The organism is Yinghuangia seranimata, from assembly GCF_029953285.1.
GTDB classification, from domain to species: Bacteria; Actinomycetota; Actinomycetes; order Streptomycetales; family Streptomycetaceae; genus Yinghuangia; species Yinghuangia seranimata.
Map to the genome: position 1 here is coordinate 1 of NZ_JASAOI010000007.1, position 111,975 is coordinate 111,975.

Annotated in this window: 112 protein-coding genes, 2 pseudogenes and 1 riboswitch (1 of these 115 only partly in view); of the genes and pseudogenes, 57 read left to right on the forward strand and 57 right to left on the reverse strand. The window is 73.3% G+C overall.

Annotated elements, in window-relative coordinates:
- Positions 1-171, reverse strand: a riboswitch (cyclic di-AMP (ydaO/yuaA leader). This riboswitch is flagged as partial in the annotation.
- 319 nt (positions 172-490) lie between these two features.
- Together QI554_RS04280 and QI554_RS04285 are read left to right on the forward strand one after the other, a co-directional pair.
- On the forward strand, positions 491-1,384 hold the full coding sequence (locus tag QI554_RS04280; RefSeq protein ID WP_281465993.1) for a nucleotide exchange factor GrpE: 894 nt from the start codon (positions 491-493) through the stop codon (positions 1,382-1,384).
- Positions 1,385-1,496: 112 nt separating this feature from the next.
- Positions 1,497-1,832 (forward strand): annotated as a pseudogene (locus QI554_RS04285) (cysteine hydrolase family protein); the annotation flags it as partial.
- A gap of 66 nt (positions 1,833-1,898) precedes the next feature.
- Here the strand turns inward: QI554_RS04285 and QI554_RS04290 are convergent.
- Positions 1,899-2,393, reverse strand: coding sequence for a MarR family winged helix-turn-helix transcriptional regulator (locus QI554_RS04290; protein WP_343230756.1), 495 nt, complete (start codon positions 2,391-2,393; stop codon positions 1,899-1,901).
- Between the two features lie 161 nt (positions 2,394-2,554).
- Here QI554_RS04290 and QI554_RS04295 point away from each other — a divergent pair, with 161 nt between their 5' ends.
- The gene (locus QI554_RS04295) at positions 2,555-3,400 is read left to right on the forward strand and encodes a siderophore-interacting protein (RefSeq protein WP_281465996.1); all 846 of its coding nucleotides are present in this window, start codon (positions 2,555-2,557) and stop codon (positions 3,398-3,400) included.
- On the opposite strand, the gene QI554_RS04300 is transcribed toward QI554_RS04295, so the two are convergent.
- Both QI554_RS04300 and QI554_RS04305 read right to left on the reverse strand, forming a co-directional pair.
- Positions 3,357-5,591: an MMPL family transporter gene (locus QI554_RS04300; RefSeq protein ID WP_281465998.1), complete on the reverse strand. Its 2,235-nt coding sequence runs from the start codon at positions 5,589-5,591 to the stop codon at positions 3,357-3,359. The two genes, QI554_RS04295 and QI554_RS04300, sit on opposite strands and share 44 nt — an antisense overlap.
- Before the next feature lie 175 nt (positions 5,592-5,766).
- Positions 5,767-6,300: a winged helix-turn-helix transcriptional regulator gene (locus tag QI554_RS04305; RefSeq protein WP_281466000.1), complete on the reverse strand. Its 534-nt coding sequence runs from the start codon at positions 6,298-6,300 to the stop codon at positions 5,767-5,769.
- A gap of 130 nt (positions 6,301-6,430) precedes the next feature.
- On the opposite strand from QI554_RS04305, the gene QI554_RS04310 reads away from it, so the two are divergent.
- The gene (locus QI554_RS04310) at positions 6,431-7,192 is read left to right on the forward strand and encodes a MerR family transcriptional regulator (RefSeq protein WP_281466002.1); all 762 of its coding nucleotides are present in this window, start codon (positions 6,431-6,433) and stop codon (positions 7,190-7,192) included.
- Between the two features lie 59 nt (positions 7,193-7,251).
- Here the strand turns inward: QI554_RS04310 and QI554_RS04315 are convergent, their stop codons facing one another.
- From QI554_RS04315 to QI554_RS04330, 4 genes are all read right to left on the reverse strand, one after another.
- Positions 7,252-8,064, reverse strand: a complete 813-nt coding sequence (locus QI554_RS04315) for a SigB/SigF/SigG family RNA polymerase sigma factor (RefSeq protein WP_281466004.1) — start codon at positions 8,062-8,064, stop codon at positions 7,252-7,254.
- Positions 8,065-8,606: 542 nt separating this feature from the next.
- Complete coding sequence (locus QI554_RS04320) at positions 8,607-9,113, reverse strand: DUF6328 family protein (protein ID WP_281466007.1); 507 nt, start codon at positions 9,111-9,113, stop codon at positions 8,607-8,609.
- A gap of 14 nt (positions 9,114-9,127) precedes the next feature.
- Positions 9,128-10,081 carry a TIGR03557 family F420-dependent LLM class oxidoreductase gene (locus tag QI554_RS04325; protein WP_281466009.1) on the reverse strand — a complete coding sequence of 318 codons (954 nt, stop codon included), beginning with the start codon at positions 10,079-10,081 and terminating at the stop codon, positions 9,128-9,130.
- 27 nt (positions 10,082-10,108) lie between these two features.
- Positions 10,109-12,055 (reverse strand): glycoside hydrolase family 15 protein, encoded by a 1,947-nt coding sequence (locus tag QI554_RS04330; RefSeq protein ID WP_281466011.1) that lies wholly within the window; start codon positions 12,053-12,055, stop codon positions 10,109-10,111.
- Positions 12,056-12,183: 128 nt separating this feature from the next.
- Here QI554_RS04330 and QI554_RS04335 point away from each other — a divergent pair, with 128 nt between their 5' ends.
- Positions 12,184-13,200 carry an SDR family oxidoreductase gene (locus QI554_RS04335; RefSeq protein ID WP_281466012.1) on the forward strand — a complete coding sequence of 339 codons (1,017 nt, stop codon included), beginning with the start codon at positions 12,184-12,186 and terminating at the stop codon, positions 13,198-13,200.
- Positions 13,201-13,259: 59 nt separating this feature from the next.
- Here QI554_RS04335 and QI554_RS04340 read toward each other — a convergent pair whose 3' ends face one another.
- Both QI554_RS04340 and QI554_RS04345 read right to left on the reverse strand, forming a co-directional pair.
- Positions 13,260-14,363: an enolase C-terminal domain-like protein gene (locus QI554_RS04340; protein ID WP_281466014.1), complete on the reverse strand. Its 1,104-nt coding sequence runs from the start codon at positions 14,361-14,363 to the stop codon at positions 13,260-13,262.
- 102 nt (positions 14,364-14,465) lie between these two features.
- Positions 14,466-16,289 carry a thiamine pyrophosphate-requiring protein gene (locus QI554_RS04345; protein WP_281466015.1) on the reverse strand — a complete coding sequence of 608 codons (1,824 nt, stop codon included), beginning with the start codon at positions 16,287-16,289 and terminating at the stop codon, positions 14,466-14,468.
- 1,062 nt (positions 16,290-17,351) lie between these two features.
- Between QI554_RS04345 and QI554_RS04350 the strand changes: the two genes are divergently transcribed.
- The 8 genes from QI554_RS04350 (at position 17,352) to QI554_RS04385 (ending at position 23,921) form a co-directional block, all read left to right on the forward strand.
- Positions 17,352-17,837 (forward strand): Na+/H+ antiporter subunit E, encoded by a 486-nt coding sequence (locus tag QI554_RS04350; RefSeq protein WP_281466016.1) that lies wholly within the window; start codon positions 17,352-17,354, stop codon positions 17,835-17,837.
- A complete protein-coding gene (locus QI554_RS43360) occupies positions 17,834-18,133 on the forward strand; it encodes an MrpF/PhaF family protein (protein ID WP_343230757.1) in 300 nt (99 codons plus the stop codon). The genes QI554_RS04350 and QI554_RS43360 overlap by 4 nt, the downstream gene beginning before the upstream one ends.
- The gene (locus QI554_RS04360; RefSeq protein WP_281466017.1) at positions 18,130-18,438 is read left to right on the forward strand and encodes a cation:proton antiporter; all 309 of its coding nucleotides are present in this window, start codon (positions 18,130-18,132) and stop codon (positions 18,436-18,438) included. Before QI554_RS43360 ends, QI554_RS04360 begins: the two co-directional genes overlap by 4 nt.
- Positions 18,435-18,698 (forward strand): Na(+)/H(+) antiporter subunit B, encoded by a 264-nt coding sequence (locus tag QI554_RS04365; protein WP_281466019.1) that lies wholly within the window; start codon positions 18,435-18,437, stop codon positions 18,696-18,698. Before QI554_RS04360 ends, QI554_RS04365 begins: the two co-directional genes overlap by 4 nt.
- Before the next feature lie 40 nt (positions 18,699-18,738).
- Positions 18,739-19,512 (forward strand): MnhB domain-containing protein, encoded by a 774-nt coding sequence (locus tag QI554_RS04370; RefSeq protein WP_281466020.1) that lies wholly within the window; start codon positions 18,739-18,741, stop codon positions 19,510-19,512.
- A gap of 8 nt (positions 19,513-19,520) precedes the next feature.
- Positions 19,521-19,865: a sodium:proton antiporter gene (locus tag QI554_RS04375; protein WP_281466422.1), complete on the forward strand. Its 345-nt coding sequence runs from the start codon at positions 19,521-19,523 to the stop codon at positions 19,863-19,865.
- A gap of 4 nt (positions 19,866-19,869) precedes the next feature.
- Positions 19,870-21,726, forward strand: coding sequence for a complex I subunit 5 family protein (locus QI554_RS04380; RefSeq protein WP_281466022.1), 1,857 nt, complete (start codon positions 19,870-19,872; stop codon positions 21,724-21,726).
- Positions 21,727-21,866: 140 nt separating this feature from the next.
- Complete coding sequence (locus QI554_RS04385) at positions 21,867-23,921, forward strand: catalase (protein ID WP_281466024.1); 2,055 nt, start codon at positions 21,867-21,869, stop codon at positions 23,919-23,921.
- Positions 23,922-23,927: 6 nt separating this feature from the next.
- Here QI554_RS04385 and QI554_RS04390 read toward each other — a convergent pair whose 3' ends face one another.
- Positions 23,928-24,281, reverse strand: a complete 354-nt coding sequence (locus QI554_RS04390) for a VOC family protein (protein ID WP_281466026.1) — start codon at positions 24,279-24,281, stop codon at positions 23,928-23,930.
- A 156-nt stretch (positions 24,282-24,437) separates the two neighbouring features.
- On the opposite strand from QI554_RS04390, the gene QI554_RS04395 reads away from it, so the two are divergent.
- Positions 24,438-25,664, forward strand: a complete 1,227-nt coding sequence (locus QI554_RS04395) for an RNA-guided endonuclease InsQ/TnpB family protein (protein ID WP_281466028.1) — start codon at positions 24,438-24,440, stop codon at positions 25,662-25,664.
- Between the two features lie 132 nt (positions 25,665-25,796).
- On the opposite strand, the gene QI554_RS04400 is transcribed toward QI554_RS04395, so the two are convergent.
- The 8 genes from QI554_RS04400 to QI554_RS04435 form a co-directional block, all read right to left on the reverse strand.
- Positions 25,797-29,135: a SpoIIE family protein phosphatase gene (locus QI554_RS04400; protein WP_281466030.1), complete on the reverse strand. Its 3,339-nt coding sequence runs from the start codon at positions 29,133-29,135 to the stop codon at positions 25,797-25,799.
- 717 nt (positions 29,136-29,852) lie between these two features.
- Positions 29,853-32,819, reverse strand: a complete 2,967-nt coding sequence (locus tag QI554_RS04405) for a HAMP domain-containing protein (protein WP_425527910.1) — start codon at positions 32,817-32,819, stop codon at positions 29,853-29,855.
- 199 nt (positions 32,820-33,018) lie between these two features.
- Positions 33,019-33,186 (reverse strand): hydrophobic protein, encoded by a 168-nt coding sequence (locus QI554_RS04410; RefSeq protein WP_281466034.1) that lies wholly within the window; start codon positions 33,184-33,186, stop codon positions 33,019-33,021.
- Positions 33,187-33,275: 89 nt separating this feature from the next.
- Positions 33,276-33,830, reverse strand: coding sequence for a hemerythrin domain-containing protein (locus QI554_RS04415; RefSeq protein ID WP_281466036.1), 555 nt, complete (start codon positions 33,828-33,830; stop codon positions 33,276-33,278).
- A gap of 180 nt (positions 33,831-34,010) precedes the next feature.
- Entirely contained in the window at positions 34,011-34,301 is a 291-nt protein-coding gene (locus QI554_RS04420) for a DUF2795 domain-containing protein (protein WP_281466038.1), read from the reverse strand.
- A 30-nt stretch (positions 34,302-34,331) separates the two neighbouring features.
- On the reverse strand, positions 34,332-34,658 hold the full coding sequence (locus tag QI554_RS04425) for a DUF6479 family protein (RefSeq protein WP_281466040.1): 327 nt from the start codon (positions 34,656-34,658) through the stop codon (positions 34,332-34,334).
- A 66-nt stretch (positions 34,659-34,724) separates the two neighbouring features.
- The gene (locus tag QI554_RS04430; RefSeq protein WP_281466041.1) at positions 34,725-35,927 is read right to left on the reverse strand and encodes a carboxylate-amine ligase; all 1,203 of its coding nucleotides are present in this window, start codon (positions 35,925-35,927) and stop codon (positions 34,725-34,727) included.
- Positions 35,928-35,963: 36 nt separating this feature from the next.
- Positions 35,964-36,248 (reverse strand): EF-hand domain-containing protein, encoded by a 285-nt coding sequence (locus tag QI554_RS04435; protein WP_281466043.1) that lies wholly within the window; start codon positions 36,246-36,248, stop codon positions 35,964-35,966.
- 135 nt (positions 36,249-36,383) lie between these two features.
- Between QI554_RS04435 and QI554_RS04440 the strand changes: the two genes are divergently transcribed.
- The 7 genes from QI554_RS04440 to QI554_RS04470 all read left to right on the forward strand — a co-directional run bounded on the left by QI554_RS04440 (position 36,384) and on the right by QI554_RS04470 (position 41,947).
- Complete coding sequence (locus tag QI554_RS04440) at positions 36,384-36,725, forward strand: DUF3040 domain-containing protein (RefSeq protein ID WP_281466045.1); 342 nt, start codon at positions 36,384-36,386, stop codon at positions 36,723-36,725.
- Complete coding sequence (locus tag QI554_RS04445) at positions 36,722-36,904, forward strand: hypothetical protein (RefSeq protein ID WP_281466047.1); 183 nt, start codon at positions 36,722-36,724, stop codon at positions 36,902-36,904. The genes QI554_RS04440 and QI554_RS04445 overlap by 4 nt, the downstream gene beginning before the upstream one ends.
- Positions 36,905-36,990: 86 nt before the next feature.
- The gene (locus QI554_RS04450) at positions 36,991-37,314 is read left to right on the forward strand and encodes a plasmid stabilization protein (protein ID WP_281466049.1); all 324 of its coding nucleotides are present in this window, start codon (positions 36,991-36,993) and stop codon (positions 37,312-37,314) included.
- A gap of 261 nt (positions 37,315-37,575) precedes the next feature.
- Complete coding sequence (locus QI554_RS04455) at positions 37,576-38,490, forward strand: SigB/SigF/SigG family RNA polymerase sigma factor (protein WP_281466051.1); 915 nt, start codon at positions 37,576-37,578, stop codon at positions 38,488-38,490.
- Entirely contained in the window at positions 38,487-38,996 is a 510-nt protein-coding gene (locus QI554_RS04460) for an ATP-binding protein (RefSeq protein WP_281466053.1), read from the forward strand. The genes QI554_RS04455 and QI554_RS04460 overlap by 4 nt, the downstream gene beginning before the upstream one ends.
- Before the next feature lie 43 nt (positions 38,997-39,039).
- Positions 39,040-39,393 carry an STAS domain-containing protein gene (locus tag QI554_RS04465; protein ID WP_281466055.1) on the forward strand — a complete coding sequence of 118 codons (354 nt, stop codon included), beginning with the start codon at positions 39,040-39,042 and terminating at the stop codon, positions 39,391-39,393.
- On the forward strand, positions 39,386-41,947 hold the full coding sequence (locus tag QI554_RS04470; RefSeq protein ID WP_281466057.1) for a SpoIIE family protein phosphatase: 2,562 nt from the start codon (positions 39,386-39,388) through the stop codon (positions 41,945-41,947). Before QI554_RS04465 ends, QI554_RS04470 begins: the two co-directional genes overlap by 8 nt.
- Before the next feature lie 69 nt (positions 41,948-42,016).
- Here QI554_RS04470 and QI554_RS04475 read toward each other — a convergent pair whose 3' ends face one another.
- Positions 42,017-42,421 (reverse strand): STAS domain-containing protein, encoded by a 405-nt coding sequence (locus QI554_RS04475; protein ID WP_281466059.1) that lies wholly within the window; start codon positions 42,419-42,421, stop codon positions 42,017-42,019.
- Positions 42,422-42,556: 135 nt separating this feature from the next.
- Between QI554_RS04475 and QI554_RS04480 the strand changes: the two genes are divergently transcribed.
- Entirely contained in the window at positions 42,557-42,895 is a 339-nt protein-coding gene (locus tag QI554_RS04480) for a helix-turn-helix transcriptional regulator (protein WP_281466060.1), read from the forward strand.
- Between the two features lie 62 nt (positions 42,896-42,957).
- Here QI554_RS04480 and QI554_RS04485 read toward each other — a convergent pair whose 3' ends face one another.
- On the reverse strand, positions 42,958-43,389 hold the full coding sequence (locus tag QI554_RS04485; RefSeq protein ID WP_281466062.1) for a hypothetical protein: 432 nt from the start codon (positions 43,387-43,389) through the stop codon (positions 42,958-42,960).
- A gap of 94 nt (positions 43,390-43,483) precedes the next feature.
- Positions 43,484-44,002 carry a hypothetical protein gene (locus QI554_RS04490; protein ID WP_281466064.1) on the reverse strand — a complete coding sequence of 173 codons (519 nt, stop codon included), beginning with the start codon at positions 44,000-44,002 and terminating at the stop codon, positions 43,484-43,486.
- 184 nt (positions 44,003-44,186) lie between these two features.
- On the opposite strand from QI554_RS04490, the gene QI554_RS04495 reads away from it, so the two are divergent.
- Complete coding sequence (locus QI554_RS04495) at positions 44,187-44,636, forward strand: SRPBCC family protein (protein WP_281466066.1); 450 nt, start codon at positions 44,187-44,189, stop codon at positions 44,634-44,636.
- Between the two features lie 79 nt (positions 44,637-44,715).
- On the opposite strand, the gene QI554_RS04500 is transcribed toward QI554_RS04495, so the two are convergent.
- Positions 44,716-45,567 (reverse strand): DUF1206 domain-containing protein, encoded by an 852-nt coding sequence (locus QI554_RS04500; RefSeq protein ID WP_281466068.1) that lies wholly within the window; start codon positions 45,565-45,567, stop codon positions 44,716-44,718.
- A 182-nt stretch (positions 45,568-45,749) separates the two neighbouring features.
- On the opposite strand from QI554_RS04500, the gene QI554_RS04505 reads away from it, so the two are divergent.
- The 3 genes from QI554_RS04505 (at position 45,750) to QI554_RS04515 (ending at position 48,353) form a co-directional block, all read left to right on the forward strand.
- Positions 45,750-46,757: an SDR family NAD(P)-dependent oxidoreductase gene (locus QI554_RS04505; protein WP_281466069.1), complete on the forward strand. Its 1,008-nt coding sequence runs from the start codon at positions 45,750-45,752 to the stop codon at positions 46,755-46,757.
- 33 nt (positions 46,758-46,790) lie between these two features.
- Positions 46,791-47,978 carry a zinc-dependent alcohol dehydrogenase gene (locus tag QI554_RS04510; protein ID WP_281466072.1) on the forward strand — a complete coding sequence of 396 codons (1,188 nt, stop codon included), beginning with the start codon at positions 46,791-46,793 and terminating at the stop codon, positions 47,976-47,978.
- 204 nt (positions 47,979-48,182) lie between these two features.
- Positions 48,183-48,353: a DUF5670 family protein gene (locus QI554_RS04515; protein WP_281466074.1), complete on the forward strand. Its 171-nt coding sequence runs from the start codon at positions 48,183-48,185 to the stop codon at positions 48,351-48,353.
- A 158-nt stretch (positions 48,354-48,511) separates the two neighbouring features.
- Here QI554_RS04515 and QI554_RS04520 read toward each other — a convergent pair whose 3' ends face one another.
- Positions 48,512-48,964, reverse strand: coding sequence for a hemerythrin domain-containing protein (locus tag QI554_RS04520; RefSeq protein WP_281466075.1), 453 nt, complete (start codon positions 48,962-48,964; stop codon positions 48,512-48,514).
- A 124-nt stretch (positions 48,965-49,088) separates the two neighbouring features.
- Positions 49,089-50,129, reverse strand: a complete 1,041-nt coding sequence (locus QI554_RS04525; RefSeq protein ID WP_281466078.1) for a YihY/virulence factor BrkB family protein — start codon at positions 50,127-50,129, stop codon at positions 49,089-49,091.
- A gap of 91 nt (positions 50,130-50,220) precedes the next feature.
- Between QI554_RS04525 and QI554_RS04530 the strand changes: the two genes are divergently transcribed.
- Positions 50,221-50,523, forward strand: coding sequence for an Orn/Lys/Arg family decarboxylase (locus tag QI554_RS04530; protein ID WP_281466080.1), 303 nt, complete (start codon positions 50,221-50,223; stop codon positions 50,521-50,523).
- 18 nt (positions 50,524-50,541) lie between these two features.
- On the forward strand, positions 50,542-50,904 hold the full coding sequence (locus tag QI554_RS04535) for a low affinity iron permease family protein (protein WP_281466082.1): 363 nt from the start codon (positions 50,542-50,544) through the stop codon (positions 50,902-50,904).
- 6 nt (positions 50,905-50,910) lie between these two features.
- On the opposite strand, the gene QI554_RS04540 is transcribed toward QI554_RS04535, so the two are convergent.
- From QI554_RS04540 to QI554_RS04590, 11 genes are all read right to left on the reverse strand, one after another.
- Positions 50,911-51,825 carry a YihY/virulence factor BrkB family protein gene (locus tag QI554_RS04540; protein WP_281466084.1) on the reverse strand — a complete coding sequence of 305 codons (915 nt, stop codon included), beginning with the start codon at positions 51,823-51,825 and terminating at the stop codon, positions 50,911-50,913.
- Between the two features lie 12 nt (positions 51,826-51,837).
- Positions 51,838-52,182 carry a gas vesicle protein K gene (locus QI554_RS04545; protein WP_281466086.1) on the reverse strand — a complete coding sequence of 115 codons (345 nt, stop codon included), beginning with the start codon at positions 52,180-52,182 and terminating at the stop codon, positions 51,838-51,840.
- Positions 52,179-52,394, reverse strand: coding sequence for a gas vesicle protein (locus QI554_RS04550; RefSeq protein ID WP_343230758.1), 216 nt, complete (start codon positions 52,392-52,394; stop codon positions 52,179-52,181). Before QI554_RS04550 ends, QI554_RS04545 begins: the two co-directional genes overlap by 4 nt.
- Positions 52,391-53,233 carry a GvpL/GvpF family gas vesicle protein gene (locus QI554_RS04555; RefSeq protein ID WP_281466088.1) on the reverse strand — a complete coding sequence of 281 codons (843 nt, stop codon included), beginning with the start codon at positions 53,231-53,233 and terminating at the stop codon, positions 52,391-52,393. The genes QI554_RS04550 and QI554_RS04555 overlap by 4 nt, the downstream gene beginning before the upstream one ends.
- On the reverse strand, positions 53,230-53,616 hold the full coding sequence (locus QI554_RS04560; protein WP_281466426.1) for a gas vesicle protein: 387 nt from the start codon (positions 53,614-53,616) through the stop codon (positions 53,230-53,232). Before QI554_RS04560 ends, QI554_RS04555 begins: the two co-directional genes overlap by 4 nt.
- 83 nt (positions 53,617-53,699) lie before the next feature.
- Positions 53,700-54,839 carry an SRPBCC family protein gene (locus QI554_RS04565; protein WP_281466090.1) on the reverse strand — a complete coding sequence of 380 codons (1,140 nt, stop codon included), beginning with the start codon at positions 54,837-54,839 and terminating at the stop codon, positions 53,700-53,702.
- Position 54,840: 1 nt separating this feature from the next.
- Entirely contained in the window at positions 54,841-55,512 is a 672-nt protein-coding gene (locus QI554_RS04570) for a hypothetical protein (protein WP_281466092.1), read from the reverse strand.
- On the reverse strand, positions 55,509-55,772 hold the full coding sequence (locus QI554_RS04575) for a gas vesicle protein GvpG (RefSeq protein WP_281466094.1): 264 nt from the start codon (positions 55,770-55,772) through the stop codon (positions 55,509-55,511). The genes QI554_RS04570 and QI554_RS04575 overlap by 4 nt, the downstream gene beginning before the upstream one ends.
- Positions 55,773-55,798: 26 nt before the next feature.
- Entirely contained in the window at positions 55,799-56,533 is a 735-nt protein-coding gene (locus QI554_RS04580) for a GvpL/GvpF family gas vesicle protein (RefSeq protein WP_281466096.1), read from the reverse strand.
- A gap of 3 nt (positions 56,534-56,536) precedes the next feature.
- Positions 56,537-57,025, reverse strand: coding sequence for a gas vesicle protein GvpJ (gene gvpJ / locus QI554_RS04585; RefSeq protein WP_425527911.1), 489 nt, complete (start codon positions 57,023-57,025; stop codon positions 56,537-56,539).
- 48 nt (positions 57,026-57,073) lie between these two features.
- Entirely contained in the window at positions 57,074-57,415 is a 342-nt protein-coding gene (locus QI554_RS04590) for a gas vesicle protein GvpO (protein WP_281466098.1), read from the reverse strand.
- A 223-nt stretch (positions 57,416-57,638) separates the two neighbouring features.
- On the opposite strand from QI554_RS04590, the pseudogene QI554_RS04595 reads away from it, so the two are divergent.
- From QI554_RS04595 to QI554_RS04610, 4 genes and pseudogenes are all read left to right on the forward strand, one after another.
- Positions 57,639-58,190, forward strand: a pseudogene (locus QI554_RS04595) (hemerythrin domain-containing protein); the annotation flags it as partial.
- A 261-nt stretch (positions 58,191-58,451) separates the two neighbouring features.
- Positions 58,452-58,658, forward strand: a complete 207-nt coding sequence (locus tag QI554_RS04600; RefSeq protein ID WP_281466100.1) for a hypothetical protein — start codon at positions 58,452-58,454, stop codon at positions 58,656-58,658.
- A gap of 66 nt (positions 58,659-58,724) precedes the next feature.
- Positions 58,725-59,387, forward strand: a complete 663-nt coding sequence (locus tag QI554_RS04605) for a HemK2/MTQ2 family protein methyltransferase (RefSeq protein ID WP_281466102.1) — start codon at positions 58,725-58,727, stop codon at positions 59,385-59,387.
- A gap of 19 nt (positions 59,388-59,406) precedes the next feature.
- The gene (locus QI554_RS04610; protein WP_425527912.1) at positions 59,407-59,589 is read left to right on the forward strand and encodes a CDGSH iron-sulfur domain-containing protein; all 183 of its coding nucleotides are present in this window, start codon (positions 59,407-59,409) and stop codon (positions 59,587-59,589) included.
- Here QI554_RS04610 and QI554_RS04615 read toward each other — a convergent pair.
- The 3 genes from QI554_RS04615 to QI554_RS04625 all read right to left on the reverse strand — a co-directional run bounded on the left by QI554_RS04615 (position 59,578) and on the right by QI554_RS04625 (position 61,302).
- The gene (locus QI554_RS04615) at positions 59,578-60,540 is read right to left on the reverse strand and encodes an iron-containing redox enzyme family protein (protein ID WP_281466106.1); all 963 of its coding nucleotides are present in this window, start codon (positions 60,538-60,540) and stop codon (positions 59,578-59,580) included. The two genes, QI554_RS04610 and QI554_RS04615, sit on opposite strands and share 12 nt — an antisense overlap.
- Positions 60,541-60,596: 56 nt before the next feature.
- On the reverse strand, positions 60,597-60,728 hold the full coding sequence (locus QI554_RS04620) for a hypothetical protein (protein ID WP_281466108.1): 132 nt from the start codon (positions 60,726-60,728) through the stop codon (positions 60,597-60,599).
- 124 nt (positions 60,729-60,852) lie between these two features.
- Positions 60,853-61,302 carry a VOC family protein gene (locus QI554_RS04625; RefSeq protein ID WP_281466110.1) on the reverse strand — a complete coding sequence of 150 codons (450 nt, stop codon included), beginning with the start codon at positions 61,300-61,302 and terminating at the stop codon, positions 60,853-60,855.
- A gap of 519 nt (positions 61,303-61,821) precedes the next feature.
- Here QI554_RS04625 and QI554_RS04630 point away from each other — a divergent pair.
- The 8 genes from QI554_RS04630 to QI554_RS04665 all read left to right on the forward strand — a co-directional run bounded on the left by QI554_RS04630 (position 61,822) and on the right by QI554_RS04665 (position 71,493).
- Positions 61,822-63,888, forward strand: coding sequence for a PLL family lectin (locus QI554_RS04630; RefSeq protein WP_281466112.1), 2,067 nt, complete (start codon positions 61,822-61,824; stop codon positions 63,886-63,888).
- Positions 63,889-64,400: 512 nt separating this feature from the next.
- Positions 64,401-65,606 carry an MFS transporter gene (locus QI554_RS04635; protein WP_281466113.1) on the forward strand — a complete coding sequence of 402 codons (1,206 nt, stop codon included), beginning with the start codon at positions 64,401-64,403 and terminating at the stop codon, positions 65,604-65,606.
- On the forward strand, positions 65,603-66,898 hold the full coding sequence (locus tag QI554_RS04640) for a GNAT family N-acetyltransferase (protein WP_281466117.1): 1,296 nt from the start codon (positions 65,603-65,605) through the stop codon (positions 66,896-66,898). The genes QI554_RS04635 and QI554_RS04640 overlap by 4 nt, the downstream gene beginning before the upstream one ends.
- Positions 66,899-67,021: 123 nt before the next feature.
- Complete coding sequence (locus tag QI554_RS04645; RefSeq protein WP_281466118.1) at positions 67,022-67,810, forward strand: SDR family oxidoreductase; 789 nt, start codon at positions 67,022-67,024, stop codon at positions 67,808-67,810.
- A 293-nt stretch (positions 67,811-68,103) separates the two neighbouring features.
- Positions 68,104-68,901 (forward strand): methyltransferase domain-containing protein, encoded by a 798-nt coding sequence (locus QI554_RS04650; RefSeq protein ID WP_281466120.1) that lies wholly within the window; start codon positions 68,104-68,106, stop codon positions 68,899-68,901.
- A gap of 210 nt (positions 68,902-69,111) precedes the next feature.
- Positions 69,112-69,921: an SDR family NAD(P)-dependent oxidoreductase gene (locus tag QI554_RS04655; protein ID WP_281466123.1), complete on the forward strand. Its 810-nt coding sequence runs from the start codon at positions 69,112-69,114 to the stop codon at positions 69,919-69,921.
- Between the two features lie 71 nt (positions 69,922-69,992).
- On the forward strand, positions 69,993-70,910 hold the full coding sequence (locus QI554_RS04660) for a universal stress protein (RefSeq protein WP_281466125.1): 918 nt from the start codon (positions 69,993-69,995) through the stop codon (positions 70,908-70,910).
- Between the two features lie 52 nt (positions 70,911-70,962).
- Positions 70,963-71,493, forward strand: a complete 531-nt coding sequence (locus tag QI554_RS04665; RefSeq protein WP_281466127.1) for a hypothetical protein — start codon at positions 70,963-70,965, stop codon at positions 71,491-71,493.
- Between the two features lie 57 nt (positions 71,494-71,550).
- Here the strand turns inward: QI554_RS04665 and QI554_RS04670 are convergent, their stop codons facing one another.
- Both QI554_RS04670 and QI554_RS04675 read right to left on the reverse strand, forming a co-directional pair.
- The gene (locus QI554_RS04670; RefSeq protein WP_281466129.1) at positions 71,551-71,934 is read right to left on the reverse strand and encodes a nuclear transport factor 2-like protein; all 384 of its coding nucleotides are present in this window, start codon (positions 71,932-71,934) and stop codon (positions 71,551-71,553) included.
- The gene (locus QI554_RS04675) at positions 71,931-72,578 is read right to left on the reverse strand and encodes a MarR family winged helix-turn-helix transcriptional regulator (RefSeq protein ID WP_281466131.1); all 648 of its coding nucleotides are present in this window, start codon (positions 72,576-72,578) and stop codon (positions 71,931-71,933) included. The genes QI554_RS04670 and QI554_RS04675 overlap by 4 nt, the downstream gene beginning before the upstream one ends.
- 138 nt (positions 72,579-72,716) lie before the next feature.
- Between QI554_RS04675 and QI554_RS04680 the strand changes: the two genes are divergently transcribed.
- The 7 genes from QI554_RS04680 to QI554_RS04710 all read left to right on the forward strand — a co-directional run bounded on the left by QI554_RS04680 (position 72,717) and on the right by QI554_RS04710 (position 78,583).
- Positions 72,717-73,919, forward strand: a complete 1,203-nt coding sequence (locus QI554_RS04680; RefSeq protein WP_281466430.1) for a 4-hydroxybenzoate 3-monooxygenase — start codon at positions 72,717-72,719, stop codon at positions 73,917-73,919.
- 96 nt (positions 73,920-74,015) lie between these two features.
- Complete coding sequence (locus tag QI554_RS04685) at positions 74,016-75,704, forward strand: methyltransferase (RefSeq protein WP_281466133.1); 1,689 nt, start codon at positions 74,016-74,018, stop codon at positions 75,702-75,704.
- Between the two features lie 203 nt (positions 75,705-75,907).
- Positions 75,908-76,057 (forward strand): hypothetical protein, encoded by a 150-nt coding sequence (locus tag QI554_RS04690; RefSeq protein WP_281466136.1) that lies wholly within the window; start codon positions 75,908-75,910, stop codon positions 76,055-76,057.
- Positions 76,058-76,163: 106 nt separating this feature from the next.
- Positions 76,164-76,775, forward strand: coding sequence for a DoxX family membrane protein (locus QI554_RS04695; protein WP_281466138.1), 612 nt, complete (start codon positions 76,164-76,166; stop codon positions 76,773-76,775).
- Between the two features lie 88 nt (positions 76,776-76,863).
- The gene (locus QI554_RS04700; protein ID WP_281466140.1) at positions 76,864-77,343 is read left to right on the forward strand and encodes a hypothetical protein; all 480 of its coding nucleotides are present in this window, start codon (positions 76,864-76,866) and stop codon (positions 77,341-77,343) included.
- 161 nt (positions 77,344-77,504) lie between these two features.
- A complete protein-coding gene (locus QI554_RS04705; protein WP_281466141.1) occupies positions 77,505-78,050 on the forward strand; it encodes a CBS domain-containing protein in 546 nt (181 codons plus the stop codon).
- Between the two features lie 95 nt (positions 78,051-78,145).
- Positions 78,146-78,583: a pyridoxamine 5'-phosphate oxidase family protein gene (locus tag QI554_RS04710; RefSeq protein WP_281466143.1), complete on the forward strand. Its 438-nt coding sequence runs from the start codon at positions 78,146-78,148 to the stop codon at positions 78,581-78,583.
- Between the two features lie 66 nt (positions 78,584-78,649).
- On the opposite strand, the gene QI554_RS04715 is transcribed toward QI554_RS04710, so the two are convergent.
- Positions 78,650-80,401, reverse strand: a complete 1,752-nt coding sequence (locus tag QI554_RS04715) for a sensor histidine kinase (RefSeq protein ID WP_281466145.1) — start codon at positions 80,399-80,401, stop codon at positions 78,650-78,652.
- 158 nt (positions 80,402-80,559) lie between these two features.
- Complete coding sequence (locus tag QI554_RS04720; protein WP_281466147.1) at positions 80,560-81,282, reverse strand: CBS domain-containing protein; 723 nt, start codon at positions 81,280-81,282, stop codon at positions 80,560-80,562.
- A 215-nt stretch (positions 81,283-81,497) separates the two neighbouring features.
- On the opposite strand from QI554_RS04720, the gene QI554_RS04725 reads away from it, so the two are divergent.
- The gene (locus QI554_RS04725; protein ID WP_281466150.1) at positions 81,498-82,541 is read left to right on the forward strand and encodes a zinc-dependent alcohol dehydrogenase family protein; all 1,044 of its coding nucleotides are present in this window, start codon (positions 81,498-81,500) and stop codon (positions 82,539-82,541) included.
- 55 nt (positions 82,542-82,596) lie between these two features.
- The gene (locus QI554_RS04730) at positions 82,597-83,505 is read left to right on the forward strand and encodes a universal stress protein (protein WP_281466151.1); all 909 of its coding nucleotides are present in this window, start codon (positions 82,597-82,599) and stop codon (positions 83,503-83,505) included.
- A 125-nt stretch (positions 83,506-83,630) separates the two neighbouring features.
- Here the strand turns inward: QI554_RS04730 and thpR are convergent, their stop codons facing one another.
- Together thpR and QI554_RS04740 are read right to left on the reverse strand one after the other, a co-directional pair.
- Entirely contained in the window at positions 83,631-84,215 is a 585-nt protein-coding gene (thpR, locus tag QI554_RS04735; protein ID WP_281466153.1) for an RNA 2',3'-cyclic phosphodiesterase, read from the reverse strand.
- A gap of 191 nt (positions 84,216-84,406) precedes the next feature.
- The gene (locus QI554_RS04740; RefSeq protein WP_281466155.1) at positions 84,407-86,797 is read right to left on the reverse strand and encodes a phosphoketolase family protein; all 2,391 of its coding nucleotides are present in this window, start codon (positions 86,795-86,797) and stop codon (positions 84,407-84,409) included.
- A 182-nt stretch (positions 86,798-86,979) separates the two neighbouring features.
- Between QI554_RS04740 and QI554_RS04745 the strand changes: the two genes are divergently transcribed.
- Entirely contained in the window at positions 86,980-87,438 is a 459-nt protein-coding gene (locus QI554_RS04745; protein WP_281466157.1) for a CBS domain-containing protein, read from the forward strand.
- 56 nt (positions 87,439-87,494) lie between these two features.
- A complete protein-coding gene (locus QI554_RS04750; protein WP_281466159.1) occupies positions 87,495-88,163 on the forward strand; it encodes a response regulator in 669 nt (222 codons plus the stop codon).
- Positions 88,164-88,172: 9 nt separating this feature from the next.
- Here QI554_RS04750 and QI554_RS04755 read toward each other — a convergent pair whose 3' ends face one another.
- The 3 genes from QI554_RS04755 to QI554_RS04765 all read right to left on the reverse strand — a co-directional run bounded on the left by QI554_RS04755 (position 88,173) and on the right by QI554_RS04765 (position 90,910).
- Complete coding sequence (locus QI554_RS04755; protein ID WP_281466161.1) at positions 88,173-89,171, reverse strand: hypothetical protein; 999 nt, start codon at positions 89,169-89,171, stop codon at positions 88,173-88,175.
- A gap of 72 nt (positions 89,172-89,243) precedes the next feature.
- Positions 89,244-90,398 carry an acetate/propionate family kinase gene (locus QI554_RS04760; protein WP_281466163.1) on the reverse strand — a complete coding sequence of 385 codons (1,155 nt, stop codon included), beginning with the start codon at positions 90,396-90,398 and terminating at the stop codon, positions 89,244-89,246.
- Complete coding sequence (locus QI554_RS04765) at positions 90,395-90,910, reverse strand: flavodoxin domain-containing protein (protein WP_281466165.1); 516 nt, start codon at positions 90,908-90,910, stop codon at positions 90,395-90,397. The genes QI554_RS04760 and QI554_RS04765 overlap by 4 nt, the downstream gene beginning before the upstream one ends.
- 247 nt (positions 90,911-91,157) lie before the next feature.
- Here QI554_RS04765 and QI554_RS04770 point away from each other — a divergent pair, with 247 nt between their 5' ends.
- From QI554_RS04770 to QI554_RS04785, 4 genes are all read left to right on the forward strand, one after another.
- Positions 91,158-92,138, forward strand: coding sequence for an Acg family FMN-binding oxidoreductase (locus QI554_RS04770; protein WP_281466167.1), 981 nt, complete (start codon positions 91,158-91,160; stop codon positions 92,136-92,138).
- 111 nt (positions 92,139-92,249) lie between these two features.
- Positions 92,250-93,179 (forward strand): universal stress protein, encoded by a 930-nt coding sequence (locus tag QI554_RS04775; RefSeq protein ID WP_281466169.1) that lies wholly within the window; start codon positions 92,250-92,252, stop codon positions 93,177-93,179.
- 99 nt (positions 93,180-93,278) lie between these two features.
- Positions 93,279-93,983 (forward strand): CBS domain-containing protein, encoded by a 705-nt coding sequence (locus QI554_RS04780; RefSeq protein ID WP_281466171.1) that lies wholly within the window; start codon positions 93,279-93,281, stop codon positions 93,981-93,983.
- A gap of 317 nt (positions 93,984-94,300) precedes the next feature.
- Positions 94,301-94,990, forward strand: a complete 690-nt coding sequence (locus QI554_RS04785; protein ID WP_281466173.1) for a hypothetical protein — start codon at positions 94,301-94,303, stop codon at positions 94,988-94,990.
- A gap of 116 nt (positions 94,991-95,106) precedes the next feature.
- Here the strand turns inward: QI554_RS04785 and QI554_RS04790 are convergent, their stop codons facing one another.
- From QI554_RS04790 to QI554_RS04830, 9 genes are all read right to left on the reverse strand, one after another.
- Positions 95,107-96,513, reverse strand: a complete 1,407-nt coding sequence (locus QI554_RS04790; RefSeq protein ID WP_281466175.1) for an MBL fold metallo-hydrolase — start codon at positions 96,511-96,513, stop codon at positions 95,107-95,109.
- Positions 96,514-96,562: 49 nt separating this feature from the next.
- Positions 96,563-97,420: a universal stress protein gene (locus QI554_RS04795; protein WP_281466177.1), complete on the reverse strand. Its 858-nt coding sequence runs from the start codon at positions 97,418-97,420 to the stop codon at positions 96,563-96,565.
- Between the two features lie 47 nt (positions 97,421-97,467).
- Positions 97,468-100,182 carry a bifunctional acetate--CoA ligase family protein/GNAT family N-acetyltransferase gene (locus tag QI554_RS04800; protein ID WP_281466179.1) on the reverse strand — a complete coding sequence of 905 codons (2,715 nt, stop codon included), beginning with the start codon at positions 100,180-100,182 and terminating at the stop codon, positions 97,468-97,470.
- A gap of 198 nt (positions 100,183-100,380) precedes the next feature.
- The gene (locus QI554_RS04805) at positions 100,381-100,695 is read right to left on the reverse strand and encodes an SHOCT domain-containing protein (RefSeq protein WP_281466180.1); all 315 of its coding nucleotides are present in this window, start codon (positions 100,693-100,695) and stop codon (positions 100,381-100,383) included.
- 118 nt (positions 100,696-100,813) lie between these two features.
- Positions 100,814-102,196 carry a glutamate decarboxylase gene (gad, locus tag QI554_RS04810; RefSeq protein ID WP_281466182.1) on the reverse strand — a complete coding sequence of 461 codons (1,383 nt, stop codon included), beginning with the start codon at positions 102,194-102,196 and terminating at the stop codon, positions 100,814-100,816.
- A 12-nt stretch (positions 102,197-102,208) separates the two neighbouring features.
- Positions 102,209-103,081 (reverse strand): respiratory nitrate reductase subunit gamma, encoded by an 873-nt coding sequence (narI, locus tag QI554_RS04815; RefSeq protein WP_343230759.1) that lies wholly within the window; start codon positions 103,079-103,081, stop codon positions 102,209-102,211.
- Complete coding sequence (gene narJ, locus QI554_RS04820; RefSeq protein WP_281466184.1) at positions 103,078-103,719, reverse strand: nitrate reductase molybdenum cofactor assembly chaperone; 642 nt, start codon at positions 103,717-103,719, stop codon at positions 103,078-103,080. Before narJ ends, narI begins: the two co-directional genes overlap by 4 nt.
- On the reverse strand, positions 103,716-105,404 hold the full coding sequence (narH, locus tag QI554_RS04825; RefSeq protein WP_281466186.1) for a nitrate reductase subunit beta: 1,689 nt from the start codon (positions 105,402-105,404) through the stop codon (positions 103,716-103,718). Before narH ends, narJ begins: the two co-directional genes overlap by 4 nt.
- The gene (locus tag QI554_RS04830; protein WP_281466188.1) at positions 105,404-109,174 is read right to left on the reverse strand and encodes a nitrate reductase subunit alpha; all 3,771 of its coding nucleotides are present in this window, start codon (positions 109,172-109,174) and stop codon (positions 105,404-105,406) included. The genes narH and QI554_RS04830 overlap by 1 nt, the downstream gene beginning before the upstream one ends.
- Before the next feature lie 345 nt (positions 109,175-109,519).
- On the opposite strand from QI554_RS04830, the gene QI554_RS04835 reads away from it, so the two are divergent.
- Together QI554_RS04835 and QI554_RS04840 are read left to right on the forward strand one after the other, a co-directional pair.
- On the forward strand, positions 109,520-110,707 hold the full coding sequence (locus QI554_RS04835; protein WP_281466431.1) for an MFS transporter: 1,188 nt from the start codon (positions 109,520-109,522) through the stop codon (positions 110,705-110,707).
- A 181-nt stretch (positions 110,708-110,888) separates the two neighbouring features.
- Positions 110,889-111,752: a universal stress protein gene (locus tag QI554_RS04840; protein ID WP_281466190.1), complete on the forward strand. Its 864-nt coding sequence runs from the start codon at positions 110,889-110,891 to the stop codon at positions 111,750-111,752.
- A gap of 16 nt (positions 111,753-111,768) precedes the next feature.
- Here QI554_RS04840 and QI554_RS04845 read toward each other — a convergent pair whose 3' ends face one another.
- Positions 111,769-111,975, reverse strand: partial view of a response regulator gene (locus QI554_RS04845; RefSeq protein ID WP_281466192.1) — the 3' portion only. Its footprint extends 441 nt past the window's final position; 207 of the gene's 648 nt are visible here — the last part of the coding sequence; the start codon falls outside the window, past its right edge; the stop codon is at positions 111,769-111,771.

Below are 111,975 nucleotides of genomic sequence, written 5' to 3' on the forward strand. Positions count from 1 at the left end.
CTACGCCTGCGAGGTGAGCTGTCGGATTCGGGCTGGAGTTGCCCGGCCGTCCCGCGAAACCGGTGTGCTGACACGGTTTCGGGCACGGCTTCACCCCAAGCCGGACCCGGCAAGGCCGGACCGGCGGTACTGCACCTGGTTCCCCCGCTTCTGCCGTGGCTGCTTTCTCAGCTGTCCCGTCCCGGCCGGCGGCAGAACTAGGCGTTCCGGCGGAGAGGGGTTGGCGGGTAGGCCAACGAGCCAGGACGCTAAGTGGCGGTCGCCCGTCAACTCAAGTCCCCGGGCCCGGCCGAGATTTTGCGAACTTTCTCGGCAGTTGATTGATTTTCACGCGCCGTAGCGACCGGCCTACCAGGGCGTCACCTCATCGCGACGCGGCGTCCCCACGGGGCGACGCTCCGCAGGACCGGGCCACGCATCGCAGCCGCGCGGTCATACCCGGTAGCCGGGCAAACGGTGGTTAAAGCTCTCGGCATCTAGGGTTTCAACCATGATCAGCGGGGTGGGAGCACGCGAGCTGTACCAAGACCTGCTCGAGTACGAGGGCACGGAGGCCTACGCCGACGTCGTCACGCCGTGGCTGCACCGGGCCGGGGCCGACTACCGCGCCGGGCTCGTCCCGGCGGCCGCGTGCAGCGGCTGGTGGGCCCGGCCCCACGACGACGACACGCCTCCCCTGGTCCAGGAGCTGTACGCCCTGAGCCGGGTGAGCGAGCTCCTCCTCCTCGGCCGCCAGCCCCACAACGCGGACGTCGCCGAGGCGGACACCGCGAACCTGACACTCGCGGACCCCGAGTACCTCTCCCTGTTCACCGCCCTCGGCATGACCCCGTCCGACAGCCACGGCCCCTTCGACCCGTTCCTCCACGAGATCGTCGACGTCGAGCAGGCCGACGACCCGGACGCCCCGATCGAGGTCACGGAGGCCCTGTGGCCCGGCCTGATGCTCGGCGACCTGCTGTTCTCCCGGGCCGGAGTGCGGGTCCGGGCCGGAGCCGCGTCCGCCGGGCGCGGCGTCGCGGACCGGTCTCCCCTGTACTGGGGCTTCCGGCGCCGCCACCGCCCGACCGTCGACCTGTCGCAGGGCTGGGGCGGCAACTCGCAGTGGCGGACGGCCCTGCGCCTCGACTACCGCACGACGGCCGGCGACCGCCTGAACGTCGCCGGCGACCGCCCGATCGACGGCGACCCGGACCTCCCCCGCAACCACCCGGGCAACCTCAGCCCGGAAGAACGCCTGCTGACCTCGCACGAACGCCGCGACCTCCTCCGCCACCGCACCCTGCTGCGACCCCCGCAAGCCGCCGCCGCGCTGGCGGAGTCCGGCGCCTGGGAGCGGGAGTTCCAGGTCTTCGACTGGCGGCTGCCGCCGGGCGAGGAGTGACCACGTCGAGCCGGTGAGCGGCCAGACGTGCGTGGCTCAACCGTCCGGTGGGTATCGGCGCCGCAACCCTGAGGACGGCAGGGCCCCGTTCCCGTCCGGAACGGGGTCCACCGTGGCGAACACCGCCGTCCCGGTCATCGACATGATCAACACGTACGAGCACCAGGACGCCGAGCGGCTCCTCGCGTCGGTCCGCGACGTCCTGCCGGCGATGAGCGGACTCATCGGCAGAGCGCGGCGCTCGGACGCCGACGTGGTCTACGTCAACGACAACTTCGGGCGCTGGCGCTCCGACCACGCCGAGTTCCTGCGGACGTGCCTGGAGGGGCCGTACGGCGACCTGGTCCGGCCGATCCGACCGGACGAGGACTCCCTGTTCGTGGTGAAGGCCCGCCACTCGGTGTTCTTCCAGACCCCGCTGGGGTACCTCCTGGACCGGCGCGGCGTGGAACGCGTGGTCCACAGATCGCACCACGCGGTTCGTCCGGTGCGGCCCGCGTTCACAGGCGCTCGCTCAGCCGCGTCCGCAGCACTCGTCCTCGCCCGCCGCGGCGGAGCGGACCTTCCCCAGGAGGCGGAGCAGTTCCGCGCGCTCGTCGGGGGTCAGGGTGGAGAACATGCCGCGCACCGCTTCGCGGCGTGGTTCCTCGGCGGCGCGGAGGACCTCGGCGCCGCGGTCGGTGATGGAGACCAGGACGGCGCGGCGGTCGGCGGGGTCCGGGGTGCGGGTGACGAGGCCGTCGCGTTCGAGGGCGTCGACGGCTTCGGTGACGCTGCGGGGGCCGATGCCGAGGCGTTCGGCGATGCCGCCCATGCGGCAGGGGCCGCGGTGCGCGACGACCTTGAGCAGTTTGCCGCGGGACAGGGTGACGCCCGCCGCGCGCATGCTCTCGTTGGCGCGGCGGCGCAGCAGTTTGGCGGTGCCGAAGAACGCGTCGGCGACGTCGCCGGGCTCCGGCGGTCCGGCGTCGGGTGTGCCGGCGTCCGTCGCAGCGGTGCTCTCGTCCACGGCCATCCCTCGATAAATATTGCTGAGGTACCTCAATATCTGGTACCTCTTAGACCGGCCACCTTAGCCGACGCGGCGCGCCGGCTCCATCGGCCTCTCGAAAACGCGCGTCCCGAGGACGCGCATCCCGAAAACGCCCCCTTCGAAAGGCGCCCGCACGCATGGCGACACCTTCCACCGACCGTCCCGACCGCGACGGCCCGCAGGGCACGACCGCCGAGGTCGTCCGGGTCGAGCGCATCACCCCGCACATGATCCGCGTCGTCCTCGGCGGCCCCGGCCTGGCCGGGTTCGACCCGGGCTCCTACACCGACGCGTACGTCAAGCTCCTGTTCCCGGCCGAAGGCGCCGTGTACCCGGAGCCGTTCGACATCTCCCGCATCCGCGCCGAGCTGCCCCGCGAGCAGTGGCCCCGGCCGCGCACCTACACGGTGCGGCGCTGGGACCCGGTCGCGGGCGAGCTCAGCGTCGACCTCGTGCACCACGGCGACGAGGGCCTGGCCGGCCCGTGGGCCGCGCGCGTCCAGCCCGGCGACACCGCGCACCTCCTCGGCCCGGGCGGCGGCTACTCCCCCGACCCGCAGGCCGACTGGCACCTGCTCGCCGGTGACGAGAGCGCGTTGCCCGCGATCGCCGCATCGCTCGAGCAACTCCCCTCCGGCACGCGGGCCTTCGTCTTCGTCGAGGTCTCCGGGGCGGACGACGAGCAGAAGCTCGACACCGCCGCCGACGCCGACGTGACGTGGATCCACCGCGGTGCCGCGCAGCCCGGCGAGCCGCTCGTCCAGGCGCTCACCGCCTGGGAGTTCCCGTCCGGCACCCCGCACGCGTTCGTGCACGGCGAGGCCGGCGCGGTCAAGGAGCTGCGCCGTCTGCTGCTCGTCGAGCGCGGCGTCCCGCGCGACCGCCTGTCGATCTCGGGCTACTGGCGCCTGGGCAAGGACGACGAGGGTTGGCGCGCCATCAAGCGCGACTGGAACCGCCAGGTGGAGGCGGAGCAGGGCTGACCCCCGCGGGCGGCGACGCGTCGCCCGCGAGGCGTGCCTCGAGCTTCTTGCCCTCGATGTCCGGGTCGGGCACGTACTTCTCGTACCACTCCGGGTGGTACCAGAGCCTGCGCCCGACGAGCGCCATGACCGCCGGCACGACCGTCAGGCGCACGATGAACGCGTCGAGGAACACGCCCGCCGCGAAGCTGAAGCCGATGGCCTTGATGGTCGGGTCGTCGGTGAACATGAACGCGACGAAGATCGAGAACATGATCAGCGCCGCGGCGGTCACCACGCGGGCCGACAGCGCCGTCCCGCGCTCGACGGCGCCGCGCGCGTCGTCGGTGGAGCTGAAGTCCTCCTTGATGCGCGAGACCACGAACACCTCGTAGTCGCTGGACAGTCCGAAGATGATCGCGAGCATGATGATCGGCAGGAAGCTGATCGTCTCGCTCGGCGTGATGTCGAAGAGGTTCTTGCCCCAACCCCACTGGAACAGGGCGACGGTCGCGCCGAACGCCGCCGCGACCGACAGCAGGAACCCGAGGATCGACTTGATCGGCACGAGGATCGTGCGGAACGCGAACGTCAGCAGGATGAAGGCGAGTCCGACGACGACGGCGAGGAACACCGGTAGCGCGTCGGCGAGTTTCTGCGACACGTCGATGTTGGACGCCGTGCTGCCGCCGACCAGCACCGGCGCCCCCACGGCGTCCTCAATCGTGGCGCGGTTGTCGCGGATGTGGTGCACCAGGTCGGCGGTGGCCGGGTCGTCGGGGCCGGTGGTCGGGATGACGCGGACGACCGCGATCTGGTCGGTCGCCGCCAGCGGCGCCGCCGACGCCACGCCGTCCTGCTTGGCGAGCGCGCCGGTGAGCTGCTGCACCGACGCCTGCGAGACACCGGCGTTGGCGACGACCAGCAGCGGCCCGTTGTAGCCCGGACCGAAGTGCTCGCTGGTCAGGTCGTACGCCTTGCGCTGCGTGTTGTCGGTGGGCTTGGACGCGCCGCTGGGCAGCCCCAGCTCCATGTCCTTGGCCGGGATCGCGAGCAGCACCAGCACCCCGATGCCGACGCACATCACGGGGATGCGGTGCCGCACGACGAACCGCGACCAGCGGGCGCCGAACGTCCGCTCGGGCTCCATCGCGCTGGTCTTCGCGACCTGTTCGTGGTGGCCCGGCCGCAGCCGCGTGCTGACGAACGAGGTCAGCGTGGTGCCGGCGAAGCCGAGGATGGCGGGCAGCAGCGTCAGCGCCACGAGCAGGGCGACGGCGACGGCCGCGGCGGCGCACAGCCCCATCACGGTCAGGAACGGGATGCCCACGACCGACAGGCCGCACAGCGCGATGATCACGGTGAGCGCCGCGAACACGACCGAGCTGCCCGCCGTCCCGACCGCGAGGGCCGCGGAGTCCTCGACCGGCATGCCGCGCAGCAGCTGGTTGCGGTGCCGGAACAGGATGAACAGCGCGTAGTCGATGCCGCAGGACAGGCCGAGCATGATCGCGACGGTGGTCGACGCGGACGCGATGTTCACGACCGCGGCCAGCGCGGTCACGCCCATCAGCGAGATGAGCACGCCGATGATGGCCGTGGCGATCGGCACGCCGGCCGCGACGACCACGCCGAAGGTGATCATCAGGATGACGAACGCGATGACCAGGCCGACGATCTCGGGGATCTCGGACGGGGTGATCCGCCACCCGGGGAACACGCTGCCCGAGTACTCGACCTGGACCCCGGCGTCGCGCGCGGGCTTGAGGGCGGTCTCCAGCGCGTCGAGGCTGGCGTCCTTCACGTCGGCCGGCTGCGCCGTGTACTGCACGAAGGCGAGCGCGGCGCGGCCGTCCGGCGAGACGCCCTGCGCGGTGTAGGGGTCGGACACGGTGGCGACCTGCGGAACCTTCGGCACCTGCGCGAGCGCGGTCTCGATTCCCGTGCGGTAGTTCTGGTCGTTGATGTTCGCGCCGCTCGGCACCGCGAAGACCACCTGTGTCTGGCCGCCGGCGAGGGCCGGGAGCTTCTGCTCCAGGACGTCGGTGGTCTCCTGCGACTCGGTTCCCGGGATGGTGAAGGAGTCGTTGGTCTGGCCGCCGCTGACGGTCGCGGCCACGATCGCGCCGACGGCGATCAGGAGCCAGAACCCGAGGACCCAGCGGCGCCGCCGGAACGCCCACGTGCCGAGGCGGAACAGATAGGTGGACACCCGGATCCCCTTCACACCTGCACCCGCGAGGCGTGGCGGGGGGCCCGCCCGGCGTGGTCGCGAACACGATCGTCCGATGAGCGGACTTATCGATCCTTCGCGGCCGGGACGGTCGCGCGGCCGAGGCACGCCGCGCCGCGACGGCGCGTTCAGCCGTACGGCCGAGCGGGAGCGGTCAGCCGGCGGCCGGCCGCTCCTCCGCCCCGCGCGTCGCGCGCTTGAGCAGCAGCTGGGCGACGACCTCGGTGCCGGGGCCGATACGCCCGCCGGGGCCGGGAAGCTGGTCGGTGTTGTGCGGGGTCAGCTCCTCGCCGCAGTGCGCGCAGGCGGCGACGGCGTGGGTGTCCTGGCCGCAGGACTCGTGGTGGATGCGCGCGGGCGCGCCGGCCGTACCGGCGTACCAGCGGTCGCCCCAGTTCATGAGCGCGAGGAGGACGGGGAACAGCTCCTCGCCCTTCCGCGTCGCCCGGTACTGCTCGCGCGGCGGGTGGTCCTGGTAGCGCTCGCGCTCGAGGACGCCCTCCTCGACCAGGCGGGCGAGCCGTGCGGCGAGCACCTTGCGCGAGATCCCGAGGTCGCGGGCGAGGTCGTCGAACCTGCCGACGCCCAGCAGGACGTCGCGCATGATCAGCGCGGTCCACGCGTCGCCGAACAGGTCGGTGGCGCGCGCGATCGAGCAGGCCACGTCGGCGAGGGAGGTTCGCGTCACCCGACCACCCTACTGACGGTTCCCTCGAGAGACTATCCGCGTCGGGTTCAGCGCTTGCGCTTGCCGCCGCGTCAACTCCTACGGTCGTGTGTGTGGCCGGAAAGACCGGCCGGGCGATAGGAGGCAGGCGATGGCCTGGTCGATCGCGGATGTCGCCCGGATGTCCGGGGTGACGTCCCGGACGCTGCGGCACTACGACGAGATCGGGCTGCTCGCGCCTGCGTGGATCGGGAGCAACGGCCACCGCTACTACGAGGAGGGCCAGCTGCTGCGGCTGCAGCAGATCCTGCTGATGCGGGAGCTGGACCTGGGGCTGCGCGAGATCGCGGCGGTCCTCGACAGCCAGGCTGACCCGGTCGCCGTGCTGCGCGAGCACCACCGGCGCCTGCTGGCGGAGCGGGACCGGCTCGACACGCTGGCGCGCACGGTCGGCCGCACCATCGCCGAACTGGAGGAACGGAAGGACGAGGGCGACATGGCAGGGATCACCAGGCCGGAGAACCTGTTCGAGGGCTTCGACGCCTCGCGCTACGAGGCCGAGGCGCGCGAGCGGTGGCCGCAGGAGTACGAGCGGTCCCGGCGGTTCACCGAGACGCTCACCGCCGAGGACCAGGAGCGGATGCAGCGCGAGACGACGGCGCAGATGATCCGCATGGCGGAGTTCATGGTGGCCGGCACGCCCGTCTCCGACCCGGCGGTGCAGAGCGAGGTCGACGCCCACTACCAGGGCGTCAGCAGGTTCTGGACGCCGAACGCGGCCGCCTACAAGGGACTGGGTCAGATGTACGTCACCGACCCGCAGTTCCGTTCGGCCTACGACCGGGTCGCCGCCGGGCTCGCCGAGTACCAGCGCGACGCGATGACCGCGTACGCCGATACCCGGCTGAGCTGACCGGCCACCCCGCTGCCGGGGGCTGCAGACCCCGGCAACGCGGATGTGTGCACCGACCGTCAGACCGCCGCGGCGCGCGGCTCGCGGTCCAGGGCGGTGCGCAGCCGCCGGAGGACGGCGGCGAGCAGCCGGGAGACGTGCATCTGGGAGATGCCCAGGCGTTCGCCGATCTGGCGCTGGGTCAGGTCGTCCCAGAAACGCATGCGCAGGATCGTCTTGTCGCGTTCGCTCAGCGTCGCCAGCAGCGGTGTCACGGAGACGCGGAAGTCGACCAGGTCCAGCGCGCGTTCGTCGCCGCCGATCCGGTCGGCGAGCGGGGCGTGCGGGGCGCCGCCCGGGCGCATGGCGGCGGCGTCGAGGGACTCGACGTTGTACGCACGGTCCGCGTCGCGGGCCTTGCGCACGTCGGCGGTCGACATGTCGAGTCGCTCGGCGATCTCCTGCTCGGTGGCCTCGCGGCCGAGGTGCTGCTGGAGGTCGTCGGCGGTGCGGGTGACGGCGAGGAAGCCCTCCTGCTGTCCGCGCGGGACGTGGAGGGGCCAGCCTGTGTCGCGGAAGAACCGTTTGATCTCCCCCGCGATCGTGGGCACGGCGAACGCGACGAACTCGTTGCCGTGGCCGGGGTCGTACGCGTCGACGGCCTTGATGAGGCCGACGACGCCGGTCTGGACGACGTCGGGGTACAGCTGGCGGCCGCGGTAGCGGCGTGCGAGGTGGCGGACGAGGGCGATGTTGGCGTCGACGATCTCGGCCCGGACCCGGCTGTGCTCGGCGGTGCCCTGGTCGAGCCCGTGCAGGCGGACCAGCAGGCGCCCGGTGCGGGCGCGGGCCTCGGCGGTGCCGGAGCGCGGGGTCAAGGGCGTGGCGGACATGGAACGGGGAGTCACTGTGGGCTCCTTCCGATTCCGAAGTCCCACGGGGCGCGCCGGAGGCGGTGTCGCTCGCGCGTGCACCGCGTGCCGGATCACGGCCGCCGTGGGAGACCCCGCGTGCGCCCGGCGTCTTCAGGCGGGGCGGGACCCGGCACCGTGCGGGTGCCTTGGCGGACGGCGTCATGTGCCGCCCTGGCCGCGGGCACCCTGCAAGGGCCCCGCGGCCTCCGCTCTTCGCTACCCGGTGCCGGGGGATGAAACCGCCGATGTGCAACAGCCCGTCGGGCCGGGACGTTTCAGGTTCCGAGGACGGGTAGCAGCTGAGCGTCCCAGTCGTGTGCAGAGACGTCGCAAGCCGTCTCAGCCGTCCGAAGCCATCCGAAGCAGCGCTGGCCGCGATCCACGCCGCGGCCCCGCTGTCCCCGTCCCGAATGACTGGGTTGCGTCCGGGACGGCCCGGCCCGCGCGGGGTTTCCCCCCGAGCGCCACCCTGAAGGCGCTGCTCCGCGCGGGTCCTTTACGTGCGCTCCCCCGCTGCTGCCTCATTCCGCGCGGGCCCTCATCAGGGCCGGGAGGACGAGCCAGCACACCACGAGCCAGAAGGCGACGACCCCGGTGATGATCGCCGCAAGGGTGTTGTCGATCGCGACCCGCAGCAGCAACAGCAGCGAGCAGGCGACGGTGCACGCCAGCAGCACGATGCCGAGGACGACCATCCATGTGGCGGTGTGCACGAGCCGGGGCTTGACGCGCTTTCCGGACACGGCGACGTGGCAGGCCACGATGCTGACCAGGGCGCCGGTGGACGCCGCCCCCAGCACGACGGCGGCGACGTACAGCCCGCGGTCCACGTCGCCCAGCGTGCCGAACCGCTGCGTGAACACCACGCTCAGCAGGAAGCCGAACAGGATCTGCGCGCCCGTCTGGACGACGCGGACCTCTTGGAGGGTCTCGTTCCACCGCCGGTCGGCACGCTGGTCGGGCGTCTCGTTCCGGCCGTCCGGCCGCTCGTCGCGCGGCCCGGAGCGCTCCGGCTGCCCTCCACCCATGGCGCGGTTCCTCCTCACGCGGCCCGGGGCAGGACCTGTTCTCCGTAGAACGCGAAGAACTCGTGGTCCTGCGGGCCGATCTGGCCGACGTAGACCTCGTCGAAGCCCGCGTCGGCGTAGGCGCGCAGCGCGGTGACGTGGGCGTCGACGTCGGGGCCGCACGTGAAGGCGTCGGCGATCATGTCCTCGGTGACCAGCTCGCAGGCCTGTTCGAAGTGCCGCGGGGTGGGCAGGATCTGCGCGAGTTCGCCGGGCAGCGCCTCGCTGGGCCACAGCCGGTGGGCGGTCGTGACGGCCTTGTCGCGGTCGTGGCCCCAGCAGACCTTGAGGCCGCCGATGACGGGCTTGTCCCCTCCCCCGCTGTCGCGGAAGGTCCACACGGCCTCGGCGTCCGGCTGCATGGTCACGAACCCGTCGCCTATGCGCGCGGCGAGGGCCAGCGCGTCGCCGCCGAACGCCGAGACGTACACGGGTATGTGCTCGGTCGGTGCGGTGTAGAGGCGGGCGTTCTCCACGGTGTAGTGCTCGCCGCGGTGGTTGACGACGTCGCCGCCGAACAGCTCGCGCATGACCCCGACGGCCTCCTCGAGCATCGCGGCGCGTACGTCGAACGGCGGCCATGGCGCGCCCGCGACGCGCTCGTTGAGAGCCTCGCCGGTGCCGACACCGAGCCGGAACCGGCCACTGGTGAGAACGCTGGCGGTCGCGGCGGCCTGCGCCGTGACCGCCGGGTGCATGCGGACGGTCGGGCAGGTGACCAGCGTGGTGACGGGCAGCGTCGTGACCTGCGACAGCGCGCCGATGACCGACCACACGAACGGGCTGCTGCCCTGGGCGTCGTTCCAGGGGTGGAAGTGGTCGGAGATCGCGAGGCGGGTGAAGCCGGCCCGCTCGGCGAGCCTGGCCTGCTCGATCAGCTGGGCGGGGGTGAACTCCTCGGAGGAGAGGAAGTATCCGTAGGCGGTCATGGTCGGGACTCCCATGGTCGGGGGCGGTCATCTCCGGTCGGTCCGGACCGGCTGGTCGGTCTGCTCGGTCTGCTCGGTCTGCTCGGTCCGCCCTGTGCGGCCGGCGTGGTCGGCGTCGTCGGTGCCGTCGGTGCCGTCGGTGTCGTCGGCGTCGTCGGTGCCGTCGAGGCGGACCGCCGTCTCCAGGAACAGCGCGTGCACGAAGGCCTGCGGGAGGTTGCCGCGCGGCTGCCGTTCGGTGACGTCGTACTCCTCGGTGAACAGCCCCGCGGCACCGCACGCGGCCCGGTTGCGTTCGAACGCGCGGGCGGCGGCGGTGTGCCGCCCCCGGTGGTGTTCGGCGAGCGCGAGCATGAACCCGCACAGCAGGAAGGCGCCTTCGGCCTCGTCGAGCGGCTTGTCGTGGTGCCGGAACCGGTAGACGTAGCCGTCCTGCGTCAGTTCGGCGCGCACGCGGGCGACGGTCGCGGCCAGGTGCGGGTCGTCGGCGGGGAGGCCGAGGCGTACGGGCGGCAGCAGCAGCGCGGCCTCGGCGCGCGGGTCGTGGGGGGCGCGCCGCCACGAGCCGTCGGCGTGGAGGGCGTCGCGCTCGGCGGTGCGCAGCATGAGCGCGGCCAGGTCCCGCCACTGCCGCCGTTCCGCGGCGGGCGCGTCCGCGGCGAAGGCGTCGGCGAACGACCGCAGTCCCGCGGCGGCGGCGAGCCGGGAGTGCGTCCACGCGGCGGGTTCGAGCTCCCAGATCCCGGCGTCGGGTTCGGTCCAGCGCTCGGTGACGGCCGCCGCGCAGGCGTGGGCCGCCTTCCGGCCGTCGTCGTCGAGGACGTCGTACCGGCGGGCGGCGGCGAACAGTTGCAGGGCCTCGCCGAAGGTGTCGAGCTGGAACTGGTGCCCGGCGCGGTTTCCGACGAGCCGGCCGCCGCCGGGGTAGCCGGGCAGGCCGATGCGGCGTTCGTCCGGTACCGGTCCGCCGCTGACGGTGTACGCGGGGCGCAGCGCGGGCCCGTCGGCGAGGACGCGTTCGGCGACGAACCGTACGGAGCTCTCCAGCAGCGGGTGGGGGCCGTGGGCGGCGACGGCGATCCCGGCGTAGCACTGGTCGCGGATCCACGCGTAGCGGTAGTCGTAGTTGCGGTCGCCGCCTTCGAACTCGGGCAGTCCGGTGGTCGCGGCGGCGACCATGCCGCCGGCCGTCGAGGTGAGGCCGTGCAGGACGGCGTACGCGTGGGCGGCGTCGCGCGGTGCGGCGGTGTCGCGGCAGTCGGGGACGGCGCGGCGCCAGGCGGCGGCGGTGGCGCCCCACAGCTCCGCGGCGTCGGGTGGGCGGTCGAGGGCGTGGCCTTCCGCGGCGATCTCCAGGACGAGGTCGCGGTGTTCGCCTTCGTCGAGGCGCAGCCGCGCGTGCAGCGCCGCGTCGCGGTGGCCGTCGGCGGTGCGCGGCCGGGCCTCAGGGATGCCGGTGAGCCGCCAGGACAGGCCGCCGCACCCCCACGTCCACGTGCCGTCGTCGTGGCGGGTGAGGTCGTGCGGACGTTGCGTGCCGAAGCCGGCCCGCGGGGTGACGTCGACGCGCAGGTCGGCGGGGCGGTGTTCGGCGTGGACGCGGCGCAGCAGCACGAGCCGGCGCGGGTCGGCGGGGAGGGCGAGCGCGTCGCGGCAGTCGACGAGGCCGCCTCCGACGCGCATGCGTTCGTGCCAGATCAGGGTGCCGGGCTCGTACGTGCCTGATGCGACGTACCAGGGGTCGGCGGGGGCGATGCGGTAGCCGCCCGGGCCGCCGAGGAGGCCGTCGCAGACGGCGTCGCCGTCCCAGCCGGGGGCGCACAGCCAGGCGACGCCGCCGTCATGGCCGATGAGCGCGCCGCGTTCGCCGTCGGCGATGAAGGCGTAGTCACGCAGGCTCGCGGGGCGCGCCGGCGCACGGCTGTCGTGCGGTTCGGCGCGCGGCTCCCGCGACGGTTCGGACCGGTGGGACACCTGCGCCTCCTCACGGCCGGCCTGGCGGCGCGTACGCACCCGTCTGCGGCTACCCGGCTCGACGTCCGGGACACGTGGTGCGGGCGGGCCGGGGGTTTACCTCGATGCCGTGCGGCTAGCGGACGGATATGAGGACGCGTGGCCGTCACCCCCGGACGGTCGTCATCACCGGTGCGAGCGGTGGGGTCGGCCGTGCCGTCGTGCGTCGGTTCGCCGTGCGTGGCGACCGCCTCGTGCTGGTCGCGCGCGGAAAGACGGGCCTGGACTCGGCGCTCGCCGACGCCCGGGCGGCCGGCGCGGAGGCGATCGCGGTGCAGGCCGACGTCGCGGACCCGGCCGCGGTCGAGGCCGCGGCGGTCGCGGCGGAGGCGGCGTTCGGCCCGATCGACGTGTGGGTCAACAACGCGTTCGTGGGGGTGTTCGCGCCCTTCACGCAGGTGACCGCGGTCGAGTTCAAGCGCGTGACCGAAGTGACCTACCTGGGCTACGTCTACGGGACGCAGGCGGCGTTGCGGCGCATGCTGCCGCTGGACCGCGGCACGCTGGTGCAGGTGGGTTCGGCGATCGCGTACCGCGGCATCCCGTTGCAGTCGGCGTACAGCGGTGCGAAGCACGCGATCCAGGGCTGGCACGAGGCGCTGCGCTGCGAGCTGCTGCACAGCGGCACGAACGTACGCTCGACGATGGTGCAGCTTCCGGCGGTCAACACGCCGCAGTTCGACTGGGTGCTGTCGCGGCTGCCGCGCCGCGCGCAGCCGGTGCCGCCGATCCACCAGCCGGAGATCGCGGCGCGGGCGATCGTGTACGCCGCCGACCACCCGGAGCGCCGCGAGTACTGGGTCGGTGCGAGCACGGCGGCGACGCTGGTGGCGAACGCCGTGGCCCCGGGCCTGCTGGACCGCTATCTCGCGCGCACGGGCTTCGCGTCGCAGCAGACGGACGAACCCCGGGACGGGGACGATCCGCGCGGCAACCTGTGGTCGCCTGCGGACGAGTACCGGGACCACGGCGCGCACGGCCGGTTCGACGACCAGTCGCAAAAGCGGAGTGCGCAGCTGTGGGCGTCGCAGCACCACGGGGCGCTGGCCGCGACGGCGCTGCTGACGGCGGTCGGCGGCGGTGTGCTGTGGCGGCGGCGCGGGTGACCTGAGTCCGACCTGCCGCGGCGCCGTGGTGTGGCGGCGGCGGTGTGACGGCGGAAGTGTCAGGCGACGCGGTACGGCTCCGCGTCCCCCTCCTTGAGGGTGAGCCCGTGCCCTGGCGCCCCGGACGCCCCGGGGACGACGGCGCCGCCGACGGTTTGGAGAGCGCCGCTGAAGAGCCGTTCCTCGACGCGCAGGTGGTCGTGGAACCACTCCAGGTGCCGGAGGTTCGGCACGGCGGGGCCGATGTGGGCGTGCACGTTCGGGGCGCAGTGCGCGGAGACCTCGAGCCCGGCGGCGCCGGCGACCGCGGCGGCGCGCAGCCAGCCGGTGTATCCGCCGCAGCGGGTGGCGTCCGCTTGAAGGCAGTCGACCACGTCGGCGAGGGCCGCGAACTGGTAGGGGTCGTAGGCGTATTCGCCGGCGGTGACGTCGGGCCGTACGCGGTCGCGGACCTCGCGCAGCCCGGCCAGGTCGTCGGAGGAGACCGGCTCCTCGAACCACACCACGTCGTCGTCGGCCATGGCGTCGGCGACGCGGACGGCCTGCTTGCGGCCGTAGCCTCCGTTGGCGTCGACGTACAGCTCGGTGTGCTCGCCGACGGTGTTCCGGACCAGGTGGACGCGGTCGAGGTCGCGCTGTTCCGCACGGCCCCAAGCCTCCCCGATCTTGATCTTGACGCGGGTGTGGCCGGCGTCGAGCCAGCTGCGGGCCTGCTTCTCGGTGCGCGCGTCGTCGTAGGTCGTGAACCCGCCGCTGCCGTACACGGGAACGTCTCGCGGCGCGCCGCCGAGCAGCGCGACCAGGGACACGCCGAGCAGCCGGGCCTTGGCGTCCCATAGCGCGAGGTCGACGGCGGAGACGGCGCCCGCGGCCAGGCCGGGGCGTCCGGCGTTGCGCAGCGCCCGGCGCAGGGCCTCGTGGGCGCCGGCGGTGTCGAGCGCGTCGCGGCCGCGGACGATCGGGGCGAGTTCGTCCCGGACGACCGCGACGGTCGCGGGTGCGCCGTAGGTCCATCCGGTGCCGTGCACGTCGCCGCACCGGACCTCGACGAGCACCAGCGTGGTGTGGTCCCAGGCCAGGGTGCCGTCGGCCTCGGGGCCGTCGGTGGAAACAGTGAACGCCCGGGTGCGCACGTCCCGTACGGCGGTGTCGGACGCGGTCACTGTCCTCCTGCTCCTCCTGCTCTTGGTTTCCGTCATGGGCGACGCGCCGGCCCGCCGCCAGATGGCCGCCGTGCCGGGCGGGTCGGCGCGTGTTCGGGGCGCTCACCGGTGCGCGTGCGAACCTCCGTGCGCGTGCGGGCGCTTGCCGCCGGGCAGGAAGTCCTGGAGCTTGGCCATGAAGCCCTGCTTCACCATCGAGGCGCGGTCACTGTCGCCGCGCAGCACGGCCTCTGCGGCCGCCTCGATCTGGTCCCAGGTGGCGTGCGGCGGGATCGGCGGGACGGCCGGGTCGGTGCGGATCGCGAGGACGCACGGGCGGTCGGCGTGCAGCGCCTGCCGCCACGCCGGTTCGACCGCGCCGCGTTCCTCGGCCAGGAAGCCGCGCAGCCCGATGGCGGCGGCGAAGTCGGCGTAGGGCACCGGCGGCAGCTCCTGCGAGGGCAGGAACTGCGGGGCGCCCTGCATGGCGCGCATCTCCCACGTGACCTGGTTGAGGTCGCGGTTGTCGAGCACGCACACCACCAGGCGCGGATCGGCCCATTCCCGCCAGTACTTGGCGACGGTGATCATCTCGGCGAGGCCGTTCATCTGCATGGCGCCGTCGCCGACGAGAGCGATGACCGGGCGTTCCGGGTGGGCGAACTTGGCGCCGATCGCGTACGGGACGCCCGGCCCCATGGTGGCCAGCGTGCCCGAGAGGCTGCCGCGCATGCCGCCGCGCATGCGCAGGTGGCGGGCGTACCAGTTGGCGGCCGAGCCGGAGTCGGCGCAGATCATCGCGTCGTCGGGCAGCATCCGGTCGAGGGCGTGGACGGCGTACTCGGGGTTTATGGGATCCGCGTCGACATCGGCGCGGCGCTCCATGATCTGCCACCAGCGTTCGGCGTTGTCGCACACGGTGCGCTGCCAGGAGCGGTCCTCCTTGCGGACCAGCATCGGCAGCAGCCGCCCCAGCGTCGCGGCGGCGTCGCCGACGAGGTTGACCTCGAAGGGGTAGCGCAGGCCGACCATGAACGGGTCGGCGTCGATCTGCACGGCGCGGGCCTGGTCGAACTCGGGCAGGAACTGCGTGTAGGGGAAGCTGGATCCGATGGTCAGCAGGGTGTCGCAGTCGCGCATCATCTCGTACGAGGCGCGGGTGCCCAGCAGGCCGATGGAACCGGTGACGTACGGCAGGGTGTCCGGCAGGACGTCCTTGCCGAGCAGCGCCTTGGCGACACCGGCGCCGAGCCGTTCGGCGGTCTCCTCCACGAGTGGGCGGGCGTTGCGGGCGCCCTGGCCGACCAGGATCGCGACCCGCCGCCCGGCGTTGAGGACCGCGGCGGCGCGGCGCAGGTCGTCGTCCGAGGGCACGGGCGCGTAGTGCGGGACGCCGAGGCTCGACGGCACCATCTTGAAGGCGTGCGCGGGCGGTTCGTAGTCGAGGTTCTGGACGTCGGCGGGGACGATGACGGCGGTCACGGTGCGGCGGGCGTACGCGGTGCGGATGGCCCGGTCGAGCACGTTGGGGAGTTGCTCGGGGACGGTGACCATCTGGCAGTACTCGGAGGCGACGTCCTTGAACAGGCTGAGAAGGTCGACCTCCTGCTGGTACGAGCCGCCCATCGCGCTGCGGTCGGTCTGCCCGACGAGGGCGACGACCGGCACGTGGTCGAGCTTGGCGTCGTAGAGGCCGTTGAGCAGGTGTATCGCGCCGGGGCCCGACGTCGCGGCGCAGACCCCGACGCGTCCGGAGAACTTCGCGTAACCGACCGCTTGGAAGGCCGCCATCTCCTCGTGCCTGGCCTGGATGAACCGGGGTTGGTCTTTGGCGCGGCCCCAGGCGGCGAGGAGGCCGTTGATGCCGTCGCCGGGGTAGGCGAACACGTACTGGACGTCCCATTCGCGCAGGCGCCGCAGCAGATAGTCGGAGACCTTCGCGGACAAGGAGACCGCCCCCTTCGATTTGTGCGAGGTACGTGCGAATCGGCGTCGGGGCCGCGGGCAGCCAGACGGCCGCGATGGGCTCCCTTCGTGGGGCGGCTAGCCGGATTCGGGCGGGGGAAACATGGGGGCCGGCCGCACCGTTCCGGACCGGGCTTGTGGTGGTGGCCTCGTGCTTTGTGCTGCACCGTTCCTGGCCTGGTTTTCGGCGGTGGCCTGACGCCCCTCCCGCCTTTGGATTTTCGCGCGGACGGCCCGCGCGTCAAGGCGCGTTGTCGCTGATGCGGGTCAGGTGACCTGTCTTGGCTTCGACGGGGCGCCTTGACCCGCGGGCCGTCCGCGCTAACTACCTTGGCGACTGGCGGGAGGGGCGCGGGGTGTGGACGCGCTTTGTTTCGCTTCCCTGCCGGGCTGCGGTTTTGCTTGTGGTGCGGTGCGGGTTTTGTTGCGGGGTTTCCTTGCGCTGCCGTGTTGCGGTCCCAGCGTGGGGCGCGCTGGCCACTCTGCGCCTCCACACCTCCTCCCCCTCCCGCGCAGTCGCCGAGGTTTTTCGCGGGGGCGGGGCGGGGTCAAGGCGCCCCCTCGTGGCGGGGCGAGGACTCGTGAACGCGCGTGCCCGCAGCGCGCCTTGACGCCGGTCCGGCCCCGCGTACCATCCCCACGCGGGAGGGGGAGGACGCCTCCGTTGCGGTGCGGATCGCGGTGCGGGGTTTGTTGCGGCTTGGGTTGCGTTGCTGGCATGCGTTTCGGCGTGGGGGGCAAGGCCTCCGGCCCCTGGTCACTGTGTCGTCACGTATGCGAATCACTGAAACTCCCTCATTCGGGGGTGTTCGCGTCACACCTGCGTCACCGGCTCGCGGGCGTCGGAGCGGCGGGTCTCGGCGGGGGGATGTTGCGCATGTGACCGGGCGGTCCGGGTAGTGCGCCACACGGGTGATCCGCTCCCCCGTCGGTGTGGCCGCCGGGCGTGCGCGCTCGATCCGGGTGCGGGTTGCCGATAGAGCTTGCGGTGCGCGGCGCGTGCCGGTCGGCGGTGAGGCGGAGCGGGCGGAGACGGGAGGCACCATGCGGACGGCGGCCGAACTGCTGCTGTGGTGGCTGCTGTTGACCGGGCTGTATGTGGTGTTGATCGGGCCGCTTGAGGCGCTCGACGTCGCGGTCGGGGCTGCGTGTGCGTTGGGTGCGGCCGTTGCCGCCGGGGTGGTGCGGCGGGCCTCCAGCGCGGCTTGGGGGCCTGGCCGGCGTGCGGCGCTCGCGGTGTTGGAGCTGCCGGGTTCCGTCCTCGCGGACACCGTGCGGCTGGCGGCGGCGACGGGGCGTCGGCTGGTCAGGCCTTCCGGGCGTGCGCCTGGGGTGTTCCGCGAGCTCACGCTGTCTCCGGGTGTGGGGCCCGCGTGGGCCGCGGTGCTGTTGTCCGCGTCGCCGGGTGTCTACGTCGTGGCGATCGCTCCGTCCGGGCCGTCTCAGCGGGCGCGCACGATCATCGTGCATGCGCTGGACCGTGCTCCTGGTCGGGTCGAACGTGCCCTGACGGACGGGCGGTCGCGGTGAACGCGTGGCTGATCGCGACCGCGGTCCTGTCCGGGACCGGGTTCCCCGCGTGCCTGTGGCTCGCGTTGCGCGGCGCGCCCGAACTGCGGCTGGCGGGCGTCGCGTTGGCGGGTCCGTTGGTTGCTGTGCTCTTCGTGCTGCTCGCGCAGGGTGTGAACCGCAGCTCGTACGTCGACATGGCGCTGTTGGCCGCGGTGCTCGGGCCGGCCGGGATGCTGGTGTTCGCGCGAGGCCTCGCGGGTGAGCGGACGCCGCGGCACCATGCGCCGCGACGGCGGGCCGGGGAGGACTCGTGACTCCGCGCCACGTCGCCGCCTTGGTGCTGCTCGTGCTCGGTGTGGCGGCGCTGTTGCTGGCCTCGCTCGCCGCGGTCGTGCTGCCGGGGCCGTACGCGCGGCTGCACGCGTTGTCGGCGGCGAGCACGCTCGGTGCGCCGCTGTGCATGCTGGCCGTCGCCGTCGAGACCGGGCCCGGGCGGGCCGCGCTGAAGCTGGTGTTCATCGGCGTCGTGCTGGCGGTCGGCGGCACGGTGGGCACGACGGCGCTCGGCCGCACGACGGTGCTCCTCAACGATCCCCAGCACGGGGAGGCGGATTCGTGAACAACACCGCCGCCACCGTTCTGGTCACCATCGCGCTGCTGGTCACCGCCGTCGCCGCGACCGGGGCCGTGCTGGCGCGTGAGCCGGCGCGGCAGGCAGCCGCGTTGGCGGTGTCGGGGCTGGCGTTGGCGTTCCTGTTCGCGGTCCTGCAGGCGCCGGATGTCGCGCTGTCCGAGCTGGCGGTGGGCACGGCGGTGACGCCGCTGCTGATCCTGCTGACGGTGCGCAAGGTCAGGCGGGGCCGGGAGCGCGACCGGTGACGGGGCGGCGGGCACGTCCGGCGGCGGGGCGGGGTGCGGTGTGACCAAGGCGTGGCGGCTCGGGTTGTTCGGCGTGGCGGCGGCGGTGCTGGCGGGGTGGTGGGCGGCCGCGTGTGTCGGGCTGCCGGGGTTCGGCGGGCAGGTGCATCCGTACGGTGAGCGGGCGGTCGGCGCGTCGTTGGAGCGGCACACGGCGAACGTGATCGCCTCGGTCAACTTCGACCAGCGGGCCTTCGACACGCTGGGCGAGGAGTCGATCCTGTTCGCCTCGGTGCTCGGCGCGACGATGCTGCTGCGTGTCGCGCGGGACGAGCGCAGGCAACGGCCGCTCGCCGCGCGGGTGATGCCCAGTACGCGGTTGTTCGGCGCGGTGCTGTTGCCGGTGACGCTGCTGACCGGCGCGTACGTCGTGGCGCACGGGCAGTTGTCGCCGGGCGGCGGTTTCCAGGGCGGGGTGGTGCTGGCGACGGGCCTGCATCTGGCCTACATCGCGGCCGACTACCGGGTGTTGGAGCGGGTGCGGCCGCTGACGGTGCTGGACGTCGCGGACGCGGCGGCGGCCGCGGCGTTCACCGTGCTCGGCCTGGTCGGGCTCGTCGCGGGGGCGTCGTACCTGTCGAACACGCTGCCGCTGGGCACTTTCGGCGAGCTGGCGTCCGGCGGTCTGGTGCCGATCATCAACGCGGCGGTCGGCATCGAGGTCGCGTCCGGGGTGATCGTGCTGCTGGCGCGGTTCCTGGACCAGGCCGTCGAGGTGGGCGGCGGCCCGGGCGACGGCGGTTCGCGTACCGCCGGGAAGGAGGACGGCGGATGAGCGGCGTGATGGGCTGGCTGCCGTACGCGGTCGCGGGCTGGATCCTGCTGGTCGGCCTGTACGGCCTGGCGACCAGCAGGAACCTGGTCCACACCGTGGGCTGCCTCGCGGTCGCGCAGAGCTCGACGTACGTGCTGCTGCTGGCCGTCGGCTACCGCAGCGGGGGCACCGCCCCCGTCTACTCCGACGCCGAACCCGGCACGCCGGTCGTGGACCCGGTCGTGCAGGCGCTCGTGCTCACCGACATCGTCGTCGGCGCCACGGTGACGGCGCTCCTGCTCGCGCTCGTGATCCAGATCCGCAAGCGGCACGGCACGGTCGACCCCGAGCGGCTGACCGAACTGAAGGGCTGACCGGGTGCCGTCCACCGTCGATCTGCCGCCGCTCGCGGTCGCCGTCCCGCTGTTCGGCGCGGTCGTGCTCGCGGTCGCGGGGCGCTGGCTGCCGCGGCTGGGCTGCGACGTGCTGGCCGGGTTGTGGGCGGCCGCGGACGTCGCGCTGCTGGCGTGGCTGTGGGGAGCCACGGGTGACGGGCGCACGGTGTCGTGGGTGGGCGGCTGGGTGCCGCGGGCCGGGCACAGCGTGGGCGTGGTGCTGGTCGCCGACCGGATCGGCTCGGGGATCGCGCTGTTGGCGGCGTTGATGGTGTTGGCGGCGGTCGGGTACGCGTGGCGGTACTTCGAGGAGCCGTCGGGCGGCCACGCGGGGGTGTTCCCCGCGTTGCTGCTGCTGTTCGAGGCGGGGATGGTCGGGTTCGCGCTGACCGGGGACCTGTTCGACGCGTTCGTGTTCTTCGAGCTGATGGGCGTGGTGGCGTACGCGCTGACGGGCTACCGCATCGAGGACCCGCGGCCGCTGCACGGCGCGTTGGCGTTCGGGGTGCTGAACTCGCTGGCCGCGTATGTGACGCTGCTGGGCATCGGCCTGCTGTACGCGCGCACGGGTGAGCTGGGGTTCGCGCAGATCGGCGCCGCGCTGGACGCGTCCGGGAAGGGCGCGGACGCGCTGGTGGTGTGCGCCTTCGTCTTTGTGCTGGCCGGGCCGCTGGTCAAGGCGGCGCTGGTGCCGTTCCACTTCTGGCTGCCGGACGCGCATGCGGTCGCGCCGTCGCCGGTGTGCATGCTGCTGTCGGGTGTCATGGTCGAGCTGGGCGTGTACGGCGTCGCGCGCATCTATTGGACGGTGTTCGCCGGGCCCGGCGGCATCCCCGCCGACGCGGTACGGCCGAGCCTGCTCGCGCTGGCGGTGCTCACTTCGCTGGTGGGCGCGGTGATGTGCTGGCAGCAGCGGCACATCAAGCGGTTGCTGGCGTTCTCCACGGTCGCGCACGTCGGCCTGTTCACGGCGGGTGTCGCGGTGCTGGAGCCGGCGGCGCTCGGCGGGACGGCGGTGTACGTGGCCGCGCACGCCGGGGCCAAGGGCGCGTTGTTCGCGCTGACGGGTGTGCTGCTGGACCGCTTCGGTTCGGTCGACGAGGCCGGGTTGCACGGGCGCGGGCGGGAGCTGCCCGTCGTCGGCGCACTGTTCACGGTCGGGGCGGTCGCGTTGGCGGGGCTGCCGCCGTTCGGCACGGGGCTCGGGAAGGGGCTGGCCGAGGAGTCCGCGAAGTCCTACGCCCCGTGGCTGCCGTGGCTGTTCACGCTGGTGTCGGCGGTGACGGCGGCGGCGGTGCTGCGGGTGGCGCTGCGTGTGTGGTGGGGCGCGGGGTCCGCGTCGCACGGGCACGCGGGCGACCCGGAGACCTCGGGCGGGGGCGAGGAGCCGGAGGTGCGCGCGCCGCGCCGGACGCTGCCGGTGGTGCTGGTGGCGGTGCCCGCGCTGCTGCTCGCCGGGTGCCTGGCGGTCGGTGTGGTGCCGGGTGTCGCCGAGGCGTTCGACCAGGCCGCGCGGGTGTTCTGCGACCGGCCGGGATATGTGGCGGCGGCGCTCGACCCGGGCACGGCGCCGCCGGTCCCGCCCGGCCCGGCTCCGGACTGGTGGTCGGCCGGGGCGGTGCTCTCGGGGCTGCTGTCGACGGCGCTGGCGGTGGCGGGTGCGGCGGTCGCGGTGTGGGCGCCCGGACGGGTGAGCGCCCGTGCCCGCGCGGCGGCCCGGCGCTGCCACCTCGCCGTGCGCCCGCTGCGCGGCCTGCACACGGGCCTGATCGGCGACTACGTGGCCTGGCTGACCGTCGGCCTTGCCGGCCTGCTGGTCGCGGTCGGCGCGCTGCGCTGAGCCGGACGCGGCGGGTTCGGCCGGCGGTCGCCGGGTAGCCGCAGGGCGCGGCGGAGGCAGGAGGGCCGCCGTCACGCCCGCGCGTGCGTGCAGACCGCCGCGCGTTCCACCCACCGAACCACCTTGAGGAGCACCGCGTCATGGGCCACGACACCAGCCGCGACCGCAAGGACGAACAGCTCGAAGCCGCCCGGGTCCGCGACGACGACCACCTGCTGACCACGAACCAGGGCGTGCCGGTCGACGACGACGACAACACGCTGCGGGCCGGCGAACGCGGCCCCTCGCTGCTGGAGGACTTCCACTTCCGCGAGAAGCTGACGCACTTCGACCACGAGCGCATCCCCGAGCGGGTCGTGCACGCGCGCGGCGCCGGGGCGTACGGCCACTTCGAGGCGTACGCGTCGTGCGGCGACGTGACGCGCGCCCACTTCCTCGCCGAACCGGGCCGCCGTACACCGGTGTTCGTGCGGTTCTCGACGGTCGCCGGCTCGCGCGGCTCCGCCGACACGGTGCGGGACGTGCGCGGTTTCGCCGTGAAGTTCTACACCGAGGAGGGGAACTTCGACCTGGTCGGCAACAACATGCCGGTCTTCTTCATCCAGGACGGCGCGAAGTTCCCCGACTTCGTGCACGCGGTCAAGCCCGAGCCGCACAACGAGATCCCGCAGGCCGCGTCGGCGCACGACACGCTGTGGGACTTCGTGCGCAAGCAGACCGAGACGACGCACATGATGCTGTGGGTGATGTCGGACCGGGCGCTGCCGCGCAGCTACCGCACGATGCAGGGCTTCGGCGTCCACACGTTCCGGTTCGTCGACGCCGACGGGACCGGCACGTTCGTGAAGTTCCACTGGAAGCCGCGGCTGGGCGTGCACTCGCTGGTGTGGGACGAGGCGCAGCGGCTCGCCGGCCTCGACCCGGACTTCAACCGGCGCGACCTGTGGGAGGCGATCGAATCGGGCGCGTTCCCCGAGTGGGAGCTGGGTGTGCAGCTGGTGCCGGAGTCCCGCGAGCACGAGTTCGACTTCGACCTGCTGGACGCGACCAAGCTGATCCCCGAGGAGCTGGTGCCGGTCCGGCCGCTCGGCCGCATGGTGCTCGACCGCAACCCGGACGATTTCTTCGCCGAGACCGAGCAGGCGGCGTTCCACACGGCGCACGTGGTGCCGGGGATCGACTTCAGCAACGACCCGCTGCTGCAGGCCCGGCTGTTCTCGTACCTGGACACGCAGCTGATCCGGCTGGGCGGGCCGAACTTCGCGCAGCTGCCGGTGAACCGGCCGCTCGCCGAGGTGCACAACAACCAGCGCGACGCGTACCACCAGTCCAGCGTGCACGTCGGGCGCACCGCCTACACCGACAACGCGCTCGCGATGGGCTGCCCGGCCGCGGCCGGGCCGGAGCGGGGCTACCAGCACCTGCAGGCGGGCGTGGACGGCGCGAAAATCAAGCGGCGCAGCCCGAGCTTCGCCGACCACTTCACGCAGGCGGCGCTGTTCTGGCGGAGCATGTCCGACTGGGAGCGCGAGCACATCGTGGAGGCGTTCCGCTTCGAGCTCGGCAAGGTCGACAGCGTCGAGATCCGGCGGGACGTCGTCGCCCAGCTCGCGCACGTCGACCGCGCGCTGGCCGAGGGTGTGGCCGACGGGCTCGCCCTGGAGCGGCCCGAGGCCGTCGCGACGCCCGAGCCCGCGCCGTCGCCCGCCCTGAGCCTCGACGCGCTGGCCGGCGACTCGGGGATCGCGACGATGAAGGTCGCGGTCCTGGCGGCGTCCGGCGTCGATACCGGGACGCTGAGCGGTGTCGTCGACGCGCTGACCGTACGCGGCGCGGTGTGCGAGGTCGTCGCGTGCGACGCCGGGCAGCTCGACGGCGACGCGCCCGGCCGCGACAAGGACGTCGTGCGGCGCGCCATGTTCACCGTCGCCGCGCCGCTGTACGACGCGGTCGTGGTGCCGGACGGCGACCGTGCCGTCGAACGCCTGGCCGACGACCACGTGGTGAGGGGCTTCGTCGCCGAGGCCTACCGGCACGGCAAGGCGCTGGGCTCCCTCGGCCTGGGCGTCGGCGTGCTGGCCGCGTCGGGGGTGCCCGAGGACGCGCCGGGTGTCGTCAGCACCCGGGACCTGGGCCCGGACGAGTTCGCGGCCCGCTTCGCCGCGGCGGCCGCACGACGCCACTGGTCCCGCTGACCGTGCTCAGGCGGGCTGCCAGAGCTCGATCCGGTTGCCCTCGGGGTCGGTCACCCAGCCGAACCGGCCGACGCCTTCCATGTCCTGCGTCTCGTCGGCCACGTCCGCGCCCTGGGCGCGCAGTTGCGCGAGCATGGCGTCCAGGTCGCGGACGCGGAAGTTGAGCATCGTCTGCTGGGCGCGGGACCCGAAGTAGTCGGTCCCGGCCTCGAACGCCGCGAACACGGTCGGCCCGGCCTCCGGCCGCCACAGACCGTGTTCGTCGGCGTCCAGCCCCAGACGGTCGCGGTACCACGCGCCCAGCGCCGCGGGGTCTTTCGCACGCAGGAAGTAGCCGCCGATCCCCAGCACTCGTTCCATGCGCTCATCCTGCCAGTCGCGTGGCCCGCCTCGGTCACTTGACGTGCTTGACCATCACGACCAGCCCCATGTCCTTGCCTGCGTCGCGCCCGTCCGGCAGGATCTGGGCGGCCGTCGCGTCGGCCGGTGTCGGTGGTGCGGGATAGCGTGCGGGCTGTGTCCACGAGTTCCGTGAAGCGGGCGTTCAAGTACCGCTTCTATCCGACCGATGCGCAGGCGGCCGAGCTGTCGCGCACGTTCGGGTGCGTGCGGAAGGTCTACAACCTGGCCCTCGCCGCCCGCACCGAGGCCTGGACACAACGGCGGGAACGGGTGAACTACAGCGCCACCTCGGCGATGCTGACCGCGTGGAAGAAGACCGGGGAACTGGCCTACTTGAACGATGTTTCCTCGGTGCCGTTGCAGCAGTGTCTGCGGCACTTGCAGACGGCGTTCGCGAACTTCTTCGCCAGGCGCGCCAAGTACCCGCGCTTCAAGTCGCGGAAGAGGTCCCGGAAATCCGCCGAGTACACCACCTCCGGTTTCCGGTTCCGTGACGGGAAGCTCACGTTGGCGAAGATGGCGGAGCCGCTGGCCATCGTGTGGTCCCGTCCGCTTCCGGAGGGGGCGGCACCGTCCACCGTGACGGTCTCGCAGGACGCGGCCGGCCGCTGGTTCGTGTCCATGCTGTGCGGCGACCCGACCGTGGGGCCGCTCCCCGCCACCGGTCCAGCGGTCGGGATTGACGTGGGCCTGGACCACCTGCTGACCCTGTCCACCGGTGAGAAGATCACCAACCCGAGGCACGAGCGAGCCGATCGTTTCCGGCTTGCCAAGGCCCAGCGGGAGCTGTCCCGCAAGGCCAGGGGCGACGGCGCCAACCGGCGCAAGGCCCGCACCAGGGTCGCCCGAGTCCATGCCCGGATCGCCGACCGGCGCCGGGACCACCTGCACAAGCTCACCACCCGACTCGTGCGTGAAAACCAAACGCTCGTGATCGAGGACCTGGCCGTGCGCAACATGGTCAGGAACCGCAGCCTTGCCCGCGCCGTCAGCGATGCCGCGTGGGCCGAGTTCCGGGGCATGTTGGAGTACAAGGCCGCCTGGTACGGGCGGGACCTGGTCGTCGTCGACCGGTGGTTCCCCTCGTCCAAGCTGTGCTCCCACTGCGGCGCCCTCCAGGCGGAGATGCCGCTGCACGTCCGTACCTGGACGTGCGACTGCGGCACGACCCATGACCGGGACGTGAACGCCGCGAAGAACCTGCTGGCCGCCGGACTGGCGGTGACAGCCTGTGGAGACGGTGTAAGTCCTCAACGGAGCCTTCCGGGCGGGCGGTCGTCGGTGAAGCAGGAAGTGGTCCCACCGCGGCGCACTCGCGCAGCGGCTCAGCCGCGAGGCTGAGGGGAATCCCCCTCCTTCGGGAGGGGGAGAGAGTCAAGAAGTAGCTGTAGACCGCCCCCGCCCCCCGCACACACGACGACCGATCCGACCAGCAGGTGGTAGCCGTTTCGTTTTCCCGGGGCCTGGAACGGCCTAGCGGACCCTGATGCCGACCACGCACGTGTCGTCGTCGGTGTCCGCGCGGCTGCGGGCGAGCATGTGGTCGAGCAGCTCCTCGACGCCGCCGGTGTGGCCGCGGACCGAGTCGACCAGCTGGGCGACGGCGTCCATGACGTTGCGGTCGCGGCGCTCGACCAGGCCGTCCGTGTACATCAGCAGCGTGTCGCCGGGGCGCAGCGCCAGCTCGGCGTCCGCGTAGTCCGCCTCGGCGACGGCACCGAGCAGGATCCCGTCGGGCGGCGGCAGCGCGGCGGCCTCGCCGTCGCGCAGCAGCACCGGCGGCGGGTGCCCGGCGGCGGCCCAGTGCAGCACGTGCGCCTCCGGGTCGTACACGCCGCAGACCGCGCTCGCGGTGATGTGCCCGGGGAGGTGGTGCGCGACCGTGTTCAGCCATACCAGCAGCCGCGCGGGCGGCGCGCCCGTGACGGCGAGGCCGCGCAGCGCGTTGCGGAGCACCAGCATGGTGGTCGCCGCGTCGATGCCGTGCCCGGCGACGTCGCCGACACACAGCAGCACGTGCCTGGACGGCAGGACCACCGCGTCGTACCAGTCCCCGCCGACCGCCGTGTCGGACTCGGCCGGCCGGTAGCGCACCGCCACGTCGAGCCCCTCGGTGCCGGACGGGGTCTGCTCGGGCGGCATGATCGCCCGCTGCAGCTCACGCGCGAGGCGGTTGCCCTCGACGACCTCCTGCTGGGAGACGGCGAGCCGGTCGCGGGTGGCGTCGAGCGCGACCTCGGTCCAGTACTGCGAGGAGACGTCCTGGTGGACACCGCGCACCGCGACCAGCCGGCCGTCCTCCCCCACCACCGGCTCGGCCGCGACCCGCAGGTGCCGGACGGCGTCGGGCGCCCTCCCGACCCGGAACACCGCGGCGGCGGCGCGGTGGCGGCGCAAGACGGTGCGCAGCAGGCGCTCGAGCACGTCGGCGTCGTCCGGATGCGCCCGCGCCGGCAGCGAGGCCAGCGGGAACGGCGCCGCGCCGGGCGGCAGGCCGTACAGCTCGTAGAGACCGTCGGTCCACGAGATCCCGCCGCCCTCGAGGTCCTCCTCGAACGCGCCGATCCGGCCCAGGCGCTGGGTGTCCCGCAGCAACTCGGCGACCCGGCCCGTCTCGTCGCGCAGGCGCCAGCGGACGAGGACCGCCTCGCCGTGCCGGGTGGCGCTCAGGTCCATGACCGCACCCGGGGGCGCGGTCGGCACGAGCGCGGTGAGCGGCAGGCGCGCGTCGTGGAACGGGCGGCCGGACGAGTAGACCTGCTCGATGTAGCCGAACAGGCCCTGGTTCTGGACGCTTTCGGGGTACAGGTCGACCAGGCGGGCGTCCCGCACGGCGGCGGCGGGCTGGCCGTCGGGGTCGGCATAATGCCGGTTGGCGTGCCGGACCCGGAAGTCGACGAGGCCGCCGTCGGCGTCGAGGACGGGGACGAGGACGAGCGCGGGATCGGGCAGGCTGTCCGCCAGTGCGGTGGCCTCGACGGTCCCGCTGTCCGACGAGGTCCCCCCGCCCTCGCCGGGCACAGCAAGCGCCCGGCCGCACAGGTCGGCCAACGCCTCAAGATTGCGCCGCACCGGTTCGGCGGCCTCAGCGCGCGCCTGCGCCCAAGCGATCTCCAGAACCCCGAGCAACCGCCCCCCACGGCGAACAGGCAACGCGACCCGTGCACCGGGCAACTCGCCCCCACCCACCGAACCCTCCCCCGCCTCGCCGAGCCGAGGCACCCAGACCAACGCCCGCCCACCGACCGCCCGCTGCGCCGGAGCAGAGACCCCAGGCGGCACCCGCCCCCACCCCGACACGGCGAGCGCACTGAACCCGAACTGCCCCCGAAGAACGAGCGCCCCGTCGGGAGCAAGCCCCCAAAGCACCACACCCCCGGCCCCGAGCGAACCGAGCACCTCCCCGGCGAGAGCATCGACGACAGCCTGAGCATCGTCGGCGACGAGCACCGCACTCTCCCCCAGCCCGGTCAGCCCCTCCGAACAGGCCCCGCCGGCCCGAGCGGCGGCGGATTGACCCGACGCAGATCGCGCGGAGGCAGACGTGAGACGGGGCGCAGGCTCGTGAGCGGCTTTGGGTGCGGGACGCGAGGGCGGCGCAGGCACAGACCCAGGACCGGGCTCGGGCCCGGCCTCAGGCTCGGCCTCGGGCTCAGGCTCGGCCTCGGGCTCGGGCTCGGCCTCGGGCACGGGAACGGGCACGGGCACGGGCTCGGCCTCAGGCTCGGGCTCGGGCTCAGGCTCGGGCTCGGGCTCGGGCTCGGCCTCAGACTCGGCCTCAGGCACAGGCTCGGGCACGGGCACAGGCTCGGGCACAGGCTCGGCCTCGGGCACAGGCTCGGGCTCGGGCTCGGGCTCGGGCTCGGCCTCGGGCTCGGGCTCGGGCTCGGGCTCGGGCTCGGGCTCGGGCTCGGCCTCGGGCTCGGGCTCGGGCTCGGCCTCGGGCTCGGGCTCAGGCTCGGCCTCAGGCACAGGCACGGGCACGGGCACAGGCTCGGCCTCAGGCTCGGCCTCGGGCTCGGGCACAGGCTCGGGCTCGGGCTCGGGCACAGGCTCGGGCTCGGGCACAGGCTCGGGCTCGGCCTCGGGCTCAGGCTCGGGCACAGGCTCGGGCTCGGCCTCGGGCTCAGGCTCGGGCACAGGCTCGGCCTCGGCCTCGGGCTCAGGCTCGGGCACAGGCTCGGCCTCGGGCACAGGCTCGGGCTCGGGCTCGGCCTCGGCCTCGGCCTCGGGAGCAGCTTCCGGTGCGAGGCCCAGGGGCGACGCAGGCCCGGGGGCGGGCGTGGGTGCCGGTGCCGGGACGGGTTCGGGTGCGGCTTCGGATATGCGCGGGCCGGGATCGTCGCCGGGCCGCCGCTCCGCAGCTGGATCGGCGAGCGAGCCGCGAGTCTCCGCGACGAGGTCGGCGTCGCCAGCCGGCGCGACATTCCGGCCCTCCCGGGCGCCCGGCGACTCGCGACCACTCGCGGACTCGTCGGTATCACTCCCGCCCACGGCCGCACGCTCCGCCACCGCGACGCCGATGCCGACCTCCGCCTCCCCGCCGACGATGTCCGCGGCCAGCTCGACCGGGCTGACGCCCGCGCGTTCGGCCAGCTCGGCAAGCACGCGTCCCGCGTCGGCGGGCGCACAGCGGCCGCGCCCGATCAGGACGCCGCGGGCGGTGTCGATCAGCGCGCGGTCCTCGGTGGAGACACGGGCGGCGGCCAGTTCGGCGCGCAAGCGTGCGACGGCCGCGGCCAACCGGCGGACGTACTCGTCGCCTTGCATGTCCGCACCGGCCGGGCCCGGCGTCGCCGCACGCTCGCTCATGTGCGATCAGCTCCCCCTGTACGGGTCCGAAGCCCGTCCTGGACCGCGCGCTGTGGTCCCACAGCGCGGAAGACCGGCCGCATCCGTTCGCTGACCACCGTCGTCGCACGCTCGTTCATGTGCGGTCAGCTCCCGCCGTGCGGGTAGGAAGCTCGTGCTCGGCTGCACGCGCGTGGTCCCGCGGCGGTGGTCGCGCCGCGGTGCGGGCCGCGCGGGAGGCGGCGTTCGGGCCGCTCTCAGGCCATACGCCCCCGCAACCCCACCCGCTCGGCGGCCGCCGTCCGGTGCGGCGGCCCACCTCGGCGTCGTTTGGGTACGCCCGCGCCACCAGCGGGAACAGCCCGGCGCCAGGCGGCAGGCCGTACCGCACGTACAGGCCGTCCTTCCGGCGCGCCCACCCGTCAGAGGCCGTTCGGTGCGGCGCGGCGGAGCGACCGAGGTCGGCCAGGAGCGGTGGTCCCAGGTGGCGCGGGCTCGTCGACGGCACACCGACCGGTCGCACGCCTTCGCGCACCACCGACGTCGCTGGACCTCGCGTCGTCGCCAAGCCCTCGCTGACAGGCCGTGGGCCTCGGCCGCCCATCGTCGCCAGGCGGCCCGTGCCCGCCGAGATCCCGCGGTCCGGCCCAATCCCTCCGCCGTCCGCCCTGGTCGCCGGACGGCGCGGCGGCGGCAGGAGCCCGCCGGCCGGCCGGAGGCCTCCGTTGACCACCGTTCTCACGTCTGCAGCCAGCGGCGTACGCACGCGATCAGTTCCTCGGTGTCGACCGGCTTCGTCACGTGGTCGCTTGCGCCTGCCGCGAGGCTTTTTTCGCGGTCGCCCGGCATCGCCTTTGCGGTGACGGCGATGATCGGGAGTCGGGCGTGGCGGGGGTCGCGGCGGATGGCTTCGGTGGCGGTGTAGCCGTCCATCTCGGGCATCATCACGTCCATCACGACGAGGTCCACGTCGGGGTGGTCGGCCAGGGCGTCGACCGCCTTGCGGCCGTCGGCGGCGCCGATCACGGTGATGCCGTGTTGTTCCAGGATGCCGCTGAGCGCGTACAGGTTGCGGACGTCGTCGTCGACGACCAGGACTGTCCGCCCGCGCAGTACTTCGTCGGCGGTCGGCTCTCCCGGTAGCGCGGTCGCGGGCGGGGCGTCCGCGGGCGGCGTGGGGGTGTCCGGCGTCGGGACGTGGCCGGCGAGGGCGGCCGGGGTCGCGGGCAGGTAGAGGGTGAACGTGCTGCCCACGCCCGGTGTGCTGTCGGCGGTGAGGGCGCCGCCGAGGAGGACGGCCATCTCGCGGCAGATCGACAGGCCGAGCCCCGTTCCCCCGTATTTGCGGCTGGTCGTGCCGTCCGCCTGCTGGAAGGCGCCGAAGATCGTCTCCAGCTGGTGCGCCGGGATCCCGACCCCGGTGTCGCGCACGCGGAACGCGACGGCCGGCCCGTCGTGGGCGACGGCGTCCGGGAGTTCGGCGGGGTCGGCGGGTTCGATGCGGAGTTCGACGCGGCCGCGCTCGGTGAACTTGACGGCGTTGGACAGGAGGTTCCGCAGGACCTGCCGCAACCGGGCGTCGTCGGTGACGAGTTCGGCGGGTACACCCGGCGCCGTCTCGACGCTGAAGGCCAGTTCCTTCACCGCCGTCAGCGGCTGGAAGGTCGCCTCGACGTAGTCGAGCAGGCCCCGCAGCGGCACCGGTTCGGGGTGCAGGTCCATCTTTCCGGCCTCGACCTTGGAAAGGTCGAGGATGTCGTTGATGAGCTGGAGCAGGTCGGAGCCCGCGGAGTGGATGATGCCCGCGTACTCGACCTGCTTGGGCGTCAGGTTGCGGCCGGGGTTCTGGGCGAGGAGCTGCGCGAGGATGAGCAGGCTGTTGAGCGGGGTGCGCAGTTCGTGGCTCATGTTGGCCAGGAACTCCGACTTGTAGGTCGATGCAAGGCTCAACTGCCGGGCACGGTCCTCGAGTTCCTGCCTCGCCTGTTCGATCTGCTGGTTCTTGGCCTCGATGTCGCGGTTCTGCGTGGCGAGCAGCGCGGCCTTCTCGGCGAGTTCGTTGTTGGAGCGCTGGAGTTCGTCCTGCTGCGCCTGGAGTTCGGCGGCCATGCGCTGCGACTCGTCGAGCAGTTCGTTGGTGCGCGCGCTGGCGACGATGGTGTTGACGCCGGCGCCGACGATCTCCATGAGCTGTGCGAGGAACACCCGGTGGATGTCGCGGAACGGCGTGACGGAGGCCAGTTCGATGACCCCGAGCAGCTGGTCCTCCACGAGGATCGGCAGGACGATCAGGCTCGTCGGATCGGCGCGGCCGAGCCCGGACGAGATCGTGACGTACCCCGCGGGCAGGTCCTCCACGGTGATGGTGCGCCGGCTCTGCGCGGCCTGTCCGACGAGGGTGCGGCCCACGGGGATGGGGCTGGGCGCGTCGGTGTCGGCGGGGTGTCCGTACGAGCCGATCAGGGTCAGTTCGGCGCCCGCGCCGGTCTCGCGCAGCAGGTAGAACGTGCCGTACTGCGCGGACACGAGCGGGGTGAGCTCGTCCATGACACGGGCGGCGACGACGGACAGGTCGCGGTGCCCCTGCATGAGGCCGGCGACGCGGGCCAGGTTGGACTTGAGCCAGTCCTGCTCCTGGTTGGCGCGGATGGTCTCACGCAGCGACCCGACCATGGTGTTGATGTTGTCCTTGAGCTCGGCGACCTCGCCGGACGCGTCGACGTTGATCGAGCGGGTCAGGTCGCCTTCCGCGACGGCGCTGGCGACTTCGGCGATGGCGCGGACCTGCCGGGTGAGGTTGCCGGCGAGTTCGTTGACGTTCTCCGTGAGCCGCCTCCAGGTGCCTTCGACGCCCTCGACCTCGGCCTGGCCGCCGAGCATGCCCTCGGTGCCGACCTCGCGCGCCACGCGCGTGACCTCGCCGGCGAACGCGGACAGCTGGTCGACCATCGTGTTGATGGTGGTCTTGAGCTCGAGGATCTCGCCGCGCGCGTCGACGTCGATCTTCTTCGACAGGTCGCCCTGCGCGACGGCGGTGGTCACCTGGGCGATGTTGCGGACCTGCCGGGTCAGGTTGTCCGCCATCGAGTTGACGTTCTCGGTGAGGTCCTTCCAGGTGCCGGCCACGTTGGGCACCCGCGCCTGGCCGCCGAGGATGCCCTCGGTGCCGACCTCGCGCGCCACGCGCGTGACCTCGTCCGCGAACGACGACAGCCGGTCGACCATCGTGTTGATGGTCTCCTTGAGCTCGAGGATCTCGCCGCGCGCGTCCACCCGGATCTTCTGCGACAGGTCACCCTGCGCCACCGCGGTCGCCACGTGCGCGATCGAGCGGACCTGGGAGGTGAGGTTCCCGGCCATGAAGTTCACCGAGTCGGTGAGGTCGCGCCAGGTGCCCCGGACGTCCTCGACGTGGGCCTGGCCGCCGAGGCGCCCGTCGGTGCCGACCTCGCGGGAGACGCGGGTCACCTCCGAGGTGAACATCGACAGCTGGTCCACCATGCCGTTGAACACGGTCGCGATCTCGCCGAGGAGCCCCTCGGCCTCGCCGGGCAGCCGGGTCCCGAAGTCGCCGTCGCGCACCGCGGTGAGCCCCGCGAGCAGCGCCCGGAGGTCCGCGTCCCTGTTCGCGTACGGCACCGCCGCGCCCGACGCGTCGCCCTCCGGTTGGGGCCGCCCTTCGGCGGCTGTGGCGCCCATGGGCATCCTTTGGTCGGTGGCATGGCACGTTCCGCCCCCTGTTGTCGAGCGTCCCTCCCCACGGGACGCCGTGCAACCGCCACTCAGGGTGAACCGCCGGAATCGGCCGGGCGCCGGGCATGGGAACGCCCCGGTCGGTCCGCCAACCGACCGGGGCGAGGTCTCTCGGGGTCTCTTGGGAAGGGCTGTGGGCGCCGTCGTACGGCTACCAGCGGTACCACGTGTTCCGTGATCTCCCCCCGGCGCCGCGGAAGAGGAAGCCGAGCAGCCAGACCACCAGCGCGATCACGGCGATCCACCACAGCACGTGGAGGGCGAATCCGGCGCCGAACAGGATCAGCACCAACAGCAGGACGAGAAGTAGAGGAATCATGCCTAGCGGCTGCCCGGTTGCACCGGGATGACACATCGCATACTGCGCAAATGCCTTATACAGCACAAGCAACGGCGCGACGCGCGGCCCTAGGCGGCGTGCGGCCTGGACGCCGGGTCGCGCAGCGAGCGGTGCTCGGCGGCGCGGCAGGCGCCGCGCAGGCGGACGAACAGCCGGTCCTCGTGGTCGTGCCGGTGGGCGCGGAAGGCGACGCGCAGGCTGCCGAGGAGAATCCGGTAGCGCGGGTCCTGGCGTGGGCAGGCGGCGAGTTCGTCGAGGCACCTGACGAGGTCCTCGTGTGCGCGCAGGCTGTGTTCGACCAGGCTCTTCCCCCCGGTGACGCGCCGCCGGACGGCCGGGTAGACACGGTCGCGCTCAAGAGCGGCGTCGTGGCGCAGCGCGTCGGCGAGGTCCGCCACGGGGGCGTCCCCGTCAGGCCCTTCGGTGTCCTCGACGCCCGCGGCGGCCCGTTCGAGGTCCGCGATGAGGTTGTCGATCTCCCTGTGCTGCAGGGCGAGTTCGTCGATGACCAGGGCGTCGGCGGGCCCGCACTGCGCGCAGACCGGCGTGGCGTCCGGGGGGAGTTCGTCGTCCCGGCCCGGTGCTTGGGCGACGCGGTCGCTGCGCGCCGTCACGGTGGTCATGACGTCCTCCGATCGCTGCGGCCTCACGTGGGGCCTGGTGGGTGCACCGTGTCCGGTGCGTACAACCGCTACCCGCGTAGCGCCCGAACGACCGTACGGAAGCGGTCGGAATGCGACCACGGCGAGGGAAGGCGAAGGGGAACGAGGCTCCGCTTCGGGACGACGGGTTGCCGCGGCCCGTCAGGGGTTCCGCTGGGTGTGCCCGTGCCGGTGCAGCAGCGCGACGCAGACCTGGTTGGGGCCGAGCACGGGTGCGTCGGGCAGGGTTTCGAGGACCTGGATCACGGTGAGGCCCGCGCCGTTGCGGCGGGCGAGTGCGGTGAGGTCGGCGGGCCACGCCGGGTAGGCGGCGCCGGCGAGCGCGCAGAACAGGGTTTCGGCGGTCAGTTCGAGGTCGTGGCCGAGACCGGCCGGGCCGTCGGGGCGGTCGGCGGGCGAGGGTGCCGGGGCCGGAGTGGGCGGGCCGCGCATGGCCTGTGCCCATCTGGACGGGTTCCGCGGTCACTCTTCGGGGTGCTTCCGTTTCGGCCGCGTGGTGAGGTTGCCGAAGCCTTCCATCTCGTGGGGGAAGAGCCGGGTGCCGTCGTGCGGCAGTTCGATGGGTTCACGCTCGGTGTCGTGTTCGAACCGGCGCGCCTGGGTCTCCTGGGAGTCGGCGGTGCCCCAGTTGTCCGAGCGGGGCTCGTAGTCCGGCGGCGGGCGGAAGCGGCGTTCGCGCACGCCCCGGAGGACCGGGTAGCTCAGCAGCGCGGCAATGACCACGATCGCCGCCAAGGCGGCCGTGACAAGGCCCACGCCTGCGCTGCCGGCAAGATCGATGGAGGTCATACCATCCGGCTACCCGGCCAGGCAGCGGCCAACCCCGCGCCACCGATCATGCGGCGGCGCGCCGCGCTACTCGGCGGTCTGCGGTACGACCCTGGCGACACGGACCGGCGGGGCCTCCAGCGGGCGTCCCAGCAGCCCGGCGAACCTGGGGTCGGCCAGCGCGCTTCCGGCCTCGCTCTGGGTGGCGAGCATGTCGACGACGTCCTGCGGGCTCCGGTGCCGCCGGTACGCGACGCGCTGCCGCAGGGCGCCGTCGCCGTGCCGCAGCACCGCACGCAGCAGACCCGCGGTGGTGTCGAAGTCGCCGGACGCCAGCAGTCCTGGCCGGGCGCGCAGCAGCAGCGCGCGGGCCAGCCGGCGGGCGGGGACGAGTTGGCCGGTCGCGGGGTCGACGCCCTTGCCGGTGAGGCCGTCGCGGGCGGCCCGCCAGTGGGCGGCGCGCAGCAGTTCGTCGGGGACGGCGGGTGCGGCGCGGTCGGCGCGCACGTCGTCCAGCAGCGCGGCGCACAGGCCGCGGATGAGGGCCGCGGTGAGGACGGTGATGGCGACGTCGGAGCTGGTGTCCGCGACGCGGATCTCCAGCGTCGGGTAGCGCTCGGACAGCCGCGCGTACCAGTAGACCATCCCGCGGTCGAGCAGGGTGTCGGAGTCGACGAGCGCGTCGACCGCGTGGTCGTAGGCGGCGGCGTCGGCGAACGCCGGGGTCGGCGCGACGGTGGGCCACTGCGCCCAGCGGACCATGCGCCACGCCGCGTAGCCGCTGTCCCCGCCGTCACGGAACGGCGAGTTCGCCGTGAGCGCGTGCACGGTGGGCAGCCAGGGCCGCAGGTGGTTGGCCACCCGCACGGCCTCCTCGCGGTCCGGGATGCCGACGTGCACGTGGCATCCGCACACGCCGTCGCCCAGGTCGGCCACGAGGGCGGCGAACCGCTCGGCCATGCGCCGGTATCGGCGTCCGGCCGTCAGCGGGACCGGTCGGGATCCGGGCAGGACGGCCGTGCCGCCGGCGGCGATCCGGCAGTCGGCGAAGGCCGCCGCGGCGGCCGCGCCGCGCCGCATGCCGACCAGGTCGCGCAGCAGCGCCGCCAGCGTCGAGGCCGGTCGGCTGGCCGCCTCGACCTGGGTGCGCAGGAACTCCGGGTGGAGCCGGTCGCCCAGCATGTCGCGGCCCCAGGCGAGCACCTCGGGCGCACGCGGGACAGCCCGGCGCGTCATCCGGTCGACGAGGAAGAACTCCTCCTCGACACCGACGGTGAGTGTGCTGGTCATGCACCGTCGCTACCCCGCGCGGACCGGCCTTAACGATCACCCGCGGTGGGTTCCCGCCGTGTGCTCGCGGGACTGCGGCCGACCGGCGGCGGCGTCCGGCGAGCCGGCCAGCAGTGCGGTGAACTCCTCGAAGTCGATGTTGCCCGAGTGGTCGGCGTCGTAGGCCCGCATCAGCTCCTCGGCACCGCCGCTGGGCGCCGGGCGCCCCAAGCGGTCGAGCGCGGTGAGGAGTTCCGCGGCGGTGATGTAGCCGTCGTGGTCCCTGTCGACGGACTCGAAGACGCTCTGGAATCGATGGAAGTCGCCCGGTACCGCGGTCATCACGTGGTCCTTCCCAACAGCGGACGGTTCGCGGAGCGGCTACCCGACCACGCAGCGCGCAGTCCTCGCGGCCGTGTCGCGGGCCCGAACCGGGGTAGCGGCCGGGCGTTCGACGGAGGGCTACGAATGCCGGAGATGAGTGCCATGGAGAGCTCGGGACTCTCGCCTCGGGAGGCACAGGCCTTGGCACAGATCGAGGCCGAACTGAGCGCGGACACACGTCTGGCGCGGATGCTGGGCGCCATGCGGCTGCGTGGTTTCGCGCGCGTCCGGTACGCCGTCACACACCCGCGCGGCCACGTCATGTTCGTCCTGCTCACAGCGTGCTTCGCCCTGCTGGTGGCGGGCGCGCGGACCGGATCCCCGGCCGTGATCGGGGTGTTGGGCGCGCTCTGGATCGTCACGTTGGCGCTCGGGCTGCTGCTGATCTTCCGCTGGGTGCGCCGCTACGCGAGTCAGCGAAAGGAACCGTCATGACCGTCCCGTTCCCGTCCGACCCCGACACGCAGCCGCCTGGACCGGGCCCGTTCCCGACGCCCGACCCGCGGCCGCAGCCGCCGCCGGACCCCGGTCCGCTGCCGAACCCCGAACCGGACCCCGCGCCCGACCCGGCGCCGGCGCCCGCTCCTGAGCCGAAGCCGGCACCGCATACGTGAGGCACCTGCGGGTAGCGGCCCCGCGCGCCGATCAATCCGACGTGACCACCCCGAAGCGACCACCCCGACGAGAGGCGGCGAGCAGGATGCCCCGCGGCTCGAGCCCGAAGCGCGAACGCCAGTACGAGCACATCAAGGAGAGCGCCTTGGAGCGCGGTGAGTCCACCGAACGCGCCAAGGAGATCGCCGCCCGCACCGTCAACAAGGAACGCGCCCGCTCGGGTGAGTCCCGCACCGCGAGCAGGTCCTCAACGCACGACATGTCCTCCGGCCGTCGCGGCGGCCTGCGCTCGCACTCCGGCTCGGGCGGCCCGACGTACGACCAGTTGTACGCCGAGGCCAAGCGCCGCAACGTCAAGGGCCGCTCCTCGATGCGCAAGGCGGAGCTGGCCCGCGCCCTCGACGACTGAGTCAAGGCACAGCCGGGCGTCCGGTGACCGTGTCACACCGCCCGGAAGGGGGTAGGGGCGCTAATGAGACCGGTGAGCCCGTACGGCCCGGTCGCCGGGTGGAATATGTCCGCCCGCCAGGCACTCTTGTGCCGGGTCACCGCCCGCCTGAAGCAGTCGGGTGTCCGGAGGCCTTCCACGGTGAACCGCACGCATTCGGCGCCGCGCGCCGGTGCGGGAGACGCGGACCCGTGGGCCCCGGATCCGCAAGGAGCCGACATCATGTCCGCGAGCTCCGCTTCGGCGGTCCTTACCGCGTGTCCCCGCTACACCCGAGCCGAACTCCGCCGCATGTCCAAGGACGAGGCCCGCGCCGCGAGCGACGAGCTGCTGCGCGAGCTGCGCGCTCTCGACCCGGCCGACCCGTTGCACGGCGAGATCCGTGCCGCGGTCGTCGAACTCAACATGCCCCTGGTCCGGTACGTCGCCCGCGCCTTCTCCCACCGCCGCGAGCCGTACGACGACATCCTGCAGACCGGCGTGGTGGGTCTGCTCAAGGCGGTCGACGCGTACGACGTCGACCGCGGCGTGGCGTTCCCCAGCTACGCCCTGCCGACGATCTCCGGCGAGATCAAGCGGTTCTTCCGCGACACCTCGTGGCCGGTGCACGTCACCCGCGGCCTGCAGGAGCGGTTCATGGCCGTGGCACGTGCCTCGGACGAGCTGGAGCAGGCCGTCGGGCGCGAACCGACGGAGGCCGAGGTCGCCGCGCGGCTCGGCCTCACCCCGGCCGAGGTCCGCGAGGGCCGCGAGGCCGGGCACGGCTACCTGGTCGACTCGCTCGACCTCGGCACCCGCGTCGACTCCGACGGCGAGGGCGGCCCGCAGGCCCGCACCCCGCTGGCCGACCGGCTCGGGTACGACGACGACGAGCTGGACCTCGTGGACTTCCGCGTGTCGATCGCGCCGCTGCTGTCCGCGCTGCCGTACCGCGAGCGCCGCATGATCGAGATGCGGTTCTGGCACGACCTGTCGCAGCGTGAGATCGCGCGGCGGCTCGGCATCTCGCAGATGCACGTCTCCCGGCTGCTCAGCACGACGCTGCAGCAGCTGCGGGTCATGCTGGAGGAAGATCCGTCCACGACCGGCCCCGAGTCCGTGAGCCACGCCCTCGGGCCGCCAGGAGCTGCGGCATGACCCCACGCGATGCATTCGACCCGGTCGTCCGCACCATGGTCGACGACGCGCGCAAGCTCGTCGTCGACCTGGACGGCTCGGCCGGGTCGGTGCGCGCGGCGCGGCAGGTGGCGGAGGACTTCCTCGCCGACCTGCCGAAAGGCCCGCCCGTCGCCCCTGACGGCGCCGCGGCGGGCTTTGTCTCGGGCACCACCGGGTCAGCCAGGAACGACGCGCTCCTGGTCGTCGCGGAACTGGTGTCCAACGCCTGCCGGCACGCGCCCGGCCCGTGCCGCCTGACCGTGGAGTGCAGCGCCGACGAGGTGGAGGTGGCCGTCCGCGACGACGGCCCCGACTGGCTGCGGCTGGGCGCCACGGAGCTGCACACCGGCTACGGGCTGCTGATCGTGACACGGCTGACCGGCGGCATCCACGTCCTGCCCTCGGGCCCCGGCAAGGTCGTGTTCGCGGCGGTGCCGCTCCGCGGCGCCGGGCCCGGTCTCGGCGACGGGCCTAGTCTTGGGTGAGGGACGGCGTCCCGAGCGGGGTGCCGTGCCGCGGAGGGTAAGTATGGCCGCGTCCTATGGAACCGGCGGCGGGCGTCCGCGCGCCGCCGACGACGGCTGGACCGTCGTGGAGGTGCCCGGCGACCTCGACTTCTACTCCGCGCCGGACTTCGCGAAGTACCTGGGCGGGATCGCCGCGGCGGGGGCGCGGCGCCTCGTGATCGACATGCGCGATGTGGCGTTCATGGACTCCAGCGGGCTGCGCGTGCTGCTGAACGCCGCGCGGGACCTGCGCGAGAACGGCGGCGCGCTGCGCCTCGCGGCGCCCGACGAGCAGGTGCTGAGGCTCATCGAAGTGACCCAGGTGGGGCCGCTGCTCCCGACCTACCGCGACGTCGGGTCGGCGTCCGGTGACTGATCTCCCGCCGACCGCGCCCTCCGCCGAGGAGCGCGCGTCGCGCGACCCGCCGGGCGACGGCACGGGGCAGTCCTCCCGCGGCGAGACCGAGGTGCTGACGGAGACCATCGACCGGCTGCGCGCCGAGGTCTCGGGGCTGCGGCGGGCGATGCGGTCGCGCGGCGTCATCGAGCAGGCGAAGGGCGTGCTGATGGCGCGCATGTCGTGCTCGGCCGACGAGGCGTTCGCGTATCTGGCGACGGTGTCGCAGCACGACAACGTGAAGCTCGTGGACGTCGCGGCCGGTGTGCTGGGCGTGGCGGCCCCCGACACGCGGGACGGGCACGACCTCGAGGACGCGCCCACCGAGGACGCGCGGGACTCCCGGGGCCCGCGGGACGCGGAGCGCGCACGGCGCGGCGTCGTGCCGCACTCCCCCGCCCGCATCCCGCCCCGCGTCGACCTGGCGCGGGGCGCCCCCGAGGCGCGCGACCCGCAGCCGCCCGCGACGTTCGCGGCGCGCTACCACGTCGCCGCGTCGGCGCTGGCCAGCGCGGCGGACACCGGCGAGCTGGCCCGGCTGCTGCGCCGGGAGGGCGTCGCGGCGCTGGGCGCGCACGCGGTGGCCGTCGCCCGCCTGGAAGCCGACGGCGGCCTGCGTCTGGCGGGCACGGACGGCGTACCGGAGGCGCAGGTCAGCGCGTGGCACCGGATCCCGCCGCAGACCGCGCTGCCGCTGAGCGACGCCGTCCGGTCGGGGCGGCCTGTTCTCGTGCGGGACCGTGCGGAGTTCACCGCGCGGTACCCGCTGCCGGGCGGCGAGCCGCTGATGCCCGGCGAGAGCCTGTGCGCACTGCCGCTGACCGCGCCGGACGGCGGCGTCGTCGGCGCGCTGGCGGTGTCCTGGCCGAGGCCGACCGAGGCGTTGGACGACGCCGACGCCATGACGTACCTGACGGCATTGGCGGGGTTGTGCGCGCGGGCCCTCGCGCGGCTGACCGCGTGGACGGCGTCGTCGGCCGAGCCCTCGCAGGGCGGCGACCGGTGGTTCCGCTCGCTGTTGGACGCGCTCCTGGACCCGGTGATGATCCTCGCGCCGGTGCACCGGGCGGACGCCGAGGACGACGCCGACCGCGTCGAGGACTTCCGCGTCGAGTACGCGAACACCGCGACCGTGGACCTGGCGGGGCGTACCGCCGAGGACATGGTGGGCGGGCGGATGTCCGAGCTGTACCCGGGCATGGTCACGTCGGGCGTGTTCGCGCAGCTGTTGGAGGTGCAGGCGACCGGAACGCCGTACGAGGGCGTCGCCGAGCAGTTCGTCGAACTGGTCGGCGGCACGCTGCACTCCTCCACGATGACCCTGCGCGCGGTGCGCTTCCTCGACGGCCTCCTGCTGAGCTGGCGTATCCACGACGTCGGCGAGCGCCAGGCGGCACAGCTCGCGCAGGCGCAGCGGCTGGCCCACATCGGCACGTGGCACTACGACGTCGGGACCGGCGAAGTGGTGTGGTCTCCCGAGATGTTCGCGATCACCGGCCTGCGGCCCGCCGACGGGGCGCCGAGCCCGGGCCGCGCGGCGGCGCTGGTCGACGGGCGGACCCGGGCCGCCATCACCGCCGCGTGGCACGAGCTGTTGACCGAACACCGTCCGCAGACCGTGGAGTTCCTGATCACCCGTCCGGACGGTGGCGCGCGCACGGTGCGGGTGGCGGCCGGGCCGGCCCCGGGGCCCGCCGACGAACCGGTGCTCGCGGTGAGCGGCGTCCTCCAGGACGTGTCCGCGTGGCAGCGCACCCGCGCCGCCCTCGCCACCGCGCGCAGCGAGCTGGTCGAGGAGCGCGGCCGTACGGAGGCGGAGCACGACCTCGTGCGCGCGCTCCAGCAGGCGCTCGTGCGGTCGCCGGACAGCTATCCGGAGCACGTCCGGTTCGCGGCGCACTACGTCCCGGCGGAGTCGGCCGCGCGGGTCGGCGGGGACTGGTACGACGTGGCGGGCCTGCCCGACGGCCGGGCGCTCGTCGCCGTCGGGGACGTGTCCGGGCACGGGCTGACCGCGGCCGCCGGGATGACGCAGTTGCGGCACGCGCTGCGCGGTATGGCGTATACGGGCGCGGATCCGGCGAAGATCCTCGGCTGGCTCAACGTGATGCTGTGCCACCAGCGCGCGGACTACATCGCGACAGCCGTCTGCGGGCACCTCGACCCGGCCTCCGGTGTCCTGACGTGGGCGCAGGCGGGGCACCTGCCCCCGCTGCGCGTCCGGGTCGGGACGGCGGACGTGCTGACCCCGCCGCCCGGCATGGTCCTCGGCGCCGCCGCGGAGGCCGAGTACCGCTCGGCGACGGTGTCCCTGGACCCGGGCGACATCGTGTTGATGTACACCGACGGCCTGGTGGCGCACCGGGGCGGCGGCCTGGGGCGCGGGCTCTCCCAGCTGCTGAGCACCGTCCGGGAGGGCCCGACGGACGATCTGCAGGCCTGCGTGACACATGTGATGCGGCACTTGGGGGCGCCGAATCCGCGAGACGACACGTGTCTGGTCGGGTTCCAGGTGCCGCAGACGGACGGCTGACCGCCCCCGTCCCGGACAGCCGCAGTGTGCGGGGGCTTCGTGGGCCGGGGCGGGCGCGGTCCGGGCGGGTCAGGACGTGCCGCGCCGTCCGCCGCCCCCGGCGTCCGCGCCGGTGTCGGGCGCGATCATGAACAGCCGGGCCGTGCCGGTGATGTGCAGCAGGCTGTCCACGGTCCTGCCGGTCCGCAGGGTGAGCTCTCCGCCGTGCGCCGCCACGGCGCGCCGGGCGTGCAGGAGCACGTGCAGGCCACTGCTGTCGCAGAACGTCACGCCCGACAGGTCGATGACCAGCACACCGGGCTGCCGCTTGAGCGCGGCGTCGACGGTGGCCCGCAGCTGCTCCGCGCTGTCGCGGTCGAGCTCGCCGGCCACGAGCAGGCGCACACCGTCCGCGTTGTCGGCGGTCTCCACACGGAGGTCGCCGCGTGCGGGTGCGGTGCGGTCGCTCCCCCGATCGCGCGGTCGATGCGGCATTGGTGGCGACCCCCTCGGGGTGCGCTTGACGATTCGGTTACTCCACCTTGCGCCCGGGGCTCACATATGGTCAACAGTTTCCGGAAATGGATTTCCGGTATTCCGGGACCGGCTCCGGGCTCGTACGATGGACGGGTGAGCGAGTCCGTCGAGACCACGACGGCACGCTGGACGTTCCTGACGAACCACGCCCGCGTGCTGGCGATGGTCGCCCGCGATCCGTTGATCCGCGTCCGCGACATCGCCGCGAGCTGCCTGCTGACCGAGCGGACCGTGGGCGCGATCCTGGCGGACCTGGAGGCGGCCGGCTACCTGCGCCGCTCCAAGGTCGGGCGCCGCAACGCCTACACGGTGGTCCCCGAAGGCCCGCTGCGTCACCCCGCCGACGGCGGGCGTCCCGTGGCCGAGATCCTGGGCGTGGCGGCCGCGGGCATGGAGGAGCGCGACGGACGCGGTGAGCATCCGTCGCGCTGAAGCCGCTTGCCGACGTCTTGTGAAGTCCCCTGGGTGGACGGCCGCGTAAGTCCGCCGCACGCCTATCGAGTACGCGCCAGGCGCCGCGCCTCGTCCGCGATCACTGTTGTCGCGTACGTCCGGAAGTCCGCACCCGCGCCCGGGGTATAGGTGTCGATCGCGCGCCGCAGGCCGCGGCGGGCGATCCGGTGGGCGTGTTCGCCGCCCGACATGCCCGGCCGCAGGCCGAGCAGTTCCGCGGTGACCGCGTCCGCCGTCGGTTCGTTGAGCTCGGCGACGCACACGCGGAACCGGCTGTACGCGGGGCTGATCGGCTGCAGTGTCCGCAGCCGCGCGAGAAGCCGCTCGGTGAGCACGGCGACCTGGTCGTCGTCCAGCGAGGTCCGGGCCACCCGGGCGAACTCACGTACCCGGCGCACCCGGTCGTGGTGGCTGCGGCTCAGCACCGCCGTGTCGGTACGGTCGGGGCCGCGATGAGGTGATGGCCAGAACATGGGGTGTCAACTCCTTCTGGCACGCCGCTACCCGCGTACCGGTGATTGACCCCCGGACGGCCGTCGCCTCGGGCCGGGCTCAGCGGCCGCGGCTCTACACGCCGTGCCGCAGCGCGGTGTTGCCCCTGCGCGCCCACCGCTCCTCGACCGTCTGGCCGTCGCAGAGCTCGTCGTACATGCGGTCCCGCAGCGCCAGGTACTCGTCGACGATCCGGTCCGCGCCTCCGCCGGGCCAGGCGTCGTCGCGCAACGCCGGGAAGATGTCGCGGCGTTCGTGGAGCAGCAGGCCGTCGGCCGCCGCGGCCGCCTCGTAGACCTGTTCCAGGAAGCCGTCCCCTCCGGGTGCGATCCGTTCGGCCGTCCCGAGGAAGCCGTTGATGTGCGTGTTCTCGCGGACGGCCGCCTCGACCCACGCCGAGCGTTTGGGCACCTGCCGCTGGATGGCCGGGTAGAGCGTGCGGTGCTTGGCCGCGGCGGTCGCGCGCCACATGCGGGACGCGCGCCCGAAGAGCTCGACGGCGTCCTCGGGATGGGACCGCCAGCGCGCGATCAGGTACCGCAGGGCGTCGTTCTCGCCGACCATGCGGTCGTACGCGGAGCTCTGGGCGGGCATGGCTTACCTCCCTGGGGTGGGGGCCTTCAGGGCTTCACTGGGTATCTACCCGGGACGTTCCGGACGATGTACGGGAGGGTTTCCGGACGCTTCATCCGCCGGATCGCGGGCAGCGCGCACACGTGCCCGCCGACCGCGCGGGCCGGGACGCCCTGTGTGCCATGGGGCGGATGGGAGGCGTGTGATGACCACGGTCGAGGAGTCGGTGGAGATCGAGGTGCCGGTGCGGGCCGCCTACGACCAGTGGACGCAGTTCGCGGAGTTCCCCAGGTTCATGGACGGTGTGGAGCGCGTCGACCAGCTCGACGCCACGCACACCCACTGGGTGACGAAGATCGACGGCGTCCAGCGGGAGTTCGACGCGGAGATCACCGAGCAGATCCCGGACGAGCGCATCGCGTGGCGCAGCCGCACGGGCCCCCAGCAGGGCGGTGTGGTCACCTTCCACCGGCTGGAGGACAACCGCACCAAGATCATGCTCCAGCTCGAGCACGACCCGTCGGGCTTCGCCGAGACGGTCGGCGACAAACTCGGCTTCGTCCGCCGCCTGGCGCGCCGCGACCTGGACAGGTTCCGGGAGTTCATGGAACTGCGCGACGGCCGCACGACGGGCGGCTGGCGCGGCGAGGTCTGACGGACGGGACGCACGTGCGGCGGCGCGCGGCCGAGGCCCGCGCCGCCCGCGTCACGCTCGCCGCGGCGGTCCGGCGCCGTCAGACGCGGCGCCAGCGGACCATGGCGAACGAGAGCAGGCCGAACAGCATCAGGCCCACTGCGACGGCGGCCAGGAGCGGCGGTCCGGCCGGGGTGTCCGCGAAGCTGCGCAAGGTGTCGTCGAGGCCCTTGGCCTTGTCCGGGTCGTACTTGGCGGCGGCGACCAGCACGAACAGCCCGGCCGCCGCGTAGACGGTGCCGCGGCTCGTGCCGCCCGCGATGCCGAGCGCGTCGACCGTGCGCCTGGTCCCGGCCGACATCTCGCCGAGCTTGAGGTGGTCGCGGTAGGTGCGGCGCAGCGCGCGGACCGCGAGGCCGATCCCGACTCCCACGACCACGAGTCCCGCCGCCGCGACCAGCCAGCGTCCGCCGGGCATGTCCAGCGCCTTGGCGGTGGCGTCCTTGGACTGCTGGTCCGACGACTTCTCCCCGGAGCCGCCCTGTCCGTCCGAGCGGCCGGCGGCGAGTGAGAGGACCGAGCCGGCGGCGACGGCGTAGAAGGCGAAGCGCGCGAGCGACAGCAGCCGTTTCCCCGCCTTCCTCCCGCCGCGGCCCGCCGCGCCGAAGACGGCCTCGGAGAGCCGCCACAGGGCCATGCACGCGAGGCCGACGCCGAGCGCCCACACCAGTGCCCCGCCGAACGGCTGCTTGGCCAACTCCCGTACCGCGCCGCCCCGGTCGGCCTGTCGGCCCGTGTCGCCGAAGGCGATCCGCAGGGCCAGCACGCCCACCAGCAGGTACACCGCGCCACGTGCCGCGAGCCCGGCGCGCGCCGCCGTGGCGATCGCGGAATCCCCGGCTCCCGTCGGCCGCGTGGCACGGCGCCGCGAGCGGGCCGTCGTCGTCCTCATCGTGAAAGAGACCTTCCTGTGTCTCTTCGTGGCTGCCCGGGACGCCGGGTTCGATGCGGACGCTTCACCGGTGCCCCGCCGCGGGCCGCGGGCCCCGGCGGATCCCGCACGGAGGTTTCTTGACCGGGAGGCCGGACAGCCGCCCGCATGTCAGGCCGTTCACATCCCCTCTGGAGGTGGCCATGGCCGGCCCCACCGCGCGTGCGTACGCGAGGCGCGGAACCGCGTGGTTCCGCGACCGGACCGCGCTGGTCACGGGCGGCTCACGCGGCCTCGGGCTGCTCGTCGCGCGTGAACTCGCGGCCCTCGGCGCCCGGGTCGCCGTCTGCGCCCGGGACGAGGCCGAACTCGCCCGCGCGGCCGACACCGTCCGCCTCGACACCGGACGCACGGTGTCCACCCACCGGTGCGACGTGAGTCGCCCCGACGACGTGGAGGCGCTCGTCGCCGAGCTCGGCGACCGGTACGGCGGCGTCGACGCGCTGGTCAACAACGCGGGCATCATCTCCGTCGGCCCGGTCGAGTGCACTTCGCCCGACCAGTACGAGGCCGCGATGGACGTGATGTTCGCCGGCCCGATGCGCCTGACCCTGGCGCTGCTGCCCGGCATGCGGGCCCGCGGCGACGGCCGGATCGTCAACATCACGTCGCTGGGCGGACGCGTCGCCGCGCCGCACCTGCTGCCCTACAGCGCGGCCAAGTTCGCCGCCGTGGGGTTCTCCGAGGGGCTGCGCGCCGAGCTGGCGGGCGCCGGGATCGCGGTGACGACCGTGCTGCCCGGCCTTATGCGCACCGGCTCGTACCGCGCGGCGCGCTTCGGCGGCCGCCACGAGCGCGAGTTCGCGTGGTTCGCGGCCGCCGCGTCGCTGCCGCTGCTGTCCATGGACGCCGAACGCGCCGCCCGCGCCGTGGTGCGGGCCGCCGCCCGTGGCCGGCCCGAGGTGGTCCTCACCGTCGCCGCGAAGGCCGCCGTCCGCATGCACGGCCTGGCCCCCGCGACGACGGTGCGGATGCTCGGCCTCGCCGGACGCCTCCTGCCCGCTCCGCCCGACGACGACACGGCCGCCGCGGCCGGCGCCGACGTGCCGGGCACCGTCGCCCGCGCCTTCGGCCAGCCGGCCTGGTCGCGGCACCTGACCGGGCTGGGTGAACAGGCCGCCCGGCGCTGGAACGAACCGCACGGCGTCTGACCCGCGCCCCATGTCCCCCGACGGGAGTCCCCCGTGAAGGCCCTCACCTGGCAAGGCCACCGCGACGTCCGCGTGACGTCCGAACCCGATCCGGCGATCACCGAGCCCACCGACGCGCTCGTCCGCGTCACGTCGACCGGGATCTGCGGCTCCGACCTGCACCTGTACGAGGTGCTCGGGGCGTTCCTGACGCCGGGCGACATCCTGGGCCACGAGGCCATGGGCGTCGTCGAGGAGGTCGGCCCGCAGGTCGCGTCGCTGCGCGCGGGCGACCGCGTGGTCGTCCCGTTCAACGTCTCGTGCGGCACGTGCGCGATGTGCGGGCTCGGTCTCCACTCGCAGTGCGAGACCACCCAGAACCGCGACCAGGGGACCGGCGGCTCGCTGTTCGGCTACACGAAGCTGTACGGGCAGGTCCCCGGCGGGCAGGCCGAGCTGCTGCGCGTACCGTTCGCCGACCACCTGCCCATCAAGGTCCCCCAAGGCCCGCCCGACGACCGGTTCGTGTTCCTCTCCGACGTGCTGCCCACCGCGTGGCAGGCCGTCGAGTACGCGGACGTCCCCGAGGGCGGCACCGTCGCCGTACTCGGGCTGGGCCCGATCGGCGACATGGCCGCGCGCATCGCGCTGCACCGCGGCGCCAAGCAGGTTTTCGGCATCGACCTGGTGCCCGAACGCCTGGACCGCGCGGCCGCGCACGGCGTCGACGTCCTGGACCTGCGCGACCGCGCCGACATCGCCGCCGCGGTCCGCGAACGCACCGACGGCCGCGGCCCCGACGCGGTCATCGACGCGGTCGGCATGGAGGCCCACGGCGCACCCGTCGCCAAGGCCGCGCAACGCCTCGTCGCCGTGCTGCCCGACCGGCTCGCCGAACGCGTCATGCGCAAGGCCGGTGTCGACCCGCTGTGCGCGCTCTACACCGCGATCGACATGGTCCGGCGCGGCGGCACGATCTCCATCGTGGGCGTGTACGGCGGCATGAACGACCCGCTGCCGATGCTCACGCTCTTCGACAAGCAGATCCAACTGCGCATGGGACAGGCCAACGTGCGGCGTTGGGTGGACGACCTGATGCCGCTGCTCGACGCCGAAGACCCGCTGGGGACCGAGCAGTTCGCCACCCATCACCTGCCGCTGACCGACGCGCCGGAGGCGTACGAGATGTTCCGCGACAAGCGCGGCGGGGCGGTGAAGATCCTGCTCGAACCGCAGGCCTGAGCGGCCGCGGCAGGGCCCTGGCCGCCGGCCGCCGCCGAGGCGCGGGCGGCCCCTGATCCCCTGGCCCGGCGGACCCTGGGAGCTGCGGCAGTCCGCCGGGCCGGGGCCTTTCCGCCGTCTGGTCACGGCCTGTCGCCCGGGCGCATGCGCTGGCGCGTCGAGGCTGCGACGCATGGATGTCCTGGTCGCGGGCAGCGGAGGGTTATGGTCCCTCTTCTGATCGTCCTGCTGTTGGCGCTGCTGCTCTTCGGCGCCGGGTTCGCGCTCCATCTCCTGTGGTGGATCGCCGTGTTCGTGCTGGTTCTCTGGCTGCTCGGGTTCTTCTTCCGGGGCGCGGGGACCGGTCGCTCCCGAGGACGCTGGTACCGGTGGTAGCCGGCCGGCGGTGCGGGGCCGCACAGGTTCCGCGCCGCCGTGGAGCAGCGCCACCGCACCGCGACCGTCGCACCGGTCACACCTGTCACGCCGCAGTCGTTTCGGATCGGCCCCGGACGGATCATCCGTCCGGGGCCGAGACGCGGCCCCGGGGCCGGTCACCCCCCGGCGAGCCGCTTGGCGCGGCGCACGTCGTCACCGAGACCGCCGAGCCGGTCGGCGGAGCAGCACCGGCGCAGCCGCGGGAACAGGCGCTCCTCCTCGTTCCGGACGTGCTCGGCGACCTCGGCCTTCAGCACGGCGAGCAGGGCGTCGAACCGCTCGTGGTCCGCGTCGTAGCCCTCGAGGTCCCTGAGGTGCCCCTCGATCCCGGCGTGGTCGGCGAGTTCCTTGTCGGCGAGCGAGTCCCCACCCGGGACGGTCTCGCGCACCGTCGGATAGAGGTACGCCTCCTCCGCGGCGGAGTGGCGCATGAGCTCGGTGGTGAGCGTGTCGGCCAGCTCCTTGCGGCGCTTGGCGCGCACGGGCGCCTCGCCGATGGCGGCGAACAGCCGCTCCACCCTGCGGTGGTCGGCGGTGAGTTCCTCGGTGACGTCGGTACGGCGGCTCATGGCCGTCCTTTCCGGTTCGCGCCGCCAGACGCTCCGACGGCCCAGGACGGCTACCCCGACGCGACCACGGCACACGGGCGGAACCGGCCGCTGAACGCGGGAAACGTCGGCACGCCGGACGCGGTCAGGTCTCCCGATCGGCGGCCTGACGCTCGTCAGGCTCCTCGCGCGCCTCCGGCGTCCAGGCGCGGGTGTCGCGGGGTTCGACGTACGGCTCCTCGTCGGGTGCGTGTCCGGCGGCGACGGCGCGCTGGCGGGACAGCTCGGCGTCGAACTCGAGGCCGAGCAGGACGGCGAGGTTGGCGACCCACAGCCAGACGAGGAAGACGACGACGCCCGCGAAGGTGCCGTAGGTCTTGTTGTAGGCGGCGAAGTTCGCGACGTAGAGCGCGAATCCGCCGGAGGCGAGGACCCAGATGACCACGGCGACGATCCCGCCCGGGGTGATCCACCGGAAGCCCCGGTCCTTCGCGTTCGGCGCCGCCCAGTAAAGCAGCGCGATCATCAGCACCACGAGCAGCACCAGCACCGGCCACTTGGCGATGTCCCATACAGCGACCGCCGTGTCCCCGAGACCGAGCGCGCCTCCGGCCTGCCGGGCGATGCCCCCGGTGAACACCACGATCAGCGCGCTGGCGCAGGCGAGCACCATCAGCACGACGGTCAGGACCACGCGCAGCGGCGTGAGCTTCCACACCGGGCGGCCTTCCTCGATGTCGTAGACCACGTTCGCGGCACGGATGAACGCCGCCACGTAGCCGGACGCCGACCACACGGCGAGCACCAGGCCGACGACCGCCAGCACCGAGCCGGTCCCGGCGCTGGACTGCAGCTCCCGTACCGCGTTGGTGATGACGTCGCGGACCGCGCCCGGAGCCAGCTTCTGTACGTTGTCCAGCACCGCGCGGGTCGCCGACTCGCCGGCGACGCCCAGCAACGAGACGAGGACGAGGATCGCCGGGAACAACGACAGCACCCCGTAGTAGGTCAACGCGGCGGCCCGATCGGGGAGTTCGTCCCTGCGGAACTCACTGACCGTGCGCTTGAGCAACGCCCACCACGCGGACTTAGGCAACTGCGAGGGTTGCTCCGGCCGCGCCCGCTCCCGCCGCTCGGGCGTGTCGCGGCGTTCCCGACGGCCGTCTGCGTCGCGTCGTGGCTCCATACCTTTGCGGCTTGCCCGATCCGGCCCCGGTATGCGCCGCCCGGCCCCCTGCCTCGTCGGGCCGTGCCGAAGCCTGCACGCGCCGTAGTCCGTGCGTCTGCGCGTAGTCACCCGTCGCCCGGGTAGCCGCCCGGATATGAACGCCCGTCCCGAACATTGCCGCGCACCGTTCCTGGACGCCCTGGCCGCGCACGTCCCCGCGGACAAGGCCGCCGGGCGCATCGCCGCAGAGATGATCACCCCGTATCCGCCGGGCATACCGGTGGTCCTGCCCGGCGAGCGCATCTCAGGCGCGGTTCTCGACTATCTGCGCAGCAGGGCGGAGGCCGGCATGGTCCTGCCCGACGCCGATGACGACCACGCCGAGAGCATCCGGGTCGTCGTCGAAAGCTAGACCGCGGGAGTGATGGGCATGAAGCTTCGGCATCCTGCGGACCGCAACGAACGCGGTCGATTCGAGCGGTTCGCCGAGGGCGCCTCGAACCTCACCAGCAGCCCGGCGTTCTACGCCGTGTGCGTGATGTTGGTGGCGTTGTTCCTCGCGGCCAAGCTCGCGGGCTGGTCGGTGGAGTGGCAGATATTCACCGCGGACCTGATGACCGCGGTGACCCTGATGTTGCTGGCCCTGCTGAAGAACAGCGAGCGCCGCGCCGAACGCGCCGTCCAGCGCAAGCTCGACGCGATCGCCGCCGCCCTCCTCGACCAGCGCGAAGGCAGGCAGGGGCGGGTGGGCGAGGACCTGGAGAACGCGATCGGCATGGACGAGGAGGTCTGAGGTCCGTCACTTCCGCTCGCGACGCTTGGCGGGGTGGGGCTTTCCGCCCTTGCGGGCGCGCTCGCGGGCAAGTTCGGCGTCGAACATCAGGCCGCACAGGATGGCGACATTGGTCAGCCACTGCCACACCAGGAAGATCGCGATACCCGCGAGCGTGCCGTAGGCGCGGTTGAAGGAGTGGAAGTTCGCGACGTACGCGGCGAACACCGCGGACGACGCCAGCCAGACCACCAGCGCGAGGACGGTGCCCGGGCTCAGCCAGCGGATGCTCTCGCCGTCCACGTCCGGAGCCAGCCGGTAGAGCATGGTCAGTGTCAAAACCACCAGGACGGCCAGCACCGGCCACTTGGCGAACGACCACACGGTCAGCGCGGCGTCGCCGGCGCCGAGGGCACGTCCGAGACCGCGGGCGGCCCCGCCGGTGAAGACCACGATGAGCGCGCCGAGGCACGCCGACAGCAGGAGCCCGGCCGTCACGGCGAGGCGCATGGGGAGGGTCTTCCACAGCGGGCGGCCCTCGGGGACGTCGTAGACGATGTTGGCGGCGCGCATGAAGGCGCCGACGTAGCCGGAGGCCGCCCACAGCGCCCCCGCGAGCCCCACGAGCACGAAGACCGAGCCGGTGCCGCGACCGGCCTGCAGCTGTGTGATGGCGCCGTTGAGGATGTCGCGTGCCGCGCCCGGCGCGAAGGCCCGGAGGTTGTCGAGGATCCGCTGAGTGGCGGCGCTTCCCACGACACCGAGGACGGACACGACGACGAGGAGCCCGGGGAACAGGGACAGCGTCGCCCAGTACGTGAGTGCGGCGGCGCTGTCGCCGAGGTGGCTGCGCCGGAACTCGGCGATCGTGCGGCGCAGCACCACGGTCCACGCGTCCGTGGGGAGGTCGGTGGGCTTCCGGGGGCCACCGCGGCGCGGCACGGGTGCGACACCTCAGTCGCGCGGTAGCAGCGTGCCCAGCGGGCCGAGGTCGAGGTTGAGGTCCTCCGGCGTCAGCCCGAAGCGTTCGCGCAACTGGTCCATGCGGTCCTCCAGGAGCATGAGGGTCAGACCGATCCGCTCCTCCTGGTCGTCGCTGAGGTCGCCCGCGTCGACCCTGCGCAGCGCCTGGCGCTCCATGACCTGGCGCAGCAGTTCGACCAGGGTGAGGATCAGGCGGACCAGGTCGCGTTCGACGTCGTCGGGATCCAGGTCGATGCGGCGCCGTCGGCGCGCACGTCCTTCCGGCCGTGTGTCGGGCCACCAGTCGTCGCCTCGATCGAGGGGGTTCGCGGTCATCGCGCGTCACCTGCCGACGGCGTATCAGGCGCGGCGGGGGCGATGAGCGCGCGGAGATCGATCCGGACGAGGGGAATGTCCGCGATCGTGAGGAAGACCTCGCCGCACAGGACGACACCCCCGGCCAGCAGGCGGTCGATCAGGTCGACCAGCGTCGCTTCGGTGCGCACGTTGGGCAGCGGGGTGGGCAGCGCCCCCGACGAGCCGGTCACGGGAACACACCTCCCTGGTCGGATCCCGCTTCGGACGCGGTGAAGGAGTACGGCACCCACGGGCCGCCCACGTCGAGGCGCAGGCCCGGGCCGGTCCAGCGGGCGAGTGCCGCGCCGAACGCGTCGGTTCGGTCGTCCGCCACCAGGTAGGCGGCGTTGAAGACGTTGACCTCGTCGCCGACCGCGTCGCCGACCTCGTCCCCGCCGTGGGCGGGGGGCGCCGGGCGGGGTGGAAGGTGCCGTACGTCGTCGGCGACGGCGCGGAGCGCCTCGTCGAGTTCCCCGACGGATTGGAGCACGGCTACGCGGGCGCGCTCGGCCTCGTGCTGCTCGTCCTTGCGTCGGCGCAGGTAGTCGCGGCCCGCACCGGGCCGTGGCGCGCCCGAGACGCGCGCCGCGGGGCGTGACTCGCCTCCCTTGCCGGGTCCGTAGACCTTGACCCCCCATTCGGCGCGGCCGGCGACGCGGCGCAAGGCGTCCTGGAGCCGGTCGCCTTCCTCGCGCAGTGTGCGGCGCACGCCTTCGTCGTCTTCGTACAACGTGGCCAGGCGCATGGGCACCGTGGGAGCGGTGTTTCCGGCGGCCTGCACGACGCGGTGGTGCGCGCGGACCATGCGGTCCACGTCGTCGATGTCGGAGAGGCGCTTCCTCAGCTCTTCCGCTTCGAACTCGTCGCGGGGCACCCGCTGGACGACCGCCACGAGGGGCCCCTCGGGGAGCGTGTAGGGCACGCCGTCGTCGATCCCCGCGACGTCGGCCAGGGCGTCGGCGGGGAGGGGCGCCAGGCTGACGGCGTACAGATAGCTCGCCAGGCGGCGTGCGGTGTGGGGCGCGTTCACGACTCGGCCTCCCTGGACCCGCCTCCCTCGTGCCCGGCCAAGAGCTCACGCAGCCGCCGGTTCTCCTCGACCAGGCGGGCGTCGGCCGACTCGACGGCCGCCGCGGAGGACTCCCCCGACTGCCCCAACTGCCTGCGGAGACGCTCGTTCTCGTCGGCGAGCTGGCGGTCCGCGGCCTTGGAGGAGAGGGAGGGGTCGCGCTCCCACCAGTCGATCCCCATCTCCTTCGCGCGGTCGACGGACGCGACGAGCAAACGGAGCTTGATGGTCAGCAACTCGATGTCGACGAGGTTGATCTTGATGTCGCCCGCGATGACGATGCCCTTGTCGAGGACGCGCTCCAGGAGGTCGGCCAGGCTGTCCGTCCGCCGCCCGCCGTCCATGGGGGCGCGCCGCGCCGGCGAATCGGCCGGCCAGCCTCGGTCGGCGGGGCGGGTGGTTCGCGTCGGGTAGACGGGCTCGCCGGTCATCGGGCTGTGCGGCGTGCCGGCCGGCGGGCGGACTTGTGCTCGTCGTCTTCTTCTTCGTCCTCGTCGTCCTCGTCCTCGTCTTCGTCCTCCTCGTCCTCGTCCTCGTCCTCGTCTGCGGCCTCTTCGTCTTCGTCGTCTTCGTCGTCTTCGTCGTCCGTGGCCTCTTGGTCCTCTTCGTCTTCGTCCTCGTACTCGTCCTCGGCCTCGTCTTCTTCGTCCTCGTCCTCGGCCTCTTCGTCCTCGTCCTCTTCGTCCTCGGCGTCCTCGTCCTCGTCCGCGGCCTCGTCGTCCTCGACGTCGTCCGTGGTCTCGTTCTCGTCCTCTTCGGCGGCGGAGTCCTCCTGCTCCTCCTCGTCCGACGTGAACATGACGTAGTGCCGGAACCCCTTGAGGTCCAGGCGCACGCGGCGGCCTTGGGCGCGCCACAGGTTGCCGACCTTCTCGAAGGGACCGGACGGGTGGTACTCGATGTCGACGATGATCCTGGTCAAGCGCTCGCCGAGCTCGTGGAACGTGACCATTCCGCGGGTCGTGCCCTTGGCCCCCTGCGAGGTCCAGGAGATGCACTCTTCGGGGATGTCGGTCTGCACCTCGGCGCGCCAGCTCCGCTTGGAGGGGCCGACCTTGAGGTTCCAGTTGCTCGACCCGTCGTCGTCCGAGACGTCAACGCTGCGCACACCCTTCGCCCACTGGGAGAAGTCGTCGTACCGGGTCCAGTACTCGTACGCGACGTCCACCGGCACGCCGACGTCGATGGCTTCGGTGATGTGGGTGAACTTCTTGCCCTGGCTGCCCTTCTTCTTGCCGGTGAGCCCGGCGCTTTCCGCGGCGTTCCCAAGGCTGTCCGTCACGCCGCTGAGGCTGGACTTCACACCGCTTGCCGCGGCGTGCATGACCGCTGACGGTACGTGCTTCGGCAGGTTGAGCGACGGCAGGAGACCGCTGCCGCCGTTCTCCGCCGCCTCGCCGAGCCGGTCGGCGGCCCCCGCGACGTGGCGCCCCGCGTTCTCCACCATGTGCGTCGCACGCGCGGCCAGGTAGTGCTCGACGGCCTGCACAAGCCGGTCGATAACCATCTCCTGCGCGCCGCCGTTCGCCGGGCGGGCGGCGCTCTCGTCTGTGGTGCGCGGTGCCATCTCACGACTCCTTCTTGCTCTTGCTCTGCCGGCCGCTGCCGGCTGTGCTGCGCGATCGACTGGACGACGAGCCCGACGTGCTCTTGCGCGAGGACGAGCCGGAGGTGCTCTTGCGCGACGACGAGCCGCCCGCCGTGCTCTTGCGCGACGACGTGCTGGACGAGCTCTTCCGTGACGCCGGGCCCGACGTGCTCTTCCGTGACGACGAGCTCGACGAACTCGACGAGCTCTTCCGCGACGATCCGCCCGTGGACGACCCACCGCTGCTCCGGCCGGACCCCGATGAGGACTTCCGGGTCGCCGACGACGCCTTGGCGGCACCGGACGACGCGGCCTTCTTGGCCCCCGACTTCGCCTTGTCCGGCGCCTCGGTCAGTGCGTCGGCCTTGTTCTCCAGCCGGTCGGCCAGGGCCCCGGCCTTCCGTTCGACGGCGGCGTTCACGGCATGCTTTCCGGCGGCCGCCACGTCGTTCCGCACCTGCTCGGTGAGCCGGGACAGTTGCGGCGTCGCGCCCAGGCGATGTACGCCAGCGGCGGCGAGTTCCTTGGGTGACAGGTTGTAGTGCTTGGTCAGCAGGTAGCTCCCGACTCCGAGCGCCACCCGGCCCTTCTTGGTGCGGCCGAGGACGTATCCGCCGGCCACGGCCACAGCGAGCGCGGCTCTGTTCATCATGACTCCTCCTCACCCCCGCCGTGCCCCCGGACCTCCATGCCGTACTCCAGGCGGTCCAGCAGCTCTTCTTCTCGCCGGTCGTAGGTTTCCTCGTCGATAAGGCCGTCTGCCAAGTCCCTTTGCAGGTCCGCTAGTTCCGCTCGTATGGCAGCCGGGTCGTACATCTCCTGCTCCGCGGCGTCCTCGATGCGGCGCGCCACCCACACCACACCCCTGACCGGCGCGAGCGGCAGTGTCAGCAATCCGGTGAGCAGTCCCATGAGTGGCTCCTGACGTTCCTCGCGGCTCAGCCCGCGCCGGCCATCGCTTCGGGGACGAAGCTGTACACGGGCAGAGGTCCTGTGCACCGCAGTTCGACCCCCTCGCCCACGTCGCCGCGCAGCGCGTCCACGGCGGCCCGGAAGTCGGCCGTGTCCGCTGAGGACACGAGGAACGAGACGTTGGCGGCGACGTTGCGCACCGTCGGGCCGTCCTTCATGTCCGCGGCCAGCCCCTCCAGGCGTCCGACGACGAAGTCCCGGACGGCGGCCTCGTGCCGGGCCACGGCCTGCTCCACCATCTCGCCCAGCCGCATCTGCTCGTCGAGGGCGCCCGTGGCGCGGCTGCGCTCGCGCTGGGCCATGATCTGCGGGTCCGCGACGACCAGGCCGGGCAGGACCGTGTCGAGGTCGAACTCCGCCTTCACGTTGAACTCCGTCTTGCCCTCGAGTCGCCGCAGTGCTTCCGCGTACGCCGCGCCGTGCTCCGCGAGATGCCGCTCCACCTCGGCGTCGTCCTCCACCACCATGCCGAACCGCATGGGGAGGACCGGTCCTCCCTCGGCGGCCAACCCGGTGAGGACGTCGTGGTGAGCTGTGACGTCGCGTCTCCGCGCGCGCAGGTCCGCCGGCGCGTCACCGACCACCGCGGCGACCCGCTCCGCGACGACCCGCCGCAGGTCCCCTGGGGGGTCACCGACGCCGGACGCGCGCTCGGCACGCGGGTGGTCCGGCAGGACGATCGCGTAGACGTACGTGGCCATGGCTCACTCCTGGTCCTCGTCGGAGCGGCGGCGGCGCCGTGGCCGTGCGGGTTCGCGTTCCGGCTCGGACTTCTTCCGGCTCCGCGTGCGCTCCTTCCCGTCGTCGTCCCCGTCGTCGCCCCCGGCGCCGACCGCGTGCTTCACCTTGCCGGTGATCGCGTCGACCGCGCCCTCGATGGCCCCCTGGGACTTGCCCTTGCTGGTGTCCTCGGTCATCTCGCCGACCAGTCCCGGCAGCGTGGAGCGCCGCCCGGTGTGTTCGAGGTCGAGCCGGTTCGTCGCCTCGGCGAACCGGAGGTAGGTGTCCACGCTCGCCACGACGATCCGTGCGTCGATCTGGATCAGCTCGAGGCCGAGCAGAGAGATCCGCACGAACACGTCGATCACGAGTCCGCGGTCGAGAATGAGGTCCAGGACGTCGTACAGGTTCCCCGAGCGGGCCACATCGTTGCGCTGTCGGGTCGCCGGCTGGTTCGGGGAACCCATCGTCATGCCTCGCTTTCTTGGCGCTGTTCTGTGCACGGCTCCGACCCGCGCGGGTCAGCCGTCGGTGTCGCTGCGCCGGAAGCGCGCCACACGCTCGTACTCCACGAGCTCGCCGTCGCGGTCGAGGCGGAGCTCGTACGTGGCCATCAGGCTCGTCGTGTCCGGCACCCGCGGCACCTCGACGACGTCGATCCGGACGTGCCACCCGTTTTCGTTTTGCAGCAGTCCGGAGACCCCGTCCACCGGCCGGTTCACGAGGTCGCCGACGTACTCGAGGGCCTGTCGCGCGATCTCGCGAGCCGCCGGGCGCTTGGAACGGCTTGCACCCGAAGCTCTCGCTCCCGCGCGGCCGCCGCTGCGGGCGTCCGTCGATCTTCGCGGGGTCCGCTCGGGCATGTCGGCGCTTCCTTACGTGGGACGACGATCGCGTGTCGGGCCGCTAGCCCGATTTGTCCGCTTCACACATTTATTCGACATTCAGGCGGCACGCTCGCCCGTGAGGGCTCCGGGGTTCGGATACCGGGGCCTGGGGCCCTGGGAAGCCTCGTGTGTCGCCGGGGCCCGCTCGGGGCAGCCGCCACACGGCAGTCATGCGAACGAATGAGCGAGGCGACACCCCATGGCACACGGCGGCAATGTCATCAAGGAACTCACGACGGATCACCGCGAGGTCGAGGGCCTCTTCGGGAAGATCAGGAAGGCCCCCGCGGGTTCGGCAGAGCGCAGGATGCTCGCAGACCAGTTGACCATGGAACTCGTGCGGCACTCGGTCGCGGAGGAGCAGTACCTCTACCCGGCGGTGCGCGACAAACTGCCAAACGGCGGACGCATGGCCGACAAGGAGATCCGCGACCACGGCAAGGTCGAGAAGCAGCTGAAGGAGCTCGAAGGGTGCGCCCCCGGCGACCGGCGGTTCGACCGACTGCTCGACTCCGTCGAGCGCGAGGTCACCGAGCACGTCAAGGACGAGGAGGAGCGGCTCTTCCCCGCTCTGGCCGAAGCACTCGACGCGCGCGAGCTCAACGACATGGGGGACGCGATACGCAGGGCCAAGCGCATGGCCCCGACCCGTCCGCACCCCTCCGCACCGACGACCCCTCCCGCGAACAAGCTCCTCGGCGCCGGCGTCGGAGTCGTCGACCGGCTGCGTGACGCGCTGACCGGCCGCGGCACCAAGCGCGGCGCGGCGGCACCGACACCTGACGGCGGGTCGAGGCGGGAACCGGCCGCGACCAAGCGGGCCACCGCGGAGTGGACCGCTGAAGGCTCGACCTACGCCCAGCTGTACGAGGAAGCCAAGCGCCGCCACATCGACGGCCGTTCGAAGATGAACAAGAAGGAGCTCAGCCGAGCCCTGAGCCGCGGCTGAACCCGCCTGATCCCCGAAGCCCGCGGGCCCCGAGGAGAGCGGTACGGAACAAAGAAGGTCGTCATGAAGCTGCTCAAAGGCTTGCTGGACGTGGTGCTGGGACTCGTCACCGCACTGCTCGGCACGGTTCTCGCGATCCTCGCGGCCGTGGTGTGGCTGGTCGGCGCGCTGCTGTGCGTCACCCTCATCCTGATCCCCCTGGGCATCCCGGTCGTCCGACTCGCCACGCGGCTGTTCGGCCTCTCCTGGCGGCTGATGCGCACCCCCTGAGCGTGGTCGCTGTTTCGCACCCCGTGGTCGCTGTTTCGCACCCGGAGCCACGGGCAGCCGTCGACCATGACCTTGCTGCGCTTTCCCGGCATGTACCGGCCGCAGTCCGACACCTGGCTGCTCATGGCGGCGTACCTCGACGAGGGGCTGGCCGGCGCGCGGCGTGTCCTGGACGTCGGTACCGGGACCGGGGCGGTGGCGCTGGCGGCCGCACGGGCCGGGGGTGCGGACTGCCGGGTCACCGCGATCGACGTGTCACGGCGGGCGGTGTGGGCGGCCCGGCTCAACGGCCTGCGGCGGCGGAACCTCGTTCGGGTACGGCGCGGGGACCTGCTCGAACCGGTGGCCGAGGAGCGTTTCGACCTCGTGCTGGCCAACCCGCCCTATGTCCCGGCGCCCGCGCAGAGCGCGCCGGAGCGCGGCCCCGAACGATCCTGGGACGCGGGGCAGGACGGACGGCTGCTGCTGGACCGCCTCTGCCGCGCCGTACCCGACGTGCTCGGTCCGGGAGGCACCGTGCTGGTCGTCCAGTCCGCGTTGTCCGGTGTCGGGCGGACGCTGCGCCTGCTGCGCGCCGCGGGCCTGCGCGCCCGCGTCGTGGCGAGGCTCCGGCGGCCGTTCGGCCCGGTGCTGACCGGGCGGGCGTCGTACCTGGAGTCCCGGAGCATCATCGAACCCGGTTGCCGGGAAGAGGAGTTGGTGGTCGTCCGTGGCGACATGGCCGCGTGAACCCGGCCCCCCGTGTCGGGTGACCGTCGTTCCGCACGGTCCCGTGCTGGTCGACGGCCCCGTCGAGATCACCATGCCGGACGGCACGACCGCCCGTTCCGAGCGGGTCGTGGTCGCCGTGTGCACGTGCCTGCGCAGCAGACGGCTGCCGTGGTGCGACACCAGCCACCGCACGCCGCCCCGCAGCGCCTCAGAGGACTGAGCCGCCGCGCAGCGAGGACCGCCCCGATCCCCAGGCGTCGCCCAGGTGTTCGGCGAACCCGTCCTCGACCAGTGTCGCCGCCCGGATGCCGAACGCGACGTCGTCGGCCAGGTCCGGTTCCTCCGCCAGCAGCCCGCCGAGCACCTCGCGGCGCATCAACTGCTCGTGGACGGCGTCCGCTTCGACGTGCTCGGTGAAGAACAGCGTGCACGCCGGGTCGTCGACGCCGAGCCGTTCCAACGTGTCCGCGAGCCGGGCCGCGCCCGGCGGCGAGGCCGTCTCCAGCGCGGCGAAGTGCCCGGCGGCCATGCCGCGGAGGCGGCGGTGCCAGCCGAACAGCGACATGAGGTTGACGACCGCGAGCATCGGCGCCGGCACGCGGTCGAGGTACGCGTTGTAGGCGTCGTCCAGGCCGAGGCCGCGCATCAGGTCGGCGAACAGGGCCGCGTGCACGCGCTCGGCCCGCCCGGCCCCGAACTCGTCGAACTCGACCGTGACGACGGCCGCCTTCGCGCGGCCGGTCAGGCGCGGGATCAGCAGCGCCTGCGGATCGGCCTCTTTCAGCTGGAACACCGAGCGGTGCACGGCGTATTCACGGAACCGGCCGAGATCGGGCTCGTCGGCCAGCAGCGCGGAGGGACCTCGGGGGCTGTCCGGGCCGGGATGCAGGACGTCCGCGAGGGCCTGGTCCACCGCGCCCGGGTCGCCGACGGCGTCACGCAGTGCCGCGAGGAACGCCGATTCCAGCCGCGCGCGCAGGCTCAGGAGCCGCGGATCCCACTCCCACGCGTCGTCGACGCCCGGCAGGCCCCGGTAGTGCAGCTCGTAGGCCAGGTAGAGCGCCAGTTGTGCGTCCTCACCCCACGGATCGGCGTCCTCCACGGGCGGCGACAGGGCGGGTCCGACGGTGCCGGGCGCGCGGCGTAGCGCCGTGATCAACGCGCCCGACACCGGTCCTCGGGGCGACGGCAGCGCCGTCGCCGTCCCCGGGCTCGCCGCCACCACGGTCAACGGCCTCGCGCGTGCCGCGACTCGGCGTTGGGCGTCGACGAACGGCCCTTGATGTCACGGCGCTTGCGGGCGCTCTCGGCGATGTGCTCGTACTGCCGCTTCCGCTTGGGACCGGAGCCGCAGGGCATATCCACCACACCTTGAGTCGATCTTCCCTGTCGCGCCACGGCTACCCGCCACGAGGGCGGCCACACACGACGCGCGGCCAGGGCCCCGGCAGGGGACGATCGCCCACCGAGCCCAGGACAAGCCCTATGGCCCGGTGTGCAGCCCCGCAGTCGATGCGGTTGGCTGGTCGCGCAATTCGGCAGCCACGATGGTGTTGCCGTACAGGTCCGCGAACTGGAGCGAGCGGCTGCCCGGGTCCGCGGTTCGGGCCCAGACCCGTACGCCGTGTTGCGCCAATCGGGCCTCCACCGCGTCGAGGTCGTCTGTGTAGAGCACGAGCATGGGGTGTCCGGCGGCCTGCTTGCCGACATGCGCCCGCGCCTCGCTCGAATCGGCGGGCATCAGCCAGAGCCCGGCGGCCTCCTGGCCGGGGAGTCCGATGTGCAGGTACCGGAATCCAGCCGTGGTCTCGTCATGCAGTACGGCGAAGCCGAGGATGTCGCGGTAGAACGCGAGCCCGTCGTCGAGGTCGTCGACGAGCACGACGAACCGGCCGACGGCGGAGAACGGCCCGGCGCCAGGTGTCACGGCCATAGCAGGAGCCTCGCAGGAGACGTAGCGATCAAGCACAGCGCACAGCAGTGTATGGCGTGATGATGACGACCGTCATCAAGAATCATTATCTGCAGTACAGAAGATTTTCCTGAGCCGGGTCGGCCGTCGCCGGATTAACCGCCTTGCCGTACTGGTACCCGGACGACGTGCGCCGGCAGATCGAGGTCGGATCCACGTGGATCGGGCGCCGCTGGTGGGGCACCGGCGTCAATCGGGCGGCCAAGCACCTCATGCACATGGCGCGACAGCGTCTACTACTCCGTCATACGCCACGAGTGGCTCGCGGCCCGGCCCTGAGCCCGTCCATCGCCTGCCGCCTCTTCACGCCACGTGCGTGTACCGCATGGGCGTGTCACGGCCGTGTCTTTTCGGTCGTCTTCTGTCTGATGTCGGCTTGCTGGTGACGGGCCGTGGGGACGGGCCGTACCGTCGCCGTCGACGACGGGTGTGCCGCCGCTCGGGCTGGTTGCCGCGGCGGCCGGAACGTGGAGGGGGATCGTGGTGGTCGGTTCCGCAGGGGCTTCCGGGAGCGCGTTCGGCGAGGGCACAGCTGAGGAGGAGCAGTTCAAGGAGCGGTTGCGCCGCACGCTGTCGGGGACGGACGCCTCGTCGCGCGTGGTGCGCGCGAGCGCCGCGGCCGGGGACATGACGATGTCGGCTCAGACGCGGGGCAACCTGTTGATGGGGGCGTCGCTGCACGCCGCCCTGCGGTTCGCGTACCGGCTGGAGCTGTCGGACCTGGAGGCGCCGCTGTTGGAGATGATGCGGACCGGGATGACGGACCAGGCGATCTGGTGGACCGGCGGCGTGTACGAGGGGATGAAGAACAGCGGCGAGCCGATCCTGACGGTGCCCGAGGTGATCACGTCGCTGCCGACGGAGCGCCCGTACACGTTCGCGGACTTGGAGCGGGACGCACCGGCGATGATCGCGGACTACCTGCGTCGGCCGAACGTGGCGGTGAACGACCGTGAGTCCCTCGCGTTCGGCGGCGAGGTCGACAGCCCTGCCTTCATTGAGGGCATGTGCGCATCCGGGACCGGATCCGGGGCGTTCTGGCGCCCCGGCGGCTCCGGGCTCACGCTCGCCGCCCCCGACGCCGCTGCGGGCACCGACAACGCCGGCGACCTGGAGGGCACAACGGCGCCTACGCCCCCGCCGCCTTTCCGGGCCCGCCTGGAGGCCGTGAGTTTCCGCGTCCTGCGGGAGTGCGGCGACCAGTGGAACACCGCCGACGACATCTACTGGACCGGGTCCGCGGGCAGCGACCAGCAGGCCGGCTCCATTTGGCGCTCGAACGAGTTCTCGCCGGCGAAGGAAGGGCAGACCTACCCGTTCCACGGCAACAACGTCGTCGCCGACCTTTCCGTGGGCAGCCGGTTGGGCCTGTCGCTGCACTGCTGGGAGGCCGACCAGTCCAACGCCGAGTGGTACGACGCCCTGACGGCGCGCCTGAACTGGCTCTGCGACGAGATCTTCAGCAACCCCGGTTTCCAGATCGGCAGCAACCTGCCGGGCGGAGAGGTCGCCGGGTGGATCGCCGACATCACGCAGCTCTTCGCGTTCATGCTGGAGCGGTTCCGCAACAATGACGACCTGTCCGCCGCCCGCGGCGTCGTGCTCGACCGCTACGACCTGGCGATCTTGGCGCAACGCCGCGATCCGATGGTGTGGCACTTCAACGGCGACGGCCATCATGCCCTCACAGTCCGCTACGCCGGCGACCAGGTGCCCTTCCACCCCGGCACGCTGGAATACGTCGTGCACGACGGCCGCAAGTGGTGCGCACCCATCCCTGTGCCGTGGGAGTCCGCGACGCCGCCGGGGCTGGTGGACTACCTCACCGTCCTGCACGCGGTGTTCCTCCGGCCCAGTGACAATGCGCTGATGTGGTCGAAGCTGCAGAACCAGGTGTGGACCGAACCGCGCCGAATCCACAACCTCACCGCCGCGGCCGCGCCCGCGATGGTCCAGCACGGCCTCAAACTGCGCGTCGTCGTCATCGGCACCGACCAGGCACCCGTCACCGTCACCTACGACGCCGCCTCGGGCTGGAGCCAGCCCCAGCGCCTGGACGGGCACCGCGCGGACAAGCTCGCACCCGCGCTCGAACACCGCCTGGGCCGCGTCTACCTGACGTATGTGGCCGACGGCGGCACCAAGTTGCGGCACACCGAACTCGCCGACGGCACCTGGTCCAGCCCGGAAAGCTGGCCGGTCGACGTCGCCGACCCCGCCTCGCTGGAGTTCACCGGTTCGACCCTGCTGCGAGCGCACCGCGGCCGCGAGGACTCCCGCTTCCACCTCTACGCCCGCGGCACCAACGGCGCTTGGCAGCCGCGCGGAAGCCTGGGCGGCTGGGAGCTCAAGGCCGGCCCCACCCTTGTCAACCACACCGGCGGGCTGTGGGCGATCCTGCGCGGTGCGAACGGCCGTCTCTACACCGCCCAGTACGACGGCTCCGCGTGGAACACCCCGCAGGAAGTCCCCGGCAACGCCCTGCCCATCCGCGAATCGGCCGCGTCCGCCCCCGGAGGCAAGCTGTACGTGATGTACCACCGCTGACTCGGGCCCTTTGCCGTCCGCGTGCTTGAACCCGGGCCGGCTTGCCGAGTTGCGCTCGTGGTTATCAGGGCCTTGTAGGTGCGACGCCGGGGCGGTGCGCCCGCCCCGGCGTCGACGCCAGACACGTCGTCCGGTGCGCGTGAGCATGGGCCCCACCGCGTCACGGTGTGCGCGGTTGGCGTCGCCGTGATCCTGCCCGGAAAGCAGCGGCAGTCGGCCGCCCCGGTGATCAGCCCGACCGTTGGTGCGGTTCCGCGACGAGCAGTGACGGCCTCCGCAGCGCCGACTTCGACTGGATGGCGGTCGTTGGGGCCGGGCAACGGCTCGGGGTACGCCCGAAGTTCGCCGGAGGTCGGCGGGGCGATCCACTCCGGTGCGATATTGCGTTGCGTTGACGATCGTCATGCTGAAACCATTCAGCGCGGCTGGGCGCGTACTCCCAGCCGGACTGCCGAGCCGACGTCGTCGGCGGTCGGCCGAGTCGGCGCCACGATCACGAAGAAGGGCCTGCCATGTCCGCTGCGCCGTATCGACAGGTGCTGGCCGTCCCCGGTGCGGGCACGTTGCTGCTGCTCACCCTTGCCGTCAGGATCCCGGTCACCGCGGGCGGCGTCACCGTGCTTCTGCACGTGGTCGACAGCCTCCACCGCGGGTACTTCGACGCGGGCCTCGTCGGCACCGCCGCGGCCGTCGGCACGGCCGTCGGCGCCCCGCAGGCGGGCCGGTTCATCGACCGGCTCGGGCTCCGTCCGGTGGTCGCGGCGACCACCGCGGTCGGATTCCTGACCTGGACGGCAGCGCCGTTCCTCCCCTATCCCCTGCTCCTGCTCGGCGCCCTGGTCAGCGGCCTGTTCAGTCCGCCCGTCTTCGCGGTCCGCCAATGCCTCGCCGCGGTCATGCCGAGCGACCTCCGCCACACGGCCTTCACCCTCGACACCATGGGCGTCGAACTCTCCTTCATGATCGGCCCGACACTCGCCGTCGCCGCGGCCACCGCGCTCGGCACCACCGCCACCATGATCGGGATCGGCGCCGCCCTCGGCGCCTCCGGAATCGCGCTCATCCGGCTCAACCCCACGACCCGCACGGCACAATCCGGCGATGCGGCGGCGCACGTGCCGCGCCGCCAATGGCTCACCGCCCGCCTGGTCGCCCTGTACATCGCGACCTGCGGCACGTCGTTCGTCGCGAACGGAGTGGGGCTGGGACAGATCGCGGTCCTCAAGGAGCAGGACGCCCAGCTGTGGATCGGCCTGGTCGGCACCGCGTGGTGCCTCTACTCCGTGACCGGTGGATTCATCTACGGCAGCCTGCCCAAGGACCGCGTCTCCCCGCTGTTGCTGATCGGGCTGTTCAGCGCGCTGACGATCCCGCTGGCACTGCTCCCCACGCCGTGGCCCTGGCTCATCCTCGCGCTGCTCCCGACCGGCCTGCTCTGCACACCCGCATTCGCCTCGATCGTCGACGCGGTCAGCGCACTCGCCCCCCAGGCCTCGCGCGGCGAGGCCATGGGCCTGCAGATGAGCGCCTTCACCCTCGGCGGGGCCGCCTCCGGCCCGGTCCTCGGCTCGACCATCGACCACCACGGCCCCGGCTGGGCGTTCGCCGCCACCGGTGCCATCGGCCTCGCCCTCGTCCTCCCGCTGGCCCTGCACACCTACCGCAACGTCAACGGCCCCGCCACATCACAGCCCTCCTTCCAAGAAAGCCGACCATGACGTCACGACCGAGCCGACACGTCGCCTGCAACCGCCCGAACCCGCCCGCCTCCGCCTCTTCCGGCATCACCGTGCGTTCCGCCGAGTCGGACTCATGGGACGCGTGGGACGCGGTCATCCAACACGCCTTCGGTGAGGGCTGGTCCCCCGAATCGCGCGCCGCCTGGGACTCCCTGCGGGAGCCGGACCGTTGCCTCAGCGCCTATCTCGGCACCGAACTCGTCGGCACCGCCGGCGCCTACTCGTTCTCGATGACCGTGCCCGGCGGTGCCGCGCAGCCGGTGGCCGGGGTGACCGCCGTCGCGGTCGCACCGACCGCCCGCCGACGCGGCGTCATGCGCGCAATGATGCGCCACCAACTGCACGAACTCCACGAGCACGGACGCGAGCCACTCGCCGCACTGACCGCCTCCCAGCCGCAGATCTACGGCCGCTTCGGGTACGGCCTGGCCACCTGGCGCATGCAACTGCGCGCCCGCACCGGCCCCGGCGCCCTGCCGGCGGCGCCGGCGGCCGCCGCGGACGTGCGCATGCGGCTCGCCGACCCGGCCGAGGCCTTGCCCGCGTGCCGCACGGTGTACGACGAACTCCTGCCCAGCCGACCGGGGTTGATGGCCCGCAACGACCTGTGGGCGCAGCGGCAGCTGCACGACCCGCCCGCCGAGCGCGGCGGCGCGTCGCCGCTGCGCTGCGTCCTGGCCGAGGCCGACGGCCAGGTGCGCGGATACGCCTACTACGCGACGAAGCCCGAATGGGGCCAGGAGGGCCCGCACGGCCGAACCGTCGTCCGCGAGGTCCACGCGCTCGACCCGGTCACCCGACTCGCCCTGTGGCGCTACCTGTTCGACCTCGACCTGATGTCGCATCTGGAGGTCAACGGGCTTGCGCCCGACGACCCGCTGCTGCACCAACTCACCGACGTACGCGCAGCCAAGCCGTCCTTCATGGACGGGATGTACCTGCGCCTGGTCGACGCGGGCCGCGCGCTGGCCGCGCGCACCTACGCGGTGCCGGTCGACCTGGTGCTCGATGTCCATGACGCCTTCTGCCCGTGGAACACCGGCCGTTGGCGACTCACCGGCGACGAGCACGGAGCGCGCTGCGAACGCACCACCGCCGCCGCCGATGTGGCGCTGGGGGCAACGGAGTTGGGTTCGCTGTACCTCGGCGGCATGTCCGCGGCCTCCCTCGAAGGCGCAGCCCGGGTCATCGGCCTCAGACCTGGAGCGGTGGCCCGACTGGGCACCGCGTTCGCGCACGAGCCGCTGCCGCTGATGGCGTTCGGTTTCTGATGGTCTGCACGTCGACGGGCGGACCGAGACAGTGCGTTCGAGCGGGCAATGCTCGCGACTCGTGGATCCGCTGGAGGAATGTCAGTTGCCAAGCCCGCACCGCAGGTCGAACGATGACACCTTGTGACGACCTCAGGAGAGCAGTCCCTGCCCGGTGCCGCCAGGCCGGTTGCACTGGTGACCGGAGTCGGCCGCTCCGTCGGGATCGGTGCGGGCATCGCCCGCCGACTGGCCCAGGCAGGCTGGAACATCGCCTTCACGTACTGGACGCCATATGACGCGCGGATGGCCTGGGGCGTCGAGCCCGATGCGGCGGACACGGTCGCCAAGACCCTGGCGGAACGAGGCGCCGAGACGGCGGCCGTGGAGGCGGATCTCGCCGACCCGGGCACTCCGGAGCGGGTCTTCGACGAGGTCGAGCGCCGTCTCGGGGGCGTCACCGCGCTGGTGATGTGCCACTGCGAGTCGGTCGACTCCGGCTTGCTCGACACGACCCTGGAGAGCTTCGACCGCCACTTCGCGGTGAACGCACGCGCCACGTGGTTGCTGATCCGCGAGTACGGCCGACGCTTCCAAGGGGATCGGGGAGCCGGACGCGTCATCGGCCTCACCAGTGACCACACCGTCGGCAACCTGCCCTACGGGGCCAGTAAGGGCGCGCTGGACCGCATCACGCTCGCGGCCGCCCACGAACTCGCCCACCTCGGGATCACCGCCAACGTGATCAACCCGGGGCCGGTGGACACCGGGTGGATGTCCGACGAGATCCGCGACCACGTACTGCGACAGACGCCGCTGGGACGGCTGGGCAGTCCGCAGGACACCGCTCACCTCGTGGAGTTCCTGTGCTCCCCGCAGGGGCAGTGGGTCAACGGACAACTGTTGAAGAGCAACGGCGGGTTGGCTGACTGACCGTCGGCCTTGAGCGGCGGTCCGCGGCGCGCGTGGGCGGAAGCCGGCCACGGGTACACGTCGAGGACGCCGGCATCCGAGGCCGCCAGGACGCCGGTGACCGACAGCGGCAACTCTCGAACCCTTCGGACATCGCGAATCTATGGCGGTCGTCACATCGAGAGAACAAACGCTTCGCCGACAGGTCCTCTGTGGAAGGATCACTGCGTAGCGACTGGCGGCCCGGCATGGAACCGACCATGAGGGAGCGGTCTGCGGGAGTCGGCCGCCTGGGCGCCCGCTGAGGAGCTGTCGTGAACGACTTCTCGGATGTGGACCGCAGCGGGCGCGCCGCGGAACTGGTCGAGCACCTCGATCACGTGGATCGAGCCCTGCGCGCGCCCGGCGGCCCCAAGGAGCGGCTGCGGGCACACCTGGCCCTCGCGCCGGGCAGCCGGGTCCTGGACCTGGGGTGCGGCGCCGGACACGAGCTGGTGCAGTTGGAGCGCGACGGACTGTGCGCGTTCGGCGTGGACGCCAGCGCGACCATGCTGGCCGCGAGTCGGGCCCGTCTGGCGGGCCTGGGACATCCGGCGAGGCTGGTGCGCGCCGACGCCCAGCACCTGCCTTTCGCAGACCGGCAGTTCGACGGCTGCCGCATCGAACGCGTGCTGCAGCACGTCGCCAGCCCGGCGGCCGTGCTGGCCGGGGCTCACCGGGTGCTGCGCCCCGGCGGGCTCATCGCAGTGCTGGAGCCGGACTGGGCGTCGCTCACCCTCGTCTCCCAGGACGCGGAGGCGGCACGGGCCGTCGCCGACGAGGCGGGCGGGCACATCCCCCACCGGGACATCGGGAGGCACCTGCGCAGGCTGCTGGCCGACGCGGGCTTCGTCGACGTGCGCGTCGACGTCGAGCTCATGGTGTACGGCTCCGTCGAGGACCTGTCCCGCATGGTGTCGTTGGAACACGTCGTGGATCGCGCGTGCGCGGCCGGCCGGATCGAGCACTCCCGCGGCGTTGCGCTCCTGCGTGAGCAGCGTTCGCTCTCGAAGTCGGGGGCCTTCCACGCCACGATCCACCGCTCGGTTCTCGCGTGGGCCCGCCGCCCCTGAGCCTGCCAAGATCAAGGTCCCGTCCATCGTCGTCAACGCCGACGCCGACGCCGGCGTCTACCCGGGCGACGCGGACGGCATCTTCGACGGCGTCGCCGGCGACGACAAGCAGCGCCTCGACCTCGCCGGCGACCGGTTCCCGGCGGCCCGGTAGCCGCGCCGACGGCCCAGGCGTGTAGTGGGTGCGACCCCCCTGGGTAGCGGCCGTGCATGAGTGATGCGAAGGCGTCGGCGCCTGGGCTGGTGCTGGTTACCGGGGCGTCCAGCGGGATCGGGTTGGAGCTGGCGGCCGAGTTCGCCGCGCGGGACTGGGACCTCGTGGTGTGCGCCGAGGACGCGGAGATCGAGCGGGCCGCGGAACAGCTGGCCGCGCTGGGCGGCGGGCGGGTCACGGCGGTGCGGCAGGACCTGCGCGGTTACGACGGCGTCGAACGGCTCTGGGCCGCCGCCTGTGAGGACGGCCGGTCGCCGACGGTCGCGGTGTTGAACGCCGGGGTGGGCCGCGGCGGGCCGTTCGTCGAGAACGACCTGCGGGACGAACTCGACGTCATCGCGCTCAACTGCGCCTCCACCGTGCACCTCGCCAAGCGGGTGCTCGCCGAGATGAAGCGCCGAGGCGAGGGAAAGGTGCTGGTCACCTCCTCCGCCACCGCGACCATGCCTGGCGCGTTCGAAGCCGTTTACACCGCCTCGACGTCGTTCGTGCAGTCGTTCGCGCTCGCGGTCCGCAACGAGCTCAAGGGCACCGGGGTCACCGTCACCTTGCTGATGCCCGGCGCGACCGACACGGAGTTCTTCGAGCGCGCCGACATGCTCGACACGCCCGTCGGCCACGGGCGGAAAGACGATCCCGCCGAAGTCGCCCGGCAGGGCTACGAGGCGCTCATGGACGGCATGGAGCGGGTCGTCGCCGGATCGCTGAGAGTGAAGGCGCAGTCCGCCGCCGCGTCCGTGCTTCCGGACAGCGTCAAGGCGCACATGCACCGGCGGCTGGCCGAGCCGGACTCGGACAAGGGCTGAGACCGATCGGCGCCGTACAGCGTGCCTACGCTGGGGAGAGGACGACGCGAAGCCGCTCCAGGGAGTGCGCCATGACCTCTGGAACCGCCGCCGCGGCCGGGCAGGTGGTCTGCGGGGTGGACGGGTCGGACGCGGCCCGGCACGCCGTCGACTGGGCCGCTGACGAGGCGGCGCTGCGCGCGACGGGGCTGGAGCTGCTGCACGCGTGGGAGCCCAAGGCGTTCCAGCGCCACGACTGGTACGGGGAGCTCCTGCACGACGCCGGGGTCGAGGCGCTCCAGCACTACGCGGAGCGGGCCCGCACCCGGCGGCCCGGGCTCACCGTCACCACGGACATCGTCCACGACAAGGCCGCCGCGGTCCTGGAGGAGGCGTCCACCCGGGCCGGGCTGCTGGTGGTCGGACGCCGCGGGCTCGGCGGTTTCACGGGCCTGCTGCTCGGTTCGGTGAGCCGCAAGATGGCCGGCCGCAGCCACTGCCCGCTGCTGGTCGCGCCCATGGACGAGACCGGCGAGCCCGGGGTGCCGACGGGCGGCGGCTTGGAGGGCCGCATCCTGGTCGGCGTCGCGGACGCCACATGTACGCCGGCGCTGCACGCGGCGTTCGAGGAGGCCGAGCTGCGGCACGCTCCGTTGCACGCCGTCCACGCGTGGTCGCTGCCGCCGGTTCCGTCGTTCGGCATGCAGAGCCTGCCGGTGCCGGCCGACGATAAGGCCTTCACGGCCGCCCAGCGCGACGCGGAGTCGATGCTGAGCCTGGCCGTGGCCCCGTTCCGCGCCGAGTTCCCGGGCGTCGAGGTGACCGCGGAGGTCGTCCACCGGCCGCCGGTCGGGGCGATCGTCGACCTGTCCGACGGGGCCCGGCTCACCGTCGTCGCCACGCACGCTCGCCGCCACGACATCGGCCGCACGATCGGGGACGTCACGTACTCCGCGCTGCACCACGCCCGTTCGGCGGTGCTGATGGTGCCGAGCGGCCCGCGCGCCTGACCGCCGAAGGCCGGATGCGGTTCACCCGGCGGCGGGCGGGTAGCCGCTGCGCATGTATGCAGACGAGTCAGCCGTACGAGGAAGTCCCGCGCTCCGTAAGCCGATCCACCGCAACACCGGCCTCCGTGCCGCGCGCTGGGCCGCCCTGCCGGTGGCCGCGGCGCTCGCGCTGGGCCTGTCCGCGTGCGGGGAGGACGGCAACGGGCGGACGCCGGCCGACAAGGCCGCGTCGGCGGCCTCGCAGGCCGCCACGTCCGTGCGGAACGCGCTGGACGACGTCGGCCACAAGTTCGACGCGATCAAGCACGGCACCGCGGTCCCACGCGACGTCACCGTCGAGTCGACGTCGCATGACGCGGACGGACGCGCCACCGCGTCGCTGTCGGTGACGAACACCACCGACAAGCAGGCCGACTTCCTGATCCAGGTCGACTTCCACAACTCCTCCGGCGACCTCGTCGACGCCGTGGTCGTCACGGTCAACGACGCGGCCCCGGGCTCCAAGGTGAGCGCGACGGCGCGCAGCCACGTCGACATCAAGGGCGACACGACGGCGAAGGTGCCCCGGGCGCTGCGGTACTGACCGACCGATGCGGCTCGGCGAATCCGGAGGTGCCGGGTCCGATGCTCTGAACGGCCGTCAGGACACCAGTCCCGCCGCCCGCATCACGGCGTGCCACGGCGTCGCGTCGAAGATCAGCCGGATCCCGCTGATCCGGCCGCCCGTGAGCCGGAAGTGCTCGGCCGTGCGCTGGACGCCGACCGCGGGCAGGGTCGTGCGCACGTCGTATACGAGTGTCGCTTCGGCCTCCCCGTACAGCTCGCTGACCAGGTCGACGCCCTCGACGGTGCCGAGGAACATGCCGAGTCCGGCGAGGTGTTCGGACGCGCTGTCCGACGCGATCAGCGGGCTCGCGAAGCGGAACGGCTCGGCGAGCGTGGCCGCGGCGGCGGGGACGTCGCCGCGGAACCGGGCCTCGTGGTACGCGCGGACGGTGGCGCGGGTCGTTGCCGTGCTGGTCATGCGGTGTCGGTCCCTTCGGGGGCGGCGGACAGGTAGGCCTCGAGGCGCTGCTGGTTCCGGACGAGCCGCAGGCACAGGTGGCGCAGCTGGTCGAGTTCGGCGTCGGTGAAGCCGTGGAACACGGCCGCCATGGCGCGCTGGGTGGGCGCGCGGAAGTCGTCCAGCCACGCGACGCCCGCAGGGGTGATGCGGGCGAGGACGGAGCGGCGGTCGTCGGGGGCGGGGTCGCGCCGTACCAGGCCGTCGCGTTCGAGCGTGTCGACGAGCCCGGTGGCGTTGCGCGGCGTCATCCCGGCGGCACGCGCCAGGTCCCCGAGGCTCGCGCCGGGCTCGCCGGCGGAGTGCAGTCGGACGAGGACGTCCAGCGCCCCCGCGCTGAGCCCGCGACCGCCCGCGCCCTGCCCGCGCAGCCGCTCGACGGCCCGCTGCGCGCTCCGCGCGGCGGCCGCCGCCTCGAGTCGGAGCGTGTCGCCGTCTGCGGCGAACAGGCCCATGGCGGAACGGACTTGCGGGTCGTAGAGCAGCCCGTCGGCGTCTTCGGCGAGCTCGCCGTCATTATTTACGTACTTCACAATGAAGATCTTCAGGGATAGGCGGTACACCGTCAACCGCCGACGCCCGTCGACACCACGAACAGCTGGCATCGCGCTGTCTATGGCAACTATTCACTCAGCTATGGGTGCATTCAGGTGATTCTTGCCATTCGAGGCCGATGCAGGTGGTTACGATCCACCGCTGTGACACAACGTCAGAATGCTCCGGCGGCCCACGACGCGGCCGATGTGGTGATCCTCGGAGCCGGGCCGGCCGGGCTGGTACTCGGGAACGTCCTGGTCGACAACGGGATCGACTGCGTGATCCTGGAACGGGCCGACCGCGCACACGTCCAGACCCGGGCGCGCGCCGGGTTCCTCGCCGCGAACACCGTGCGGGTCCTCGAGCGCCACGGGCTGGCCGACGGCCTGCGCCGGCACGGCCACGAGCACAGCGTGTGCGAGTTCCGCACCGAGGACGGCCGGTTCCGGCTGGACTACAGCGGCCTCGGCACGGGCGAGCCGCACACCGTCTACCCGCAGCAGCACCTGGTCACGGACCTGCTCGCGCACTACCTCGACGCCGGCGGGCGGATCCGGTTCGGGACCGAGGCGGTCGCCGTACACGACGCGGACACCCCGCGTCCCTCGGTCCTGGCACGCGAGCCGGACGGCCGCCCGGTCACATGGCAGGCCCGGTACGTCGCGGGCTGCGACGGCCGGCACGGCGCCGCGCGGCGCTCGCTGCCGCCCGGCGCCGCGCACCGCCACCACCGCGACCACGGCGTCACCTGGCTGGGCCTGCTGGCCGAGGCGCCGCCGAGTCTCGACGCCGTGGGCTACGCGCTGCACGACCGCGGATTCGCCGGGCACATGGCCCGCACCTCCGAGACCACGCGCTACTACCTGCAGTGCGGACCCGGCACGACGGCCGACCCGAGCCCCGGCGAGAGCCCGGCCACCGGCCCCGCAGCGTGGCCCGACGAGCGGATCTGGGACGAGCTCGCCTTGCGCATGCGCGCGGCCGATTACGGCCCCCTCCGGCGCGGCCGCATCCTCCAGCGCACCGTCGTCGACCTGGAGTCCGACGTCCTCGAACCGCTGCGCCACGGCGCGCTGTTCCTCGTCGGCGACGCCGCAAGCCTGATCAGTCCTTCCGCCGCGAAGGGCGCGAACCTCGCGGTGCTGGAGGCGGAGATCCTCGCCCACGCCCTGATCGAGGACGTCAAGAACGCCGACTCCGCCGCGCTCGACGGCTACTCGGCGCGCTGCCTCGCGTACATCTGGCGCGCGCAGGAGTTCTCGCACTGGATGATCCGGCTGCTGCACGCCGCGCCGGGCTCCGACGACGCGGCGCTGTTCGAGAACCGGCTGCGCCGCGCGCGCATGGACGCGCTGCGCACGTCGCGGACCCGGCAGGACTGGTTCGCCGAGAACTACGTCGGCGTCTGACGCCGCGCTCCCCGCCCGGACCCGGGCCCTTGCCAGCACCGAAATCCAGCACCGAAATCCAGCACCGAACTGCACTGCACCGAGGATCACTTCGCGATGACGACGCTGCGGACGACGCACGCCCTTGACGACACGGCCCGGCTCAGCGCGGCCGTGGACGTCGTCAGACACCAGGACACCACCACGCTGCTCTCGCTCCTGCTGCCCGGCCTCGACGGCCTGGAGCTGCGGGCGCTGGTGGACCGCTGCCGCTTCGCGCACGCCGGGCTGCTGGTCTTCCCGCCGGACCTGGCGGCCCTGCGCGCCGAACTGGCGGCGCACGGCCTGGCCGCCCACGCCGAGCCGCAGCCGAGCGTCGTCGTCCGGGAGCGGCTGGCCGTACGCCACCGGCGCGACGTCGCGGACCTCGACGTGGGGATCCTGCGTCCCGCGGTCCACGGCCCCGACGGGGAACAGCGCGCGGTGGAGCTGTTCGTGCTCGCCGTCCCGCCGGGTTCGGAACTGGCGGAGATCGCCGCCTACGAGCGGGACCGGAACCACGAGGCGCACCTGGCCTTCGAGGTCGAGCGGCCGGATCCGCTGGTGCTGCGCGGCCTGGCGTCGATCTTCGCCCGGCACGGCGCGACCGCGGACGGCGGCGGGTACAACCCGCACGAGGACGGCACGGTCTTCTACTTCGCGGCCCCCTCCGACGCGACGGCCGGGTACCGGCGGCTGGAACTGTACGCGCGCGGCGACCACCGGCAGGTCCTCGCCGAGCACCTCGGGGACGACCGGGTCGCGCAGCCCGCCGAGGCGCTCCTGCGCCTGATGACCGGCGCGTGGACGACGCAGGCCCTGGCGACGTGTGCGCAGCTGCGGCTGCCCGAGGCCATGGACACCGGCGCCGGCGTCGCGGTCGAGGCGCTCGCGCGGGCGGTCGACGCCGAGCCGGAGAGCCTCGCGACGCTGCTGCGCTATCTCGTCATGCTGGGCGTCGCGGTGGAGGAGGGCGACGGTTTCCGGCTCACCGGGCTCGGCACGCTGCTGCGCGCGGACGAACCCGGCTCTATGCGGCCGCTGGCGCTGATGTACGGCGGCCCGTTCTACCAGTCGTTCGCGCTCCTGGCGCACGCCGTGCGGACCGGCCGCACCGGCTTCGAGCAGCTCTACGGCGAGAACCACTTCGACTACTTCGCGCGGCACGCCGAACTGGCCGACCGGTTCGACCGGTCCATGGCCGCGAGTGCGCGCATGTTCGAACCGCTCCCGGCGCACCCGGTGTTCGCGTCCGCGGGCGCCTCCGGCCCCAGGACGGTCGTCGACATCGCGGGCGGCACCGGGGAACTGCTCCGGCTGCTCCTGGCCGCGCACCCCGGCCTGCGCGGCGTCCTCCTCGAACGCCCGCACGTCGTCGAGGCGGCCCGCCGGGCGCTGGGCGCGAGCGACGTCGGCGGACGATGCACGTTCCGGACGGGCGACTTCGCCGACGTCCCGGCCCACGGGGACGTCTACGTGCTGTCCCGCGTGCTGCACGACTGGGACGACGACCGCTGCGTGGAGATCCTGCGGCACTGCGCCCGCGCCATGCCCGCGCACGCCGACCTGCTCATCGTCGAACGCCTGCTGCCGACCGACGGATCCCCGTCCCTGGCGACCGCGTGGGACCTGCACATGATGTGCAACGTCGGCGGCCGCGAACGCCGCGCCGACCACTACGCCCGGCTTCTCGACGCCGCCGGGCTCCGGCTCGTCGGCTGCGCGCCACTGCCGTTGGGCGCGAGCGTGCTGCACGCCCGCGCCTGAAGGACGATCCACACGCCTGCCCCACCCCGCCAACCGCAGGGCGGGGCAGGCGTTTTGGCGTGCCCGCAAAACCACCAACCGGCCGTTCGACCCGGTGGCTCGGGCCGCCCTCCCCTGGGGAGCACCCCCGGCCGCGCGGGAACCTCATGGTGCGGAAAGGCGGGCGGCTCACCCGACTACCGCCGCACGAAAGGGGATTCGCCGTGTTCGTCCTCGGAACCTACTTCTGGACCGTGCTCGGCACCGTCATCGCCTCCGCGGCTCTGGTCGCCGCGCTGGCCGCGGCCGCGCTCGGCGGCCGGCCCCACTTCCACCACCACCTGCACCACCGGCACGGGCTGCACCGCCGCTGACCAGGGAACCGCCGATCCATGCGCCACGAGCACCGCCGCACCAAGCAGCCGACCACCAGAGCCGCCGGACACACCGTCCGGCGGCCGCGCCCGAGGGGGAACCACCATGGCCACACCGCACGCGCCCCGCCTGACCGGACGCCTGCACCTGCACCGCCGCACCGGCGGGGCCTCCGCCGGGACGGCCGTCCTGACCGCGGCCTCCGCCCGCGAGATCGCCGTCGCCGGACTCCGCGTCGTCCTCGGGTTCGTGTTCCTGTGGGCGTTCCTCGACAAGACCTTCGGGCTCGGCTACGCCACCCGCTCCGGCAAGGGCTGGATCGACGGCGGCTCGCCGACCAAGGGCTTCCTGTCCCACGTCGACGCCGGGCCGATGGCCGGGACGCTGCGCGGCTGGGCCGGCGAGACCTGGGCCGACTGGCTGTTCATGGCCGGCCTGCTGGGCATCGGCCTCGCGCTGATCCTCGGCATCGGCATGCGGATCGCCGCCGCGTCCGGCACCGCGATGATGGCCCTGATGTGGATCGCCGAATGGCCGCCCGCCAAACACGTCGAAAGCGGCGCCGCCAGCGGGTCGACGAACCCGTTCGCCGACTACCACGTCGTGTACGCGCTCGCGTTGATCGCCCTCGCCGCCGTCGCCTCCCGCAGCCGTTACGGCCTGGGCGCCCGCTGGGCCGAGCTGCCCGTCGTGCGGCGCAATCCGTGGCTGCGTTGAGCGCACGTACCCCAGGACCGGCGGCGGACTGCCGCCGGTCCCTTTCGTCCAGCCGCTGGGCAGCCGTGTCGTGATGGGAGGAACGCACGTGAGCACCAAGGAAGACGGACGCACGGCCGCGCCGGGCCTGCGGCGCGTGTGGCTGCGGCGGCGCAACCCGCTGCGCACGCGCTCCCAGCGCCTGCACGAGCTGTTCACGGTCCTGGTGCTCCTGACCGTGTTCGCGCTGCCGGCGCTGGGCTTCCTGGTCGGCCGCGCGCACTTCCACGCCGCCGAGAGCCACCGGGCGGCCGTCGAAGGGCGTGCGCACCCGGTCACGACGGTGCTGCGCGACGACGTCCCGACCACCGTCTGGCTCGACGCGGCGGGCAACCCGACCACCGCTCCGCCGTCGCCGGAGGCGGTGTTCTCCGACGCCGCCGGCATGGGCGTCCTGACGGTCCTGGGCGGCGCGGGCGTGCTGCTCGTCCTGTACTCGGTCGAGTACACCGTCTTCATGCGGTCCCGGATGGCCGCCTGGGCCCGTGACTGGCAGCGCACGGCCCCGTTGTGGACGGCTTCGCGGTGACGGACCCGCCCGTTCGGGACCGGGTCGGCAGGTCACGGGCCGTTCGGCCCTGTGGGCCCGTACCCGGGCCGGTGATCCTGGCAGGACAGGCAGTCCCCGGCGGCACCCGGGCACCCGTGCCGACCCCACTCCCCCACTCCGCCGTATCGAGGAGGCGCACCATGGCCGTCAAGACACAGACCCGGCCCACGGTGGGCGCTGTCATGCACAGCCCGCTGGTGACGGTCGGCGCCGCCGACTCGCTGTGGACCGCCGTCGACGTCATGCTGACCACCGGCCTGCGCCACGTCGTGGTGACCCATGGGGACACGGCGCTGGGGGTGCTCGCCGACAAGGAGCTCGCGGCCGTGTGGGCGACGAGCCCGCTCGGCCTCAAGCGGCGCCACGCCGCCGACGTGCTCCCCGCGAAGCCGCCGTTCGTGAGCGCCGACGCCGACGTGGTCGCGGCGGCCTGCCGGATGCGGTCCCAGGGACTGGAGGCCCTGGTCGTCGTGGACGACCGGAGCCGGCCGCTCGGGATCGTGACCGACCACGACCTGCTGGGCGTCCTCGCGGGCCTGTGCGAGGACCTCGAACCCGGTGTCGAACCCGGTGTCGAAACCGCTGTCGAGCCGGGTGTCGAACGCGGTGTCGCGTCGACCGCCGACGCGGCGGCCGACCGCGCGCCGGTGCCGGCCGCCCCGTCCGCTCAAGGAGGGACGCCATGACCACGCCGCACCTCGCCCAGCCCCTGGCGACGCTCGCCACGGACAGGGCCCTTCGGCCCTGTGCGCGAATGTCGCCCACAGATGACACTCGCCTGATGCCAACTGACACGACCCGACCGAACGCGCCCGAGTCGGCGGCGATGCGGGAACTGGACCGCGGGGAAGCCCTGGAACTGCTCGGCCAGGTGCCGGTCGGACGCGTCGTGTACTCGCACGAGGCGCTCCCGGCCGCGCGGCCGGTCAACTTCGTGCTCGTCGGCTCGGACGTCGCCTTCCGGGTGAGCGGCGACTCCGAGCTGGCCGAGGCCGTGGACGGCAACGTCGTCGCCTTCGAGGCCGACCACATCGACGTGCACCGGCGGATCGGCTGGAGCGTCGTGGTCACCGGCCTCGCCGAACTGCTGGAGTCCGGCCCGGCCTACGAGCGGATCGTCGCCGAGGCGCCCGAGCCGTGGGCCCCCGGCGAGTACGACCGCGTGGTCCGCATCCGGACGGAACTCGTCGCGGGACGCCGCATCACGCGCACAGCGTGAACCGCCCGAGGGCGCGGTGAACCACTCGAAAGCGCGCCCCGGTGCCGCCGGGCGGCCGACGGCCGCCTAGCGGGGGTACCGGGCGCGCCACGACAGGACCGTGCCCTTGCCCCCGTCGCGCGGGACGACGTCGAAGTCGCCGTGCAGCTCCGCGGCGCGCGCGGCCAGGTTGGCCAGGCCGCTGCTGCGCTCCCGTTCGGTGGGCATACCCACGCCGTTGTCGGTGACGGTGATGCCCACCTCGGTCGGGGTCGCCTCCAGGGACACCTCGACGCGGGTGGCGTGGGCGTGCCGGGCGACATTGGACAGGGCTTCGCGGATGACGGCGAGGATGTGGTCGCCCATCTCCTCGGGCACCGCCGTGTCCAGCAGCCCTTCCAGGCGCAGGGTCGGGGTGAAGCCGAGTTGTTCGGCGGCGTGGTCGGCGAGTTGCAGGACGCGGCTGCGGAGCCCTGCGGCCTTGCCGCGCTCGCGGGCCTTGAGCGAGAAGATCGTGGAGCGGATGAGCCGGATCGTCTCGTCGAGGTCGTCGACGTTCCGCATGATGAGGTCGACGGCCTCGGGCCGGTCGACCATGCGTGTGACGCCCTGCAGCGACATCCCGGTCGCGAACAGCCGCTGGATGGCCACGTCGTGCAGGTCGCGGGCGATCCGGTCGCGGTCCTGGAACGTGGTCAGCAGTTCGGCCTCGCGGCGGCGTTCGGCGATCTCGAGGGCCAGCGCGGCGTGGCTGGCGAACCCGGTCACCATGGCGACGGTCGCCTCGGGAAACGCCGGGCGCCCGACGTGCGCGATGACCTGGAGCACGCCGCGGACGTGGTCGGAAGTGCCGAGCGGCAGCATGAACGCCGCACCGAGCCCCCGGTAGGCGTCGTTGACCGCGGACTCCTGGACCCGCGGGTCCTCGGACAGGTTGTCGGACACCGCGGTCTCGCCGGACGTGTAGACCTTGCCGGCCAGCGTCGTGCCGCTGCTGAGGACCAGGCCGCGCAGTTCGTCCGCGGCGTCGCCGTCGGCCGCGTCGACGACCAGGTCGTCGGTGCCCGGCACCGAGACCGCGACGGTGACCAGGTCGGCTCCGGCCATCTCCCGCACCGTGCCGGCGAAGGTCCGCAGGACGTCGGACGGGTCGGCGCCGGACAGCAGGCTGCGGGTCAGCTCGGACGCCGCGGTCAGCCACTGCTCGCGCCGCGTCGCCTGGTCGTAGAGCCGCGCGTTGTCGATCGCCACGCCGGCCGCGGCGGCGAGGGTGCGCAGCACCGCCTCGTCGTCCTCGTCGAAGTCCGCGCCGCCGCGCTTCTCGGTCAGGTACAGGTTCCCGAAGACCTCGTCGCGGATCCGGATCGGCACGCCGAGGAACGTGTGCATCGGCGGATGGTTGGCCGGGAAGCCGAACGAGTCGGCGTGCTCGGAGATCTCGTGCAGGCGGATCGGGTGCGGGTCGCGGATGACCAGGCCGAGGATGCCGCGCCCGGCGGGGAACGGGCCGATCTTCGCGATGGTCTCGGACGTCATGCCGACCGGCAGGAAGCGGGCGAGCCGCTCCTCGTCGCCGATCACGCCGAGCGCGCCGTACCGCGCGTCGACCAGCGAGACCGCGGACTCGACGATGCGGCGCAGCACCGTCTCCAGCTCCAGGTCGCTGCCGACCGCCAGGACCGCCTCAAGGAGGGTGTGCACGCGGTCGCGGGTCGCGCGGACGACCCCGATGTGCGCCTGAAGTTCGTCGAGCAGCTCGTCGAGGCGCATGCGCGGGATGGGCGGGCGCTCGGCACCCTTCCGGGCGCGCTTCTTCTGCGGCTCGGCTTCGTCCGGCATTACCTCTCCCCAGGCGACGGAGTCAGCACGCGGCGGCCCCGAGACGTCGTGTCGCCCCCATTGTGGCCCGGACACAGGTTCGCATGCGACCGGTGTGCCGCAAGCGGCGCACGGACTTCCCCGGAGGCCGCCCTCCGTGGCGGCTGAAAAGCGTGTGGTCAGAGCCTCGCCATCCACGCGTCGGTGATACCCGAAGCGTGGGCACGGCGCGACCGCGGGCGGCTGTCGTCGTAGTCGAAACGCAGCGTGTGCGTCACGCCGACGACACCGTCGACCGCGCGGCACAGCCTGACGACAAGCGGAATCAGGCTCTTCTGTTCCAGCACGCCGCTCAGGTGCACGCGGCCGTCCTCGACGGTGACCGCGACGGTGGCGGGGTTGATCCACAGGGCCCGGGTGAGGACCTGGTCGGCGATCTCGGCGCGGATGTCGGCGTCCGGGCGCAGGAACACGCGCAGCAGGTCGGCGCGGCTGACGATGCCGTCGAGGAAGCCCTCGGCGTCCACCACGGGCAGCCGCCTGACCCCGCGGCGCTCCATGAGCCGGGCGGCCTCCACGACGGTCTGGTCCGCCCGCACGGTGACCGCCGGGGCGGTCATCAGGTCGGCGGCGCGCTGCCCCCGTGCCTTCGCCTGGGCGGCGCGGTGTGCGGTGTAATGGATGTGTGTGCGGGGGCCGTCGGCGGTCCCGCCTTCGGTGGCCTCCTTGCGCAGGAGGTCGGCCTCGGTGACCACACCGAGCACCCGGCCTTGGGCGTCCACCACCGGGACGCCGCTGACCCGCCGTTCCTGGATCGTGCGGACGATGTCCTTGAACTCGGTGTCGGGGCCGACGGAGACGACGTCGGCCGTCATCACCGCGCGGACGGTCTGGTGCGCCATGGGATCCCTCCGGTGGGGTCGGATCGTGCCGGACAGGTGCGCGAAACGTGGTGCCTGAGGCGCTGTTCCCCCTCGGATCCACTGTCTCGGAAGGCCGCGCGGCACCACATGGGCTGAGGTCCCTACCGCATCGGGCCGAACGGCCCTGTGGGGCTCGACCCTTTGGCGGGAGGCTCGGATTGGGAGCGAGACCCCCGCCGAACGGAGTGATCCCGATGAAGGCCCTCACCTACCACGGCCCCGGGCGCCGCAGCTGGGCGGACGCCCCCGATCCCGCCCTGCGCGACCCGGACGACGCCGTCGTGCGCGTGGACGCGGTCACCATCTGCGGCACCGACCTGCACATCCTCAAGGGCGACGTGCCCGAGGTCGCGGTCGGCCGCACGCTCGGCCACGAGGCCGTCGGCACGGTCCTCGAGGTCGGGGCCGGCGTCCGCACCGTCGCGCCCGGCGACCGGGTACTCGTCTCGTGCATCTCGGCCTGCGGGCGCTGCAAGTCGTGCCGGTCGGCCGCGTACGGGCAGTGCACGGGTGGCGGCGGTTGGGTGCTCGGGCACACGATCGACGGCACCCAGGCCGAGAAGGTCCGCGTCCCGTTCGCCGACATGTCGGTGCACAAGCTGCCCGAGACCGTGACGGACGAAGCGGCCGTGCTGCTCGCCGACATCATGCCCACCTCCTACGAAGTGGGCGTCCGCAACGGCCGGGTGGGTCCCGGCGACACCGTGGCGATCGTGGGCGCCGGGCCGATCGGCCTCGCCGCCGTGGTCACCGCGCGCATGTTCTCGCCGGCGTGCGTCGTCGTCGTCGACCCGGACACCGGCCGCCTGGACGCGGCGAAGCGGTTCGGCGCCGACGTGGTCCTGACCCCGGACCGCGACCCCGTGGAGGCCGTCCGGGCGCTGACGAACGACGGCTTCGGCGCGCACGTCGCGATGGAGGCCGTGGGCGTACCCGAGACGTTCGAGATGTGCACGCGCCTGGTCCGGCCCGGCGGGCACGTCGCCAACATCGGCGTGCACGGCCGCCCGGCCACGCTGCACCTCGAGGACCTGTGGATCCGGAACGTCACGATCACGACGGGCCTGGTCGACACCAGCAGCACGCCGATGCTCCTGGACATGCTGGCCGCGGGCCGGCTGGACACCGACGGGCTGGTCACGCACCGCTTCGGGCTCGACGAGATGCCGGACGCGTACGACGTGTTCGAGCGGGCCGCCGACACCGGCGCGCTCAAGGTCGTCCTGTTCCGCACCTGAACCCACCCCTTCCCGCGGCGGCGAACCGCCCGCGACCCAGTCGAGGAGAGCGCATATGCCCACCCCCGCCACCGAGCCGCCCCGTCCCGTGGTCGTCGGCGTCGACGGTTCCGACTACGCCCGCAACGCCGTCGACTGGGCCGCCGACGAGGCCGCGCTGCGCGGCAGCCCGCTGGAACTGCTGCACGCATGGGAGCCCAAGGCCTTCGAGCCGCACGACTGGTACGGCGAACTCCTGCACGACGCCGGCGTCGACGTCCTCCAGCGACACGCCGCGCAGGCCCGCGAACGCCAGCCCGGCATCGCCGTGACCACGGACATCGTCCACGAGAAGGACACCGACACCCTGGAGGCCGCGTCCGAGCGCGCCGCGCTCCTGGTCGTCGGACGCCGCGGCCTGGGTGGCTTCACCGGCCTGCTCATGGGCTCGGTCAGCCGCTACCTGGCCGGGCGCAGCCGCTGCCCGCTGCTGGTGGTGCCCGCCGACGAGCACGGGGCCGGCGCCGTGGACCCGGAGCGGCCAGCCCGCAGGATCCTCGTCGGGATCGCGGACGTCTCGTGCGCCTCCGCGGCGCGCGCCGCGTTCGAGGAAGCGGCGCTCCGGGGGCTGGCGGTGAAGGCCGTCACGGCCTGGTCGCTGCCCCCGATACCCGCGTCGTCGGGCTACCTGGGCGCGGCGATGCCGGTGCCCGACGACGTCTACCGCTCGATCGGGCGCGCGGCGGAATCCACGCTGGTGGACGTCCTCGCGCCGCTGCGGGCGGAGTTCCCGCACGTGGCCGTGTCCGCCGAGGTGGTCCAGGGCCCGTCCGGGCAGGTCCTCGTGGAGGCGTCCGAGAACGCCGAGATGACCGTGGTGGCCGCGCACCGGCGCGCGCACGGCGTGGGCCGCACGATCGGCTCGACGGCGTACGCGGTCCTGCACCACGCCCACTCGCCGGTGCTGCTGGTCCCTGCCGGCTGACCCACCTCACGACAACGCCCGGACCCTGCTCGGAGGTCCGGGCGTTCGTGCTGCGCGACCGCGCCCCCGGGCTCCACGGGGCCGCTGGGTGGCGGTCCGTGCCACGCGCTGATCCGACGCACCACTCAGCGGAACCGTCCGGGTCGGCCTTCCAGCGGCCAGGCCGCAACGTCCTGATACCGCGCCGGGCCCGCGCCGATGGTGCTGTGGACCAGGTGAAGTGCCTCCGCGGTCCACTCGGCGCCCGCGAAATCAGCGAGCAGGGCGGCCGGAGCGGCGAGCGTGTACTCGCGCCGGCGCCCAGACGCGCGGGCCAGCGTCACGTGTCCGTGCCAAGGCCGTGATTCCACCGGGACGCCCGACCTCTCCGAGGCCCTGCTGACGCCCTGGGCCAACGCCTGCAGCCCGGGCACGTCGCCGCCGACGCCCATCCACAGCACCCGGTCGGCGAACCGCCCGCCGTGCGCGAGGACGACCCGCTGGACGGGGTGGCGCGCGGCGACGCGGCCGAGCCGCCGCTCCAGCCCCGGCCGGATCTCGGGAGCGACGTCGCCCAGAAACGCGACCGTGACGTGCCAGCTTTCGGGCGCCGTCCAGCGGAGCTCCGGGAACCGGTCGCGGACCGGCTCCACCGCGCGACGCAGCTCGGCCACCGCCTCCGGCGGCGGCGTCAGTGCCACGAACAGTCGCAGTGGACCCGGCTCGCTCACTACTTCAGCAAATCACCCGGCCGGGTCCTGGCGCGCCTCGAAGGCGAGCGCACGCGCCACACGGCGCGGGCTGATCCGAAGGATCCAGCGCGGACGGGAGACGGCCGGACGCAGGCTCGGCACGACGCAAGAGGCGGTTCCCTGCGGAGCTTCCGCGGGGAACCGCCCTCTCGCACGTCGTGCGCTACGCCTTACAGGCCCGTCGGCCGCGACCCTGGCCAGCGCCATTCGCGGACCTCCGGCAGGTCTTCGCCGTGTTCGCGGATCCAAGCGTGGTGGCGGGAGCGCATGTCGATCATCGACTGGCGTGCGGCGGCGGCGCGTTCGCCGAGGCCGGGGACGCGGTCGATGACGTCGACGACGCGCTGGTAGCGGTCGAGGTCGTTGAGGACGACCATGTCGAACGGCGTCGTGGTGGTGCCGTACTCCTTGTAGCCGCGCACGTGCAGGTTCGCGTGGCCGGAGCGCCGGTAGGTGAGGCGGTGGATCAGCCACGGGTAGCCGTGGTACGCGAAGATGACCGGCACGTCGGTGCCGAACAGGGCGTCGTATTCGGCGTCGGTCATGCCGTGCGGGTGCTCGGCGCGCGGCAGCAGACGCATGAGGTCGACCACGTTGACGACCCGGACGCGCAGGTGGGGCAGGTGGCGGCGCAGCAGGTCGACGGCGGCGAGGGTCTCCAGGGTCGGGACGTCGCCGGCGCACGCGAGCACCACGTCGGGCGTCCCGTGGTCGTTGGACGCGAAGTCCCAGATGCCGGCGCCGCGTGCGCAGTGCAGGCGGGCGGCGTCGATGTCGAGCCAGTTGTGCGCCGGCTGCTTGCCGGCGACCACGACGTTGACCAGGCCGCGGCTGCGCAGCACGTGGTCGGCCGTGACCAGGAGGGTGTTGGCGTCCGGCGGGAAGTACACCCGCACGACCTCGGGGCGCTTGTTGACGACGTGGTCGACGAAGCCGGGGTCCTGGTGGGAGAAGCCGTTGTTGTCCTGGCGCCACACGTGCGACGTCAGCAGGTAGTTGAGCGAGGCGATGGGCGGCCGCCAGCCGAGCTTGGCCGACTCGTAGAGCCACTTGGCGTGCTGGTTGAACATCGAGGAGACGATGTGCGTGAACGCCTCGTAGGTGGAGAACACGCCGTGGCGGCCGGTGAGCAGGTAGCCCTCCAGCCAGCCCTGGCAGGTGTGTTCGGACAGCATCTCCATGACGCGGCCGTCGCCGGCCAGGTGCCGGTCGATGTCGAGGTACGGGCCCTGCCACGCCTTGGCGGTCGCCTCGTACACCGCGCCGAGCCGGTTCGACTCGGTCTCGTCTGGGCCGAAGACGCGGAAGTCACGCCGCGCGGCGCTGGCTCCCATGACGTCGCGCAGCCACTCCCCCAGCGCGCGGGTGGGCTCGGTGACGGTGGCGCCGGGTTCGGGGACCTTGGCGGCGTAGGCGTCGACGTCGGGCAGCGGCAGCGCCCGCACGAGGGTGCCGCCGTTGGCGTGCGGGACGGCGCCGAGGCGCGTGTCGCCGGCCGGGACGTTGGCGAGCACGGCCGCGGTCGGGCCGCCGTGCGCGTCGAACAGGTCGTCGGGCCGGTACGAGCGCAGCCAGTCCTCCAGCGCGGCCAGGTGCGCGGGGTCCTCCCGCACACCGGCCAGCGGGACCTGGTGCGAGCGCCAGGTGCCCTCGACCGGGAGTCCGTCGACCTCGTGCGGGCCGGTCCAGCCCTTGGGGGTGCGCAGCACGATCATGGGCCAGCGGGGCCGCCCGACGGCGTGTCCGGCGCGGGCGGCGGCCTGGACGCGGGCGATCTCGTCACAGGCGGCGTCCAGCGCGCGGGCCAGCGCGAGGTGCACGGCGGCGGGGTCGTCGCCCTCGACGTGTACGGGCGCCCAGCCGTAGCCGGCCAGCAGCGCGTCCAGTTCCTCGCGCGGCAGCCGGGCCAGGACGGCCGGGTTGGCGATCTTCCAGCCGTTCAGGTGCAGGATCGGCAGGACGGCCCCGTCGGTGACGGGGCTGAGGAACTTCGTGCTGTGCCAGGACGTCGCCAGTGGCCCGGTCTCCGCCTCTCCGTCGCCGACCACGCAGGCCACGAGCAGGTCGGGGTTGTCGAACGCGGCACCGAAGGCGTGGGAGAGGCTGTAGCCCAGCTCGCCGCCCTCGTGGATCGACCCGGGCACGACGGGGGCGATGTGGCTGGGGACGCCGCCGGGGAACGAGAACTGGCGGAACAGGGCGCGCATGCCCTCGGCGTCGCGCGGCACGTCCGGGTAGCGCTCGCTGTACGTGCCGTCCAGCCACGCGCCCGCGAGCGCCGCGGGACCGCCGTGGCCGGGGCCGGTGACGTGCATGACGGTCGTGCCCCGGGTCCGGATCAGCCGGTTCAGGTGCGCGTAGATCAGGTTGAGGCCTGGTGAGGTGCCCCAGTGGCCGAGCAGCCGCGGCTTGATGTGCTCCGGCCGTAGAGGCTCGGCCAGCAGCGGGTTGTCCATCAGGTAGATCTGGCCGACCGCGAGGTAGTTCGCGGCCCGCCACCACGCGTCGACCGCGTGGATGTCGGACGGTTCCGGGTCGGTCACCGGCACGAGCTCGGTCATGGGTTCCCCCTCGGGGGTCACGCGGCGCCGGCCTCCCGGCGCCGGGGAGCGCCGTATCCGACGCTGCCGTACGTACTGGACGGATGGCAGGGCCGAACGGCCCTGTGACCTGGGGACGGACTGCGGGAGGCTCGAACCGAGGCGGTCGCGGAGGCGGCCGCCGCGGATCCGGGAGGACCGCCATGACCGCCAAGACCGCACCCGTGGACCCGCACCACCCGGGCACCCGCCGCGATCCCGTCGCCGCGCCGCCGCGCGTGGCCGGGCTGATGCGCGAGCCCGTGGCCGTGGACGTCGCGGACACGCTGTGGACCGCCATGGAAGTCATGCTCTCCCGCGGCCTGCGGCACCTCGTCGTGACACGCCAGGGCGCCTCCGCGGGCCTGCTGTCCGACCGAGACCTGGCCGCCACATGGGCGATGGATCCGCTGGGCCTGAAGAACCGTTGCGCCGGAGACGCGCTCGGTCCGGCCCGGCCCTTCGTCGCCCCGGACGTGGACGTGGTCCGCGCGGCGGCGCACCTGCGTACCGCGGGGGCCGACGCCCTCGTGGTCACCGACGCGGCCCTGGTGCCGCTGGGCGTGGTCACCGACCACGACCTGCTCGGCGCCCTGGCCGAGCTGCTGCGCGAGGACGCCTGACGGGCGCTCGCGCGCGGTGCGAGACTGATAACCCCTGCCTGAAGAGATGAGTCGTGATGACCTCCCCGAACCAGCCGATCCGGGTCTTTCTGCTGGACGACCATGAGATCGTCCGCCGCGGCCTGGCCGACCTGCTCGGCGCGGAGCCCGACATCGAGGTGGTGGGCGAGTCGGCGTCCGCGCAGGAGGCCATGCGCCGCATCCCCGCCCTCAACCCGGACGTCGCGGTCCTGGACGGCCGGCTGCCGGACGGCAGCGGCATCGACGTGTGCCGCGAGGTCCGCTCGCGGTTCCCGCACATCCAGGCGCTGATCCTGACGTCGTACGACGACGAGGACGCCCTGTTCGCCGCGATCATGGCGGGCGCCGCGGGCTACGTCCTCAAGCAGATCCGCGGCACCGACCTCGTCGACGGCGTCCGCCGCGTCGCCGCCGGCCAGTCGCTCCTCGACCCGGTCATCACCGCCAAGGTCCTCGAACGCGTCCGCACCGGCAACACCGTCGACCCCCGCCTGGCCGACCTCTCCGCCCGCGAACGCGAGGTCCTCGGCTTCGTCACCCAGGGCCTGACCAACCGCCAGATCGCCGAGAAGATGCAGCTCGCCGAGAAGACGGTGAAGAACTACGTCTCCGCCCTCCTCAACAAACTCGGCCTCGAACGCCGCGTCCAGGCCGCTGTGTTCGCCACCGAGGTCCAGCAGGGCCAGCCCCACACCGGCGCGTAACCGCCTCCCTCAGTCCTCCGTCACCACGATGCGGCAGGCTCGCAGGGTGTCGGAGGGGACCGCCAAAGTGCGGCGGCCTGCGTCCCGGTGGGGAAGGAGGGACTCGTCCCAGCCGCCGGCCAGGAGCTGGTCGGGTGAGCTGAGGACGTCGTGGTCCACGCGGCCGGTGCAGGCCAAGTGGCCGGGGTACCCGTACGGCAGGCGATCCGTCCGCCACCCCGTCCACGCGGCGACGACCCGTTCGTGCACCGCCGGGGGAACCCTGTCCGTCGTCCAGTAGCGCACGCGCCGGGCTGCCACGTCGATGACCACTCCCGCGCCTGGGGTGGCAGTAGCCTCCTCGGGCAGCGGGTAGGGGGGCTCCGCCGACAACACCGGCAGCACCGAATCGCCGTGGCGTGCAAGCCAGTCGACGACGGTCCAGTAGTCCAAACGGTAGTCCAGCACCGCGTTGTCGGGCCGGATGACACTGATGAGCGCGTAGGCGGAGAGGAACCAGTCCGCGGAAGTCTCCGCGTACCGCACGGTGATCTCATGCCGCCCGGCGTCCCACGCGACGAACCATTCGTCGCGCGAACACAGGGCGGCGAGTGGGACATCCGCCGGGGAGGGGTCGTCGGGAGCCACGGCAGGTGCGGCCTGGGGCACGGCGTCGAGAAGTTCCTGCCGACCACCCCACGCGTACCCGACGTCCCACCCCGACCACACCGGTGCCGCCGCGAACCACGCCGCGAAGCTGTCGGCGTGGGCGGCGCCGTGCAGGAAGGCACCGCATCGGAAGTGGCGCACACGGCGTTCGATCAGGTCGATGGCGACGGCCTGACAGTGCCAGGTGTCGACGAAGCCGAGCGCGCGCTCGTCGTGCGCCGGTATGCCCGCGCGGCGGACCATCTCCACCATGCCGGCGACATCGTCCGCACGGCTGAGGTCCCACCAACTCTGCTTTTCCGCGGTGACCAAGCACCTGCCGTCCTTGTCACGGAGGATGTACGCCGTCCAGCAGCTCATCCCGCGAACGCTACGCCACGCGTGGCGTGCGTTGTCGAAGAGCGGCGCACCGGGTCGGTGAGGGAAAGCGGGTCACAGGACAGGCTCGTCGTCGGCGGGCGGCGGGTCGTCCGCGAGTACGTGCCTCGTCTGGGCGGCGATTTCCAGGTCCTCTCGCGCGGTGACGACTAGCGTCGGCACCGTGGCGTCGAAGGCGCTGATGTCTCCGTCGGCGTGGGTGGTCTCGTTGGTTTCGGCGTCCAGTCGGACGCCGAGGAACGCCAGTCGGGCCGTGGCGTCCGCTCGGACGGCCGCGTCGTGTTCGCCTACCCCGCCGGTGAAGACCAGGGCGTCGAGGCCTCCCATCCCGGCGGCCATGGTGGCGATGCGGGTGCCCAGCCGGTAGGTGTACACCGCTCGGGCTTGGCGGGCTTCAGGGTCTCCTGCGGCGGCGGCGTCGCGGAGGGCCTTCATGTCGCCGCCGCCGGACGCGAGCGCGGAAAGGCCGCCGCCGTGTTCGAGGGCGTCGTCCAGCTCGTCGAGCGTGACGCCCTGGCGCAGCAGCCACACGAGCAGCCCCGGGTCGACGTCGCCGGGTCGGGTGGCCATGACCAGGCCTTCGGTCGGGGTGAAGCCCATCGTCGTGTCGACGGACACTCCGCCGCGGACCGCGCACAGCGACGCGCCCGCGCCCAGGTGGCAGCTGACGACGCGTGCGGACGCCGGGCGCAGGCCGGCCAGTTCCGCGCCGCGCCGGGCGGCGTAGGCGTGGGACAGGCCGTGGAAGCCGTGCCGCCGCAGGTGCCATTTGTCGCGCCACGCGCGCGGCAGCGCGTAGGTCGCGGCCTCGTCGGGGATCGTGCGGTGGAAGGCGGTGTCGAAGCAGGCGACCGCCGGGGTGTCGGGCAGTGCCGCGCGGACGGCGTCGATGGCGGCGAGCGCGCGGCCCTGGTGCAGCGGTGCGAGGGGTGCCAGCGCGGCGATGCCCGCGACCACGTCGGGCGTCACCCGCACGGGGCCGGCGAAGGCGTTCCCGCCGTGCACGACGCGGTGCCCGACGGCGTCGACCCGGCCCGCGCCGCGTACGAATCCGGGGACGGCGGAGGGCGGGACGCCGTCCGGTGTGCCGATGTCCGCGTGCGCGCCCAGGCTGCCGTCGGGCTCCAGGACCGACAGCTTCAGGGTCGAGGACCCCGCGTTCACGACGAGGACCCGCGCCTCGGCGGCCCCCGGTGCGGTGGCGTTCACTCGGCCTCCAGTTTGTCGGCGATGCCCTCGGCCCACGCGTCGACGTCGGCCCAGTTGCGGAAGTCCCCGAAACGGCCGCCGATCATCCACATGAAGGGCCGTACGCGCACGGGAATGTGCGCGGGTTCCAGGACCCCGGCGAAGGCGTGGAGGTCGCGCGGCTGGATGTAGTCCGCGTCGACGGCCACCGCGCGCGGAATGCCCGCGTGCGCGGCGAACCAGCGTCCGCGCCGTCCCCGCGCGGCGGGGGCCATGCCGACGCTGAACAGCCACAGCGGCCGTTCGGCCAGCATCCCGGCGTGCCGGTGCAGGAACTCGGCCCCTGACGGCAGCCAGTCGCCGTCGTGGATCGCGCTGCCGGCCACCACCGCGTGGTACTGCCACACGTGGTCGACGTCGGACACCGACCGCACCTCGACGCGGTGGCCTTCCCCGGCCAGCGTCGCGCCGATGCGCTCGGCGATCGACCGTGTGGAGCCGTGGCACGTCGCGTAGGCGACAAGGATGAACATGGCCCACCTCCCGGCGGCAGCGTCGTCTCCCAGCGTCGCGTTTTCGGCGGCGTTGTCCTCCCACCGTCCCGCGTCGCGGATCCCCGCCCCAGGGCCGTTCGGCCCCCTGCCCACCCCTGGCCCCGACGGGGCCGTTAGGCCCGTGCCGGCGGGCCCCACGCCCCTGACCCCGCGGGGCCGAAGCCACGAGCCTTGAAGTACCGGCGGATCTGGGACGACCGCCCGGCCCCGATTCCGGGAGGACACCATGAACAGCGCGCCCCTGACCCCCAAGCAGCGTGAGCGGATCCTGAGGGCCGCGACGTCCGCCCCGTCCAAGCACAACACCCAGCCGTGGTGGTTCCGATGGGACGGCGACGACCTCGAGGTGCACATCGACCCGGACCGCATGCTCGTCTTCGGCGACCCGCACGCCCGCGAGGCGCACATCGCGTGCGGCGCGGCGGTGTTCGCGGCCCGGCTGGGGTACGCGTCGCTGAACCTCGGCACCGAGGTGGAGCCGTTCCCCGACGACGACCGGCCGTCGTTCGTCGCCCGCGTCCGCGTCACCACAGCCGCGCCGGACCCGCGGTTCGAGACGCTGTACTGGAGCCTTCCGAGCCGGCGCACCAACCGCGCCCCGTTCAAGGACGCGGCGATCCCGCCGCTGGTCCTGGAGTACCTGCGCGACGCGGCCCGCGACGAGGGTACGTGGCTGCGTGTCATCGAGCAGGAGCCCGCCTACGAGCGCCTGCTGACCCTGATCCGCGAGGCGACCGGCCTCGAGGAGGAGCACCTGCGCGAGGAACGCGCCCACTGGGTGGACGCCCCGGACGCGACGCACCGCAGCGACGGCATCCCCGCCCGCAGCCTGGGCCCGCTGCCGCACTCCCCCACCGGCGCGGTGCGCGACCTCGCCGTCGGCCGCGACGTGACGGGCCGCGAGGCCATCGCCTTCGAGGCGCACCCCACGATCGCGGTGCTGGAGTCGCGCGGAGACGGCCCCGTGGACTGGCTGGTCACCGGCCAGGCGCTGCTGCGCGTGCTGGTCACCGGGACGCGGTACGGCGTGGCCGCGTCGTTCGCGAACCAGGCGCTGGAGAACGCCGACATGCGCGACGAGGTCGCGTCCGAGGCCAAGCACTACGGCAACGCGCAGATGGTGCTGCGGCTCGGCATGGGCGTCGACGTCCCGCCGACCCCGCGCCGCGCGCTGAGCGACGTCGTGGCGCCGAAAGACGAGGGCTGAAGGCTGAACCCGGCCTTCGCCGCCGGGCCGAACGGCCCTGACGTGGTGTCAGCACCGCGCGAAGAATCCCTGACGAGACGCAAAAACCCTTCAACAGAACAGGAGTCGGCGATGATCGAGGGCACCGCCACACCGTCCGGCCACGTGATCGTCGCGGTCGACGGGTCTCCCGCGGCGGACAACGCCGTGGACTGGGCCGCCGACGAGGCGGCGCTGCGCGGCACCGAGCTGGAGGTGCTGCACGCGTGGGAGTGGAAGGCGTACGAGGCGAGCGACTGGTACGGCCACCACCTGTACAACGTCTCGTCGGAGGTCGTCCACAAGGCCTCGGAGCGCGCCCGGCGCCGGCGGCCCGAGCTGAAGGTCACCACGACGGTCGAGCACGGGCCCGCGGAGGAGGTCGTCACCACGGCGTCCGGCCGGGCGGGGCTCATGGTGACCGGCAGCCGCGGCCTGGGCGGGTTCGCCGGGCTGCTGCTGGGCTCGGTCAGCCGTGCCGTCGCGGCCGAGGGCCGGTGCCCGCTGCTGGTCGTGCGGTCGGGCACCGACGGCACCGCGGAGCCGCCGGTCGACGAGGACTTCCTGCGCCCCGACGGCCGCCCGGTGCTGGTGGGCGTCTCCGATGAGACGTGCCGCCCCGCCGTCGAGGCCGCGCTCGTCGAGGCGGTCGACCGGCACAGGCCCCTGCGCGCGTTGTACGCCTGGTCGTTCCCCGACATGCCGGTGCTCGCCGCGGTGCCGGTCGGGCCGAGCAGCGAGGCGGTCCGCACCTGCCAGCGCAACGGCGAGACGATCCTGAGCCAGACCCTCGCGCCCGTCCTCGAACGGTACGAGGACCAGTACAAGGGCGTCGAGGTGACGCCGGACGTCGTCAACGCGCCCCGCGCGACGGCCATGGTCGACGCGTCCGAGACCGCCTCACTGGTCGTGATCGCGACCAGGCGCCGCCCTGGCCGCGTGGGACGCCACCTCGGCCCGGTCACGCACGCCCTGCTCCACCACTCCCACGCGCCCGTCCTGCTCATCCCCGTCGGCGCCTGAGGCCTGGCCGGGGTCTTGCCGGGGCCGCACCGCACGCCTGGCCCGGCGCCGACAAGACCCAGGCAGGCCCCGGCCCACCCGTCCTCAAAGGAGGCCGCCGTGCAGCACCAGCGTGTCGAGAACCTGATGACCGAGCCTGTGGTCACCGTCCAGACCGACACCCCGTTCAAGGAGATCGTGCGCGTCCTGCGTGAACACGCCGTCAGTGCCACGCCCGTCCTCGACCAGGACAAGGCCGTGGTCGGCGTGGTGTCCGAGGCCGACCTGCTGCGCAAGGAGGCCGACAGTGAGGGGCCGGCGCGGCTGCCCGTCGCCGTGCACTCGCGCCGCGCGGTGCGCGAGGCCCGGGGCAAGGCGGAGGGCGAGACCGCGGGCGAGCTGATGACCGCGCCGGCCGTGGTGGTCGGCCCGGGCGCCACGGTGGGCGAGGCCGCGCGGCTCATGGAGCGGCACGGCGTCAAGCGCCTCCCGGTGGTCGACGCCTCGGGACGGCTGCGCGGCATCGTCAGCCGCTGCGACCTGCTCCGCGTGTACCTGCGTCCGGACGAGGCGATCCGCGCCGAGATCCGCGACGACCTGCTGCGCCGCGACCTGTGGGTCGACCCGGACAGCCTCGACGTCCGCGTCCTCGACGGCGTGGTCACGCTCGCCGGCGAGATGGAGAACAAGACGCTCACCAGCCTGCTCGTCCGCATGGTGCGCGGGGTGGACGGCGTCGTGCAGGTGCACGACCGGCTCGCCTTCGCCGTGGACGACACCAAGCTGCGCCCCGGCGACGCCCCGCGCCCGGGCCGCCGGCTCTGACCACACCCGGTACGACGAGGGCAAACGTTCCCTCCGCCCCGCCACCCCATATCCGCCATCACCCGAACGGTCCGTCCCCGGCGGGCCGTTCGGCCCTGTGCCGGGACTTTCGGCGGCAGCAGGCTTGGCGTGTCTGGGGGGACTTGCCGGGGCCACGCTGCCCGGCTACCGCGCGTTGCGGGCTCGGGAGGGCCGCCCGGGCCCCGGCGCGACGCGACGGATGAGGGCTTGGGCCGTCAGGCCGGAACCAGGCCCGGCGCCGACAGGACCCCCCAGGCCTCAGTCGCCCAGGCGCAGGCTCGGACCCGGAGGCCCCATTGGCACGCCACGAACTCGACGTCCTCCTCACGGAAGCCCAGCCAGGCGACTGTGACGGCGTCGCCGACCGGCTGAGCGCGTCGGGGCACCGCGTGCACCGCTGCCACCGCCGCGCCGACGCCGATGCGGACCCCGGAAAGGCCGGAGAGGCCGGAGAGGCCGAGAAGGCCGGCGACGCGCGCTGCGTCGCCTGGGAGCCGGGCGGCCGCTGCCCGCTCACCGCCGGGCCGATCGACCTGGTCGTCGACGCACGCACCGGTCACGGCCCCGAGACCCCGCGCGAACAGGGCGCGTTATGCGCGCTGCTGGCCAACGTGCCGCTGGTCGTGTGCGGCCCCACGGACACGCGGAACAGCCTGCTGCTGCGCGCCGACGTCGTCTGCCGTCCCGAGCGCCTCGCGCTCGCCTGCCACGCCGCGATGTCGCCGGTCGGCCCCGCCGCGCACCGGGCGGTGGCCCGCGCCGTCCGTACCGCGCTCGCCGACAGCGGCCGGCGGAGTCCGGAGATCTGCGTGCACCTGGAGCTGCGCGACCACACGGTGGTCGCGGACATCACGGTCGCCGCGCCGCCGTCGGCGACGACCTATCCGCGGGTCCGCTCGGCCGCCCGGATCGCGCTCGCGGCGTTCACCGACAGCTGGCCCTACGCACCCGTGACCGTCTACCACGGCACGGTCGCCGGGGCGTGACACCGCGAAGGGCGGTGCCGTGAAGAGGCCTGCACGGCACCGCCCTTCGTGTTCCCTCCTGCCCGGCCTCCGCCGCGCCCGCCGGGCTCCCCAGGACGACGGGCGCGGCGGCTTCGTCAGCGCGGCGCGCCGGCGGCCGGATCCAGCGCGGTGTTCGAGGCCGGGATCTCGGCGTGCCAGCCGAGGGTCCCGGTGATGCGGTCGCGCAGCGCGCGGCGCGCGTCCGGTGTGCCGTGGACGACGTACGTGACGGCGGGCTCGGCGCCGTGGCCGAGCCATTCGACGATCTCGCCCGCGTCGGCGTGCGTGGTCATGCCGGGCAGCCGGCCGATCTCGGCGCGGACCGGGACGACGTCGGGGCCGACGCGGACCTCCGTCGCGCCCTCGGCGAGCGCGTGCGCCGCCGTGCCCACCGGGGAACGCCCCTGCAGGAGGACGGCGTTGCGCGCGTCGGGCAGCAGCGCGCGCAGGTGCCGGGCGACGCGGCCGCCGTCGCCGTGGTGCGGCCCGGCGATCACCACGCGCGGGCCGGGGTCGGCCAGGAGCCGCCGCGACTCGGACGCGGAGCGGGTCTCCACGAGCTCTCCGACGTCCCAGGCCGCGGCGCCCAATGCGAGCACCTCGGGCCGCAGTTCGGGCGAGCCGGCCAGCAGCGCGTCGCGCCACACGTCCACCGCGTCCAGCCCGGTCGGGCCGTCGAAGCACACCTTGACGCCGTCGGGCAGGCAGCCGACGCGGTGCAGCCGGGCGAGCTCGAACAGCACGGTGGCGATGTGGTCGACCGGCCCGGCCGGGACCAGCACGGTGCCGCCGCGGTCGAGCGTGGTGAAGACGATGTGGGCGAGCTTGTCGCGGTCGTCGCTGGGCAGGCGGCGGCCGTCGCCGTAGGCGGCCTCGACCATCACGGCGTCGGCGCCGGTGAACGGCTCGGGGTGACGCAGCAGCGGGTGTCCGTGCCGGCCGAGGTCGCCGCTGACCACGAGGGTTCCGGCGCCGTCGACGTCGAGGTGCGCCCAGGCGGAGCCGAGCGCGTGGCCGGCGCGGCGCAGCGTGCAGGTGACGCCGGGGGCGATCGGCGTCGGGGCGTCGAACTCCTGCGCGATGCCGAGCGCGCGGACGTGGATCGCCTCGCCGGCCGGGTCGTCCGGGGAGCCGGCCCCGGCGTCGTCGGCGGCGCGTTCGGCCGCCGCGGCCGGCCCTTCGTCCTCGCGCCGGGACAGCAGGTCGTCGCGCAGGCCGATGTCGGCCATGCGCAGCGTGTCCGGCGTCGCCGCCAGCACCCCGGCGAAGCCGCGCCGCACGAGCGCGGCGAGTCCGCCGGCGTGTTCGGGGTGGGCGTGCGTGAGCACGACCGCGTCCAGGGTGGACGCGTCGAAGGCGGTCAGGTCGGGCGAGGCGCCGCAGTCGACGAGCACGCGGGCCCGGCCGGTGTCGACGAGGGCGCTGGTGCCCGCGCCGCCGAGCGGGGTGACCGTGACGCTGCCGGGCCGGACGGCCCCGGGCGTCGGTCGGGTGGTGGTCATGGCCTTCTCCTGTGTGCGGTCAGGTCGTCGAAGGGTTCGGGGGCGGTGGTCAGAAGGGCACGACCGCGATGGCGCCGTGGGCGTGCAGCAGCGTCGCGTGGGCGGCGGTGCCCAGGTGCAGGCCCAGCGAGGTGCCGGAGGTGCGGCGGCCGACGACGGTGAGCGCGGCGTGCGCGGACGCTTCGACGAGGGCTGCGGCGGCGGTGTCGTGGGTGACGGTGCGCAGCACGGGCACCTGAGGGTACTTCTCGGCCCATCCGGCGGTGGCCTCGGCGAGTTCGCGGGTGACGGTGTCCTCGATGGCGGCCTCGTCGAGCACGGGTCCGCCTTCGAGGAGCGAGCCGGTCCTGGTCCAGCTGTGGACGACGCGCAGCCGGGCGCCGGGGCGGGCGGCGGCGGCCTCGAACGCGAAGCGCACGACGGTCTCGGCGGTGTCGCGCAGGTCCATGCCGAGGACGACGTCGCGGGGCTGGTCCTCGCCCGCGCGCTCCTCGCGCACCACGACGACCGGGCACCGCGCGACGGCGGCGGTGGTCAGGCTGGACGAGCCGAGCAGCAGGCTGCGGAACCCGCCGCGGCCGCGCGAGCCGACGACGAGCATCGCGGCGGTCTCGCTCTCGGCGGCGAGCGCCGCGCCGACCACGTCGGTGGCGTCGACGGTGGTGACGTCGACGGCGGGCGTCATCGCGCGGGCGGTGATCTCCGCGTGCTGGAGGAGGTTGCGTGCCTCGGCGTCGGCGATCAGGCGTCCGCCGGGGATGGGCAGCGGCAGGTGGCAGTGCACGATGCGCAGCGCGAGGCCGCGCGCGCCGGCCTCCTGGGCGGCCCAGCGCAGGGCCGTGTCGGCGTGCGCGGATCCGTCGACGCCGACGGTGATGTGCGGTCGACCGGCCGTCTGGCTCGTCATGGTGGGTGCTCCTCGGAAGTCGTCGGGGGCGTGCCTGGCGGACGGCGTCAGCGCACGCGGGGCAGGTAGGGGTCGCGGGGGTGGCGCGGCGCGACGCGGATGCGGGCGTCGACGACGGTCACGCCGTCCGGTGTGGCGATGGCGGGGTTGAGGTCGAGTTCGGCGATCTGCGGCAGGTCGTCGGCGAGGCGTGAGACGCGGTGCAGCAGGTCCTCGACGGCGGCGGTGTCGCACGGGGGCTGGCCGCGGTGGCCGTACAGGAGCCGGGCGGCCCGCGAGGAGGCGACGAGGTCCTTGGCGTCCAGGTCGGTCAGCGGGGTGAGCCGGGCGCCGTGGTCGTCGAGGATGTCGACGCGGGTGCCGCCGAGGCCGAACAGCAGCAGCGGGCCGAGGACTTCGTCCTGGTCGACGCCGACGATCAGCTCGACGCCGGGGGCGGCCATGGGCTGCACGATGGCGCCGGCCATGCGGCCGCCGAGCCGCTTGGCCAGGTCCTCGTACGCGGCGCGCACCGCCGCGTCGCCGGACAGGTCGAGGTGGACGCCGCCGACGTCGGTCTTGTGCGGCAGTTCGGGGCCGTACGCCTTGAGCGCCACGGTCCCGGTCGGCGCGGTCGGCGCGAGGGCCCGCGCGGCGCGCACGGCCTCGTCGGCGTCGGAGGCGACCCGCGAGTGCGCCTGCGGGACGCCGTAGGCGTCGAGGACGGCCGTGCACCGGTCCGGCGGGAGCCATCCGCCGCCGGGGTGCTCGGCGAGGTAGGTGTCGACCGCGTCGCGGGCGCGCTCGGGGTCGACGCGGTCGAGCCGGGGCACGGCGCCGCGGGGCCGGGTGAGCCAGCGGGCGCGGTCGCGGGCGTGCGCGAGGGCGACGGCGGCGGTGCGGGTGTCGGAGAACACCGGGAGGGTGCCGTGCCAGGCGGGCAGCAGGTCGACGGCTTCGGGGCGTTCGGGGGCGACGACGGCGATGGGGATGCCGCGCACCGCCGAGCCGCGCAGCAGGTCGGCGAGCGGGTCGCCGAGCGCGGTGGGCGCGAGGACGAGCAGCACGGCGCCGACGTGCCCGGTCGCCGCGATCAGGTCGATCGCGCGGCGCAGCGCCTCGCCGGAGACGGTGGCGGTGGTGTCGACGGGGTTGGCGCAGTGTGCGCCGGCGGGCAGCAGCTCGCCGAGGCCGCGCTCGAGTTCGGCGCCCAGATACGGGACGGTCAGCCCGGCGTCGGCGCAGGCGTCGGCGGCGAGCACGCCGAGGCCGCCGGCGTTGCCGAGCACGGCGACCGCGTCGCCGGTGGGCAGCGGTTGGGCGTACATCAGCGCGGTGGCCGCGACGAGGTCGCCGAGCGAGTCGGCGGCGGTGACGCCGGCCTGCCGGAACAGCGCGGCGCGGGCAAGCGTCGGGGTGACGGCGGCGGCGGTGTGCGAGGCGGCGGCGCGGCGGGCGGGGGCGGAGCGTCCGGCGTCGACGGTGAGCACCGGGATCTGCCGGCCGGTGCGCCGCGCGATGCGGGAGAACTTGCGGGGGTTGCCGAAGGACTCCAAGTGCAGCACGGCGAGTTCGGTGCGCGGGTCGGTCTCGAACCACTGGAGCATGTCGTTGCCGCTGACGTCGTACTTGTCGCCGAGCGAGGCGAAGGTGGACACGCCGATGCCGAGCCGGTCGAGCTGGCGCAGCAGGGCGATGCCCACGCCGCCGGACTGCACGGCGACGCCGGCGTGGCCGCTGCGGGGGCGTACGCCGGTGAAGTTGGCGTGCAGCGGCGCACGGCCGCCGGTGTCGGCGATGCCGACGCCGTTGGGGCCGACCATGCGCATGCCGTGCCGGTGGCAGGTGGCGCGCACGCGGGCGGCCTGGTCGGCGTCCAGCCCGGCGGTCACGACGACGAGGGCGGCGACGCCCGCCTGCCCGCACTCCTCGGCCAGGTCGGGGACGGCGTGCGCCGGGACGGCGACCAGGACGGTGTCGGGCAGCCGCGGCAGGTCCGCCACGTGCCGGTAGGCCGGCATGTCGGCGATCCGGTCCGCCTCTGGGTGGAGCACGTACAGGTCGCCGGCGCCCCAGCCGGCGTCGACGAGGTTGGCGAGCAGCGCGCGGCCCACCGAGTCGGGGCGGCGTCCGGCCCCGGCGACCGCGACGGTGGTCGGCCGGAAGAGCGGCAGCAGGCTCGCGGTGTCGGCCTGCCGCTCGCGGATGCCCATCGCGGTCAGGAACTCCTCGCGGCCCGGGTCGTCGGCGGTCAGGTCGAGCGGGATGACGGCGGTGACGACGCCGGCCGCCATGCGGCGGTGCAGCGGCAGGCCCATGTCCTGCAGGACGCGCAGCATGGGCCGGTTGTCGGCGAGCACGTCGGCGGTCCAGCGGCGTACGCCCTGGTCGCGGGCGAGTTCGACGAGGTGTTCCAGGAGCAGCGTGCCGATGCCGCGGTGGTGCCAGTCCTCCGCGACGGCCACAGCGAGCTCGGCCTCGCCGGGCCCGGTCGGGTAGAACTCGGCGGCGCCGACGACGCTGTCGCCGTGCCAGGCCAGCAGCGCGCCGCCGTCGGGGGCGTGCAGTCCGCAGACACGGCGGGCGGTCTCCTCGGCCGCCCGGCGCGAGCCGCCGAAGAACCGCATGTGCAGGCTCTCGGCGGACAGGCCGTCGAACAGCGCGCGGACCGCGGGCTCGTCGGCGGGCGTCGGCGGCGTCAGGCGCACCATGCGTCCGTCGGCCGCGAGGGCGTGGCGGACGTCCGACGGCGCTGTGCCGGCACCCGGGCTCGTGCTGGTCATGGCGGGGCGGTCCTTCCTGCGTGCGGGCACGGGACGCCGGGCGGCGGGCCCGGTGGCCGGCCTCGTGGTCCGCCGGCTTCCTGCTTCGACCCTCCCGCCGACGGCCACCTGCGGGTCAGGGCCGTTCGGCCCGGCCGACCGGGCCGAGGTGCTCGGGACCGGCCTCGTGGAGGCCGGTCCGGCACGCACCGCGGCGTGCTACTCGCGGTGCCGGGAGCGCAGCTGTTCCACCGCCTCGCGGTACTCCTCGGTCGACAGCTCACCGCGGGCGTACCGCATCGCCAGGACCTCTTCGGGTGTGACGGGCCCTTGGCCCGCCTCCGGCCCGGGGATGCGCGGGCGGTCGGCCCGGGTGGTCAGCCACCACACCAGGAGCGCGATCAGGGCGATGCCGAGGATCATCATCACCGGCCCGAACACCCACATCCACGCGGTGTCGTCGTCGCCCATGTGCCCGCCCCGATGCACGAACGCGACCGTCGAGCCTGCGGCCGCGACCACTGTGGCGCCCATGTCCGCCACCTCCTCCGGGATCCCTCTACGCCCAGGCTGCGCGCGCGCAGGACGGAGCGACAGGGCCGAAGTACCCGTCACCTCGCGGGCACGCCGGCGTGCCCGCGAGGTGTTTGGGTCAGTGGTGGAAAGCGGAGCGGTCCGCGTCGTGGGGGTGGCCGTCGGTGAGGCGCTTGATGGCGCGGCGCATGTCGTCGGCCAGGAGTTCGATCTCGTCGCGGTCGACGCCGTGGCGGACGAGGACGCGCTGGATGACGGTCTCCTGGCGGTCGGGCGGCAGCGGGTAGGAGGGCACCTGCCAGCCGCGCATCCGGAGCAGGTCGGACAGGTCGTACAGGCTCCACGAGACGGAGTCGGGGTCCGTGAGCGTGTACGAGACGGCCGGCAGCGCTCCCGATCCGTCGTACAGCAGGGTGAAGGGGCCCATCTCGGCGATCTGCCCGGCGAGGTGCTGCGCCGTGCGCGCGCACGCCTGGTAGACCGCGCGGTACCCCTCCCGGCCCAGGCGCAGGAACAGGTAGTACTGGGCGATGACCTGGCCGCCGGGGCGGGAGAAGTTCAGGGCGAGGGTGGGCATGTCGCCGCCGAGGTAGCTGACGTGGAAGACCAGCTCCTCGGGCAGGGCGGCGGCGTCGCGCCACAGCGCCCAGCCGACGCCGAGCGGGGCCATGCCGTACTTGTGGCCCGAGGAGTTGATGGAGGAGACGCGCGGCACCCGGAAGTCCCACTTCAGGTCGGGGTGCAGGAACGGCGCGATGAACCCGCCGGACGCCGCGTCCACGTGCACGGGGACGTCGAGGCCGGTGTCGGCCTGGATCCGGTCGAGCTCGGCGGCGATCTCGGCGACGGGCTCGTAGGTGCAGGTGTATGTGACGCCGAGGATGGCCACGACGCCGATCGTGTTCTCGTCGACGTAGTCGCGCAGCTGGTGCGGCAGGAGGCCGGTCGCCCCGGCCTCCACCGGGACCTGGCGCAGTTCGACGTCGAAGTAGCGGGCGAACTTCTCCCAGCACACCTGGACGGGTCCGCACACGAGGTTCGGCCGGTCGGTCGCCTTGCCCTCCGCCTCGCGCCGCTTGCGCCACCGCCACTTGAGCGCGAGGCCGCAGAGCATGGCGGCCTCGCTGGAACCGGTCGTGGAGCAGCCCACGGCGGTGCCGCCGCCGGCCGGCGAGTGCCACAGGTCGGCGAGCATGTTGACGCACCGCGACTCGATCTCCGCGGTCTGCGGGTACTCGTCCTTGTCGACGATGTTCTTGTCGAGGCAGAGGTCCAACAGGTGGCGCACTTCGTCGTCCGCCCAGGTGGTGCAGAAGGTGGCGAGGTTCTGCGCGGCGTTGCCGTCCAGCAGGAGCTCATTGCGCAGCACCTGGTAGACGATGTTGGGGGGCGTCGGGAGTTCGGGGAGGGCCCGTTTGGACAAGGCCCTCTCGCTCAGGGGCGACGCGAACACGTCGTTGGCGGCGTCGGCGGTGAGATCCGTGGCCTTGTGCAGCGCCATGGGGAGCACCTCTCATATCGCGTTGCTTGCATCTCCTCGTTCCACCCTGAGGCCGTTGGACGCACTCGGCGACTCGGCCGGTCCAGGCGAGGGCGCGGCCCGCCTGGTCCGCTCGGGGGCGTGCGGCGGGCCGGCGGGGGCGTGCTGCGCGGTGCCGGTGGCCCACTGGCTGCGGCGGGCCGCGGGCGTCCGGCTGCGGCTGTGTCGCCGGGACCGGTAGACGATGTAGGGCCGGAAGAGGTAGCCGACCGGGGCCGTGAACGCGTGAACGAGGCGGGTGAAGGGCCAGGCCGCGAACAGCAGCATGGCGACGAGGGCGTGCACGCGGAAGGCGGCCGGGGCGGCGGTCATGGCGTCGACGTCGGGGCGCAGCGTGAGGACCGAGCGGAACCACACGGAGACGGTCTCGCGGTAGTTGTGCTGCTCGCCGACCGCGCCCGAGCCCACGAGGGTGGTGGTGAGGCCGGCGGCGATCGCCGCGACGAGCATCGCGTACATGGCCTTGTCGTTGCGGGTGGTCGCGCTGAACACGGGTCCGGTGGCGCGCCTCCGGTACACGAGGATGGCGAGGCCCGCGACGGTGGCGACGCCCGCGACGCCGCCGAGCACCACGGCCTGGGCGTGGTAGGCGGATTCGGACAGGCCCGCGCGGGTCGTCCACTCCTCGGGGACCAGGAGGCCGATGACGTGCCCGAAGGCGACGACGAGGATGCCGAAGTGGAACAGCGGGCTGCCGATGCGCAGCAGCCGTGACTCGTACAGCTCGGAAGAGCGGGTGGTCCAGCCGAAGCGGTCGTAGCGGTAGCGCCATATGGTGCCGCCGACCAGGACGGCGACGACGACGTAGGGCAGGACCGCCCACAGCAGCAGGTCGAGGCCGGTCACCGGCGCACGCTCCCCTCGGTGGCGACGGCGTAGGCGTCGAGTCCGACGGTCTCGGCGGGCGGGCCGCTGCGGGCCAGCTGCCGGGCGGCGTCGCGGTCGCGCGGGGAGGGGCCGGGGAGCAGGGTGCAGACCGCCTCGACGACGGCGTGGTACGGGGATTCGGCGTCGACGAGCGCGAGCCGGAGCAGTTCGAGGCCCGCGCGGTGCTCCTGGAGGAGGGCGAGCCCGTCCGCGAGGTCGGCGGTGGCCGCGTACTCCAGCACCAGCGGCAGGTAGTCGGGCAGCTCGCCGTGGTCGGGGTCGAGGCCCGCCCGGCGGTAGCGGGCCTTGAGACCGGCCAGCGCCGCGCCGCGGCGGCGGGTGTCCCCGTCGGTCCACCAGGTCAGGTAGAGGCAGCAGCGGCGGCGCCGGTCGAAGGTGGCGACATACGCCTCGGCCAGCGCGCCCGGCGGCACCGAACCTGCGTGGTCGAGGAATCCTGCGAGCGCGTCGCGGGCGCGGCCCGGCGGCAGCTCGGCGACGGCTGCGGCGACCACCGGGAGCGTGCCGTGCATGCGCTCGTCGGGGTAGTCAAGCAGCACGGATGCCGCCTGGCACACGACCGCCGCCCGGCGCTCGGGGATGTCGGGGGTCGTCACGGCTGCTCCTGGGTGTGCGGGGGCGGGAAGAGGCCGGCGGGGCGGCCCCTGCCGTCCCAGTTGAGGAGGTTCACGCGCGCGCCGGGACCGGCGGTGTCGGCGGGCGCGTCCGCGGTCTGGCGGTCCTTGAGCGCGTGGAACGTCTCGACCGACACCGGGACGGGGCGGCCGGACGCCTCGCCGAACGGGCCTCCGTACGCGCCGGGCCCGCCGTCGAAGTCGAGCCCGCACGCCGCCTCCGGGACCGGCCCGTCGGTCTCGTGGGCGGTGGGCACGACGTAGCGGTCGTGGTACTTGGCGATCGCGAGCAGCCGGTACAGCTCGGTGACCTCGGCGCCGGTCATGCCGGCCGCCTGGGCGATCGTCTCGTCTGCGGGGTCGCCGAGGTTGACGCGCCGCATGTACGAGCGCATCGCGGACAGCCGGCGCAGCACGGCCCGCACCGGCTCGGGGTCGCCCGCCGAGAAGAGTTCGGCGAGGTAGGCGACCGGGATGCGGAGCGCATCAACGGCGCCGAACAGGTTGTCGACGTCCTCGCCGTCGTGGCCGGACTCGGCGACCGCGTCGACCACCGGGGACAGCGGCGGGATGTACCAGACCATCGGCAGCGTGCGGAACTCCGGATGCAGGGGCAGGGCGACGCGATGGCGCTTGGCCAGCGCGTACACCGGCGACCTGCGGGCGGCGGCGAGCCAGTCCTCCGGGATGCCGTCGCGCCGCGCCGCGTCCTGGACGCGGGGGTCGTCCGGGTCGAGGAGCAGGTCCAACTGGGCCTCGTACAGGTCGTGCTCGTTCTCGACCGCGGCGGCCTCGCCGACCCGGTCGGCGTCGTACAGCACGAGCCCGAGGTAGCGCAGCCGGCCGACGCACGTCTCCGAGCAGACCGTGGGCAGCCCGACCTCGACGCGCGGGTAGCAGAAGTGGCACTTTTCGGCTTTGCCGGTCTTGTGGTTGAAGTAGATCTTCTTGTACGGGCAGGCGGTCACGCACATGCGCCAGCCGCGGCAGCGGTCCTGGTCGACGAGCACGATGCCGTCCTCGCTGCGCTTGTACAGCGACCCGGACGGGCACGAGGCGACGCACGAGGGGTTGAGGCAGTGCTCGCAGATGCGCGGCAGGTAGAACATGTACGCCTGTTCGAAGGCGAAGCGGACGGACTCCTCCGCCTTCTGCCGCATGCGTTCGACGACGGGGTCCTGGTCGCAGACCTCGGCGCCGCCGCCGAGGTTGTCGTCCCAGTTGGCGCTCCACTGGATGCTGAGCGGCTCGCCGGTGAGCAGGGAGGTCGGCCGGGCGACGGGGAAGTCGTCGCCCAGCGGGGCCGAGGTGAGGTTGTCGTAGTCGTAGGTCCACGGCTCGTAGTAGTCGCGGATGTTCGGCATGACGGGGTTCGCGAACAGGGTGAGCAGGCGGCGCAGCCGGCCGCCGGAGCGGGGTTTGAGGCGGCCGCCGCGGGTCCGCGTCCAGCCGCCGCGCCAGGTCTCCTGGTCCTGGTAGCGGCGCGGGTAGCCCTGGCCGGGGCGGGTCTCGACGTTGTTGAACCAGGCGTACTCGACGCCGCCGCGGTTGGTCCACACCTGCTTGCAGGTGACCGAACAGGTGTGGCAGCCGATGCACTTGTCGAGGTTCATCACCATCGCGAGCTGCGCCATGACGCGCCCCGGGGCGCGGTCGGGTCGGGTCATCAGTAGGTCACCTCCTGGGCGCGGCGGCGGATCACGGTGACCTCGTCGCGCTGGTTGCCGGTCGGGCCGAGGTAGTTGAAGGCGAAGGACAGCTGCGCGTAGCCGCCGATGAGGTGCGTGGGCTTGACCAGCACGCGGGTGAGGGAGTTGTGGATGCCGCCGCGCCTGCCGCCCTTCTCGGTCAGCGGCACGTTGACGAGCCGTTCCTGGGCGTGGTGGACGTAGACGGTGCCGTGCGGCATGCGGTGGGAGACGACGGCGCGCAGCACCATCACGCCATTGCGGTTGACGGCCTCGACCCAGTCGTTGTCGCGTACGCCGATCGCGGCGGCGTCCGCCGGGCTCATCCACACGGTCGGGCCTCCGCGCGACAGCGTCTGCATGATCAGGTTGTCCTGGTACTCGGAGTGGATCGACCACTTCGAGTGCGGGGTGAGGAAGCGCACGGTCACCTGGGCGGTGCCGTCGGGGCCGATGCGCGGTTCGCCGAACAGCCGGTTCATGTCCAGCGGCGGCCGGTAGACGGGCAGGGCCTCGCCGAAGTCGCGGACCCAGTCGTGGTCGAGCAGGAAGTGCATGCGGCCGGTGAGGGTGTGCCAGGGCTTGAGGTCCTCGACGTTGGTGGTGAACGGCGCGTAGCGGCGTCCGCCGGTCTCGCTGCCGGACCACTCGGGGCTGGTCAGCACGGGGACGGGGCCGGACTTGGTGTCCGCGAAGGTGATGCGCCGCTCGGCGCTGCCCTCGGCGAGGTGTGTGAGGGGCCGACCGACCCGCTCCTCCAGCACGCGGAACCCCTGGACGGCGAGGCGGCCGTTGGTGGTCGCCGACAGGGCGAGGATCGCCTCGGCCATCTTCGCGTCGGTGTCGAGCGCGGGACGCCCGGCGCCCGCGCCTGCGGACATCACGCCGTTGCGGTGGGCGAGATCGGCTACTTCCTCGTCGGGCCGCAGGACCAGGCCCTTGATCGGCAGGCCGAGCTCCTCGGTGAGCGGGCCGAGCGAGGCGAGCTTGTCGGCGACGGCTCCGTAGTCGCGTTCGACGACGGTGAGGACCGGCAGGGTGCGCCCGGGAGTGGCAGGGACGTCGCCGGCGCGCCAGTCGTGCACGGTCCCGTACGGCTGGGCGGTCTCCGCGGGCGTGTCGTGCTGGAGGGCGGTGGCCACGATGTCGTGCCGGACGCCGAGGTGCTCGCGGGCCAGGTCGCTGAAGCGGCGGGCGATGCCGTGGAAAGCGTCGAAGTCCGAACGGGCCTCCCACGGCGGGTCGATCGCGGGCGTGAACGCGTGCACGTACGGGTGCATGTCCGTCGACGACAGGTCGTGCTTCTCGTACCAGGTGGCGGCGGGCAGGACAACGTCGGCCAGCAGCGTGGAGCTGGTCATCCGGAAGTCCAGGGCGAGCAGCAGGTCCAGCTTGCCCTCGGGCGCCTCGTCCCGCCACACGACGTCGCGCGGGCGCAGCTCCGGCGGGGTCTCCGAGGCGCGCAGGTTCGCGTGCGTGCCGAGCAGGTGCTTGAGGAAGTACTCGTTGCCCTTGGCCGAGGAGCCGAACAGGTTGGCCCGCCACAGCGTCAGGCAGCGCGGCCAGTTCGCGGGCGCGTCGGGGTCCTCGCAGGCCCAGCCGAGCTCGCCCGCGGCGAGCTTGCGGGCGACGGCGTCGGCGGGCGCGCCGCCCTCGGCGGCGAGTTCGGCGGTGATCTCGTCGGCGAGGTCGAGCGGGTTGCGGTCGAAGGTGGGGTACGACGGCATCCAGCCCAGCCGCGCGGACAACGCGAGCGTGTCGGCGGTGTGCATGCCGCGCAGCTCGCCGCGGGCGAGTGGCGACTCGAGCGCGTCGGCGCGGAATCCGTCGTAGCGCCACTGGTCGGTGTGCGTGTACCAGTACGCGGTCCCGATCGCCTGGCGCGGCGGGCGCGCCCAGTCGGTGGCCATCGCCATGGTCTGCCAGCCGGTGACGGGGCGGCACTTCTCCTGGCCGACGTAGTGCGCCCAGCCGCCGCCGTTGCGGCCCATGCTGCCGGTGAGCATGAGCAGCGCCAGGATCGCCCGATAGGTGGTGTCGCCGTGGAACCACTGGCAGATCCCGGCTCCCATGACGATCATCGTGCGGCCGTTGGACCGTTCGGAGCTGCGGGCCATCTCGCGGGCGACGCGCACCACGGTCGCGGCGGGCACCGAGGTGAGCGGCTCCTGCCACGCCGGCGTGCACGGGGAGTCGGGGTCGTCGTAGCCGGTGGGCCAGTCGCCGGGCAGGCCGTCGCGTCGCACCCCGTACTGGGCGAGCATCAGGTCGAACACCGTGGTGACGCGGCGGCCGGCGATCCGGCGCACGGGCACGCCGCGGCGCAGGACTCCCCCGCGCTCCGCGCCCGGCGTCCCGCTGTCCTCGCCGCCTTTGCCGTCGTTGCCGTCGTTTCCGTCGGTGGGGGCGGCGGTGTCGAAGCGCGGCAGCAGGACCTCGGCGGTCTCGGCGTCCGCCTCCCACAGCGTCAGCCGCGGGTCGGTGTCGCCCAGGTCGAGGTTCCAGCGGCCCTTGCCGGACTCGCTCCAGCGGTCCCCCATCGTGCCGTTGGGCACCGCGGGCGCGTCCGTGGCGGCGTCCAGCAGGACGGTCTTCCAGGCCGCCTCGTCGGACGTGTCGCCCAGGTCGGAGGCGCGCAGGAAGCGGCCGGGCACGAGCGCGCCGTCCTGCTCGTCGAGGGTGACCAGGAACGGCAGGTCGGTGTACTTCGCGACGTAGTCGGCGAAGAACGGCACCTGCCGGTCGACGAAGCACTCCTTGAGGACCACGTGCCCCATGGCCATCGCGAGCGCGCCGTCGGTGCCGGGCTGTGCGGGGAGCCAGGTGTCGGCGAACTTGGTGTTGTCGGCGTAGTCGGGTGACACGACGACGACCTTCTGGCCGCGGTAGCGGGCCTCGGCCATCCAGTGCGCGTCGGGCGTGCGGGTCACGGGGACGTTCGAGCCCCACATGAGCAGGTAGGCGGCGTTCCACCAGTCTCCGGACTCGGGGACGTCGGTCTGGTCGCCGAACACCTGGGGGGACGCCACGGGCAGGTCGGCGTACCAGTCGTAGAACGAGGTCATGCAGCCGCCGACCAGTTCGATGAACCGCGAGCCGACCGCGTGCGAGACCATCGACATCGCCGGGATCGGCGAGAAGCCCGCGATCCGGTCCGGGCCCCAGGTCTTCGCGGTGTGCACGTGCGCGGCGGCGACGATCTCCTCGGCCTCGTCCCAACTCGCCCGGACGTGCCCGCCCTTGCCGCGCGCCCGCTGGTAGCGGCGGCGGCGCTCCGGGTCGTTCTGAATGTCCGCCCACGCCAGCACCGGGTCGCCGAGCCGGGCCTTGGCCTCGCGGTACATGTCGAGGAGGACGCCGCGGATGTACGGGTAGCGCACCCGGGTCGGCGAGTACGTGTACCAGGAGAACGCAGCGCCGCGCGGACAGCCGCGCGGCTCGTACTCCGGGGAGTCCGGCCCCACCGACGGGTAGTCGGTGGCCTGCGTCTCCCACGTGATGACGCCGTCCTTGACGAACACGTTCCACGAGCACGAGCCGGTGCAGTTCACGCCGTGCGTGGACCGCACGACCTTGTCGTGGCTCCAGCGGTCGCGGTAGAAGGCGTCGCCCTCGCGGCCGCCCTCGTGGAAGACGGCGCGCAGGTCGGCCGACGCGCGGCCGCGGGAGAAGAACCGGCCCGCCCGCAACAGCGCGTCGGCCGCGGTGCCGGGCCGGCCGGCGGGGTTGGTCGTCTCGTCGTCCGTCACCTGTCACCTCTGCACGCGCGTCACGGGGGCCGGGTGGCCCGGGGGTGGGACGCGTGGCCGCCGACCTGGGCTGCGGCGTTCGCGTCGGGTCGATGCTCGCGGGCGCGGCGGGACGCGGACAGGGTCGAACGGCCCTGGGGAACGGGCTGATCGGTGCTTCTGACGGATCGGGCGCGGCGTCCAGCATGAGGCGTCATCGGGATCCGGCAGCTCCTCCGTGTCGACCCGAGCGGGAGCCGCCGCCGTTGGTCCGGGTCGGCCCCTGCGTCCGAACTCCCGCCCGGAAAGGGGACGTCCGTGAAGCCGCAAGCAGCCGCTTCCGCTTCGTCGCGCACCGCCCACAGCATGCTCGCCCTGGCCACGGCCGGCTTCACGGTCGGCTTCTGGGCCTGGGCGCTGCTCGCACCACTGGGCCCGGCTCTGCGCAAGGACCTGGGCCTGACCTCGTTCCAACAGGCGCTGCTGGTCGCGGTGCCCGTGGTCGTCGGCTCGCTCGCCCGCGTGCCGGTCGGCGCGCTGACCGACCGCGTCGGGGCCCGGCGGATGTTCCCGCTGGTCGCCGGGCTGACCATCGCTCCGGTGCTCTACCTCGGGCATGTCGCCGACTCCCTGCCGGAGTTCCTCGTCGGCGGGTTTCTGCTCGGGTTGGGCGGCACGACGTTCGCGGTGGGGGTGCCTCTGATCAACGCGTGGTACCCGGCCGAGCGGCGCGGCACCGCGCTCGGCGTGTTCGGCATCGGGATGGGCGGCAGCGCCGTCTCCGCCTTCACCACGGTCCGGATGTCCGACGCGATGGGCCGCGCCTTCCCGTTCGACGTGGTCGCCGCGGTCCTGGCCGTGTACGCGGTGGCGGCGGCCCTGCTGCTGCGCGACAACCCCGGGCGTGCCGTGCCGCAGGGGTCGTGGGTCGGGCGTGCGCTCGCGGTCGCGCGGATGCGGGCCACGTGGCCGCTCGCGCTGCTGTACGCCGTGGTGTTCGGAGGCTTCGTCGCGTTCAGCGTGTACCTGCCCACCTACCTGACCAACGCCTACGACCTCGGCAAGTCGGACGCGTCCATGCGCACCGCGGGCTTCGTCGTGCTCGCCGTGGCGATGCGCCCCGTCGGCGGCTGGCTGTCGGACCGGTGGCGGCCCGAGAGCGTGCTGACCGCGTGCACGGCCGCGGTCACGCTGCTGGCGGCAGTCGCGGCGGCGCGGCCCGGGCTCGTGCCGCTGGGCACCGCGGTGTTCCTGGGCATGGCCGCGGCACTGGGGGCCGGCTCGGGCGCGACGTTCGCGCTCGTGGCGCGGCGCGTGCCGGCCGAGCAGGTCGGCGCGGTGACCGGGATCGTGGGCGCCGCGGGCGGCATGGGGGGCTTCTTCCCGCCGCTGGTCATGGGGGCGATCTACGGGGCCGACGGCACGTACATGTGGGGGTTCCTGCTGCTGTCCGCCACGGCGTTGGCCACCACGGTGTTCACCGCGACCGTCGTGCGCGGAGGAGGCCGTGACCGTGTGCCCGCCGTCGCGACCGGCCGCCCGCGCGAGGTGTGAGCGGATCGGCGCGGGAGCGGCGGGTGAGGCCGAACGGCCGCCGCCGTGCGCCCGTTCGGGTGGGAACGCGAAGGGGTCGGGCGAATCCGCGCCCGGCCGGGTAGTGGCGGGTTCGGGCCGTTCGGCCCTGCCGCCGTCGGCCGCAGCGCGATGCGCTGGAGGACGAGCCAAGGAGGAGACCATGTCCGCACCGGCACCGTCGGCGATCCTGGTCGGCTACGACGGCTCCCTCGACGCCCAACGGGCGTTGGCGTGGGCGGCGCAGCACGCGGCGCGCTCGGGCCGGGAGCTGCGGCTGCTCTCGGCCGTGCCGCACGCGCTGCTCGGCCGGCACCGCGAGGAACTGCACCAGGCGGTCCACACGATCCTGGACGGCGCGTCGGCGCGCGTGCGCGAGCAGCACCCCGGGCTGGCCGTGCAGACGCTCATGGCCGAGACGTCCCCCGCTGAGGCCCTGCTCGACCACGCCCACGACACGGCCATGCTGGTCGTGGGCCGGCGCGGGCACGGCGCGGTCGCCGACGCGCTGCTCGGCTCGGTCTCGCACCGGGTCGCCGCGCACGCCCCGTGCCCCGTGGTGGTCGTGCCGCCGGGCGGCCCGGTGTCGCCGTCCGCGACCGTCGTGGTGGGCGTGGCCGAGGCGTCGGACGCGCCGGTGCTGGACTTCGCCGTGACGTACGCGGCGGAGAGCGGCGGGGACGTCCTGGCGGTGCACGCGTGGTCGCTCCCGGTCTCCGGCTTCGCGCCCGAGCTCGCGATGCCGCTGTTGACCGACGCCCGCGAGATGCTGGCCGCCCGCGACGCGGTGCTGGGCAACGCGGTCGACGCCGCCCGCGGGCGGTTCCCCGGCGCGCGTATCGAGCCCTCGACCGTGGAGGGTCCCACCGGGCGGGTGCTGGCCGACGCGTCCGCGGAGGCCGCGATGCTGGTGGTCGGCGCGCACCGGCACCGCGGCCCGTTCCCGCTGCGGGTCGGCCCGACCGCGCACTACGTGCTGCGCCACGCGACGTGCCCGGTCACGGTGGTGCCCGTTCCCGGGCGGTGACGCCGCCTTCGGTGCGTCAGCGCGGCGTCGCGTCCAGATAGGTCAGGACGGCGAGCACCCGGCGGTGGCCGGAGTCGCCCGCGGCCAGGCCCAGCTTGGCGAAGATGTTGCCGATGTGCTTGTGCACGGCGTTGTCCGACACCACCAGGCGCCCGGCGATGGTGGAGTTGTCGAGGCCCTCGGCCATCAGGCCGAGGACCTGCCGCTCGCGCGCGGTCAGCGT

Coding starts and splice junctions, on each gene's coding strand:
- QI554_RS04280 (WP_281465993.1), top strand. CDS start 491: ATGATCAGCGGGGTGGGAGCACGCGAGCTGTACCAAGACCTGCTCGAG.
- QI554_RS04295 (WP_281465996.1), top strand. CDS start 2,555: ATGGCGACACCTTCCACCGACCGTCCCGACCGCGACGGCCCGCAGGGC.
- QI554_RS04310 (WP_281466002.1), top strand. CDS start 6,431: ATGGCCTGGTCGATCGCGGATGTCGCCCGGATGTCCGGGGTGACGTCC.
- QI554_RS04315 (WP_281466004.1), bottom strand. CDS start 8,064: ATGTCCGCCACGCCCTTGACCCCGCGCTCCGGCACCGCCGAGGCCCGC.
- QI554_RS04320 (WP_281466007.1), bottom strand. CDS start 9,113: ATGGGTGGAGGGCAGCCGGAGCGCTCCGGGCCGCGCGACGAGCGGCCG.
- QI554_RS04325 (WP_281466009.1), bottom strand. CDS start 10,081: ATGACCGCCTACGGATACTTCCTCTCCTCCGAGGAGTTCACCCCCGCC.
- QI554_RS04335 (WP_281466012.1), top strand. CDS start 12,184: ATGAGGACGCGTGGCCGTCACCCCCGGACGGTCGTCATCACCGGTGCG.
- QI554_RS04350 (WP_281466016.1), top strand. CDS start 17,352: ATGCGGACGGCGGCCGAACTGCTGCTGTGGTGGCTGCTGTTGACCGGG.
- QI554_RS04375 (WP_281466422.1), top strand. CDS start 19,521: ATGGGCTGGCTGCCGTACGCGGTCGCGGGCTGGATCCTGCTGGTCGGC.
- QI554_RS04385 (WP_281466024.1), top strand. CDS start 21,867: ATGGGCCACGACACCAGCCGCGACCGCAAGGACGAACAGCTCGAAGCC.
- QI554_RS04390 (WP_281466026.1), bottom strand. CDS start 24,281: ATGGAACGAGTGCTGGGGATCGGCGGCTACTTCCTGCGTGCGAAAGAC.
- QI554_RS04400 (WP_281466030.1), bottom strand. CDS start 29,135: ATGAGCGAGCGTGCGGCGACGCCGGGCCCGGCCGGTGCGGACATGCAA.
- QI554_RS04405 (WP_425527910.1), bottom strand. CDS start 32,819: ATGCCCATGGGCGCCACAGCCGCCGAAGGGCGGCCCCAACCGGAGGGC.
- QI554_RS04410 (WP_281466034.1), bottom strand. CDS start 33,186: ATGATTCCTCTACTTCTCGTCCTGCTGTTGGTGCTGATCCTGTTCGGC.
- QI554_RS04415 (WP_281466036.1), bottom strand. CDS start 33,830: ATGACCACCGTGACGGCGCGCAGCGACCGCGTCGCCCAAGCACCGGGC.
- QI554_RS04420 (WP_281466038.1), bottom strand. CDS start 34,301: ATGCGCGGCCCGCCCACTCCGGCCCCGGCACCCTCGCCCGCCGACCGC.
- QI554_RS04425 (WP_281466040.1), bottom strand. CDS start 34,658: ATGACCTCCATCGATCTTGCCGGCAGCGCAGGCGTGGGCCTTGTCACG.
- QI554_RS04430 (WP_281466041.1), bottom strand. CDS start 35,927: ATGACCAGCACACTCACCGTCGGTGTCGAGGAGGAGTTCTTCCTCGTC.
- QI554_RS04435 (WP_281466043.1), bottom strand. CDS start 36,248: ATGACCGCGGTACCGGGCGACTTCCATCGATTCCAGAGCGTCTTCGAG.
- QI554_RS04440 (WP_281466045.1), top strand. CDS start 36,384: ATGAGTGCCATGGAGAGCTCGGGACTCTCGCCTCGGGAGGCACAGGCC.
- QI554_RS04445 (WP_281466047.1), top strand. CDS start 36,722: ATGACCGTCCCGTTCCCGTCCGACCCCGACACGCAGCCGCCTGGACCG.
- QI554_RS04450 (WP_281466049.1), top strand. CDS start 36,991: ATGCCCCGCGGCTCGAGCCCGAAGCGCGAACGCCAGTACGAGCACATC.
- QI554_RS04455 (WP_281466051.1), top strand. CDS start 37,576: ATGTCCGCGAGCTCCGCTTCGGCGGTCCTTACCGCGTGTCCCCGCTAC.
- QI554_RS04460 (WP_281466053.1), top strand. CDS start 38,487: ATGACCCCACGCGATGCATTCGACCCGGTCGTCCGCACCATGGTCGAC.
- QI554_RS04465 (WP_281466055.1), top strand. CDS start 39,040: ATGGCCGCGTCCTATGGAACCGGCGGCGGGCGTCCGCGCGCCGCCGAC.
- QI554_RS04475 (WP_281466059.1), bottom strand. CDS start 42,421: ATGCCGCATCGACCGCGCGATCGGGGGAGCGACCGCACCGCACCCGCA.
- QI554_RS04485 (WP_281466062.1), bottom strand. CDS start 43,389: ATGTTCTGGCCATCACCTCATCGCGGCCCCGACCGTACCGACACGGCG.
- QI554_RS04490 (WP_281466064.1), bottom strand. CDS start 44,002: ATGCCCGCCCAGAGCTCCGCGTACGACCGCATGGTCGGCGAGAACGAC.
- QI554_RS04495 (WP_281466066.1), top strand. CDS start 44,187: ATGACCACGGTCGAGGAGTCGGTGGAGATCGAGGTGCCGGTGCGGGCC.
- QI554_RS04500 (WP_281466068.1), bottom strand. CDS start 45,567: ATGAGGACGACGACGGCCCGCTCGCGGCGCCGTGCCACGCGGCCGACG.
- QI554_RS04505 (WP_281466069.1), top strand. CDS start 45,750: ATGGCCGGCCCCACCGCGCGTGCGTACGCGAGGCGCGGAACCGCGTGG.
- QI554_RS04515 (WP_281466074.1), top strand. CDS start 48,183: ATGGTCCCTCTTCTGATCGTCCTGCTGTTGGCGCTGCTGCTCTTCGGC.
- QI554_RS04520 (WP_281466075.1), bottom strand. CDS start 48,964: ATGAGCCGCCGTACCGACGTCACCGAGGAACTCACCGCCGACCACCGC.
- QI554_RS04525 (WP_281466078.1), bottom strand. CDS start 50,129: ATGGAGCCACGACGCGACGCAGACGGCCGTCGGGAACGCCGCGACACG.
- QI554_RS04535 (WP_281466082.1), top strand. CDS start 50,542: ATGAAGCTTCGGCATCCTGCGGACCGCAACGAACGCGGTCGATTCGAG.
- QI554_RS04545 (WP_281466086.1), bottom strand. CDS start 52,182: ATGACCGCGAACCCCCTCGATCGAGGCGACGACTGGTGGCCCGACACA.
- QI554_RS04560 (WP_281466426.1), bottom strand. CDS start 53,616: ATGGACGGCGGGCGGCGGACGGACAGCCTGGCCGACCTCCTGGAGCGC.
- QI554_RS04565 (WP_281466090.1), bottom strand. CDS start 54,839: ATGGCACCGCGCACCACAGACGAGAGCGCCGCCCGCCCGGCGAACGGC.
- QI554_RS04570 (WP_281466092.1), bottom strand. CDS start 55,512: ATGATGAACAGAGCCGCGCTCGCTGTGGCCGTGGCCGGCGGATACGTC.
- QI554_RS04575 (WP_281466094.1), bottom strand. CDS start 55,772: ATGGGACTGCTCACCGGATTGCTGACACTGCCGCTCGCGCCGGTCAGG.
- QI554_RS04580 (WP_281466096.1), bottom strand. CDS start 56,533: ATGGCCACGTACGTCTACGCGATCGTCCTGCCGGACCACCCGCGTGCC.
- gvpJ (WP_425527911.1), bottom strand. CDS start 57,025: ATGACGATGGGTTCCCCGAACCAGCCGGCGACCCGACAGCGCAACGAT.
- QI554_RS04590 (WP_281466098.1), bottom strand. CDS start 57,415: ATGCCCGAGCGGACCCCGCGAAGATCGACGGACGCCCGCAGCGGCGGC.
- QI554_RS04600 (WP_281466100.1), top strand. CDS start 58,452: ATGAAGCTGCTCAAAGGCTTGCTGGACGTGGTGCTGGGACTCGTCACC.
- QI554_RS04605 (WP_281466102.1), top strand. CDS start 58,725: ATGACCTTGCTGCGCTTTCCCGGCATGTACCGGCCGCAGTCCGACACC.
- QI554_RS04620 (WP_281466108.1), bottom strand. CDS start 60,728: ATGCCCTGCGGCTCCGGTCCCAAGCGGAAGCGGCAGTACGAGCACATC.
- QI554_RS04625 (WP_281466110.1), bottom strand. CDS start 61,302: ATGGCCGTGACACCTGGCGCCGGGCCGTTCTCCGCCGTCGGCCGGTTC.
- QI554_RS04635 (WP_281466113.1), top strand. CDS start 64,401: ATGTCCGCTGCGCCGTATCGACAGGTGCTGGCCGTCCCCGGTGCGGGC.
- QI554_RS04640 (WP_281466117.1), top strand. CDS start 65,603: ATGACGTCACGACCGAGCCGACACGTCGCCTGCAACCGCCCGAACCCG.
- QI554_RS04655 (WP_281466123.1), top strand. CDS start 69,112: ATGAGTGATGCGAAGGCGTCGGCGCCTGGGCTGGTGCTGGTTACCGGG.
- QI554_RS04660 (WP_281466125.1), top strand. CDS start 69,993: ATGACCTCTGGAACCGCCGCCGCGGCCGGGCAGGTGGTCTGCGGGGTG.
- QI554_RS04665 (WP_281466127.1), top strand. CDS start 70,963: ATGTATGCAGACGAGTCAGCCGTACGAGGAAGTCCCGCGCTCCGTAAG.
- QI554_RS04670 (WP_281466129.1), bottom strand. CDS start 71,934: ATGACCAGCACGGCAACGACCCGCGCCACCGTCCGCGCGTACCACGAG.
- QI554_RS04675 (WP_281466131.1), bottom strand. CDS start 72,578: ATGCCAGCTGTTCGTGGTGTCGACGGGCGTCGGCGGTTGACGGTGTAC.
- QI554_RS04685 (WP_281466133.1), top strand. CDS start 74,016: ATGACGACGCTGCGGACGACGCACGCCCTTGACGACACGGCCCGGCTC.
- QI554_RS04695 (WP_281466138.1), top strand. CDS start 76,164: ATGGCCACACCGCACGCGCCCCGCCTGACCGGACGCCTGCACCTGCAC.
- QI554_RS04705 (WP_281466141.1), top strand. CDS start 77,505: ATGGCCGTCAAGACACAGACCCGGCCCACGGTGGGCGCTGTCATGCAC.
- QI554_RS04710 (WP_281466143.1), top strand. CDS start 78,146: ATGCCAACTGACACGACCCGACCGAACGCGCCCGAGTCGGCGGCGATG.
- QI554_RS04715 (WP_281466145.1), bottom strand. CDS start 80,401: ATGCCGGACGAAGCCGAGCCGCAGAAGAAGCGCGCCCGGAAGGGTGCC.
- QI554_RS04720 (WP_281466147.1), bottom strand. CDS start 81,282: ATGGCGCACCAGACCGTCCGCGCGGTGATGACGGCCGACGTCGTCTCC.
- QI554_RS04725 (WP_281466150.1), top strand. CDS start 81,498: ATGAAGGCCCTCACCTACCACGGCCCCGGGCGCCGCAGCTGGGCGGAC.
- QI554_RS04730 (WP_281466151.1), top strand. CDS start 82,597: ATGCCCACCCCCGCCACCGAGCCGCCCCGTCCCGTGGTCGTCGGCGTC.
- QI554_RS04740 (WP_281466155.1), bottom strand. CDS start 86,797: ATGACCGAGCTCGTGCCGGTGACCGACCCGGAACCGTCCGACATCCAC.
- QI554_RS04745 (WP_281466157.1), top strand. CDS start 86,980: ATGACCGCCAAGACCGCACCCGTGGACCCGCACCACCCGGGCACCCGC.
- QI554_RS04750 (WP_281466159.1), top strand. CDS start 87,495: ATGACCTCCCCGAACCAGCCGATCCGGGTCTTTCTGCTGGACGACCAT.
- QI554_RS04755 (WP_281466161.1), bottom strand. CDS start 89,171: ATGAGCTGCTGGACGGCGTACATCCTCCGTGACAAGGACGGCAGGTGC.
- QI554_RS04765 (WP_281466165.1), bottom strand. CDS start 90,910: ATGTTCATCCTTGTCGCCTACGCGACGTGCCACGGCTCCACACGGTCG.
- QI554_RS04770 (WP_281466167.1), top strand. CDS start 91,158: ATGAACAGCGCGCCCCTGACCCCCAAGCAGCGTGAGCGGATCCTGAGG.
- QI554_RS04775 (WP_281466169.1), top strand. CDS start 92,250: ATGATCGAGGGCACCGCCACACCGTCCGGCCACGTGATCGTCGCGGTC.
- QI554_RS04790 (WP_281466175.1), bottom strand. CDS start 96,513: ATGACCACCACCCGACCGACGCCCGGGGCCGTCCGGCCCGGCAGCGTC.
- QI554_RS04795 (WP_281466177.1), bottom strand. CDS start 97,420: ATGACGAGCCAGACGGCCGGTCGACCGCACATCACCGTCGGCGTCGAC.
- QI554_RS04800 (WP_281466179.1), bottom strand. CDS start 100,182: ATGACCAGCACGAGCCCGGGTGCCGGCACAGCGCCGTCGGACGTCCGC.
- QI554_RS04805 (WP_281466180.1), bottom strand. CDS start 100,695: ATGGGCGCCACAGTGGTCGCGGCCGCAGGCTCGACGGTCGCGTTCGTG.
- gad (WP_281466182.1), bottom strand. CDS start 102,196: ATGGCGCTGCACAAGGCCACGGATCTCACCGCCGACGCCGCCAACGAC.
- narH (WP_281466186.1), bottom strand. CDS start 105,404: ATGACCCGACCCGACCGCGCCCCGGGGCGCGTCATGGCGCAGCTCGCG.
- QI554_RS04835 (WP_281466431.1), top strand. CDS start 109,520: ATGCTCGCCCTGGCCACGGCCGGCTTCACGGTCGGCTTCTGGGCCTGG.
- QI554_RS04840 (WP_281466190.1), top strand. CDS start 110,889: ATGTCCGCACCGGCACCGTCGGCGATCCTGGTCGGCTACGACGGCTCC.